This is a genomic window from Humiphilus diazotrophicus, assembly GCF_059726315.1.
In genome coordinates, this window is record NZ_AP040870.1 from 3,617,958 (window position 1) to 3,733,300 (window position 115,343).

The 115,343-nt window shown below is 50.9% G+C and carries 103 protein-coding genes and 3 tRNA genes (2 of these 106 cut by a window edge); 53 read left to right on the forward strand and 53 right to left on the reverse strand.

What is annotated here, in order from left to right; genetic code table 11:
- The 4 genes from AC6I7T_RS15505 to AC6I7T_RS15520 form a co-directional block, all read left to right on the forward strand.
- A protein-coding gene (locus AC6I7T_RS15505; protein WP_497794408.1) for a hypothetical protein crosses the window boundary here: on the forward strand, positions 1–722 show its 3' portion. 211 nt of this gene lie to the left of the window's left edge; the window shows 722 of its 933 coding nt (coding positions 212–933); its start codon lies beyond the left edge, outside the window; it ends in the stop codon at positions 720–722.
- A 150-nt stretch (positions 723–872) separates the two neighbouring features.
- The gene (locus tag AC6I7T_RS15510; RefSeq protein ID WP_497794409.1) at positions 873–1,748 is read left to right on the forward strand and encodes an aldo/keto reductase; all 876 of its coding nucleotides are present in this window, start codon (positions 873–875) and stop codon (positions 1,746–1,748) included.
- Positions 1,749–1,924: 176 nt separating this feature from the next.
- Positions 1,925–3,964: a beta-L-arabinofuranosidase domain-containing protein gene (locus AC6I7T_RS15515; RefSeq protein ID WP_497794410.1), complete on the forward strand. Its 2,040-nt coding sequence runs from the start codon at positions 1,925–1,927 to the stop codon at positions 3,962–3,964.
- Positions 3,965–4,208: 244 nt separating this feature from the next.
- Entirely contained in the window at positions 4,209–4,634 is a 426-nt protein-coding gene (locus AC6I7T_RS15520; protein ID WP_497794411.1) for a cupin domain-containing protein, read from the forward strand.
- 284 nt (positions 4,635–4,918) lie between these two features.
- Here AC6I7T_RS15520 and AC6I7T_RS15525 read toward each other — a convergent pair whose 3' ends face one another.
- On the reverse strand, positions 4,919–5,398 hold the full coding sequence (locus AC6I7T_RS15525; protein WP_497794412.1) for a Spy/CpxP family protein refolding chaperone: 480 nt from the start codon (positions 5,396–5,398) through the stop codon (positions 4,919–4,921).
- Between the two features lie 151 nt (positions 5,399–5,549).
- Between AC6I7T_RS15525 and AC6I7T_RS15530 the strand changes: the two genes are divergently transcribed.
- On the forward strand, positions 5,550–6,239 hold the full coding sequence (locus AC6I7T_RS15530) for a response regulator (RefSeq protein WP_497794413.1): 690 nt from the start codon (positions 5,550–5,552) through the stop codon (positions 6,237–6,239).
- Complete coding sequence (locus AC6I7T_RS15535; RefSeq protein ID WP_497794414.1) at positions 6,236–7,633, forward strand: ATP-binding protein; 1,398 nt, start codon at positions 6,236–6,238, stop codon at positions 7,631–7,633. Before AC6I7T_RS15530 ends, AC6I7T_RS15535 begins: the two co-directional genes overlap by 4 nt.
- Positions 7,634–7,763: 130 nt before the next feature.
- Here the strand turns inward: AC6I7T_RS15535 and AC6I7T_RS15540 are convergent, their stop codons facing one another.
- Positions 7,764–8,390 carry a hypothetical protein gene (locus AC6I7T_RS15540; RefSeq protein WP_497794415.1) on the reverse strand — a complete coding sequence of 209 codons (627 nt, stop codon included), beginning with the start codon at positions 8,388–8,390 and terminating at the stop codon, positions 7,764–7,766.
- Positions 8,391–8,959: 569 nt separating this feature from the next.
- On the opposite strand from AC6I7T_RS15540, the gene AC6I7T_RS15545 reads away from it, so the two are divergent.
- Complete coding sequence (locus AC6I7T_RS15545; RefSeq protein ID WP_497794416.1) at positions 8,960–10,675, forward strand: methyl-accepting chemotaxis protein; 1,716 nt, start codon at positions 8,960–8,962, stop codon at positions 10,673–10,675.
- Positions 10,676–10,866: 191 nt separating this feature from the next.
- Here AC6I7T_RS15545 and AC6I7T_RS15550 read toward each other — a convergent pair whose 3' ends face one another.
- The 3 genes from AC6I7T_RS15550 to AC6I7T_RS15560 all read right to left on the reverse strand — a co-directional run bounded on the left by AC6I7T_RS15550 (position 10,867) and on the right by AC6I7T_RS15560 (position 14,402).
- A complete protein-coding gene (locus AC6I7T_RS15550) occupies positions 10,867–11,520 on the reverse strand; it encodes a flavin reductase family protein (RefSeq protein ID WP_497794417.1) in 654 nt (217 codons plus the stop codon).
- A 228-nt stretch (positions 11,521–11,748) separates the two neighbouring features.
- Positions 11,749–12,183: an ASCH domain-containing protein gene (locus tag AC6I7T_RS15555; RefSeq protein WP_497794418.1), complete on the reverse strand. Its 435-nt coding sequence runs from the start codon at positions 12,181–12,183 to the stop codon at positions 11,749–11,751.
- Positions 12,183–14,402: a GNAT family N-acetyltransferase gene (locus AC6I7T_RS15560; protein WP_497794419.1), complete on the reverse strand. Its 2,220-nt coding sequence runs from the start codon at positions 14,400–14,402 to the stop codon at positions 12,183–12,185. Before AC6I7T_RS15560 ends, AC6I7T_RS15555 begins: the two co-directional genes overlap by 1 nt.
- A gap of 881 nt (positions 14,403–15,283) precedes the next feature.
- Here AC6I7T_RS15560 and AC6I7T_RS15565 point away from each other — a divergent pair.
- The 4 genes from AC6I7T_RS15565 (at position 15,284) to AC6I7T_RS15580 (ending at position 17,749) form a co-directional block, all read left to right on the forward strand.
- Entirely contained in the window at positions 15,284–15,676 is a 393-nt protein-coding gene (locus AC6I7T_RS15565) for a hypothetical protein (RefSeq protein ID WP_497794420.1), read from the forward strand.
- Between the two features lie 64 nt (positions 15,677–15,740).
- The gene (locus tag AC6I7T_RS15570; RefSeq protein ID WP_497794421.1) at positions 15,741–16,349 is read left to right on the forward strand and encodes a hypothetical protein; all 609 of its coding nucleotides are present in this window, start codon (positions 15,741–15,743) and stop codon (positions 16,347–16,349) included.
- Between the two features lie 77 nt (positions 16,350–16,426).
- A complete protein-coding gene (locus AC6I7T_RS15575) occupies positions 16,427–17,008 on the forward strand; it encodes a hypothetical protein (protein WP_497794422.1) in 582 nt (193 codons plus the stop codon).
- 42 nt (positions 17,009–17,050) lie between these two features.
- On the forward strand, positions 17,051–17,749 hold the full coding sequence (locus AC6I7T_RS15580) for an aspartate/glutamate racemase family protein (protein WP_497794423.1): 699 nt from the start codon (positions 17,051–17,053) through the stop codon (positions 17,747–17,749).
- A gap of 126 nt (positions 17,750–17,875) precedes the next feature.
- Here AC6I7T_RS15580 and AC6I7T_RS15585 read toward each other — a convergent pair whose 3' ends face one another.
- From AC6I7T_RS15585 to AC6I7T_RS15595, 3 genes are all read right to left on the reverse strand, one after another.
- Positions 17,876–18,112 (reverse strand): hypothetical protein, encoded by a 237-nt coding sequence (locus AC6I7T_RS15585; protein ID WP_497794424.1) that lies wholly within the window; start codon positions 18,110–18,112, stop codon positions 17,876–17,878.
- Positions 18,113–18,224: 112 nt separating this feature from the next.
- Complete coding sequence (locus AC6I7T_RS15590; RefSeq protein ID WP_497794425.1) at positions 18,225–18,995, reverse strand: class I SAM-dependent DNA methyltransferase; 771 nt, start codon at positions 18,993–18,995, stop codon at positions 18,225–18,227.
- A 127-nt stretch (positions 18,996–19,122) separates the two neighbouring features.
- Positions 19,123–19,518, reverse strand: a complete 396-nt coding sequence (locus AC6I7T_RS15595) for a nuclear transport factor 2 family protein (RefSeq protein ID WP_497794426.1) — start codon at positions 19,516–19,518, stop codon at positions 19,123–19,125.
- 165 nt (positions 19,519–19,683) lie between these two features.
- On the opposite strand from AC6I7T_RS15595, the gene AC6I7T_RS15600 reads away from it, so the two are divergent.
- Both AC6I7T_RS15600 and AC6I7T_RS15605 read left to right on the forward strand, forming a co-directional pair.
- Positions 19,684–20,739 carry a glycosyltransferase gene (locus AC6I7T_RS15600; RefSeq protein WP_497794427.1) on the forward strand — a complete coding sequence of 352 codons (1,056 nt, stop codon included), beginning with the start codon at positions 19,684–19,686 and terminating at the stop codon, positions 20,737–20,739.
- A 406-nt stretch (positions 20,740–21,145) separates the two neighbouring features.
- Positions 21,146–23,260, forward strand: coding sequence for a DNRLRE domain-containing protein (locus AC6I7T_RS15605; protein ID WP_497794428.1), 2,115 nt, complete (start codon positions 21,146–21,148; stop codon positions 23,258–23,260).
- Between the two features lie 63 nt (positions 23,261–23,323).
- Here the strand turns inward: AC6I7T_RS15605 and AC6I7T_RS15610 are convergent, their stop codons facing one another.
- Complete coding sequence (locus AC6I7T_RS15610) at positions 23,324–23,746, reverse strand: adenosylhomocysteinase (protein ID WP_497794429.1); 423 nt, start codon at positions 23,744–23,746, stop codon at positions 23,324–23,326.
- A gap of 844 nt (positions 23,747–24,590) precedes the next feature.
- Here AC6I7T_RS15610 and AC6I7T_RS15615 point away from each other — a divergent pair.
- Positions 24,591–26,747, forward strand: coding sequence for a DNRLRE domain-containing protein (locus AC6I7T_RS15615; protein ID WP_497794430.1), 2,157 nt, complete (start codon positions 24,591–24,593; stop codon positions 26,745–26,747).
- A 1,063-nt stretch (positions 26,748–27,810) separates the two neighbouring features.
- A complete protein-coding gene (locus AC6I7T_RS15620) occupies positions 27,811–29,727 on the forward strand; it encodes a DNRLRE domain-containing protein (RefSeq protein WP_497794431.1) in 1,917 nt (638 codons plus the stop codon).
- Positions 29,728–29,811: 84 nt separating this feature from the next.
- On the opposite strand, the gene ahcY is transcribed toward AC6I7T_RS15620, so the two are convergent.
- A complete protein-coding gene (gene ahcY, locus AC6I7T_RS15625) occupies positions 29,812–31,239 on the reverse strand; it encodes an adenosylhomocysteinase (protein ID WP_497794432.1) in 1,428 nt (475 codons plus the stop codon).
- Positions 31,240–31,299: 60 nt separating this feature from the next.
- Here ahcY and AC6I7T_RS15630 point away from each other — a divergent pair, with 60 nt between their 5' ends.
- Complete coding sequence (locus AC6I7T_RS15630) at positions 31,300–32,226, forward strand: ArsR/SmtB family transcription factor (RefSeq protein ID WP_497794433.1); 927 nt, start codon at positions 31,300–31,302, stop codon at positions 32,224–32,226.
- Positions 32,227–32,299: 73 nt separating this feature from the next.
- Here the strand turns inward: AC6I7T_RS15630 and AC6I7T_RS15635 are convergent, their stop codons facing one another.
- From AC6I7T_RS15635 to AC6I7T_RS15690, 12 genes are all read right to left on the reverse strand, one after another.
- The gene (locus AC6I7T_RS15635) at positions 32,300–32,815 is read right to left on the reverse strand and encodes a GNAT family N-acetyltransferase (RefSeq protein WP_497794434.1); all 516 of its coding nucleotides are present in this window, start codon (positions 32,813–32,815) and stop codon (positions 32,300–32,302) included.
- A 9-nt stretch (positions 32,816–32,824) separates the two neighbouring features.
- Positions 32,825–35,044, reverse strand: a complete 2,220-nt coding sequence (locus AC6I7T_RS15640; protein ID WP_497794435.1) for an NHL domain-containing protein — start codon at positions 35,042–35,044, stop codon at positions 32,825–32,827.
- A gap of 245 nt (positions 35,045–35,289) precedes the next feature.
- Positions 35,290–35,976 carry a phage tail protein gene (locus AC6I7T_RS15645; RefSeq protein WP_497794436.1) on the reverse strand — a complete coding sequence of 229 codons (687 nt, stop codon included), beginning with the start codon at positions 35,974–35,976 and terminating at the stop codon, positions 35,290–35,292.
- An 857-nt stretch (positions 35,977–36,833) separates the two neighbouring features.
- A complete protein-coding gene (rpoD, locus tag AC6I7T_RS15650; RefSeq protein WP_497794437.1) occupies positions 36,834–38,522 on the reverse strand; it encodes an RNA polymerase sigma factor RpoD in 1,689 nt (562 codons plus the stop codon).
- Positions 38,523–38,933: 411 nt separating this feature from the next.
- On the reverse strand, positions 38,934–40,688 hold the full coding sequence (dnaG, locus tag AC6I7T_RS15655) for a DNA primase (protein ID WP_497794438.1): 1,755 nt from the start codon (positions 40,686–40,688) through the stop codon (positions 38,934–38,936).
- Positions 40,689–40,693: 5 nt separating this feature from the next.
- Positions 40,694–41,614 (reverse strand): glutamate--tRNA ligase family protein, encoded by a 921-nt coding sequence (locus AC6I7T_RS15660; RefSeq protein WP_497794439.1) that lies wholly within the window; start codon positions 41,612–41,614, stop codon positions 40,694–40,696.
- Between the two features lie 262 nt (positions 41,615–41,876).
- Positions 41,877–44,333, reverse strand: coding sequence for an ABC transporter permease (locus AC6I7T_RS15665; RefSeq protein WP_497794440.1), 2,457 nt, complete (start codon positions 44,331–44,333; stop codon positions 41,877–41,879).
- Positions 44,334–44,519: 186 nt separating this feature from the next.
- Positions 44,520–45,029 carry a hypothetical protein gene (locus tag AC6I7T_RS15670; RefSeq protein ID WP_497794441.1) on the reverse strand — a complete coding sequence of 170 codons (510 nt, stop codon included), beginning with the start codon at positions 45,027–45,029 and terminating at the stop codon, positions 44,520–44,522.
- Positions 45,030–45,035: 6 nt separating this feature from the next.
- On the reverse strand, positions 45,036–45,617 hold the full coding sequence (locus AC6I7T_RS15675) for a DUF4252 domain-containing protein (protein WP_497794442.1): 582 nt from the start codon (positions 45,615–45,617) through the stop codon (positions 45,036–45,038).
- Entirely contained in the window at positions 45,614–45,985 is a 372-nt protein-coding gene (locus AC6I7T_RS15680) for a hypothetical protein (RefSeq protein ID WP_497794443.1), read from the reverse strand. The genes AC6I7T_RS15675 and AC6I7T_RS15680 overlap by 4 nt, the downstream gene beginning before the upstream one ends.
- Positions 45,960–46,484 (reverse strand): RNA polymerase sigma factor, encoded by a 525-nt coding sequence (locus tag AC6I7T_RS15685; protein ID WP_497794444.1) that lies wholly within the window; start codon positions 46,482–46,484, stop codon positions 45,960–45,962. Before AC6I7T_RS15685 ends, AC6I7T_RS15680 begins: the two co-directional genes overlap by 26 nt.
- Positions 46,485–46,590: 106 nt before the next feature.
- Positions 46,591–47,889, reverse strand: a complete 1,299-nt coding sequence (locus tag AC6I7T_RS15690) for a DNA polymerase Y family protein (RefSeq protein ID WP_497794445.1) — start codon at positions 47,887–47,889, stop codon at positions 46,591–46,593.
- 184 nt (positions 47,890–48,073) lie between these two features.
- On the opposite strand from AC6I7T_RS15690, the gene AC6I7T_RS15695 reads away from it, so the two are divergent.
- The 4 genes from AC6I7T_RS15695 (at position 48,074) to adhP (ending at position 51,809) form a co-directional block, all read left to right on the forward strand.
- Complete coding sequence (locus AC6I7T_RS15695) at positions 48,074–48,241, forward strand: hypothetical protein (RefSeq protein WP_497794446.1); 168 nt, start codon at positions 48,074–48,076, stop codon at positions 48,239–48,241.
- 58 nt (positions 48,242–48,299) lie between these two features.
- On the forward strand, positions 48,300–48,650 hold the full coding sequence (locus AC6I7T_RS15700; RefSeq protein WP_497794447.1) for a cupin domain-containing protein: 351 nt from the start codon (positions 48,300–48,302) through the stop codon (positions 48,648–48,650).
- A gap of 69 nt (positions 48,651–48,719) precedes the next feature.
- Positions 48,720–50,312 carry a S53 family peptidase gene (locus AC6I7T_RS15705; RefSeq protein ID WP_497794448.1) on the forward strand — a complete coding sequence of 531 codons (1,593 nt, stop codon included), beginning with the start codon at positions 48,720–48,722 and terminating at the stop codon, positions 50,310–50,312.
- A 468-nt stretch (positions 50,313–50,780) separates the two neighbouring features.
- Entirely contained in the window at positions 50,781–51,809 is a 1,029-nt protein-coding gene (adhP, locus tag AC6I7T_RS15710) for an alcohol dehydrogenase AdhP (RefSeq protein WP_497794449.1), read from the forward strand.
- 52 nt (positions 51,810–51,861) lie between these two features.
- On the opposite strand, the gene AC6I7T_RS15715 is transcribed toward adhP, so the two are convergent.
- Positions 51,862–52,782, reverse strand: coding sequence for a YeiH family protein (locus tag AC6I7T_RS15715; RefSeq protein ID WP_497794450.1), 921 nt, complete (start codon positions 52,780–52,782; stop codon positions 51,862–51,864).
- A 473-nt stretch (positions 52,783–53,255) separates the two neighbouring features.
- On the opposite strand from AC6I7T_RS15715, the gene AC6I7T_RS15720 reads away from it, so the two are divergent.
- Positions 53,256–53,480 carry a hypothetical protein gene (locus tag AC6I7T_RS15720; RefSeq protein WP_497794451.1) on the forward strand — a complete coding sequence of 75 codons (225 nt, stop codon included), beginning with the start codon at positions 53,256–53,258 and terminating at the stop codon, positions 53,478–53,480.
- A 7-nt stretch (positions 53,481–53,487) separates the two neighbouring features.
- The gene (locus AC6I7T_RS15725; RefSeq protein WP_497794452.1) at positions 53,488–54,477 is read left to right on the forward strand and encodes a DUF6976 family protein; all 990 of its coding nucleotides are present in this window, start codon (positions 53,488–53,490) and stop codon (positions 54,475–54,477) included.
- 97 nt (positions 54,478–54,574) lie between these two features.
- On the opposite strand, the gene AC6I7T_RS15730 is transcribed toward AC6I7T_RS15725, so the two are convergent.
- Complete coding sequence (locus AC6I7T_RS15730) at positions 54,575–55,099, reverse strand: bactofilin family protein (RefSeq protein WP_497794453.1); 525 nt, start codon at positions 55,097–55,099, stop codon at positions 54,575–54,577.
- A 234-nt stretch (positions 55,100–55,333) separates the two neighbouring features.
- On the opposite strand from AC6I7T_RS15730, the gene AC6I7T_RS15735 reads away from it, so the two are divergent.
- The 4 genes from AC6I7T_RS15735 to ruvB all read left to right on the forward strand — a co-directional run bounded on the left by AC6I7T_RS15735 (position 55,334) and on the right by ruvB (position 59,872).
- A complete protein-coding gene (locus AC6I7T_RS15735; RefSeq protein ID WP_497794454.1) occupies positions 55,334–57,901 on the forward strand; it encodes a ribonuclease R family protein in 2,568 nt (855 codons plus the stop codon).
- 313 nt (positions 57,902–58,214) lie between these two features.
- A complete protein-coding gene (locus AC6I7T_RS15740; RefSeq protein ID WP_497794455.1) occupies positions 58,215–58,487 on the forward strand; it encodes an oxidative damage protection protein in 273 nt (90 codons plus the stop codon).
- Between the two features lie 96 nt (positions 58,488–58,583).
- A tRNA-Pro gene (locus AC6I7T_RS15745) sits at positions 58,584–58,660 on the forward strand.
- A gap of 174 nt (positions 58,661–58,834) precedes the next feature.
- Positions 58,835–59,872, forward strand: a complete 1,038-nt coding sequence (gene ruvB, locus AC6I7T_RS15750; RefSeq protein WP_497794456.1) for a Holliday junction branch migration DNA helicase RuvB — start codon at positions 58,835–58,837, stop codon at positions 59,870–59,872.
- A gap of 101 nt (positions 59,873–59,973) precedes the next feature.
- Here the strand turns inward: ruvB and AC6I7T_RS15755 are convergent, their stop codons facing one another.
- The 6 genes from AC6I7T_RS15755 to AC6I7T_RS15780 all read right to left on the reverse strand — a co-directional run bounded on the left by AC6I7T_RS15755 (position 59,974) and on the right by AC6I7T_RS15780 (position 67,185).
- The gene (locus AC6I7T_RS15755; RefSeq protein ID WP_497788076.1) at positions 59,974–61,623 is read right to left on the reverse strand and encodes an IS1634 family transposase; all 1,650 of its coding nucleotides are present in this window, start codon (positions 61,621–61,623) and stop codon (positions 59,974–59,976) included.
- Positions 61,624–61,977: 354 nt separating this feature from the next.
- Positions 61,978–63,162 (reverse strand): sensor histidine kinase, encoded by a 1,185-nt coding sequence (locus tag AC6I7T_RS15760; protein WP_497794457.1) that lies wholly within the window; start codon positions 63,160–63,162, stop codon positions 61,978–61,980.
- A 167-nt stretch (positions 63,163–63,329) separates the two neighbouring features.
- On the reverse strand, positions 63,330–64,019 hold the full coding sequence (gene fsa, locus AC6I7T_RS15765) for a fructose-6-phosphate aldolase (RefSeq protein ID WP_497794458.1): 690 nt from the start codon (positions 64,017–64,019) through the stop codon (positions 63,330–63,332).
- Between the two features lie 350 nt (positions 64,020–64,369).
- Positions 64,370–65,155 carry a fumarylacetoacetate hydrolase family protein gene (locus tag AC6I7T_RS15770; RefSeq protein WP_497794459.1) on the reverse strand — a complete coding sequence of 262 codons (786 nt, stop codon included), beginning with the start codon at positions 65,153–65,155 and terminating at the stop codon, positions 64,370–64,372.
- A gap of 18 nt (positions 65,156–65,173) precedes the next feature.
- Complete coding sequence (locus AC6I7T_RS15775) at positions 65,174–66,262, reverse strand: fibronectin type III domain-containing protein (RefSeq protein ID WP_497794460.1); 1,089 nt, start codon at positions 66,260–66,262, stop codon at positions 65,174–65,176.
- A gap of 11 nt (positions 66,263–66,273) precedes the next feature.
- Entirely contained in the window at positions 66,274–67,185 is a 912-nt protein-coding gene (locus AC6I7T_RS15780; protein WP_497794461.1) for a TIGR01777 family oxidoreductase, read from the reverse strand.
- 139 nt (positions 67,186–67,324) lie between these two features.
- Here AC6I7T_RS15780 and AC6I7T_RS15785 point away from each other — a divergent pair, with 139 nt between their 5' ends.
- Positions 67,325–68,110, forward strand: coding sequence for a helix-turn-helix domain-containing protein (locus AC6I7T_RS15785; RefSeq protein ID WP_497794462.1), 786 nt, complete (start codon positions 67,325–67,327; stop codon positions 68,108–68,110).
- Positions 68,111–68,399: 289 nt separating this feature from the next.
- Here AC6I7T_RS15785 and AC6I7T_RS15790 read toward each other — a convergent pair whose 3' ends face one another.
- Positions 68,400–68,936, reverse strand: coding sequence for a 5' nucleotidase, NT5C type (locus AC6I7T_RS15790; RefSeq protein WP_497794463.1), 537 nt, complete (start codon positions 68,934–68,936; stop codon positions 68,400–68,402).
- 219 nt (positions 68,937–69,155) lie between these two features.
- Between AC6I7T_RS15790 and AC6I7T_RS15795 the strand changes: the two genes are divergently transcribed.
- Entirely contained in the window at positions 69,156–70,055 is a 900-nt protein-coding gene (locus tag AC6I7T_RS15795; RefSeq protein ID WP_497794464.1) for an isocitrate lyase/PEP mutase family protein, read from the forward strand.
- Between the two features lie 113 nt (positions 70,056–70,168).
- On the opposite strand, the gene AC6I7T_RS15800 is transcribed toward AC6I7T_RS15795, so the two are convergent.
- Entirely contained in the window at positions 70,169–70,939 is a 771-nt protein-coding gene (locus AC6I7T_RS15800; protein WP_497794465.1) for a zinc ribbon domain-containing protein, read from the reverse strand.
- 156 nt (positions 70,940–71,095) lie between these two features.
- On the opposite strand from AC6I7T_RS15800, the gene AC6I7T_RS15805 reads away from it, so the two are divergent.
- The 12 genes from AC6I7T_RS15805 to AC6I7T_RS15860 all read left to right on the forward strand — a co-directional run bounded on the left by AC6I7T_RS15805 (position 71,096) and on the right by AC6I7T_RS15860 (position 84,519).
- A complete protein-coding gene (locus tag AC6I7T_RS15805; RefSeq protein ID WP_497794466.1) occupies positions 71,096–73,354 on the forward strand; it encodes a S9 family peptidase in 2,259 nt (752 codons plus the stop codon).
- Positions 73,351–74,247: an MBL fold metallo-hydrolase gene (locus tag AC6I7T_RS15810; protein WP_497794467.1), complete on the forward strand. Its 897-nt coding sequence runs from the start codon at positions 73,351–73,353 to the stop codon at positions 74,245–74,247. Before AC6I7T_RS15805 ends, AC6I7T_RS15810 begins: the two co-directional genes overlap by 4 nt.
- Before the next feature lie 339 nt (positions 74,248–74,586).
- Positions 74,587–76,008 (forward strand): sensor domain-containing phosphodiesterase, encoded by a 1,422-nt coding sequence (locus AC6I7T_RS15815; protein WP_497794468.1) that lies wholly within the window; start codon positions 74,587–74,589, stop codon positions 76,006–76,008.
- A 234-nt stretch (positions 76,009–76,242) separates the two neighbouring features.
- Positions 76,243–77,055, forward strand: coding sequence for a plasmid mobilization protein (locus tag AC6I7T_RS15820; RefSeq protein ID WP_497794469.1), 813 nt, complete (start codon positions 76,243–76,245; stop codon positions 77,053–77,055).
- An 84-nt stretch (positions 77,056–77,139) separates the two neighbouring features.
- The gene (locus tag AC6I7T_RS15825; protein WP_497794470.1) at positions 77,140–78,324 is read left to right on the forward strand and encodes a glycosyltransferase family 9 protein; all 1,185 of its coding nucleotides are present in this window, start codon (positions 77,140–77,142) and stop codon (positions 78,322–78,324) included.
- A gap of 105 nt (positions 78,325–78,429) precedes the next feature.
- Entirely contained in the window at positions 78,430–79,356 is a 927-nt protein-coding gene (locus tag AC6I7T_RS15830; protein WP_497794471.1) for a hypothetical protein, read from the forward strand.
- Between the two features lie 95 nt (positions 79,357–79,451).
- Positions 79,452–80,387 carry an ATP-grasp domain-containing protein gene (locus AC6I7T_RS15835; protein WP_497794472.1) on the forward strand — a complete coding sequence of 312 codons (936 nt, stop codon included), beginning with the start codon at positions 79,452–79,454 and terminating at the stop codon, positions 80,385–80,387.
- The gene (locus AC6I7T_RS15840; RefSeq protein WP_497794473.1) at positions 80,384–81,010 is read left to right on the forward strand and encodes an HAD family hydrolase; all 627 of its coding nucleotides are present in this window, start codon (positions 80,384–80,386) and stop codon (positions 81,008–81,010) included. The genes AC6I7T_RS15835 and AC6I7T_RS15840 overlap by 4 nt, the downstream gene beginning before the upstream one ends.
- A gap of 279 nt (positions 81,011–81,289) precedes the next feature.
- Positions 81,290–82,417, forward strand: coding sequence for a radical SAM protein (locus AC6I7T_RS15845; RefSeq protein ID WP_497794474.1), 1,128 nt, complete (start codon positions 81,290–81,292; stop codon positions 82,415–82,417).
- 152 nt (positions 82,418–82,569) lie between these two features.
- Positions 82,570–83,316 (forward strand): class I SAM-dependent methyltransferase, encoded by a 747-nt coding sequence (locus AC6I7T_RS15850; protein WP_497794475.1) that lies wholly within the window; start codon positions 82,570–82,572, stop codon positions 83,314–83,316.
- Positions 83,317–83,387: 71 nt separating this feature from the next.
- Complete coding sequence (locus AC6I7T_RS15855; protein WP_497794476.1) at positions 83,388–83,867, forward strand: helix-turn-helix domain-containing protein; 480 nt, start codon at positions 83,388–83,390, stop codon at positions 83,865–83,867.
- 16 nt (positions 83,868–83,883) lie between these two features.
- Positions 83,884–84,519 (forward strand): IS630 family transposase, encoded by a 636-nt coding sequence (locus AC6I7T_RS15860; RefSeq protein WP_497794477.1) that lies wholly within the window; start codon positions 83,884–83,886, stop codon positions 84,517–84,519.
- A gap of 266 nt (positions 84,520–84,785) precedes the next feature.
- Here AC6I7T_RS15860 and AC6I7T_RS15865 read toward each other — a convergent pair whose 3' ends face one another.
- The 3 genes from AC6I7T_RS15865 to AC6I7T_RS15875 are packed head-to-tail and all read right to left on the reverse strand — an operon-like array spanning position 84,786 to position 87,713.
- Positions 84,786–85,019, reverse strand: coding sequence for an acyl carrier protein (locus AC6I7T_RS15865; RefSeq protein WP_497794478.1), 234 nt, complete (start codon positions 85,017–85,019; stop codon positions 84,786–84,788).
- Complete coding sequence (locus AC6I7T_RS15870; protein WP_497794479.1) at positions 84,967–86,700, reverse strand: AMP-binding protein; 1,734 nt, start codon at positions 86,698–86,700, stop codon at positions 84,967–84,969. The genes AC6I7T_RS15865 and AC6I7T_RS15870 overlap by 53 nt, the downstream gene beginning before the upstream one ends.
- A 14-nt stretch (positions 86,701–86,714) precedes the next feature.
- Entirely contained in the window at positions 86,715–87,713 is a 999-nt protein-coding gene (locus AC6I7T_RS15875; protein WP_497794480.1) for a WcbI family polysaccharide biosynthesis putative acetyltransferase, read from the reverse strand.
- A gap of 366 nt (positions 87,714–88,079) precedes the next feature.
- Here AC6I7T_RS15875 and AC6I7T_RS15880 point away from each other — a divergent pair, with 366 nt between their 5' ends.
- Together AC6I7T_RS15880 and AC6I7T_RS15885 are read left to right on the forward strand one after the other, a co-directional pair.
- A complete protein-coding gene (locus AC6I7T_RS15880) occupies positions 88,080–88,580 on the forward strand; it encodes a sugar 3,4-ketoisomerase (protein WP_497794481.1) in 501 nt (166 codons plus the stop codon).
- Positions 88,577–89,686, forward strand: coding sequence for a DegT/DnrJ/EryC1/StrS family aminotransferase (locus AC6I7T_RS15885; protein ID WP_497794482.1), 1,110 nt, complete (start codon positions 88,577–88,579; stop codon positions 89,684–89,686). The genes AC6I7T_RS15880 and AC6I7T_RS15885 overlap by 4 nt, the downstream gene beginning before the upstream one ends.
- A gap of 133 nt (positions 89,687–89,819) precedes the next feature.
- On the opposite strand, the gene AC6I7T_RS15890 is transcribed toward AC6I7T_RS15885, so the two are convergent.
- Positions 89,820–90,716 carry a glycosyltransferase family 2 protein gene (locus AC6I7T_RS15890; protein WP_497794483.1) on the reverse strand — a complete coding sequence of 299 codons (897 nt, stop codon included), beginning with the start codon at positions 90,714–90,716 and terminating at the stop codon, positions 89,820–89,822.
- A 491-nt stretch (positions 90,717–91,207) separates the two neighbouring features.
- Between AC6I7T_RS15890 and AC6I7T_RS15895 the strand changes: the two genes are divergently transcribed.
- The 4 genes from AC6I7T_RS15895 to AC6I7T_RS15910 all read left to right on the forward strand — a co-directional run bounded on the left by AC6I7T_RS15895 (position 91,208) and on the right by AC6I7T_RS15910 (position 94,091).
- On the forward strand, positions 91,208–92,083 hold the full coding sequence (locus AC6I7T_RS15895; protein WP_497794484.1) for a hypothetical protein: 876 nt from the start codon (positions 91,208–91,210) through the stop codon (positions 92,081–92,083).
- A gap of 211 nt (positions 92,084–92,294) precedes the next feature.
- Positions 92,295–92,370 (forward strand) — tRNA-Ile (locus AC6I7T_RS15900).
- A gap of 77 nt (positions 92,371–92,447) precedes the next feature.
- The gene (locus AC6I7T_RS15905; protein ID WP_497794485.1) at positions 92,448–93,332 is read left to right on the forward strand and encodes an ABC transporter ATP-binding protein; all 885 of its coding nucleotides are present in this window, start codon (positions 92,448–92,450) and stop codon (positions 93,330–93,332) included.
- 9 nt (positions 93,333–93,341) lie between these two features.
- Positions 93,342–94,091 carry a metallophosphoesterase family protein gene (locus tag AC6I7T_RS15910; protein ID WP_497794486.1) on the forward strand — a complete coding sequence of 250 codons (750 nt, stop codon included), beginning with the start codon at positions 93,342–93,344 and terminating at the stop codon, positions 94,089–94,091.
- A 73-nt stretch (positions 94,092–94,164) separates the two neighbouring features.
- On the opposite strand, the gene rplI is transcribed toward AC6I7T_RS15910, so the two are convergent.
- The 8 genes from rplI to ispE form a co-directional block, all read right to left on the reverse strand.
- Positions 94,165–94,623 carry a 50S ribosomal protein L9 gene (gene rplI / locus AC6I7T_RS15915; protein WP_497794487.1) on the reverse strand — a complete coding sequence of 153 codons (459 nt, stop codon included), beginning with the start codon at positions 94,621–94,623 and terminating at the stop codon, positions 94,165–94,167.
- Positions 94,624–94,715: 92 nt separating this feature from the next.
- Positions 94,716–95,048 carry a 30S ribosomal protein S18 gene (gene rpsR, locus AC6I7T_RS15920; RefSeq protein ID WP_497794488.1) on the reverse strand — a complete coding sequence of 111 codons (333 nt, stop codon included), beginning with the start codon at positions 95,046–95,048 and terminating at the stop codon, positions 94,716–94,718.
- A 98-nt stretch (positions 95,049–95,146) separates the two neighbouring features.
- Positions 95,147–95,602 carry a 30S ribosomal protein S6 gene (gene rpsF / locus AC6I7T_RS15925; protein WP_497794489.1) on the reverse strand — a complete coding sequence of 152 codons (456 nt, stop codon included), beginning with the start codon at positions 95,600–95,602 and terminating at the stop codon, positions 95,147–95,149.
- A 77-nt stretch (positions 95,603–95,679) separates the two neighbouring features.
- Positions 95,680–96,357 carry an aminoacyl-tRNA hydrolase gene (gene pth, locus AC6I7T_RS15930; protein WP_497794490.1) on the reverse strand — a complete coding sequence of 226 codons (678 nt, stop codon included), beginning with the start codon at positions 96,355–96,357 and terminating at the stop codon, positions 95,680–95,682.
- Positions 96,358–96,360: 3 nt separating this feature from the next.
- The gene (locus AC6I7T_RS15935; protein ID WP_497794491.1) at positions 96,361–97,038 is read right to left on the reverse strand and encodes a 50S ribosomal protein L25; all 678 of its coding nucleotides are present in this window, start codon (positions 97,036–97,038) and stop codon (positions 96,361–96,363) included.
- 63 nt (positions 97,039–97,101) lie between these two features.
- The gene (locus tag AC6I7T_RS15940; RefSeq protein ID WP_497794492.1) at positions 97,102–98,148 is read right to left on the reverse strand and encodes a ribose-phosphate diphosphokinase; all 1,047 of its coding nucleotides are present in this window, start codon (positions 98,146–98,148) and stop codon (positions 97,102–97,104) included.
- Between the two features lie 135 nt (positions 98,149–98,283).
- A tRNA-Gln gene (locus AC6I7T_RS15945) sits at positions 98,284–98,357 on the reverse strand.
- 34 nt (positions 98,358–98,391) lie between these two features.
- Entirely contained in the window at positions 98,392–99,390 is a 999-nt protein-coding gene (gene ispE, locus AC6I7T_RS15950) for a 4-(cytidine 5'-diphospho)-2-C-methyl-D-erythritol kinase (RefSeq protein WP_497794493.1), read from the reverse strand.
- A 111-nt stretch (positions 99,391–99,501) separates the two neighbouring features.
- On the opposite strand from ispE, the gene ggt reads away from it, so the two are divergent.
- The 4 genes from ggt (at position 99,502) to rocF (ending at position 104,802) form a co-directional block, all read left to right on the forward strand.
- Complete coding sequence (gene ggt / locus AC6I7T_RS15955; RefSeq protein ID WP_497794494.1) at positions 99,502–101,271, forward strand: gamma-glutamyltransferase; 1,770 nt, start codon at positions 99,502–99,504, stop codon at positions 101,269–101,271.
- Positions 101,272–101,348: 77 nt separating this feature from the next.
- Positions 101,349–102,173 (forward strand): sugar phosphate isomerase/epimerase family protein, encoded by an 825-nt coding sequence (locus AC6I7T_RS15960; RefSeq protein ID WP_497794495.1) that lies wholly within the window; start codon positions 101,349–101,351, stop codon positions 102,171–102,173.
- 258 nt (positions 102,174–102,431) lie between these two features.
- Positions 102,432–103,790: an asparagine--tRNA ligase gene (asnS, locus tag AC6I7T_RS15965; protein WP_497794496.1), complete on the forward strand. Its 1,359-nt coding sequence runs from the start codon at positions 102,432–102,434 to the stop codon at positions 103,788–103,790.
- 25 nt (positions 103,791–103,815) lie between these two features.
- Positions 103,816–104,802, forward strand: coding sequence for an arginase (rocF, locus tag AC6I7T_RS15970; protein ID WP_497794497.1), 987 nt, complete (start codon positions 103,816–103,818; stop codon positions 104,800–104,802).
- Between the two features lie 30 nt (positions 104,803–104,832).
- On the opposite strand, the gene AC6I7T_RS15975 is transcribed toward rocF, so the two are convergent.
- The gene (locus tag AC6I7T_RS15975) at positions 104,833–105,825 is read right to left on the reverse strand and encodes a hypothetical protein (RefSeq protein ID WP_497794498.1); all 993 of its coding nucleotides are present in this window, start codon (positions 105,823–105,825) and stop codon (positions 104,833–104,835) included.
- An 11-nt stretch (positions 105,826–105,836) separates the two neighbouring features.
- The gene (locus tag AC6I7T_RS15980; RefSeq protein WP_497794499.1) at positions 105,837–107,231 is read right to left on the reverse strand and encodes an MBOAT family O-acyltransferase; all 1,395 of its coding nucleotides are present in this window, start codon (positions 107,229–107,231) and stop codon (positions 105,837–105,839) included.
- Between the two features lie 339 nt (positions 107,232–107,570).
- Here AC6I7T_RS15980 and AC6I7T_RS15985 point away from each other — a divergent pair, with 339 nt between their 5' ends.
- Together AC6I7T_RS15985 and AC6I7T_RS15990 are read left to right on the forward strand one after the other, a co-directional pair.
- The gene (locus AC6I7T_RS15985) at positions 107,571–108,749 is read left to right on the forward strand and encodes a D-alanine--D-alanine ligase family protein (RefSeq protein WP_497794500.1); all 1,179 of its coding nucleotides are present in this window, start codon (positions 107,571–107,573) and stop codon (positions 108,747–108,749) included.
- 196 nt (positions 108,750–108,945) lie between these two features.
- Positions 108,946–109,407: a hypothetical protein gene (locus AC6I7T_RS15990; RefSeq protein ID WP_497794501.1), complete on the forward strand. Its 462-nt coding sequence runs from the start codon at positions 108,946–108,948 to the stop codon at positions 109,405–109,407.
- 120 nt (positions 109,408–109,527) lie between these two features.
- Here AC6I7T_RS15990 and fabD read toward each other — a convergent pair whose 3' ends face one another.
- From fabD to AC6I7T_RS16025, 7 genes are all read right to left on the reverse strand, one after another.
- Entirely contained in the window at positions 109,528–110,427 is a 900-nt protein-coding gene (gene fabD / locus AC6I7T_RS15995) for an ACP S-malonyltransferase (RefSeq protein ID WP_497794502.1), read from the reverse strand.
- Between the two features lie 120 nt (positions 110,428–110,547).
- Positions 110,548–111,594, reverse strand: a complete 1,047-nt coding sequence (plsX, locus tag AC6I7T_RS16000; RefSeq protein WP_497794503.1) for a phosphate acyltransferase PlsX — start codon at positions 111,592–111,594, stop codon at positions 110,548–110,550.
- A 6-nt stretch (positions 111,595–111,600) separates the two neighbouring features.
- The gene (rpmF, locus tag AC6I7T_RS16005) at positions 111,601–111,786 is read right to left on the reverse strand and encodes a 50S ribosomal protein L32 (RefSeq protein WP_497794504.1); all 186 of its coding nucleotides are present in this window, start codon (positions 111,784–111,786) and stop codon (positions 111,601–111,603) included.
- 117 nt (positions 111,787–111,903) lie between these two features.
- Entirely contained in the window at positions 111,904–112,461 is a 558-nt protein-coding gene (locus AC6I7T_RS16010) for a YceD family protein (protein ID WP_497794505.1), read from the reverse strand.
- Positions 112,462–112,645: 184 nt separating this feature from the next.
- On the reverse strand, positions 112,646–113,338 hold the full coding sequence (locus tag AC6I7T_RS16015) for an LrgB family protein (protein ID WP_497794506.1): 693 nt from the start codon (positions 113,336–113,338) through the stop codon (positions 112,646–112,648).
- Entirely contained in the window at positions 113,325–113,756 is a 432-nt protein-coding gene (locus AC6I7T_RS16020; RefSeq protein ID WP_497794507.1) for a CidA/LrgA family protein, read from the reverse strand. The genes AC6I7T_RS16015 and AC6I7T_RS16020 overlap by 14 nt, the downstream gene beginning before the upstream one ends.
- Before the next feature lie 53 nt (positions 113,757–113,809).
- Complete coding sequence (locus AC6I7T_RS16025) at positions 113,810–114,436, reverse strand: thiamine phosphate synthase (RefSeq protein ID WP_497794613.1); 627 nt, start codon at positions 114,434–114,436, stop codon at positions 113,810–113,812.
- A gap of 293 nt (positions 114,437–114,729) precedes the next feature.
- Here AC6I7T_RS16025 and sthA point away from each other — a divergent pair, with 293 nt between their 5' ends.
- Positions 114,730–115,343, forward strand: the start of a protein-coding gene (sthA, locus tag AC6I7T_RS16030; protein WP_497794508.1) for a Si-specific NAD(P)(+) transhydrogenase. The gene runs 787 nt beyond the window's last position; 614 of the gene's 1,401 nt are visible here — the first part of the coding sequence; its start codon is at positions 114,730–114,732; the stop codon falls past the right edge of the window.

Consider the following 115,343-nt stretch of genomic DNA (forward strand, 5'->3'; position numbering starts at 1 on the left):
TGCCGACCATGACTGTTCACCTCGCAGAAGAGGCGAAGCGGCTCCAGAATCCAGTTCCGAATGCTTATGTCACACTCGCGGGTCTGCCCATTGTGATGAAGGAATTCGGATGGCCGTTCCATCGCTCGACCTCCGGCTCCGATACTTATATCGTGCACGGCCTCGTACACCTTGAAGATGGAACCTCCTCCCCGCTTCACGCCAAGATCTCGGCCAGTATGACCGTCACCTTTGCGGAAATCATCCCGGTCGCAGAACAACCCTACGCCGAAACCTTTATCTACAATGCAGTCCGCAAGACTCTCGATCAGGGTCAGCTGGAAATGCTTCGCTCCGGCAATCGCCAGCCGGTTCCGGTCACAACCCGTTACTACAGCCGCTGGCAGAAGAAGTTCTTTTTTACGGATAGTAATGCCACCTCGCAGCAGGAATTCCTTCGCCTGAAGGTCTTTTGGCTCTCCCACGCGTTAGGAGCTGACCAGCCGGTGTGGATCTCCGATCCGCGAGATGCGCAATACCTGAATTGTTCGGAAGCCGATTTACTGAAGGCCGCAGAGGCAGACGTTACCGAGGGCTACCTCCTAATGGAGGGAGAATACGCAAAGCCTACGCCGAAACTCGTGGCCCTTGCCGATCAATTCCGCTCCCGGCTCCAGGCCGCTTTGGCTCTCACAAAGCCTACCTTCAACGAAGAGATGCGTGCTGGCCACGCCAACATGTAGTCAAACAGAAACTTGAAGCTTTCCATCCTCGAGTCCACTCGAGGATGGAATCCCCATCTCCTACTCTCCTTCCATACGGTTTCCGCCAATCGCATCCCTGATCTAAAGAATTCCTACATCCTCACCAGAGCGTCTGAAGTCTAAACATGCATGGCGACTACAACGAATTTGGCGGTACAAGCAAGTGGAAGCTTTACGATCGGTGGCGATCTCAAGATTAATCGCCTCGGTTTTGGTGCAATGCGCATCACCGGAGAAGGAATATGGGGTGAACCCCGTAATCCCGAGGAAGCCAGGAAGGTACTTCGTCGCGCGCTTGAACTCGGAGTGAACTTCATAGACACAGCCGACAGCTACGGTCCCGAGGTAAGCGAGCGCATCATTGGAGAGACTCTGGCGCCATATCCAAAAGATCTAGTCATTGCCACCAAGGGCGGATTAACGCGCTCCGGACCGAATCAATGGTATCCGGTAGGTCGTCCGGAATATCTGCGTCAGTGCGTGGAAATGAGCCTTCGCAGGCTTCGTCTTGAACGAATCGACCTTTATCAGCTCCATAGACTCGATCCTAAAGTTCCGGCGGAAGAATCCCTCGGTGAACTTAAGAAGCTGCAGTCTGAAGGGAAGATTCGCCACATCGGGCTTAGCGAGGTAAAGCCGGATGAGATCGAAGAGGCACGTAAGATCGTCGATGTTGTCACGGTGCAGAACCTTTACAACCTCGGAGATCGTAAACACGAAGATACCTTGCAATACTGCGAGAAGCACGGAATAGGCTTTATTCCCTGGTTCCCCGTTGCTGCAGGAAAGCTGGCCCAACCCGGAGGAGTCCTGGACAAGGCCGCAAAGCGTCACGGTGCAACCGTCGCACAGATCGCTTTGGCTTGGTTGCTGCATCGCTCGCCGGTAATGCTGCCGATTCCGGGGACCTCCAGCGTGCAACACCTCGAAGAAAATGTCGGAGCTGCTGCTGTCAAGCTATCCGCTGAAGAGTGGTCGGCCATTGAATCTCCTCAGAACGCATGAGGAGGTGCCAAGATCGACAACGTTGTCTTTTTCGGCCTCAGTATGCCTTATCCCAAAGGTTCTGAGGCCGGAAAAGCACCAGACAGGCTCATATTTCCCAGGCTCCCGAGAACTTTAAGCATGCGGAATCCCCTGATCTTGATTACGATGTCGTCAATCACTTTCAGGAGTTAGTCTTGTCATCCTATTTCCAAGCGTCTTCCAGCCGGCGCGATTTTCTTAAGCAGCTTAGTTATACCGGCCTTGCCTCTTCTCTGCCGATAAAGACTCTCTCCGCAGCAGTCAACGCCACGGCAACTCCAGCAGCTGCCCATCCTGCTCAGAAAAACCGTGCGCCTCTCGCACCCAACGCCTTCTATCCCTTGCCGCTCGGTTCTATCCGCCCGCGAGGATGGTTGCGCAAACAATTGGAGATTCAAGCGAATGGGCTGGGAGGGCATCTGGACGAAACATGGGCCGATGTCGGTTCCAATAGTGGCTGGCTCGGTGGTACCGGAGAGTCCTGGGAACGAGGGCCTTACTTTCTCGATGGTCTGGTTCCGCTTGCATATCTGCTCGATGACGCACGACTGAAAGCCAAGGCTCAGAAGTTTCTCGACTGGACATTAAACAATCAGGCCCCGAACGGAATGCTCGGACCTCACTCGAATGACGACTGGTGGCCGCGTATGGTCATCCTCAAGGTACTTACCCAGTATCACGAAGTGACAGGCGACCCTCGGGTGATTCCCGCAATGCAGCGCTACTTCGAATATCAGCTTAATGAGCTGCCGAAGCGAGGACTGCGTGACTGGGGCAAGTTCCGCTGGCAAGATGAAGCATTATCGGTAATCTGGCTTTACAACCGCACAGGAAATCCAAAGCTATTGGATTTAGCTCGCCTGCTGCACGCTCAAGGACACGACTGGATTGCACAGTATGCCGACTTTCAATACAAGCTGCGTGTCACACCGGAGAGCATTCAGCTGGATCACGATGGAGGTCTCAAAGACCCTGCGCTCTCAACACATGGGGTAAATAACGGTCAGGCAATCAAGACAGGGCCGGTATGGTCGCTCATCTCAGGCTCGGAGTCCGATAGGAGAGCCGTGTTGCAGATGATTGCGGAACTGGACAAATACCACGGCATGCCGAATGGAATGTTCTCTTGCGATGAGCATTTTGGAGGACTCAATCCATCACAGGGCTCGGAGCTGTGTACGGTAGTCGAATACATGTTTTCGCTGGAGCAGTCATTGGCAATTCTTGGGGAACCCGCACTCGGAGACCGTTTGGAGAAGCTTGCCTTCAATGCATTGCCCGGCACATTTACCGACGATATGTGGGCTCATCAGTACAACCAGGAACCCAATCAGGTCGAATGCAGCTTACACAGCAAGCCTTGGACAACCGATGGCCCTGAATCGAACCTTTTCGGCCTGGAACCAAACTTTGGCTGCTGTACCGCAAACTTCCACCAAGGCTGGCCAAAGTATGTTGCCAGCCTGTTCATGCTTTCCCAGGATGACGGAATAGCAGCAACCGCATACGGGCCTTGTGAGCTGCATACCGTCATCGGCAATACACAGGTGCAGGTAATCGAAGAGACTAATTATCCCTTCCGCGGCTCCGTACACATGACAATCAATCCCGCATCGTCGAAATCATTTCCGTTGCTGTTACGAATTCCTGCCTGGGCGGAAGGAACCTCCATTCAGGTGAATGGAAAAGAACAGCCAACGCCGAAGCCAGGAGCTTTTGCGCGTATTGAAAAAAGCTGGAATCCTGGAGATCGGGTCACCATCGAATTTCCGATGCATCCCCGAGTAATACAAGGCTTCCGTGACTCTGTTTCTATCGAGCGAGGTCCGCTGGTCTTCTCCTATGGAATAGGCGAGAGCTGGTTAAAACTGCGAGACCGTGGGATGACTGCGGACTGGCAGATCTATCCATCGACTCAATGGAATTATGCCCTGGCCATCGACACTGCGGCACCGGCGCAAAGCATTACAGAATCGGAAGCTGAGATAGGAAACTGCCCCTTCAGTGCAAAGAGTGCGCCCATAAAGCTGCATGTAAAGGGACGCAAGATTCCGACATGGTTGGCGGAAGATGGAGTTGCCAATCCTGTTCCACAAAGCCCGCTCACAAGCGATCAGCCGGAGGAGGAAGTCACGTTGATTCCTTACGGTGCAGCGAAGCTTCGCATAACGGCCTTTCCGCGGCTGAAGAGCTAAAGTCGTTCAAAGAATTTCGCAGGTCTAATTGAGTTGAACGGATGAAACTTGTGCCCGAACAAGAAGGATCGGCGTTGTAGCTCAGCCGCCATGCCTTACCAAGGGTTAGTGCTTTGCACGGCGGCGTTGCCTGATCATCCAGATTTGTTCGGAACCTTTGCGGGTACATCTTGGGGAGAATCCACCGAGGTTGGAGTGCTAGGATAACCTCCGACAGCAGAGCTGTCAGCGAAGGCATTTTGCTATGACTTCACCGATACTTGTATCACCGCTTCTTGGAAGCACGATCGGTTCGACGGATGGCTTCGTAGCTGCTGAGTGGCAAGATCCTGGCGGTTCCACCGACGAGCGGCGTCTGATAACTCCATTGCATCTTCATCGCAACGAGGACGAGATCTGGTATGTCCTGGATGGCACGCTGTGCGTTCAAATCGGAGAGAGCGAAGTGGAAGCTCAGGCTGGATCAGCCGTCCTCGCACCGAAGGGAATGCCGCATACCTTCTGGAATCCCGGACCTGGTCCTGTGCGGTATCTGTTGTTCATGGCTCCCAATACATACCACCTGATCCAGGAAATACATGAAACTCAAGACCGCAGCCCCGAGCGGCTCCACGCACTTTTCGAGAAATACGATTCGGAGCTGCTAGAAGCATTTCCCGAAAAGATGTAGCCCGAAACAATAGAAGTTGGCGCGGCTTTCCGCCAAAGAAAGCCGCTCTTCACCCTACTTGGAAAGTTCATAGTATTTCGGGAAATGCTTTAGAAGGCTGAGCATATCTGCCGTTTGCGCCAGACAAGCGGGGGTAAGTACAGCTTTCCTGGCTAACACAAACACTACCTTACAAGTCTGTTTTCGTTCGTCGTAAAAGCCCGGACAGTAAGAGGACCAGCGATAGAACGTGCCACCACAGGACGTACGCATACAGGATCATGGTGCTCCCCTCTCGCTTTCGACTAGTTACTGTGTGCGTCGCCTTCTTCCAATCTGCTGGCCATTCGGTCGAGATGCGAAGACCAACGCTCCTGTAACCTATCCGCCTTGCTGCGTTGCCCGGCATCCAAAACGTTGGCATATATCTGTGATCTCAGCTTTTCCTTTTCTACCAGCAGCTTTGCAAGAGTTGTAGCCTGGCGGTCGGCTATAGGTTGAACCCTGCCAGCATCGAATCCCTGCGCGGTAGTGGAGTTCATCTCCTTGTTCTCGCTGGCCAGTTCACGAAGGAGGGCGGTTACGGTCGGTTTTTCTCCTTGCCAGATCGTCTTAATCTGAGCCTTTTGATCCTTGCTCAGATTTAGCTCGTGAGAAATAAAGCCCAATGGTCCTCGGTGATGGCGCCATCCATGGTGCATAGAGTCATCGGCATATGCAATGACCAGGCCTAATGCAAGAATTGTTGCCGCTGCTACTGTCCAAATCCGATATGTCTTTTGCATCTGAGTTCCTTTTGAAAACGCTCTAGAGGAATTCCAGCATCCGAAAGACAGCAGTGCGATAAAGATCGGTTAAGCCTTATAAAGTTTTGTAAAGATTGCCTCTTTCTGTTGCTCCGGCTCTAGTATCAGAACGATGGGATTTGAGAAGGGAATGGAACGGCTTCTGATCGTCGATGACGATGTCGACCTCTGCAAACTTTTGGCCGAGCGTTTATCGGCCGAAGGCTTCAGCATAGAAGCAGCTCACGACGGCGCTTCAGGCTTGGAACGCGCGCTCAGCAGAGAGCATGCTCTGGTGATCCTGGATCTAATGTTGCCACGCATGGGAGGGCTCGATGTGCTTCGCCGCTTGCGTGCTCAATCGCCAATTCCTGTTCTCATCCTCACGGCCCGGGGAGAAGATGTGGAACGCATTCTTGGCCTCGAAATAGGCGCAGACGATTATCTTTCGAAACCCTTCAATCCCAGGGAGCTTGTCGCCCGTGTACGTGCCATTCTTCGCCGCACGTCAGGCGCGGTATCGGCGAAAGAGCCTATGAGCGCTGGAGATATCCATCTCGACCCTGCAGCCAGAGAAGCATGGCTGAATGAAATAAGGCTCGATTTGACCAGTGTCGAATTCACATTACTGGAAACCCTCGTACGGGATGCCGGACAGGTCCTCACCCGTGACTATCTGACCGAAACGGTACTGGGCCGCAAGCTTGGCCCCTTCGATCGCGTGATCGATGTCCACGTTAGTAATTTGCGCAAGAAGCTTGCTTCGGTGCAGGAAGGAGAGCGCATTAAGGCAATAAGAGGTAGCGGATATCTCTTCGTTCTGCGCTCGGAAGCAAAGTGACAATCACCATACGTAGACTCTTCCTCAAGATCTTTCTCTGGTTCTGGCTGACGGTTATCGCTATGGGCATTGCGTTGGTCCTGACCTTCGCCTTCTCAGAGAGACAGTCGGCTTCAAAACGCTGGCATCAGATGGTTGCCGAGAGCGGACGCTTCTCCGGCATCATGGCCATGGAAGGAAACGAACGTGGAGGAGTTTCAGCACTCGCTACATATCTTCAGAAAATTAAAAGTGAGACAGGCCTCAATGCCTGCCTCTTTGACGAATACGGAAGTCGAATAGCGGGTGACCATTGCGACTCCTTCACCGATCTGCTCTCCGGCATCCATACCAGCGATGGAGCTCATGCCCGCATGCGGAACGGACGTGTCCGTATGGCCATCAAGCTGCACAGCAACAGTGGCCGTTCGTATATTTACGCTACGGAGTTGCCATATGGACCAAGAGAAGCCATCGATGTAGGTCCCGCAACAAAGATGCTGCGGATCGGCGTTGCGCTCCTGGTCTCCGGATTGATTTGCTATCTCCTGACTCTCTATCTCACGGCACCTATTCTTCGGCTTCGAGAAGCAGCACAAAAGCTCGCAGCCGGAGACTTGAGCAGCCGGGCCGCAGAGAAAATGGAGCGCAGACGAGATGAACTGGGCTACCTGGTTTCAGACTTCAACAGCATGGCAGGTCAGATTGAGGCGCTGGTTACAAAGCAACGGCAATTGCTCTACGACATCTCCCACGAATTGCGTTCTCCGCTGGCACGATTAATCGTCGCACTCGATCTGGTTCGGCAGAGAAGCGACGACGATCCGGCCTTCGAGCATATGGAGCAGGATTTGAATCGTTTGGGCGATATGATTGAGCGCCTGCTCACAATAGCCCGGCTCGATACTCTTTCCGCGCCAATTGAGATGACCGATGCCAGCCTTAATAAGTTGGTCAAGCTTGTTTTGCGGAATGCAGTGTTTGAAGCAAAAAGCCGCGATTGCAGAATTCAGGTTCAAGGTCTATCGGAAGAAGAAACGCAATACCAGCTAAGCGCTAACGAAGAGCTTCTACACAGTGCAATCGAAAACGTTGTTCGTAACGCAATCCGCTATACAGCTGCCGATACCGCTATCGAGATAGAGTTGAACACGATCAACATCGACAGCCGTCCTTTTGTTCGCCTTGCAATTCGCGATTATGGCCCGGGAGTTCCGGAATCGGAACTTACGAATATCTTTCAGCCGTTCTATCGAGTAGCACCTGCACGCGACCGCCAATCCGGTGGCACAGGGCTGGGATTGGCGATTGCCGACCGGGTAATCCGTCTCCATCACGGCAGCATTCACGCTGAGAATGCCAAACCGCAAGGACTCCTGGTTATAATTCATCTTCCCTTGGACGAAATGCGATAGGAACAAATTTGGGCGACAACGGAGCTTCCACATCAATAGCGGTACTAATACTTCAGACGCCTAGAGCATCTGGCGGATACCGATAGCAGAATATCCGTATATCTTCTTGCTCGAAATTCGTGTGCCCAGGCTAAGGCTGTATCTGAATGATTGTCGGTTTTTGGAAGAGCGGGCACTCTCCGATGACAAAGTATCCTGGAGTAAAGCCATGACTGAGAATCAGCCCCAGCAGAGGCGGAGACGAGGGACCATCGAAGATCTGCACGCTCTCAATCATTTCCCCAGACTGTAGGCGACTGTCGAGCCTGCCTGTCGTTCCATGTACAGCCTTATAGGCCTGCTGTGCTGCCTCAGAAACAGGATAGGAATGCCTGGAATCCCAAAGGAGTGCATGGATTCCACCTTCACTCTCCGTACGGCCAAGGGAGCGGTTGCTGACCCGAACGGTAATCACATAGAACTTGCCCTTCGCAATTAGTGGATGTGTTTCCGGCCCCAACTGCTGCGCGGTTTGGACGCCGTCCACCAGGAAGCACATCTCGTCAAAGCAGAGGGGCTCGTCCCGTTGAAGAACTCGTTGTGGAGTTAACACCGAAACCGCTGCCACAATTCCGAGATAAGTGGCTGTCGCTATTACCTGTCTTTTCAGTAAACCAACCGCAGCTGTCCTACGGCCTTGGCAAAAAGCAATCAGTACACTGATCAGCACAATACACGAAGCAAAGAGCAAGGCAAAGAACAGCAGTTCGAAGAACATGACCCCTGGCTATCCTTCCTGAAGCTTGGCATAGGTTCTTGGCAGCTTAGAACTTTTCCCGCAAACATGTAGACCTGGACACAGAAGCATATGCAGCTTTCCGCCAAAGAAAGCTGCTCCTCTCTGTCGTTGGCAAGTCTATACCTATGCAGGGAATGCTCCAGCCAGCAGAGTACTCCTCTTCCGTCAGCGAGGTAACCAACGGGGAATATCACTTGCAACTTATAGGTAAGTTGCAGAAAACAATGGGAAACCATTTCGGGAATTTTCGTGATGCCTATCACATTTTCCTATACATAGAAATTTCATTGATGTAATGTCTGAAAACACACAAGACATCTGAATGTGTATCGGTAGCTGTTGCAAAGGTTGATTGTGATGTTTCTTCCGCCTGAACCATAGGAGCTATCGAAAGTAACGACCGGAGTTCTGACTGGTAGGGGAGCCTGATCGCACCCTTACGTGAACAGAACTTGTCAGGAGATTTGCGTCTTGCAATGGCTCCGTAATGGTCGAAATTGAGCAGGGCATGTATGGATAGCCCTACGGAGAAGAAGAGGATTATCAAAATGGTTTTCTTTCGCAATCTGCCAATTGCACGCAAGTTTCTCGTTGCCTTCGGAATCGTATGTTTATTGAGCTTGCTACAGGGACTGTTCTCGCTTGCCGGGATCTCTCGAATCAATGCAAATACGAGCGAGCTCGCAGGTAATGCCCTCCCCACACTGCGAACCCTGGTTGCGGTTCAGAAACAGCTGAATATGTATCGCCGCTCTGATTTAGGTTTTTATCTATGCCCGACAGATTCTTGCCGCAGTGAATATTTGCAGAAGAGGAGCTCAGCGCTTACTGGTTACCAAACCGCAGCAAAGGAATATGAACCCTACATATCTTCGGAGGAAGAAAGAAGCCTTTATCAGGCTTTCACTCGAAGCTTTTCTCAGTATTTGGTTTTGAGCGATCAGATCCTCAGCCAATACAATCATGGCCAACAGGACGAAGCGAAGAACAGAATCATGAGCGACGATACCCTCGCTCCATGTACAGAGGCCATCAATAAGCTGGAAGCAAATGTCGAATTCAACTTTAAGGCAGGTGTCACTTCTGGAAACAGTGCGATGCACATCGGACAGCTGATGCGTATCTCCTCCACATTGATCGTGGTTCTCGCAACCGCTCTTTCTGCTTTGGTTGGCTGGATGCTTACAAAACTCCTGGTTCCTCCGATTCAAAGGGCTACTCTCGCGCTGGAGCGCGTTGCAGAAAAGGACCTGACCATTACGGTGCCGGTGCAGGGTATTGATGAAATTGGACGTTTATCGATGGCACTCAATACAAGCATCCAATCGATGCGATCCGTTCTTGAATCAATGTCGCAGGGTTCGAATACACTCTCAACCGCTGCTACTGAGTTGAGCAGCCGCGCCGAACATACAAGCGGCAACGCGCAGGCGCAATCGGACAAAACCAATCAGATCGCCGCGGCTGCGCAGCAGATGACTGCAACCATTGGCGAAATTAGTAACAATACGGAACACGCATTAGTAGCAAGTCGGCAGTCCGCCCAGACCGCAAGCGACGGAGGAAGCGTAATGCAATCGGCGGCAGCAACCATGGAGCGAATCGCCAATGCAACCTCTTCGGCCTCAGACAAGATGAGATCTCTGGCACTACGCTCGGAGGAGATTGGTAAGGTAGTCACCGTAATTCAAGAGATCAGTGAACAGACAAATCTGCTGGCCCTAAATGCAGCTATTGAATCGGCGCGCGCCGGAGAGCACGGACGTGGATTCGCCGTTGTTGCAAACGAGGTCCGGCGTTTGGCCGAACGCACCAAGAGTGCTACGGAAGAGATCGCCGCCACCATCCGCAATATCCAAGAAGAAACACAGCAGACCTTGGGTCTGATGGATGCGGGGCAAGCCGAAGTTACCAGCGGTATAAAAGAAACAAACCGCGCACGCAAGAGCCTGGAAGCAATTATCAAGTCGGCAACCGATGTAGAACACATGATCCATTTGATTGCTACAGCCGCGACAGAACAGACCTCTGCCTCCGGAGAAATCAGCGAATCGGCAATACTGATATCACGGCTGGCAACCGAAAACTCTCACGCATCGGAAGAGACGGCAGATGCTTGCAAGAGCCTGTCTGGCTTGGCCGGAGATCTCGACGGCATCATTCGGCAGTTTCAGATCCAAGAGGAACGGCCCGATACCAGGAACCAAAGGCTCTACGTCAGAGGGAGTGAACGAGGGCTTCAATCTGCTTTACAGCGGGCCTAGAGTAACTCCAGCGGGTTCATGTTATGCAGTCTGTATCGTTCTGGACGGCACAGCTTGAAACGAAGCCCTTCTTTCGGTTCCGTTACTTACAGAGATTGAGCTAGGACACCACACTTTTATTGACACGCTCTCGGCGCAGTTGTACTGGAGAGGGATCAACGGCGCCGGGAGCTCTTTTTTGTGTAGCTGTCTTACCGCTGCATATGGGCAACAGGACGATACATTTCTTCCGGAATTTCTGCCAGAGTCGAAGGATGAACCCTGTCACCCAGGCCATAGAAGTGGCAAAAGCTCATGAGGAGAGGCCGCCATTTGTCGGGATCAATATGATTCTCGACTCCGTCCATAAGGATGGTCTCGCTAGCATGAGCCTTGACGATACGCATTTCGAAGGCCAGGGCGCCTGGGTCCTTGTCTGGACGATGGCCAAAGGGATGCACTGTCTCCAGCACTGCCTCCAACTGCACAGGACATTCGCAAATGCGCTTTGCTTTTACTAGCTCCGAATCACATTCAGTCAGCTGTGCAACCCTGAGCTTATCTTTTTCATGGCGGTATCCCATTCTCACTTTATGTGGAGGCACGGGATCCGATCCAGTAAGCTTCGCCAGACGATTGACCTTCGATACCAGATCTACAGAGGGCAGATTGAGAACACACTCTTTTTCCCGGAGCAGGTTTTGAGCTGTATGGCCTTTCGCTCCCAGTCCTAACATACAATTCCATCCCAGCCACCATGCCGAGGACATAGGTGCTACATTCGTTGTCCCATCCACATTACATGTGCTGAGAAGGACAACCGGCGTACCGAAGTAGAGAATCGATGGTTCTACTGAAATATGCATGAACCTGATCATGCCAACACATAGAGATAGGAACACTCCGATTGTTGCGTTCAAAATTGATGCTCATACTACCCCCATAAACCGCCTATTGGTGAAAACATTTCGTCCACATGGCAGTTCGACTCCAAAGCTTTGTCGTTTCAGGCACCACGCACCATCTGTTTCTTGAGATCAGAATAAACATAGTGGCGCAGGACCATCATTGTATATAAACGATGCGGAAGAAGCTCATATTGTGTGAGCATGCAGGAGAGAAAACGCAGGACTCCCTTTATGCAATCTTTTGAAAAACTGCGGTGGATGAAATCCTTTTATATGAGAGCGGAGATAGCTCAGTTTGACCACTGGTTCAACTGGTGAAATATCTCGAATGCGAATGGCACACGCTGTTGTAGCCCCTTCAAAATATGCCTGGAATTCCTGTAATGTAATTCCAGTTTCATTCTTGTGTTTGCGCCAGATTTCCTTAGGAGTGCCTACGATCACTTCATCAACCAATGCATATGCACCAATATGTGCCTTTGGCACCTTCGAATAAATCCAAACTCTGCTACCACTAGGAACATTGACAACCCGTCTGCGCAATTCAATAGTTTTCTTGCCACTCAACATGAGCGACAGATACTTATCTTCAACCGAAATTACGATATCTGCATCGGACATCACCCTATTCCACCTTCTCGAACTATTGCGGCAAGCTGATCCACGCTTATTCTTCTGGGGCTGACGAGGTTAGCTCTATCTACGCAGCCAATTTTACGAAGCGTTTTTAAAGGAACGGGACGCCGCAGCTTGAGTACATTATCAAATATGGTAGCTGCAATTTTGTCTCTAGTGCCGAGATTTTCGATTTCCACCTGATGAAGTGCTCCATGTGAGATCCACTTTGATCCCATATTCTGCTTTTTTGCAACAACAACAGTGTCAAGCGTTCTAGCGACAGCTATTGCCGCCAACCGTCCGTGATTAGGAGAGGATTCATAGAATACAATTATGCTTCCGGCAGACAACACTCCGTAATTCTTAGGATCACTATAATAGACCCTTTCACGAAAAAGCGATGCTGCATACTTGGGAAGAAGTGACTGCTGCCTTTCGGTGTTCAAAAGTTCATCTGCATAGTTTCTCCTGATAGGAACCATCGCTACAGGCCTGTGCTCCGCAAGAAGGAGGACTGGGGATAGAGCTGTTTCGAAATTCTCAAACGAGGTTATATTCTGACGGCCTTGGCTGTCAGCAAAAGTGATCGCCCTCTCTTTTACAGAAAATTTAGGCAGGCCAAGAGGGAATGCATTATCTGTCATTTTTTGAATCCAATCTCGAGTTGCAGACCATTCTTCAGCAGTAATGGCTTTGCCCAAGGCTAGGCGATAGAAGGATACTATCCCTCCAGCAGAGGATTCTATACGGGAATACCCCTGCGAAATTGCAAGTTCTTGAGCTATAACATTCGCATGGGGAATTTCAAGCCGGATAAGAGCTGGCCCTTGCACAACCATTTCCCAAGACAAGCGAAACAACAATGCATCTAGCGATGACTCTATTGCAGGATGGTCCTCGTCTGCAACCAATGTTACAGAAAACTGATTGTGTATTGAATCTTTGCAGGTCCAGAAAGCAGAACAAACCAATTGGCCTGATATTGATATTGCTATCGACCTGCTATGAGAATTGCGCACTCCAGAGCTTCCAATTCGAGATAGAAGCTTATCTGCACTTTCGAGTCTCTTCACAAGATCTTGAAGTTGCACTAATAAATCATCCGTGAGTTCAGAAATACTGAGATCGCTACTACCGAACCGTGCCTCCGTTGAAGATATTCGACGTTGTGTAGCTTCTATGAGGCTGGCAAGATCTTTAACATGGACTACTCTAACTTTGTATTTACTTTCAATTATCTCTGATGCAGAAACCAGAGCGTCTTCTGCGGTCAAGAATCCTGACGCAGAATAGTGGATGGCGGTAGCAAGATGCAGAAGATCTGAATTGTCTTGCGTAGTTAAGGCTTGCCGCTTTGTTCGATCAGGAAACACAATTTTCGCTAGTTGCTTTAGAAGCCCATCAATCGCTTCTTTAGGTGGTGTCTTCATTATGGGCATTTCCAGAGCAAATTGAAGAATCGGATCAGACATATTAGGTCTGGTATTCCGCCTAAGCTCGGAGATAAACTCTTCGGCAACCACAAGCCTTACCAGATTGTCGAAGGCAGCACTAATTATCTTGGCACCGTATTCCGCACGTGGCCGGTGCTTAATCACATCGAAGAACACGTTCAAATCCACAGCAAAGACAGGGGTAAGAGTCGAACGCAACTTCTCTGAAAATGGAATTCCCGGTTCTGTTACAGGGTCAGCACTCGCGAATAATGTTGGAGTATTGAGTTTCTTGAGCCTGACGTTGATGATCCTGTTTCTTGTGGTACCACCCGGAATGGTGCGGACAGTCTCAAAACCAATACTTTGCCAGAATAAATTTGTATTGAGATCAGCTGCTACCTTTGCAACGATGTCCATATCTCCATTTGCTTCAGAGTGCCGAATAAGAGCATCTATGAGGAATCTAGCTAATCCTCTTTTTCTCGCTCGCGGAGACACATATATCTGATGCACACGAACATGGGGGAAAGAATGTCCAAAATACAGATGACCTAAGTATTTGAAGCTTCCTTTCTTCTGTTCAGCTGCCACAAATATCTTTCCAGATCTTGCCGCTGATTCATAGGCCTGTTTAGGAAGAAATCCTAACGCATTTTTGTCCTTATCTGCATTGCGCAAAATATCCTGCACAAAAGGAATAACTTTAGTAGCCGTGGTCAGTATCGTTATCCCCGGAGGTAGCGTCGAAGACTCAGGAGGTAAAATCGTGCGTAATGTTGATATCATGCGAACAAGGACCTAAACGTTTGTATTACGCAGCATTTTATTCCGATAATGCAATCTGCTGAAGATAACTGAAGTTCAGATCGAACCAGGAAACTAAATAACAATAAATGAGTGTTTCGGAATATCCAGAACATCGCCTGAGCATCAGAATCCCTGCCAGGAAGCTATTACAGCTTCGTCTTTTCTTCGACACCGACAGACTTCCCATGGTACTCCATAGTAATGTCGGTCATTATGACCAGGTTTATAGATGCCTGCGCTCTATATAGCCCGTAGAAAGGCAAGATACATTGACAACCCTCGCAATCATGCCTATGCTGCTGGCAGAGCTTTGTTTAACAGCTGTTCGGAATCCTGAAAGAAGCTTCGATTGTCTGGTTAGCAGAGCTTTGCGCTGTAGTTACGGCGCCGAGTGTATCAAGAAAGTACAGTGCCCCTTAGCGGGGAAGCAATTGGTGCTGGAACACCGCCTGCTCCCCTAACCGCGAACCATCCACCTTGAAACGACAAGGAGACAGCCATGGCTGCATTTCAACTTAAATCCCACACGTCCCGGATGCAAATCCCTTCCACGACAGCAATCCCCAAATCAGTAAACTTCGGGCCCTCTTCGTAGCCCGGAATCCTTGTAAAACTCACTCCCAGCCCATGTTTGCACCGGTTTCCTAGGATACGTGTGCCTACATTCGTCTTCCCATTTCGGCTGACGTTTACGTTGCGTCTCTAGCAGACGCGGCTTCAAACGGCATCCAGCTGGGGAGGTACTGGACTATTTTTCTTCAAATCGGCCGCTTTCCCTGTTTCGCTACGGCTTCCGGGGCTTGTATGCGAACAGGGAAGACGCCCCACCAGTAGTAAAAAAAAAATGAATGGTGCCTTGGATGAACGTACGTGTATGTGAGTATCTCTGCGATCTGAACCAGCGCTACCAACAGATGCTGGATACGCTGCGGCAACTTGCCGTTCATCGCCAGGATCTGAAGGCAGAAGATTTTGCGCTTTATGAACTACGGCTCAAAGAGCTGCAATCCGACTCCAATGCTCAGGTTCTGGAGCAACTGCTCCGTACCGAACGCCAGACGTTCGACTCTCTCCACAAACAACGGACTGAACTCGAAAGGCAAGTCTCCACGACAGCAGAGGCAACTGCCGAAGAGAAGGAGCCTGACGGAGTCTTGCGCCGCTGGATGGAAAACACCCTGGAGTTCGCCGTCCGGGGAAAGCCTACGGAGCACTCACCCCGGCAAGCAGAAGCTGAGCGGAAGATACCTTGATAGAGAATTTCTATATGAGTTTTAGTCACCTTCTGGTACAACGACTGCCATGGGATATCTCGGGTTGTCGGGAACACCTTACAAGGAAGACAACCTCTTTCAGCGGCTCTTTTGGCCAAGCGATCACCCTGGAGAGGTAGACACTCTGGGGCAGCAGGGTTTCTGGGTCTGCTCCATTGTTGCCGTGCGTTCCTGCATCGTGCTCAGCCTTCAAGGACATTGGTTTGAGGGCTTACTGTCATTGGCCTTCTTCGGACTTGGAGGCATGGGAGTTCGCGAACACAGCAGGATGGCCGCTGCTCTGCTGGTTATCCCCTACGTGCTAATGGAAATTAATGGATTCCTGACCGGGCAACTTCCAGACCTGCTCGATCTGGCATTTGCGGTGCTGCTCATTGCAAATATACGCGGAACCTGGATTGCCAATCGCTGGGCACACCATGGGATTTCCGACGCATTTCCATCGGGGATGGAAGAAACCTTGAGTAATCGTCTGATCGACAAAGTACCCGCCCGAGTGTGGCCCAAAGGACAATGGGGCTTCCTTGGAGTAGCCGGTGTCTTTACGCTTTTATTGGTGACGGGAACAGCCGGGCTTATCCGTCATCCCAGGAAAACCTCTCAAGAACCACAAAAAACGATGACTTTAGAGGTAAAACCTCCAGCACGGTAGCTTCTTCGGTAGGAATGATGCCGGTAACGCGTATTTTCTCTGTTCGCTGCTGAGCTGTATCTGATACAAAATGCTCCATGGGAGATACAGGTCTGTCCGAACGCCCCCTGAAACGTGACAACTTCTTCCAGCGATTACTTTGGCCGAGCAATCAGGCCGGCCAGTCCGAAACCCTCGGAGAGCAGGGCTATCTGCTCTGTGCCATCGTTGCTGCAGTAGCAGGCACTGCGCTGGGATTCGAAAGGCAATATGCGGCATCTTTGTTGACCTTCGCCTTCTTCTTTCTGGGAGCCATCGGAGTCCGTGTCCATGAACCTCTGGTAGCGAGCCTGCTTGCGACGGGATATGTATTAACCACGGCGGCAAACTGGATTGCAGGAAGCCCTCCCGGTGTCTTCACGATTGCAGGAGCAATCCTGCTGATAGCCAACGTCCGTGTAACGGTCGTTGCTACCCGCTGGGCAAGACACCACGAGCATATTTCTCTCGAAAAGTTAAGTACCGACTGGAGTGAACGACTTCTGGATGAACTCCCTGCCTTCTTCTGGCCCCGAATCAAGATTGCCTTCCGTATCGTCGCTATTGTTTATCTTCTGTTAGTACTTATCGGAATAGCGACACTGATCTTTGGAAGAACTCATCTCCATGGCATCCGGTAACAGCAAACGAATCTTGGAAAATCATCTTTGCAGGATCACGGCATGACGAAGCACATTGGTATCGTTGGCTGCTCCGCTGAAGGAGCCGCTCTTTGCTATCGGACGATCTGCGCGGAAGGGTCGCAGTGGATGGGACCACATGCGCATCCCGAGGTCTCAATGCATACGCCATCGCTTTCCGCATATATGGAGGCCATCTATTGCGGTGACTGGCAAAGAGTAGGCGAGCTGATGCTGTCTTCGGCAGAGAAGCTCGCCAGGATGGGCGCCGATTTTTTGATCTGTCCGGATAACACCATCCATCAGGCCTTTGCTTATGTGGAGGCAAAATCCCCGCTGCCGTGGTTACACATCGTCGAGGCGGTTGCAGCGGAGGCCACCGCACGCGGTTATCATCGCCTGGGATTGACGGGAACTCAATGGCTGGTTGAAAGCGAAGTCTATCCCGAAAAGCTTAGCGCTCGTGGCTTGGCTTATTTACGGCCGGAAGCAGCACAACGTAAAGAGATCAACCGCATCATCATGGACGAGTTGGTCTACGGTATCTTCAAACCGGAATCCGTCTTCTACTTTCAGCAGGTCATCGAAAGGATGAAGGCAGAGGGCTGCGATGCTGTCGTACTTGGTTGCACCGAAATTCCGCTGATTATGAACAACGATAACTCGCCGCTACCCACACTTGATTCCACTAGATTGCTTGCCAGAGCAGCACTATGCCGTGCCGTTGAAGACCCGGCATAGAGTCGACAAAGCTAGAGCATTTCCCGAAAAGAAGTAGACCTAAGCAATAGAAGGTGGCGCGGCTTTCCGCCAAAGAAAGCCGCTCTTCACCCTACTTGGAAAGTTCACAGTATTTCGGGAAATGCTTTAAATCGGAAGATGGCGATGCAATCTGCGCGACTGGACCCTACGAACGCGATGGATAGAGCCGGAAAACGCACCACCCATTGCACAAAGCAGTGCAATCGCGACAAAGACACCAATCGTTATATAACGTGATCCGTTGCCGATTGTATTCAGCTCCCAGCGAGCCCAGATTGCCGCTAGATAGAACAGCACGGAGCTGACAAGGATTGCGATTAGAAATTTGCCGGTTCGAGCCATAGCGAGGCCCTCTCGGATAGAAGCATACCCCTGTTTTCTTGCGTGAGTGAGCGAAATTCTCTTCGCACCCTGGGGCACAATCCTGCGAACTTTTTGACACTCTGCCGGAGAGCTATTTCTCTTGCTTTCTGGCAATTACGACTGGCTGGTAAAAAGAGGTATCCCGGGTATCGAGCCAGGCAATCTGGGTAAAACCAGCTGTTTGCAGCGCCTGATTCAAGTCGTTGCTCAAAAGAGCACGATAAACGGCGGTGAAGTGCTTCACCTCCCAGCCGCTATCCGTCTTGAGCGTTATATAGAGATGCATGTCGTATTCGCTGCCTCTCCACTTCCATACCTGGTGAAGGATGCGCTGGTTGAGTTCTTGCCCATAAAACGCTGGCGGTTGAGAAGAAGGGCGGTTGGAGATGAGGCTGTCGTAGTCACGAAGGGTAGTAACCAGAATGCCCGAGGGCCTTAGCTTTTCAAAGATCTGCCCCAATGCTCGTTCCAAATCCCGTTGTGAAAGCAGATGGGGCAGAGCATTGTCAGCCGCAAGAACCGCATCGAAACCGGCCTCAGTAATTGCGTCCAGATCGCGCATATCTGTGCAGTAGAACGGGATATGGAGATTGCGTTGCTCAGCTTCCCGCCGGGCACGTTCTACGGCCCGGCAGCTCAGATCGGAAGCCACGACGGAATGGCCTCTCTGTGCCAGGCCAAGAGACTGCGTACCGATTCCGCAGGCACAGTCGAGCACTTGAGGCGTTGCCTTCCCCGTATAGCGCTCGATAAGCGGTCCCAAAATACTTGCCTGTCTGGCTATGCTCCGGCCCCAATCGTCGAAGAGCAGGTGATAGAACTCAGCTAGGTCGTCGTAAAAGGTCTCCGTTTGTTCTGCCATTTCTCTATGTAATAGAACATTTTCCGCACTTCTGCATTAATTTTCCGGAGATGAATTGATGATGCCGGAGTGGCGTGTGGATGGATAATTTCGTCACCGGCTCAGTTACTTCATTGCTACAGGAAAGCTAGCTCATTTGTACAACTGTCCCCTGATGGTAAATACACTTCCAACTTGCCGCGGTACGCTGCCATATGCTTGAGCGAAGAGTTTTGCGTGCGTTGTTTTGAATCAGCGAATAGGTAAGCAAATAGACATCGGATGATAGCCTTCGGCAATAGAAATCGCTTGTTTGCCAGTAATCGGGCTTCTGGTCTGTAAGGCGTTTTTCCAGTACATCGAGAACAAAGTTCTTCGAATAGCGTCGTCCCGAGGCCCCTACTTCCCAAAAGTCATCGACCACCATCTTTTCGAGGTCAAATCGAGTTTGCCCCAATTCCGGGCGATGAAAAAGCGGCTCAAGGCTGGCAAGTTCCTGCAAGATATCGAGAAGTTCCGGGTCTGTAATGAGCTTCGGTTCCATGTCATCAATATTATGGTCCCGGCGGAAGATCCGCTACTTGCGCGGCCTGTGGCTCGTTTGGCTTTTATAATCACTGGCTTTGAGTCCTCACTTCATCAGTCATCGCTTTTTCGATGCCTTCTTTACTGATAGGCTTTTTCTGCGCAGTGGCTCGTTGAGAAGAACATGTTGGAAACCTCTTGCCACAATATCGCCGTACTCATTCCTGCCTGGCGGCCAGGAGACCGGCTTGTCTCGTTAGTGAAGGCTCTCGCCGAAGCTGGAATCTCTTCGATCATTGTCGTCGACGATGGCAGCGGACCAGAGTTTGAACACATCTTTCACATGTTGGAAGTGCTTCCCGCTGTTTGTGTGCGGCGGCACGCCGTCAATATGGGGAAGGGACGCGCACTCAAGAATGGACTTAACTTCGTCCTGACAGAACTTCCGGAGATTCGCGGCATAGTCACTGCCGATGCCGATGGGCAACACACAGTAGAAGACATCCTGCATGTTGCTCAAGTCCTCCAGAGATCCGAACAATTTGTGCTAGGTACGCGAAGCTTCGATGGCAAAGTTCCACTGCGCAGCCGCTTCGGCAATACGGTTACGCGCTATGTTTTTCGAGTCTTCTCAGGACATAACGTCAGCGACACTCAGAGTGGGCTTCGGGGTTTTCCTCGACAACTGATTTCCGGATTGTTGGCCCTGAGCGGAGAACGTTACGAATACGAGATGAATGTACTGGCACATCTGTGCCGGCGTGGACTAGCACCGATTGAAATCCCTATAGAAACCGTTTATATCGAACAAAACAGGTCTTCTCATTTCGATCCCGTTCGAGATTCGATGCGGATCTATTTTGTTTTACTGCGCTTCTACACATCGTCTCTCATCGCTGCAGGAATCGATCTGGCTGTCTTCAGCATGGCATTCGCCGTTACCAAAGACCTCCCTTTTTCTTTCATCACAGGAAGGCTAAGTTCGCTGGCTAACTTCTTGTTAAATCGACAATTCGTCTTCCATTCCGAGGTATCTATTCCGGCATCGCTATGGCGTTACTATGCCCTGGTTATAGCTATTGGACTGCTCTCCTATGGAAGCATCAGAACATTGACTGGAGGACTACATTGGAATATGTATGCAGCAAAGATTCTCGTAGAGACACTCCTATCCTTTGTCAGCTTCTCGGTGCAGCGGACCTTTGTCTTCCGGAAACACCAGGAAATCTCGATTTATTGATCGGCAACAAAGCTCTCCTACAAGAAGAAATAAAAACTCCAGAATGCTCTAAGCATCTTTGCCTTCAGGATCTCCCGTAAAAGGTTACTGCGCTACCCTGGTAGCACTCATATCTCCAGAGAAAAATCCCCCAGCAGATTTATCCCATTTAGGAAAACCCTTGCCAAATTCGAGATCTTTTTCGAGTACCTTCGACGAAAAAGTCTAGGAGGTCCGACAAATTCGGATAATATAGTGACGCCAATCACACACGACAGCCCGAGAACAGTTAGGCGGCGGGTTTCAAAGCGGTGACAGATGGACGGCAAAGAGCTCTTGTGGTTCTTGTGTGTCTCCGGGTAAGCGCTTTGACTTCCCCGAAAAGATAGAGCATTTCAGGTTTCGTTGTAGAACATGGGAGTTTCCTTTGAAATATCTTCTTCGAGGTTGTCTGACGGTTCTGTACTTGGTAGTTGTCGCAGGGAATCCCTTGGCGCATGCAACCGAAGCGAGATTGGTAGCAGACGCGCATGTTAACTCTAGCCTCTCGGCAAACTTCGGCTCTCTCTCAAATCTGTATGTGGGGGGAGGAAACACAGCTCTCCTTCGCTTTGAGCTTGATACTCTGCCATCCGGGACGACCTCCAGTCAGATCTCTCGCGCTACTCTTACCCTTTTCGTCAACAGGGTATATGCCCCGGGTTCGGTTAGCGTGATACCAATCAATTCCTCGTGGGATGAGACTTCTATTTCCAGTCTTCCCGCCTTGGGTTCTTCTGTTACAAGCTTTTCGGTTTCCGCTCAAAGAGAGCAATATGTCAGCATCAATGTCACCTCTCTGGTCCAGAGCTGGGTTACAACTCCCAGTAGCAATTTTGGATTAGCTCTCAGCAGTAGCTCGGCTAATGTTCTCTTTGATAGCAAGGAAAACGATCAAACCAGCCATGTCGCACATCTCGACATCACGCTAAATGCCACTGGTCCTCAAGGAATTCAAGGTCCTACCGGACCCACCGGGCCACAGGGACCGCAAGGAACCGTAGGCCCCACAGGTCCAGTAGGACCTGCTGGTGCCGCAGGCGCTACTGGCCCGCCAGTTTCCTTCCAGGGACCATGGAGCAGTACTACCGCCTATAGCATTGGCGATGGAGTCTCGCTCAACGGTTCCAGTTGGATCGCCTTGACGAATAATTTCAACGTGACTCCAGGTTCCGACGGCACAGTTTGGGCATTGCTGGCACAAGCTGGGGCAACAGGTGCTACCGGCGCTGCAGGAGTTACAGGGCCTACCGGTGCGCAGGGAATTCAGGGTGTTCAGGGTGCAATAGGGGTGACCGGAGCACAAGGTATCCAGGGTGCTACGGGTGCTACCGGCGCTACAGGGACCACCGGTGCCACTGGAGCCACCGGACTCACCTTCCAGGGACCCTGGAGCAGCTCTGTGGCCTATAGCATTGGCGATGGAGTCTCGCTTAACGGCTCCAGCTGGATCGCCCTAACCGGCAATTTCAACGTGACTCCAGGTACCGATGGCACGGTTTGGTCGTTGCTCGCTCAGGCTGGCGCTACTGGACCAACTGGACCTACCGGTCCGCAAGGTCTCCAGGGCATTCAAGGTCTTGCAGGTCCTACGGGTGCTACCGGCTCCCAGGGTATACAGGGCGCGGCTGGGACAACTGGAGCCGCTGGGGCGACGGGGCTCACATATCAGGGTACATATAGCAGTGGGACCACCTACAACACTCGTGATGCGGTGACGCTAAACGGAACAACTTACATAGCTTTACAAAATGCCTTATTAGGCATAGATCCCTCGACAGATCCCGGAACGAATTGGGCCGTACTCGCCCTGAAGGGTGCAACGGGAGTTACAGGTGCTACCGGCTCCCCAGGAAGCCCCGGATCGCCTGGATCTACAGGTGCCACCGGAGCTACAGGCGCGACCGGCGCCAATGGTAACGGATTGGCTTCCGCCTGGTCTTCCTCGACGACCTATATGAAAGGAGCGTTGGTGACCTACGGGAGTGCAATTTTCTTGTCTCTGCAGGATAACAACACGAATAACGTTCCTGGAGCGGCAGGTTCTGAAACATATTGGACTGGAGTCATCCTAGGAACGGGCAGCAATCCGACGGGAGTTCCTTTTACAATCACATCACATCAAGCAGCTTCGGGATCTACCTTATACTTCAGCCCAACCCTGAGCTACGTCAACAGCGCGCTGAACAACGCGCAGTTGATAGCTATTATTCCCACAACCTGCATTCCCAGCTTCAGCATATACTCCGCCACGGGAGACAGTGCCTCAATCACATACAGTCTGAAGTCTGTTACTTTCAGCGGGGGCACTAGCTATTCAGCTAGCACGACGATTCTCTCTTGTAGCCTTACATCGAGTTCTACAAGCTCTCCTACATCCTGTACAGCTTCGGGTACTTCAAGCACCTTGATCAATGCAAACACCATGGTGACGTTTCAAGCATCTAGCACTCCGGGACAAACTGGGCCATTATTTACCACGTTTTCCTGTTTCCCTTACTAGAAGAAAAGCCTCACCGCATGGATTGCATACGGCGAGGCTTTCTTTTCGATTCCTGACTCGCTCTTAGTAACGATAGTGGTCGGCCTTATATGGACCTTCCACCGCTACACCAAGATAATCAGCCTGCTTTGGACTTAGTGTCGTCAATTTAACACCATCGGCCAGCGACTCACGGCATCCATAGAGATTATCGAACTTCGATTTTGTAACAGAATCGTTTACGTTGATGGCGGGTACTAGAAGCTTACCCTGTTCCTTCATCTTATAGAGGCGGTGGACACCGGTCGTGGTCTCTTCCGAAACGCCACGCCATTCCTTCACAATGTTGTGCCAGCGCTTCGGATCTTCCTTGTGAACCTTCTTGAGGAGATCCTTAATAACCTGCTCTTCGTGGCTGGTAGAAGGAGTGTTCACCCAGTTGTCTCCATCTTCCAACTCGTATCCCTTGTGGATCAGCAGAGTGACATCGCCGCCATCATCTACCACTCCGATGTATCCATTCCGAAGTCGTTATGGCGGTATTACGCACTGGTGGTAGCGATGGGATTACTCTCTTTCGGCAGTATCCGACTACTGAACAATGGACTCCATTGGAATATGTATGCAGCGAAGATCATTGTGGAAAACACTCTTGTCTCTGGTTAGCTTCTCGGTGCAGCGCACATTTGTCTTTCGCAAGCAATACGAGATCTAGACCGTGCGGTGGTTTTCGACCGTGTCCTTTGCACGATGACGTAAATGCACCTAACCGCAAACCGAGACTCTATAGCGTTTATTCAAAACAAAGGAAATAACAATCGGTAAAGCTCTTCCTTTCACGAGCGGCCGTTTCCCCTCTGCAGACAAAAACGCATCCGAATGAAGCGGATATTGCTATAAATTCTCTTTTCTTTGCAAGAATATAAGAGAATCAAAGAATAAATTTTCCCGGCACACAGGAGATCGTCCCAAAATATCGTTAACTCAATCAGGGTGTGCTATTTGAGGCGATCAAGGCCTAGGTGGAAATCCTGAAGAGTAAAGCTCGTAGAAGGTTTATGTACGGCCGTCACTCGCTCCATAGAGAGGTACAACAGAAAAAGATCTGCTTCTGTTTCAAAAATTCCTTTGATCTCCTATTTCAGGACATTTCAGGACATAACTATAGATAACCAGCAAGATTTATTTTGACATGGCAACGATATATTTGTACGGTTTCATTGCTGGAGACATCCAGACCCCGAAATTGAACCTATCGTATAACCAGATAGGTATCAACGTTCTGCTTTGACAAGACTTACGCAGCGCTCGCGCGTACGCATAACAGGCAAGATAAAGACAGGAGTCCCCCTTGAAGCGCTCTGCTGTTATTCGTTTGATTATTTTGTGCCTCGTGGTGATCGCAGGTAATCGTTTCGTCCACGCAACCGAAGCACGGCTGGTAGGGGATACCCACGTCAGCTCCTTAGGTGGTAACTATGGCGCACTCTCGAATTTGTATGTCGGAGGCGGCAACACCGCACTTCTGCAATTCGATCTCGCAGGCACACTGCCTTCCGGTATCACCGCAGGCCAGATCTCGCGAGCTACGCTGACTGTTTATATCAATCGTGTTTACACACCAGGAACAGTGAATGTCGCTCAAGTAAATAGTGCTTGGGCTGAATCTTCTGTCACTAGTCTTCCCTCTGTGGGATCCGCGATAGGATCGTTTTCGGTTTCCGCCTCGGATAGAGAACAGTATGTCAGCGTGGATGTAACGACCGCGGTACAAAACTGGATAACAACTTCCAGCAGCAATCATGGACTGTCCCTCAGCTCGTCCTCTGCCAATGTTCTCTTCGACAGCAAAGAGAACGACCAGACCAGTCATGCCGCACACCTCGACATTACGATAGCGGGAGCACAGGGCATTCAGGGTATTCAAGGGCCAATTGGACCGACAGGAGCTCAAGGACCAGCGGGACCACAAGGTATCCAGGGAGCAGCAGGATCACAAGGGCTTCAGGGGCCAGCAGGCCCTACTGGTCCTGCTGGTGCTACCGGCGCTACTGGTGCACCCGTTTCCTTCCAGGGCACCTGGAGCAACACCACCGTCTACAACACTGGTGATGCTGTCTCTTACAACGGTTCCAGCTGGATCGCCTTGACGAATAATTTCAACGTGACTCCAGGTTCCGACGGCACGGTTTGGGCATTGCTGGCACAAGCTGGGGCAACAGGCGCGACCGGCCCCGCAGGAGTTACAGGGCCTACCGGTGCGCAGGGAATTCAGGGTGTTCAGGGTGTAACTGGGGCTACCGGGGCACAAGGTATCCAGGGGGCGACAGGGGCAACCGGAGTCACAGGGGCAACCGGGGCCACCGGTGCCACTGGAGCCACCGGCCTCACCTTCCAGGGCCCGTGGAGCAGCTCTGTCGCTTACAGCGTCGGAGATGGAGTCTCGCTCAACGGCTCCAGTTGGATCGCCCTTACTGGTAATTTCAACGTAACTCCGGGCAGTGATGGCACTGTCTGGACATTGCTCGCTCAAGCAGGCGCTACTGGTGCTACTGGGGTTACGGGTGCTCAAGGCATTCAGGGTATCCAGGGTGCTACCGGGGCTACGGGTGCCACGGGTGTAGCAGGTGCTATTGGAACTACTGGGCCTACAGGTGCCACTGGCGCTACTGGTGCTACAGGTCTCACCTTCCAGGGCACCTATAGCAACACAACGACCTATAACAAGAACGATGCCATCGCGTTAAATGGCACAACCTACATTGCTGTGCAAGACCTCTTGTTAGGTGTCAACCCGGCAACAGACCCAGGGACGAATTGGGCCGTATTGGCTCAGGCTGGTGCTACCGGAGCAACCGGGGCGACTGGCTCCCCTGGCCTTACCGGAGCGACAGGGGCAACAGGTGGCACGGGTGCTACGGGTGCTGCGGGCGCAAACGGTACTGGATTGGCATCCGCATGGGATGTCGGCACTGCCTATACAGCCGGCGCAATGGTTACCTTTAACAACTCGATCTTCCTGGCTCTATCCGATAACACAGGTATCACCCCGGCCTCTACTGCGGCGGCAGGAATATGGATCGGAGTCGCGGTGGGTGCGGGGGACAATCCAGCAGGAATTCCTTATTCGATGGGAGCCCATAACTTAGCGACTTCCGGTACGAACTATGCCAGCCCGATAGGATCCGGCACGTTAAACGGTAGCATTGGTGCGACCAATACGGTAATTGCGCCGATTGCCTGTACCCCCAGCATGAAGATCTTCTCTTTCGGGCCGAACGGAGGCACCTTCACGCTTTATCAGGCGACAACCAATAACACCAGCAACGCATTTACCCAAGGAAGCTCGATTATGAGCTGTAACGTCGGAGGTGCGTCCTCGGGCGCCTCCCAGAACTGCTCGGTCACGAATAGCAGTCAGGTAAGCGCCGGCACCGTCATGACACTCAATGTTCCGAACCAGTCAAGCAATACTTCTCTCTTCTATGTGGTATTCTCCTGCTTCTAAAGCATTTTCTGAAATACTGTGAACTTTCCAACTTGAGTGAAGAGCGGCTTTCTTTAGCGGAAAGCCGCGCCAACTTCTATTGCTTCGATCTAAACCTTTTCGGAAAATGCTCTAACTGTTGCCGGCCAAAGCTTCGATGAGGAGCCTTGGCTGGTTTCAAAAAACACTACCTCCAAAAACCCACATCTCTATCAAGGGATGTGGGCTTTTGCTGCTTGCCTGATAAGGAATCTTGGATAGGTAAGATAAATGACTGAGAAATAATTCACTCCTGAAAATTTCTTCCATCTCAAAATGATTCTTCACTCACTCCCTTTACATTAACGCCATTATGTAGACATACTTTCCACTTCGGCAGAGAAAGCATATGCCGGGGCCTCGGATTCTATTGTTGAAATTCCCACTCTTTGGTGAAGGAATAGGACGGCGCTTCTCGTTGAAGACTGAGGAAGCAACCGTGCTCGACAGCTCATTTTTGTCTTACAACTCCGCTTCTTCTCGGTTTTGAAAATAGATTGCTATTTGTCTGACGAACGATACCGGACTCGGCCAAGGGAACTAGTTAGAACTACTGCTGCAATTAGAAAATGATAAGGGAAGGTCCCGAGTCAGTTGTAGCTGTCTAAGTTTTTTGCGCCTTGATCTTCATCTTTGCGGGCAGAAAAGCTCTAGAGCAATTGCAGCGTTACTATGTCCGATCGAAGTTTGGTTAAGAGCCGCTTTCTTTCCACCCCAGCAAACCAAAAAAGCGGGTTTGCTGGGACCCGGATTTGACGGAAAGCGGCGTCAGCCTTCCTGGTTCCCGGATACAGCTACGCTGAAATTGCTGTAGTCCTCGTTCATAGAAAGTGCACTTCGCAGGCATTGCCGGGAGATAACTCGCTGCTCTCGCCGCGCAGATTCCCTCTAACAACCGCTACAGCATTTTGGGATTTACTGTGGACTTTTCAAGATCAGCGCAGCTGGCGTTTTCTTAAGGGAAACGCCATTCAACTATAGCTGCTCCGGTCTACACAAAACCCGAAAATGCGATAGCGATTTTCCATGGAAATAGGAGCCTATCGTGAAACATCGCTTTGTAATCAAACTGTTTGTCATGCTCCTCATCGCCTTTGGCTACAATGTCTACGCCAACGCGACTGAGGCCAGACTGGCAGCAGATACTTTTGTCAGCCCACTTGGGAAAACGATAAATTTCGGAGAGATCGGTTACTTATACGTTGGCAGCGGCAACACCGCTCTCCTTCAATTCGATCTTTCCAATTTGCCATCCGGGCTTTCGGCGAACCAGATCGCGAATGCGACACTGATCCTTTACGTCAACCGAACATATACCAGCGGAAGCGTAAATATCGCCCCTCTAAATGCCGCATGGAGCGAGTCTTCCGTTACATTTAAGTCCTTACCCTCGGTTGGCTCTGTGGCAGCCAATTTTCAGGCTCCGCAGACAGGCCAATATGTCACAGTCAATGTGACCGCGTTGGTGAAAAACTGGGTGTCAACTCCCAGTAATAATTTCGGCCTTGCTCTTTCATCCAGTTCGGCGAATGTGCTTCTCGATAGCAAAGAGAATAGCGATACGAGCCATGCTCCGCTTCTTGACATAACCATTGCTGCAGCGGGAGTACAAGGAGCAACTGGACCGATGGGACCGCAGGGCCTGCCGGGAATCCAGGGACCGGCCGGACCTCAAGGGACTGCCGGTCCTGCAGGAGCTATTGGACCAGCGGGGCCGCCGATTACTTTCAAGAACACGTGGAACAGCGGAACCACCTATGCCATCGGAGATGCTGTCTCTGAAAACGGAACCAGTTACATTTCGTTGATGGCAAACAACTCCGGCAACGACCCAGCTGCAGATGGCGGAGTCCACTGGGCAGTGTTGGCGTTGAAGGGAGCCCCCGGAGCGACAGGAGCGATTGGCCCCCAAGGGATACCTGGGATTCCTGGAGCAACGGGACCAGCCGGAGCTAATGGTGCACCAGGGACCACTGGCCCGCAAGGTTTAGCTGGAGCGGCGGGAGCCACCGGACCTCAGGGGACACCTGGTATTCCTGGGGCGACTGGCCCGGCTGGAGCCAATGGTGCGCCGGGTGCTACCGGTCCACAAGGTGTAGCTGGAGCAACGGGAGCCACCGGACCACCGGTCTCCTTCAGGGGCACCTGGAACAACACCAGTGTGTATGCAGTCGGAGATACCGTCTATCTGAATGGCACAAGTTATATTGCATTAGCCTCCAATGCCGCTATATCTCCACCTTCGGACACAACGACCTGGGCCGTTTTAGCTCTCGGGGGCACCACTGGTGCTACCGGACCCGCAGGTACTCCCGGGATAAATGGCACCAATGGAATCAATGGAATCAATGGAGCTCCAGGCCCGACTGGTCCGGCTGGACCTGCCGGTGCAAATGGTACGGGCTTGGCCTCAGCCTGGAATTCTACGACGGCCTATACTGCCGGAACTCTTGTAACTTTTAACAATTCGCTCTTCCTGGCTCTCGCGGATAACACTTCGATTAAACCCGGAAGCAGCGCGGCAAACGGAATCTGGAGTGGAATCTCCTCAGGCACGGGACAGGCCCCCGCCGGAATTCCCTTCATAACCGGCGCTCACAACTACACCACAGGGAGCAATGTGTTTATAACTCCGGTAGGAAATGGAGCAGCTGTCAGCACCATATCCACCAGCAACACGGCTATTATTCCCGTCACATGCACTCCCAGTTTGACGATCTACTCCTTCGGACCTACTGGAGGAACCTTTAACCTCGATTCGGTAATCATGAATAGTACGGGGACTTCCTTTACTGAAGGGGCATCGCTTATGAGCTGTACTGTAGGCCCTTCAGTTGGCGGGGTTGTACAGACCTGTACTGCAACTCTCAGCAGCCAGATAGATGCCGGTACGGTGTTGACCCTAAATCCCCCGGCACAAGCCAATTCCAGTGCGTTCTACACAGCCTTTTCATGTTTTTAGAGCATTTGCATCTTGCACTAATAGCTCAATACAAAAAAACCTACACCTTATTGAGGTGTAGGCTTTTTGTAGTTGTTAGCTGTCCTAGTACCGATAATGATCCGCTTTGAAAGGTCCTTCTACCGGAACGCCGATGTAGTCGGCTTGCTTCTGACTGAGCGTGGTCAGCTTAACACCGATCTTCTCAAGATGCAGCCGGGCTACTTCCTCATCCAGTTTCTTCGGCAAAACATAGACGTCAACTTTGTAGGAGTCCTTATTCTTCCAGAGGTCGAGCTGCGCCAATGTCTGGTTGGCAAAGCTGTTACTCATCACGAAGCTGGGGTGTCCGGTAGCGCAGCCAAGGTTGACCAGACGACCTTCAGCCAGAACAAAGATGCAGTGTCCGTCGGGAAATTCGTACTTATCAACCTGGGGCTTGATGTTAACCTTCTTGGCTCCAGACTCCTGATTCAAACGATCCATCTGGATTTCGTTGTCGAAGTGCCCGATATTGCAGACGATGGCCTGATCCTTCATCTTCTGCATGTGCTCCATCGTAATGATGTCTACGTTGCCCGTGCAGGTAACGTAGATATCGCCACGGCCAAGGGTATCTTCAACAGTTGCGACTTCGAAACCTTCCATCGCGGCCTGGAGAGCATTGATCGGATCGATCTCGGTGACAATGACGCGAGCGCCCATGCCACGCAGAGAGTGCGCTGAGCCCTTACCCACATCGCCATAACCGCAGATGACAGCAACCTTACCGGCAACCATCACATCGGTGGCACGCTTGATACCATCGGCCAGTGACTCACGGCATCCATAGAGATTATCGAACTTCGATTTTGTAACTGAATCGTTAACATTAATGGCAGGAATCAGAAGCTTGCCCTGTTCCTTCATCTTGTAAAGGCGATGAACACCCGTGGTGGTCTCTTCCGAGACTCCGCGCCATTCCTTGACGATGTTGTGCCAGCGCTTCGGATCTTCCTTGTATACCTTCTTCAGGAGATCCTTGATGACCTCTTCTTCATGACTGGAGGAAGGAGTGTTCACCCAGTTGTCTCCATCTTCCAACTCGTATCCCTTGTGGATCAGCAGAGTGACATCGCCGCCATCATCTACCACAAGCTGAGGCCCTTTACCATTGGCGTGGCTGAGTGCCTGGTACGTACACCACCAGTACTCTTCTAAGCTCTCGCCCTTCCAGGCAAAAACCGGAACACCGGCAGCAGCAATTGCGGCAGCGGCATGGTCTTGGGTGGAGAAGATGTTGCAGCTCGCCCACCGAACCTCGGCACCGAGATCCACCAGGGTCTCAATAAGGACCGCAGTCTGGATCGTCATGTGAAGCGAACCGGTGATACGAACGCCGTCCAACGGCTTGCCCGCCGCGTATTTACGGCGGATGGACATCAGTCCGGGCATCTCATGCTCGGCAATAGAGATTTCTTTGCGCCCCCACTCCTTGAGTGAGAGATCAGCTACCTTGTACTCGGTAGCGGTTTGCTGCAACGTTGTAGCCATAGGGAAAGCACCTTTACATCGTCAAATCTTGATACATTGATATATTATAAATTCATTCGCATGGCGTCAATTGTCAAAACACTACGAGTACTGGCCGATCCCTATCGCCTTCGTCTTCTATTACTTCTGGAGAAGGAGGAGCTGTCGGTTGCCGAATTGCAGGACATTCTCGCGTTAGGACAGAGCACCATTTCCACTCATCTCTCTCAGCTAAAACACGCTGGACTGGTTGAAGACCGGAGGACCGGCAAAAACAATCTTTATCACCTGAAGAGAGACCGCGATACTCATGTACTCAAGCATTTGCTGGATCAGGCCTGCGAAGAAATACCCGAAGCACAACAGGACCGTGAAGGCCTGGAGCTGGTTCTCCGCAGACGCAGGGACAAGATGCGCGGCTTCTTTGACGAGATGGCGGGCCGCTTTGGGCGGACCTATTTGCCGGGCCGCTCCTGGGAGGGTTTGGCCCAAGCCTTGCTGAAATTGATGCCTCGCGTGGTTATCGCAGATCTGGGCGCCGGAGAAGGCACTTTTTCTCTGCTGCTGGCCCAGAGAGCCCAACGGGTAATCGCCATCGACAACTCCGACAAGATGGTGGAGTATGGCACAATCAACGCTCGACGTCTGGGTGTGGAGAACATCGAGTATCGAAAAGGCGATCTGGAACAAGTTCCGATCGACGACGCCACGGTCGATATTGTCTTCTTCAGCCAGTCTCTTCATCATGCTCTTCATCCGGAGCGGGCTATTGCCGAGGCTTGGAGAATTTTATGTCCCGGCGGTCGAATTGCAATCCTCGATTTGATGAAGCACCGTTTTGAAGAAGCTCGCCAGCTCTATGCTGATCTATGGCTGGGCTTCAGCGAGGTAGAAGCGGAAGCGATTCTCGAACGAGGCGGATTTCGCAATATTCAAACATCGGTTGTGCATCGTGAAGCCGAAGCCCCGCATTTTCAGACATTGCTGGCCGTAGGCGATAAGGAATAGCGAAGCCGTCCTACTCACCGTTTTCAGCCAGCCGGATTTTGGCACCCCTATCAGTGGATTGCTTTCTTAGTTTCTAGGTCGACCACTCCATTTGCACATAAACGGGATCTTGACGAATCAGTTGGAATCCCAAACGAACATATAGCCTTCTCGCCGAACTATCGCATGGCACCTGGAGAGTTATTTTCTTGCCTTCCGTCATCCCCCGCTTTTGCAAATCGGAGAGAACCTGAGTCCCGATTCCTCTTCTCTGATATGCGGGAAGTAATGCGATATCGACAAGGTGAATTGCCTTCTGCTGGTTGGAAATTAGCATTCGGCCGATAGAGACTTGATCCGGGTCGCAAATGATATTACTGACGGAGTCCGGATATGCCGTAGCATATCCGGCGTTTCTTGCCCGATACTGCATCTCGAGAAAAACCTGCTGTTGAGCTATATCCCAGCCCCAGGATCTCATCACCTCTTGTTGTTGAGCCATATAGAGCTGCAACAGAAAAGGCTCATCCTGGCTTCCTCTCTTCCGCAAATAGTAGCTCACGTTTTGTGTCTGAGGAATCATCATGTTCTCACCGCAGTCGCCAGGCATGTTCCCGTCTTATTGGATCGTCAAGGTAACAGAAGCAACGCGCTGCAACGTTGTTCCTGTATTCGTTGTTGCGCTTCCTATAATTGTGATGATGTAGCTCCGCTGTGTTTGCCCAAAGAATCCGCTACCCTTCGAACCGCAGCCACTGATTCCTAGAGAAACCAGTCCTGTCAAAATAACAAGTAAGAGAAGCAACGCTGTACGCGGCAATCCGGCTGCTGCACGGCGTATCCGTCTGGCTCCAAGCAAAGGAAGAAGTAGCAAGGCAGAGCCAACAGGGAACAGTGCCTTCGGTAGATTCGGATGCGTCAAAGCACTAACGTTCGAGGGACTTGAGGTCTTGACCGCCATCGTAAAGGTCGATGCGGTCAGACCCGGAATAACCGACGGCGGATTAAAGATCGCCACAGCACCAGGAGGAAGCCCTTGTGCGCTAAATACTACCGGCACCGTCATCGGAGTGTTCTGCGCTTGAATCGTAAAGCTATAGGTCGCAGTTTCACCTGGAGGAACCGATTGTGTAGGACCTCCGCTTCCACTGCCGCCACCACCACTACCGCCGCTGCCCCCACCGCCGCCGCTACCGCCACCGCCACCGGTGATCGGATCGATAGTGAACCCTGGAGAAGCAATGACGATTTGAGAAACCGCACTCGATGTGCTGCTGAGATAATTCGCGTCTCCGCTGTACTTCGCCGTAATGGGATGGCTTCCTGTAGCGAGAGAGCTGGTGGTATAGGTAGCCGAAGCACTTGAATTGAGGGTTAGAGTCCCAAGTAAGGTATCGGAATCATAGACCCCCACAGCCCCTGTCGGAATACCGCTCGTTACTGCAGCCACATTTACAGTGAAGACGATAGGAGTACCTTGATTCGCGCTTGCACTGCTGGAGGCCAGTGAAGTTGTAGTACCGGCGGGAACTGCTGTCCCACTCAGTAACAGTGTCTGTGGCACTAATCCGGAACCGCTGAAGACAACTGAGCCGGATGCCACTCCGGCAGTGCTTGGTACAAATGCAATATTTTCAGAACAAGAAGCACCGGCAGAAAGCGTGAAGGGGAGGGCGGAGCAGCTTCCTCCAACAATGCCAAAGGCTCCCGCAAAACTTGCCGTTTGAATTTGCAGCGATGCATTGCCGCTATTCGATAATGTCACGTTCTGGAACGAACTGATGCTTCCGACTGGCTGCGAGCCAAAGCTGAGCGTATTGGCATAAATCGTCCGGACCCGCTGGTTCAACTGATCCACTACAGCAAGCGTGCCTGGAGGCCCCACCGCAACCGAACGCGGCATATTCAGAGCAGATTGAGTTGGAGTCGAATTGTCTTTATTCTCAGCTTCCGATCCATTCCCGGCAATTGTTGTTATCACTCCGTTTGAAAGCTGTCGAATCCTATTATTCCGACTATCTGCAATATAGACATTTCCGGCGGCATCCACTCCTACACCACTGGGCATCGCTAAAGATGCTTGTGTAGCGGTGTTTGCGTCTCCTCCGTATCCGAAGGCATTCTTCGTTCCTGCAATGATGGACATTTGGCCATTGGTATCGACCATCCGAATCACTTGATTTCGCCGATCGGCGATATATACCCGTCCAGTGCTATCGACGGCGACACTGGAGGGGGAATCGAGAGATGCGGAGGTCGCACTGCCGCTATCCGCGCTAGATTGTTGTTCTCCATTGCCTGCAAAGGTCGTGATCGTTCCATCGGTTGCGATTTTGCGAATACGATGATTATTTGTATCTGCAATATAGAGATTTCCGGCTCTATCAGCTGCGACAGAAGATGGATAAGCTAGAGTGGCCTGACTTGCCGGTCCCCCATCTCCGGAAAACCCAAATGTGTCGGTTCCGGCGATTGTCGATATCGTCCCGCCACTTACTTTGCGAACTCTGTGATTCTGCGTGTCAGCAATATAAAGATTTCCTGCTGCATCCACCGCCACACCCATCGGCGTATTCAGTGCCGCACTGGTTGCAGCTCCACCGTCGCCGCTGAAACCCTGACTTCCCGTTCCGGCGACGATGGTTGCAGTTCCCGTGGCATCCACTCTACGGATGACATGGTTGTTTGTATCTGCAATATAGAGATTTCCTGTAGCGTCGTATGCGGCTGCTGCTGGATTTGCCAAGGCCGCATTGCTAGCAGGAATTCCATTAGCACCATTGCCGTAATCGCCCGTCCCAACTGTCGTGGATATCGATTGCCCAGGACTGATCGTCAATACTCCTTGCGCCTGGGAGAGAGACGATAAAGACAGAAAAAGAGCGCCGATCGCAAAAAATGAAAATGCTCTGCACTGAAGGAAAGAACCTGCTTTTCGAGTGCAGACATCTGCGGCACACTTGTCTTTCATATGTTGTGCCACCTGTTTTTTAACTTTTGCAACCCAATTCATACTGACTTGTGACCTTTCATTTTGCGATCGTGCTCTTGGTCTATCTACGACTTACACGCCCGGAGATCTTCTTAGCCGCGGGAGGGGAAGATTCCGTTGTAAGCAATGATGTAGTTAATAGCGACATATAGCGGTGTAGGTGCAAAGGGCAAGCTGTTGCCGGTATTTTGTACCGAAACCAATGTCGCCGTATCTCCGCTGTTGCTGGTCGTGCCCGACGCCTGACCTGTTGTTCCAGGTGTTTGACCGTCGCTGGGTGAAGTATTTTGAGCAGCCATCGAAGCATTATGTGCTGTCGAGTAAACGCCGGCCCCCGAATTGCCAGGATATTCGTTCATCGGCGTTCCGTCGGAGCCACCGGCATTATCGCATTGTGGCGCAAAAGGATGGGTATGCGCCGGAACCATAAAGGAATGAGTATGAATCGGCACGCTCACACTGTGGTTGTGCGTTGGCGAAGTCGCTAGGTGGCTATGAGAGGGCATGTTGTTTATTGTGAGTTGTATCTGCTCTACTCCGCCGATCTGGCCGATGTTATAGATCTGGCCCGATGGAGCCATTCCCACTCCGATGGGGAAACGTGCTTGGAGGTTCGGCAATTGAAAATTGCTCGTTCCATTCCCACCATAAAAGGTACCGATGATGGCAAATAAAGCCTGGTAAGAGGAGATCGGGAGTAGCTGTCCCTGGCATAGAAACCAGCCTGTGGGCGCGAAATTTCCGGTGAAGATTCTGATTTCTCCAATGAACGGATCCATTAACCCTCCTGGATTGAATACTGGTGTTTGGTTTCAAATCCACCCTGGAAGGGATTCCATCCAAACCAAGGTGCTGGTTGAGAACAACTCCTGTTCTCTTAACCAAAACGACGCAGTCTGATCGCAGCCTGTGTTTCTAAAAACAATCAACTCAGTCAGTAAATCAAGATAATGGTTTGTACTATCCATCTCTGCAGCCCGCTGTTTACCAACTCCGGGAGACTCATTACAAGATGGTGATCTGAATTGCTCTAACTAGAGCATTTCTCGTGTAGGTGTATACCAAGACTGGATTTTTGCAAGGCTTTTCCGTCAAGAAAAGCCAATCTTCGCTGCTCTTGGCACGTGCATAGCGACACGAAAAATGCTCTAAACCTGTCAAAAGCTTCTCCAGCAAAGGTCACCTTTGCCTGGTGAATAATACAGCTCTTCCGTTGGAAGGTCTATGCGAGATGCCCACAGAAAATGAAGATCATAAAACCTCCCTAAGATATCTGGCCTTGTCACTTAGTCTGCACCTACGATCTGACCCAGTTGTTTCATACAAGGGGAATCCGGGCCAGAAAAATACAGAGACAGCAACAGTGAATCTATCTAGGTGGAAACGTTGAGTGCAAGGGAAAACCTTTGAAGAAGCGGCCATTTGTCGGGGAATTGTTTCAAAACGATATTAGGATGGCGAGATCTCGGTTTGGCATCATTTCAATTACAGTACGGTTTTCCGCAAAGAGAATTTATCACCTCGCCTATTCCAAGCAAAACACAGATTTGAAGGATGTTAGTCACAGACGATATCTGTAGCTGGCATAAATAAAGCCGCCAGGATGGCGGCTTTATTTGATCTATTAAGCAGATAGCTACTGTTCGCGAACTCCGTCCACAAAGGCCTTCAGCTTGCGAGAGCGCGAAGGATGACGCAGCTTACGCAACGCCTTTGCTTCGATCTGACGAATACGCTCACGCGTAACCTGGAAGCTCTGACCAACCTCTTCCAAGGTGTGTTCGGAACCGTCTTCCAGGCCGAAGCGCATCTTGATCACGCGCTCCTCGCGAGGAGTAAGGGTGCGAAGGACCTGAGAGGTATACTCCTTCAGGTTCACGCTGATGACTGCATCGGAAGGAGATACAGCCTGACGATCTTCAATGAAGTCGCCAAGATGCGAATCTTCTTCCTCGCCGATCGGAGTTTCCAGCGAAATCGGTTCCTGCGCTATCTTGAGCACCTTGCGAACCTTGGCAACCGGGATATCCATCCGGCGTGCAATTTCTTCGCTGGTAGGCTCACGCCCCAGTTCCTGAACAAGCTGACGAGAAGTACGGATCAACTTGTTAATCGTTTCGATCATGTGAACAGGGATACGAATCGTACGGGCCTGATCGGCAATAGCACGGGTAATCGCCTGACGAATCCACCATGTCGCGTAGGTAGAGAACTTGTACCCACGGCGATATTCGAATTTGTCCACGGCCTTCATCAGACCGATATTGCCTTCCTGAATCAGATCCAGGAACTGCAGACCACGATTGGTGTACTTCTTGGCGATGGAGACCACGAGTCGCAGGTTAGCTTCAATCAGCTCGCGCTTTGCCTGCTCGGCATCCATATCGCCCTGGATCATCTCGCGCTGGGTGCGCTTCAGCTCAGCAATAGAAACACTGGCTTCTGCTTCCAGCTTTTCCAGATCCACCCGGCAGTTCTTCTGCTGGCGGCGGTATTCCTTCTTGAGCTCTTCACTCTTGGAGGTCTCGTGCTTGTGCTCCAGAGACTTAATCTGGCGCTCCAGAGTACGCATGCTGTCCACGGTCTTGTTGACCTTGTCGAGCAACCGCTTGCGTTCCTGGTTGGTGTACTTCAGCTCCCGAACGATCCGGGAAATATAGACTTTCTCACGAGCAATGGCCCAGCGAGTCTTGCGGGCTTCTTTCGCCTTGGCCTTGGTATTCAGGCCAGGAAGTTTCTCTTCGAAAGCGGCAATCTTTTTCTGGTGCTTAACCAGAGAATCGACGCGAGAAACGGTACCTTTTACGCGTGCCTGAAGAACATCTTCCGTGATCTCCTCTTCATCGAAGACCACTACTTCCTTTACATTACGAACGCCGCGCTTGAGGTCCTCACCAAGAGCTACGATCTCTCGAATCACGATAGGCGAGCGAGAGATGGCCTTCATGACTCGTAATTGCCCCCGCTCGATACGCTTGGCGATTTCGACTTCGCCTTCGCGGGTGAGGAGCGGAACGGTACCCATTTCGCGCAGGTACATGCGCACTGGATCATTGGTTTTTTCGAGAGTCCCCGGCGTCAGATCCAGTTCTACATCTTCGCCTTCTTCACCATCGAAATCCTTATCGGCACCAAACTTTGGGCCGCCTTCAAGGATATCGATGCCCTGAGTCCCGATGGTGGTAATCAGATCATCTAGATCGTCTGGTGAATGCAGATCTCCCGGCAGAAGGTCGTTGACCTCACCATAGGTCAAATACCCCTTCTCTTTGCCTGCGTCGATCAGTTTTTGAATATCGTCTTCGTACTTGTCTTCTATAGCCAAGCGGTCGTCTCCCCGCGGTTTTCTTTCTGGTCGATTTCTATAGTCGTGTGCTCGGAACAGGACAAGATGCGAAGCAGGCCGGAACGGCGTACCCAAGAGCATTTGCTCGTTTTATACGGGTGTGTGGACGCATGTCCTCCAGAGGTTGACAGAATACCATACATCAAGGTATGCGCACGTACGTATTTCTCCCGATTTGTCGCATTGTGCGCCTGACCTCAAGGTCCCTTGCTGTTGTTTTAGATGTATTTCACTGGCATTTTGTTTCGCTTTGGTTAGAAAATCCCAATTCCCGAAATTGTCCATTTATCCCGCATAGAGAAACTCTGCTGCGAGTACCTCTTTTGACGAAGGCAAATCAAAAGGGTTTTTCGAGAGAAGACCCTGTCCCAATAAACCTTTTGAAAACAACTACATCTCGCGCAGGTTGCGATCGATGGCCATCTTTTCCTGCGTAAGCTGAGCCAGGAGAGCAATGTCTCCTTTTCTCTCGGCAGCAGCAATCTCGGCTCGAAGAGCACGCTGACGGCGTTCCAGATACTGGATACGCAAGGTTTCGATTGTGGCCTGAGCCTCTTCCTGGCTCACAATGTCGCGCTCCTCCATCAGGACCTGGGCAAGCAAGGCTCGTTGCGATGGCTCCTCAATCACAGCCATGGGGTCACCCCCTTGCCTCTGGCATAGCCGTACCAGAACCGGGTACGCACTCAGGTGCTGAAAATACGCCGGGCTGGAGACCAATTCGGCACAGATAATGCCGTATCCCGAATCCTCGGACTCGGTACAGAGTGCACGAAGAAGGATCTTTTCAATTTCCGTTGCGGCAGAGACCTGAGGTGTAACCCGTTCCCGTCTCTTGAGTGCCGCCTGTCGCAGTTCTTCGAGTAAAACAGCGGAATCGATGGCCAATTTCTGCGCGGCATCGGCGACGAACTCGCCTCTCTGTAACGGAGTGGGCATCCGCCGGATATGAGGCAACAAATAGTTCATCGCTTTCAATTTGGTCTCGGCCGTGCCCCCGGGAAAGAGCGTTCTTGCTCGCTCGATCAGGTAGTCTGACTGCCGTCGGGAATTCCGCAACGCTCCCATATAGGCCTGAACACCTCGTTCACGAATGAAGCGGTCTGGATCGAGGCCATCGTCAAGCGTCACGATCTTTACGGTGAAACCTTCCTCGGTCAGTAGAGCAATGGACTTTTCAGCTGCATTGGCCCCCGCCGTATCGGGATCGAAGTTCACAACCACCTGTGAGGTAAAGCGCTTCAACAGATTCACCTGTTGCTCGGTAAAAGCTGTTCCGCTGGTCGCAATAACGTTCTGAATTCCGGCAGTAAACACGGAAATGCAGTCCATTTGCCCCTCAACCAGAAGTGCAAATTCGTATTGGCGGATAGGCTGCTTCGCCTTGTCGAGATTGAAGAGCACCTGCCCCTTGGAGTAGAGCGGTGTTTCCGGAGAATTGAGGTACTTCGGCCCCGCCTTCTCGCCTGATTCCAGGGCTCTGGCGGTAAAGGCAATAACACGCCCACTCTCGTTACAAATCGGGAAAGTTACTCGCTTGCGAAAGCGGGAGTAGAGCGTTCCAGCCGATCCATCCTCCTGCTCTTTCCAGCTGAAGAGACCGGAGAGACGCAAAAGTTCCGGCTCGGCCACGGGAGCAAGAACCTCGCGGAGTGCGTTGAAGTTGTCGGGAGCGAAGCCGATCCGGAAACGGGCGATTATCTCAGGCTTCAGACCACGTCCGGCTAGGTACTCTCGTGCCGCAGCGCCTTCTGTCGAACGAAGCTGCTCCTCAAACCATGCAGCTGCTCGTTCGTGCAGTTCCAGAAGCTTCCCACGTTGCCGGCCCTCCCGCGCTTCTTCAGGGGAGTTATATTCCCGCTTTGGTAAGGGAATGCCGCATTTCTGGGCAACAATTCTTACCGCATCCGGAAATCCGACGTTCTCAATCTTTCCGACAAAGGTAAAAACATCTCCAGAGATTCCACAGCCGAAGCAGTGAAAGAACTGCCTGGTTGCGTGGACGGAGAAAGAGGGACTCTTCTCTTTATGGAAAGGGCACAGCCCGGAGTAGTTCTGGGCTCCAGCTTTTTTCAAGCGTACATATTCGCCGATCACCTTTACGATGTCGGCCTGCTGCTTCACGGATTGTGCAAATTCTGACAAGGCTACTATCGGATATCGTCATGAGCTTTTGTCATGACTTTTGTTCTCACATCAGAATACGTCAGCGGCTCTCCACAAAACCGGTCAATGATCTCGACAGACGTTACCCCGCGTTTCCGCAGGCTCTGCAAGGACAAAGCATCGTGCCGTTTTGCGAGGCGTTGACCTGCATCGTCGGTTACCAAGTCGCAGTGGAACCACTTCGGCGAAGAGTAGCCGAGAGCTCGATTCAGAAGAATTTGCCGTGCAGCCGACTTCAGCAAATCTGCACCGCGAACAACCTCCGTAATCTTCATGGCAGCATCATCGACAACGCAGGCTAATTGATAAGCAGGAACATTGTCGCGACGCCAGACTAGAAAATCGCCAAAATCCACTCCCGCAACAAAGCGTTGTTTGCCACAGTGCTCATCGAAGAATTCCACCGTTTCGCCATCCGGCACACGAAAGCGCCAATTCAGTCCCTCCGGAGATTCCGGAAAGGGTTGCTGCAGCAGATTGCCTCTACAGATGCCGGGATAAACCGGCTCATCGTCGAGCGGTTGAGCAACAGCTTCGTGCGGAGCCGAGGCCATTCTCTCCAGATCTTTTCGCGAACAGTGGCATGGATAGATGGCTCCTCTTTCAAGCAAAGTTTTCCACGCATCCAGGTAGAGATTCCAACGCTGACTCTGCAAATATGAGCCATGGGAACCGCCGACATCCGGCCCTTCCTGCCATTCGATACCTAACCAGCGAAGATCCTCGAGTGCTGCGCTGAAGTATTGCTCTCTGGAGCGATAGGGATCCAAATCCTCCATGCGAAAGACGAGCGTCCCCTCTGCCTGCTTTGCACGTTGATAGGCAATCCAGAATGTCTTTGCATGACCAAGATGCAGGTATCCCGTTGGAGAGGGAGCCAGCCGGCCACGATATTCAGAGCACACGGGCTCAGTTTAGAGCATTTCCCGCATTGGTATAGCTTTGCCGATGACAGAGAAGTGCAGCTTTCTTTAGCCGGAAAACTGCGCAAGCTTCTGTATCCAAATCTGCATCTTTGCGGGAAATGCTCCAGAGAAATCGTTCCAAAGTAAGAAACGTCAACAATGCTCCGTGAAAAAGCTACAAAGAAAAATTCACAGAGATCCACAGCTGTGGAAAAAATATGTGGAAAATTAGGATTTCTTGTGGATCCCTGTTGATTGCGGCCTATTCGCTTCGCAAAACTTCCACCGGCTCGACGTTTGCTGCACGCCATGCCGGCAACACCGCCGCCAGAAGAGCAGTTCCGAGAAGCAGAGCGAGACTCACACCGATGGCAAGCGGATCGGCCGCTTTGGTTTCATACAGCAGGCTCTCGATCCAGCGCGCTGCTCCGAACGCTCCCACCAGTCCGAGAAGAATCCCAACAAAAATCGGCGGAGTGGCCCGGGAAATAACATGGCGCACTAAGGTGAGCTTGTCAGAACCGAGCGCCATCCGGATTCCGAACTCGCGTTCACGCAGCGAGATGGAATAGGTCAGCACGCCATAGATCCCCAGCACCGCCAACAGAAGAGCCGCGCCCCCGAAACTGGAGAGCAATATTGTCTGGAAACGCTCGGTTGCTACAGAACCAGCTACCTGATCGTCGAGAGATTTCAACATTGGAATAGCAACTTGAGAATCGATACTCCAGATAGTTTTACGGATTGCATCTCCAACATCCGACGATATGGAACGAGAGCTGCGTATAAAGAGGAACTGTCTCCATTGAGGCCCTTCCCAGTAGGGCAGATAGATCATTCCGGAGGTCTTCTTCAAATCATTGATTCGTGCGTCTCCTACGATGCCAACAACAGTAAACTTCTCGTCACCGCCAAGCACAACGGTTCTTCCCAGAGGATTTTCTCCCGGCCAGACCTCTCGGGCCGTCTGCTCCGAAATGAGTACCTTGTCCGGATGATCTTTATCCGAAGGCACAAGATTCCTTCCGGCAAGGAGAGGTATTTTCAACGTGTCGATATACCCCGGACTCACCCAGCGAATATTGGCCAGAGGAGCTTCAGCCCGAGATAGAGGATGATCAGGCCGAAGCACATAATCGATCCAGGTATCCCCGCCCATTGGCATTTCACTTGTAGTCGCAACAGATTGAATCCCGGGTAGAGCTTGCAGCCGTTCCAGAGCGCGATCAATGAATCTGGCCCTCAGAACGTCCGAATGTTTTACATCGCTGCCATATTCCGGCGTATAGAGGTTCACTTCCGCCAGCGTGACGTTGCTGGAATCGAAATCCCGCTGTTGCGTTAGTAAATGAGAAAAACTTCTCACTAACAGACCCGTAACAACGAGCAGCACTACAGTACAGGCAACCTCTCCTGTTACTAAAACCTGACGGGAGCGTTCTCCTTCCCGTGCACTTGCTACTCGATTGGAGTTGCTTTGCATCGCGGCATGGGGATCGACACGCATTGATCGCATAGCGGGCATGACGCCAAATAGAAAAGCAGTCAACAGCGTCAGCCCTGTTGCAGCAAGGAGAACGGGCCAACTAATACTCACTTCATGCAGGCGTGGCAAGCTAGCAGGAGCAAGAGAAAGGAAGGATCTCACTCCGGCATAGGACAGGCAAATCCCCAGTCCACCACCGGCTATCGCCAGTAGCAGACTATCCATGAGTGTGGACCAGAGTAATCTTCCGCGGTCAGCTCCGAGCGCTGCTCGTACAGCCAGCTCCCTTTCACGCGCTACAGCTCTAGCAAGTTGAAGATTGGCTAAATTCACGCAGGTAATGAGCAAAACGGCTCCCACAGCCGCCAACAACAGCCACAGCGCCTTGCTCACTCCTCCCGCAACTTCCTGTTTTAATGACTCGATCGCGACAGACGGATGCTGTTCTGTGTGTGCCGATAGGTGAAAAGCACGTTGAATGCCCGATAGCTCGTTCTGTGCTTGCGCCAGGGAGACCCCCGCTCGTAAGCGGCCAATTGCCAGGTAGTTATAGCTACCATCATTCTGTAAGTGCCTGGCATCTACCACAAGCGGCACGAAAACTTCGTATGACTCGATATCTCCATCTAAAGAAGTCCCGGGAATCTCATTCATACGCGGAAAGAGGAATCCACGAGGCAGAACGCCGACAACAATCTCGGAGTCACCTCCGATTCGCAGAGACCGGCCAATTACATTGGGTGCACCCTGGAAATATTTCTGCCATGCCTCCCAACTCAAAATCACAACATTGTCACGACCGGCTATCGCCTCTTCAGGTAAAAAGCCTCTTCCTAAGATCGGAGTTATCCCAAGCACGGAGAAGAAACTTGGGGTCACGGTCAATCCGCTCACAATTTCAGGGTGGTCGGTGGCAGCAGTGACACTTAGACTGATGTTCCGGAATGCGGACATGCCCTGAAAGGTTCTGCTATTTGTTTGCCAGTTGAGATAGTGTTTGTAATTATCGGGAAGAAGTTTGGAGGATCGCTCCAGCAATTGTTCCCGTATCACCACCAGCCGATCCGGTTCAGGAAAAGCGAAGGGCTTCAGCAAAACAGAATTCACGACACTGAAGACAGAGGTCACGGCTCCGATGCCAAGAGCCAATGTCAAAATGGCGGTAAACGCAAACCCGGAAGATTTGTGTAAGGTGCGAACGCTGAAGCGCAGGTCCTGAAGGAAGGTCAACATCGTGGCCTCTCGATCTATGAATCCAAATCTACACGCTGCAACCGGTATGCCAATCGAACAACGAAGAAAAGCACCTGAAAACAAAGAAGAATATAGAGGTAATTCGAGTGAAAAGCTTATGGAGCTGTTCGCTTCCGGACGTTACCGTCCAGCTGCGAACAGCCTGTAAGCCTTAAGTAAGAGAACTTAATCGCCCTCAGAAGTGTTTTCGGCATGAGCAGTTTTTTGGTGCTTCTGGAATGGCGAATGTATCCAGCTGGACATTTGTTTGGGACTGATTTCCATACGAACAACATCCAGTTCGCCATGGTCGTAATCCGCTACCAGCATTCGCATCGAGTTTCCTTTCGGCCTTACATAAACCAGCGATTGCTCCGAATGCTCCAGATCTCGATCCTTCACGAATAGGACCCACTCATCACCTAAAGTTCGATCGATCACGTCCTGTAGATCATTGATCTCGATATTACTGCGCGCCACATTTTCGAACTCGGCAATGCGCATCCCCTTGCACCCACCGAAGGAACTTACTCTCACCATGAGATTGATGAAGCCCATCATGGGGACGTGTGTAGCGTGCAGGTGATATCTTGCTTCGATATTGCGCACGACGCCTTTAAAATCTCGATCTTCTGCCTGACAGCCAAGCGTAGAAAACAGAAGTAAACCCGCACACAAGCTATTCAGCGCTTTCATAGTCTGCTATTTCGCTCCATGAGCAAATTTCTTGGCGACGGCCTTTACGCTGCCCTTGGGAATACCAAAATTACCGCTCAAGTGGCTTAAATCTTCCGGACGAATTGCCCCAAGAATATACACAAAAGACAACTCGTGAGATTCCGCGCTGACAATTGCCAGTCCATGCATTTCACCGTTGATCATCTTGGCGTAAACATCGGTATTTTCTCCGTCGGTAAGAGAATGCTCGTGGACAATCCCTGACCACTCGGGAGTCTCGAACTGCTTGCGTATCGTATCCAGATCCTCAGGAGTATAGTGGGTACCTTTTTTAAATTCGTACGAACGCACATAAACATAGTCGAGTTTCTGAATCAGCTGCTGTGCCTGTGCTTCATCGGCATCTTTGCTATTCATAAACCTGCCGGCAAAGGCCAGCATTTTTTTGTCAAGCGTAACTTCCGTCGCTTCGGAAGCTTTACTTGCCAAGAGCTTTTCGAGTGCCGGTGGAAATGGTGGTTTGCTACTCTGCGCCAATGCAGGTGCAGCGGCCAGTAGCAACACAGTTACGATTCCGCCCAATATTCGTTCCAGTAGTTGTTTCATTTTTCTTCCTCTTGCACTTCATGGCCGGAGTTAATGCGGCTTTGCACGGTCTGCAAAGTAGCTCCAGTGATACGAAGAGCAAGCATCACCTGCTCCTTTGCACGCTCTCCCTCCAACCGCTGTCGATGCTCGTGCTCTGCATAGATCCCAAGACCGATGGCAGCAACCAGTGTTGCGGCAACCGCACGAAGCATCATGGGACGCCGAATCCAGACAAGTTTCTTTTGTGTACCCGCTGTTTTCTCGGCCCTTGCCATGATGCGTGCCTTGAGCTCGGCGGGCGCCGGTACACGAGCTAGCCCCGCACGCAGATCCTGCTCGAGCTCTTCCTCTGGCACGTCGTTATTCCACCGCAAGACCACGGACATACTCCTTCAAATTCGTCTTTGCCTTCTCGCGCAGCAGTTTTAGACCGCGTTGCAAATTGCTTTTCACTGTCGCCAGAGGAGCGGGTAATAGAGCCGCAATTTCTTCTGGCGACATATCCTCTTGATACCGCAACACAATGGCCGTTCTCTGCGCTTCAGGCAACGTAGTAACAAGCTGCTCGACGCGGATACCCAACGGGGAATCTCGCGTTGGCTCTGTAGCACCTACATCTTCCTTTAGCTCTTCGGAGGCAAATCTGTACTTGGCGAACCCTCGTCTCTGAGTGTCCGCTGCACGATGCACAGTTACTTGACGCAGCCAGAAAAGGACGTGCTCCGGCGACTCCATCCGGCCTAGGTTTCGGTATAGCTCAAGAAAAACATCTTGCGACACTTCTTCAGCCATCCCCGAATCGCCAAGCAGACGAAGCGCCAGGCTATAGACCATCGACTGGTACTGATCAATGAGCTCTTCGAATTTCGGCTGCCAATCGTTCAAGGTTAGCCTGCGATCATCCTCTATCAGGACATTCCCCTCAGAAATGCCTTCTATCTCTCTATCCGCAAATTAGGACCAGGTTGGGATGCAAAATCTTAAATAGAGCCTAAAAAAGATCGGGGATGTTGGTAAACGCTATGCGCGTAGGAGCCGCGGCCTTTGCCAAAAGGGTGCTGGCCGAAGTTATCGTGTCACTTCCATATTTGTGATTTAACGAGTCCATCGTCAGGGACAATCTTGTGTTGCGTTCCTGGTCGTCCAATCCCGCAAAGAGACTCAGAGTGTGCAGGTGGTCCGGAACCAGATTTCCGAACTGCACCCCGACAAAGAATGGTTTCTGGGCATGCTCGTTCTGTGGACGATTTGCCCAAAGCTTCTGTAGAGCTTCAACAAGCGTGCGATTATCCTGACATTCAATCAGAGATAAGCCTTGAGACCACACCGTCTGGGGAATCCCGGAGTTGTGCTCAGACCCGGCATACTGACGCGAAACCGCAAAACGAAGCGTGAGAGAAAGGTGGCTGGTCCATAGCCGGGCCATCCTCAGGCGCATAGCTGCTTTGTGCAGCAGCTTGTTGGCAACAGCCCATGCTCCTTCCGGATTTCGCAACTCAGGAGGAAGCACATGGGAATTGCCGATGGATTTATTGTGCTCCAGTTCTGGATCATGAAAGTCTTCTCCCTGCAACCAGTGCCAAAGCTTCTCTCCGGTAATACCGCCCCAGACATGATTCATCCCCTGTTTATCCAGGGAAAGGAGCTGATCCATGGTGTGAATGCCGCAATCGCGAAGACGCTTTTCCATTCGCGCGCCAATTCCTGGCAAATCACGCGGAACCAAGCTTCTTAATGCTGCTTCACGAATATCCGGCGTTAGAGCTACCAGTCCGTCAGGCTTCTCCATATCCGAAGCTATTTTTGCCAGATAGCGATTCGAGGCAAGGCCAACGGAACAGCGCAGTGTTTCTCCTGCTCTCTCCCGGATAGCAAGCTTTACCCGCCTTCCCATCTCCAGTGCGGCGAGCAAAGGCCGTTCCCGCCCTAGTAATCGGCAAGCCATCTCGTCGATCGACATCACGGCTGCAACGGGCAGGCAGGTTTCCACGGCCTCTACGATTCGGTTGTGATAATCAACATAGAGCTCATGGCGAGCCTCGAGGAACTGGATGCCAGGGCACATCCGGCGAGCCTCTCCAACTTGAGTTCCAGTCTTTACACCGAATGCCTTTGCTTCATAGCTGGCAGCGATGCAGCAGGTGGTATCCGCCACCACAGGTACTACTGCGATAGGCTTGCCACGGAGTTCCGGATGCAACTCCTGCTCAACCGAAGCAAAGTAGGAGTTGAGATCCAAATAAAGCCAGCCTAGCCGAGGCTGAGACGGCGAATTGTGTTTCTCCTGCATCGAACCAACCAGTCACATTTTCGCCTTTTCTTTGCGTTTAAACAATGCCTTTTATGGGAACGTTTGGCACAAAATGCATGAAGGCCTGACCAGGATTCTTTTTTTCTTCCACAAGAAGGAAACCTTGAGATACATTTAGGTTTCTACTAAGTAGCAAGGTAATCCGCCCACGGAGGAGTCTGCCATGTGGTTCTTGAATATGCACAGAATTGCTGAATGGCTCTTTACCAGCGGCACAGGATTAGCCCTTCTGATCACGGCTGGAATCGGCGTCTTCCTCAGCTGCTGTTTGAGCTGTGTTTGCGAACCTCGAAAAGAACACGACGAGATCTTTCACCATAAAGTGGTGTAAGCAATTAAGCTCTAGATAATTTTGAGTTTACTTATCGATTTCTGACGGGTTTCCATCATTGATCAGAGCTACCAGCAAAGACAATGCCAAGCATTATCTCTGGGGAGAAAAGTGCGACGGCTGGCATCTTCTGAATTCCGAAAACTTAAGCGTTATTGAAGAACGGATGCCGCCCGGATCTGCAGAGCAACGGCATTTTCACCTGAAAGCGCAGCAGGTCTTCTATGTTCTTTCCGGAGAGCTTACGCTGGAGGCGAATGGAGATCTTGTGCTTCTCCAGGCAGGGCAAAGCCTGCATATCCCTCCTTCCGTACCGCACCAGGCTACTAATCGATCTTCAACAGATACTTGCTTTCTGGTGGTATCGCAGCCACCGAGTCATGGCGACCGTCAACCGGCACCGGTCTAGACGGAAGCTACCTTTTCCGCTCGTAAATGCATCCTGTTAAAGAATTTCTGTGTTGAGAAGGCAATTCAAATGTCCAAGAATCCAGATCGCGTCCATATCCATTCGTCACGAGCCGTTCCCCAGGAAGCCACCGCTATCGGGAGAACGGACCCTCAAGAGCAATTGAGTGTTTCCCTCATCGTCAAACGGCGAAAGCCTCTGAACCTGGAAGAGCTCGGAGGCAGAGCGCTTACGGAGCAAGAGTTCACGGAACAATATGCAGCCGACCCGGCGAGTTTCCAGAGGATCCGTGTTTTTGCGAAGAACCATGGATTAACAGTCGACGAGAATGCCTCCAGCCTCGCACGCAGAACCATCGCCTTGCACGGAACAGTGGAGGCAATGGAACAGGCTTTCGGAATAGAGCTACACGACTACGAATTTAAAAAGGGACACACAGTCCACGTCCCCCACGGAGACGTAAGCCTCGCCAAGGAACACGCAGGGCTGGCCGATATAGTTGAGACCGTCCTGGGACTGGATGCACGACCGCAGGCAAAGCCTCATGTCCGTTTTTTTAAGCATCCGGAGGCAGCGCTTCCTGTTACAGGAAATGCCTCCACCCAGCCTTTTACTCCGCCCCAAGTTGCTTCCCTGTATAGCTTTCCTTCCGGCGTAGATGGAAGCGGTCAGTCTATTGCACTGCTTGAGCTAGGCGGCGGATACAACGATAGTGATTTGGCGACATACTTTCAGCAATTGGGAGTCAAACCACCCAAGATCACAGCTGTTTCCGTCGATGGAGGAACGAACTCTCCAGGCAATTCGAATGGCGCGGATGACGAAGTTGCCCTGGATATTGAGGTAGCTGGTGCAATTGCTCCGGGAACTCATATCGTCGTTTATTTCGCACCCAACACGGACCAAGGTTTTCTCGATGCACTAACAACAGCTATTCACGATCAGACCAACAAGCCAAACATTATCTCAATCAGCTGGGGCGGACCGGAGGCCAACTGGGCAACTCAAACAATGCAATCTTTCGACGAAGCCTGTCAGTCTGCTGCGGCACTCGGCATCACCATTCTTGTTGCAGCCGGCGATAACGGTTCGAGTGACGGCATTGCGGATGGAAACGACCACGTAGACTTTCCGGCTTCCAGTCCTCATGTAATAGCTTGCGGTGGTACCAAACTTACGGCGCAAGGAAATACCCGTCAAAGCGAAGTAGTTTGGAATGATCAGGCATTAGGTGGGGGAGCCACCGGAGGAGGAGTAAGCAGCGTATTTGCAGCTCCCTCCTGGCAGGAGAAGGTATCGCTGCCTGCGCCAACCTCTAACCAGGGTGGACGAGGTGTTCCGGATGTTGCAGGGAATGCCTCTCCGACTACCGGCTATAAAATTCTTGTTGATGGACAACAGCAAATCATGGGAGGAACCAGCGCGGTTGCTCCGCTCTGGGCAGCTCTGGTCGCTCTTATCAATCAGAAGTTGGGAAAGAATCTTGGCTGGCTGAATCCCACTCTCTATCAGCATTCGAATGCTTTTCTGGATATCACAGAGGGTAACAATGGAGACTACACCGCAGCCTCCGGCTGGGATGCTTGCACAGGATTGGGAGTAGCCGATGGAGCCAAGCTCCTGCAAGCACTCAGCGGAAGCTCAAGCCAGGTGGCAGCGTAACAGATACAGGCACTAAACGCATTTAGGAAACCGCGGAACCAGCAGGCAAAAGTCCTGCTGGTTTTTTTCTTTTCGTCAGCAGCTAGTCTAAAAGCTAAGACTCACAGGATCCAACCGCTTTAACTCGAAGTAATCGTTATCTCGCTCTTTGACTCTACGATCTTCTATCTCTTGTATTTCCGCCATTTCCTAAAATAGATCGGCAATATGAATATTTTTGTCGGTGCTTGTTCATTCTGCCATTTGTTGTGGCGTAGAATCCCTCTACTTTCACCAGCGCATAACTCTGGGAAGGATGACGATATAAGTTTCTAACTCGAAGACATTTGTCTTCGGGAAGGTATTTACGTCCAAGCTCACCTGGATAACTTCACGCGTTGCCTCCCTCCTCAATGGGGAGCAGGCAGCGAAGCAGTTGCACGCCCAGGACAGCCCCATTCAAAAGTTGCTGACTAAAGGAGCCAAATAATGGCCAAGAAAATGATGAAAGCTGCCGTTGTGAAAGAGTTCGGCAAGCCTCTCGTAATTGACGAAATGCCTATCCCGGAACCGGGAGAGGGACAGATTCAGGTCAAGATTGAAGCGTGTGGCGTATGTCATACCGACTTACATGCCGCCGAGGGGGATTGGCCGATCAAGCCCAATCCTCCGTTTATTCCGGGACATGAGGGAGTCGGCTATGTCTCGGGAGTCGGTCGCGGAGTAAAAGATGTAAAAGAGGGTGATAAGGTGGGGGTTCCCTGGTTGCACACCGCTTGCGGGAAATGCGACTACTGCACTTCCGGCTGGGAAACGCTCTGCGAACATCAGAAAAATACCGGCTATTCTGTAAATGGAGGATTTGCAGAATATGCACTTGCGGATCCTGACTTTGTAGGACATGTTCCGGATGGCGCTGACTTTGTAGAAATCGCGCCTGTTCTGTGCGCCGGAGTCACCGTCTATAAAGGGCTCAAGATGACCGACGCAAAACCTGGACAGTGGGTCGTAATCTCAGGCATCGGTGGTTTAGGCCACTTAGCTGTTCAGTATGCGAAGAATATGGGATTCCATGTGGCAGCGGTAGATGTTGACGATAAAAAGCTGGAATTGGCAAAACGTCTTGGCGCCTCGATTACGGTGAATGCAAGGAACACGGATCCTGCGGCATTCCTCAAGAGAGAAATAGGCGGAGCGCACGGTGTTCTAGTAACAGCTGTCTCCCCCAAGGCCTTTGAACAGGCTCTGGGAATGGTCCGCCGCAGAGGAACCGTAGCTCTCAATGGGCTTCCTCCGGGAACATTTCCACTCAATATTTTCGATATGGTTCTGAATGCAATTACTGTACGGGGATCTATTGTGGGCACACGTAGCGACCTGCGTGATGCACTGCAATTAGCGGGCGGCGGCAGAGTCAAAGCAACTGTTGAAGCTAGCAAGCTGGAATGCATCAATGAAATCTTTCATCGGATGCATCAAGGACAGATCGAAGGCAGAATCGTTCTCGACCTGCGGTAAATATAAGAATAAACGGAGTCCCATAGCTGGGGCTCCGTTTGTCTTAGAGGCTTTACATATGTATCCACCCGACGCGGATTGCCGCCAAAGTAGCTGAGGCTACGACGATCCATAGCAGTAATCCCTGCACCAGAGGCCTCGGACCAACTTCCCTCAAAGTCTGGCGGGAGATCCCTGTTCCGATAAGGAATAAGGTCACAGCCAAGCCCGTGCGGCCTAAGTCACTCAATCGCGCGAAGACAGCATGCGCGACCGGTAAATAGCTATTTACGACAGCCGCCAGACAGAAATACAGGATGAACCATGGCCATTGCACTTTTGTCTTTGAACCATTTCTCGCAGCAGTACCGATAGCTAAAGGAACAATCCACAAAGCACGCGCAAGCTTCACGGTAACGGCTATTCCTAAGGCGATAGAGCCATACTTTGCAGCCGCACCGACAACCGAACTCGTGTCGTGAATTGCCAATGCAGACCATAAACCGAATTGTTGCTGGCTAAGTCCCAGAAAGGCCCCGATTACAGGAAAGATGAATAGGGCAATTGAGTTCAAAACAAAGACCGTTCCCATGGAAACAGCCATTTCTTCGTCGTCGGCTTTCACCACCGGACCAAGAGCAGCAATGGCGCTTCCGCCACATATAGCTGTTCCAGCAGCGATCAGATAGGCCTGAGTTTTGCCTACGCCCAGGACCCTACCCAGCAGGATGCCCAACGAAAGGGCAAAGGTAATTCCTATCGCGGTGTAAAGAAAGCCGGATCGCCCTGCCTTCAACACTTGGCTGAGATTCATACCAAACCCTAGCAACACCACGGAAAGCTGCAGAAGAAATTTGGAAAGCCGTTTGGAATCCAAATGATACGGATGCGCTATGGTCAACCCATAAATAAGGCCTACACCCAGCGCCAGAGGCGGCGATAGAAGTCCACTAGCAGCCAGGATAATGCCCAAGAAAAAGAGGTTCTTGCTCATAACTGTATTGAGCGTGTCACACATAGCGCTTACAGTCCAAGTGTGTTTCCTTATGGCTGATTGATTTTTTGAATAGTCTCTTGAGCACTCCGAGGTCTTGTTTGGTGGTTTCGGCTGATGTCTGCAGAGGGCTTTTCAGATAAATCGATTCGATGTTATAGAAATTTTTCTCTGACCTAAGGAGAGACTATTACGTTATTCACTGTGTAGTTTGCAGGGATCTTTCCGTGTGTTCCAAACCTTTAGGAGCTCTTTATTTTCTTTTATTTAAGCCTCTGCCAGATAGGTAACTATTTCGGCAACTATATCTCTCACGAGCTTCAACAGTGCCGAGTATCGTACATTCCCGTCTTGGTAAGGTGAATATATTTTCCTTTACAGCTACTCATAATTTCTTCAAGTGCATCGATTTTTTGAGTAGAGTTTATCGAGCCCCCGCGAATCGATAAGAAATGGATGTCGAGAGAATAGTCATGATTCCTCCGGTAGAAAATCCCGTATGGAAAAAGCTGGTCAAAGGGGAACGACCTATCACCTCTTCCAAGCTAGCTATCAACCTAATGGCACAGAACACCAAGCTTAAGTATCAGGAAGATCCGTCTCCTGAGAACATAACTCGCTTGGCACAACACATGTATCAGTTCTTCAAACAATACGAAACCGTATTTGCTGCAGAATTTAAAAATATCCTTGGTTAGAGGTCCTATGCTTCATAGTGTTCAAGAAGTTCAGCAGATGATCCTTGAGGGTCAGAGCCTTATTTTGGCGGGAAGCGAAGAGGCCCTCTCAAAGTTGCCTAAAGGGAATTGGATAGGTGGAAGCATTCCATACTTCATGGATTTGCAGGGCGGAGTATGCGATGAGAAGCGTGTCTTTGTTACTAAACTTCCGGCAGCCACTACCGGAACTAAAATCTCCGACTACGCAGCGGACAACCTCTCGCAGATGTACAAAGACGCCCCGGCAAACGGATTTTCGTTCTTATTACTCCCTTACGGAGTTCCTGTACATCAAGCTTTTGCAGAAAAGGCACCGAGTTTCGAAGGTTTTCTTTTCAAACCTGTCGTAGGGTGGGTAGCTGGTGTTGCACTAACCCGGATAGGGGAACAGAAGCCCTGTGTCTTCGATGGAACAAAAGCAGCGCCTTTGTATGACAGAGCAGTGGTTATGCATATCTCTCTGCCCGAGAAGGTCTTTGCCGATATAGATATCATCAATATCTTCCGTCCGGAGGCTGCTCACGCCATCACCTTCCCGGCCTCTGGATTCAGTGCTACGGAGTGTCTAATCGATGGCAAGCCGCAGAACTTTGCCCGGTACGTATCCGAGCACCAGATAGATACCAGACTCCCGCTGATCGCGAATTACAGTGGAAGCCTGATTAACGTGAGTCTGAAGCAAATCGATACAGATTCCGGCAATGTGGATTTCTATGCGCCGGTATTTGAAGGGATTACGTATCACTTCGCCATGCCAGTTGAGGATTATGCCGGTGCTTTTCTGAACGCGGCAAATGCGTCGAATTCAGCGGAAGGCTCCTCGGCGTTTTCCTGTAACTGCATTTTGAATTATGTCCACGGCGGGCTGGAAGGAAAGAAGACCGGATTCTACGGTCCGATTACTTTTGGCGAAGTTGCACACCAGCTGCTAAATCAGACACGAGTACAACTCCGTATTCACGACTTCAGCGCGTAATCTATGGCGCAAAAATAGCTCATTGAAGTCGCGAAAGGCCTAAAGCACGTACCCCCGGGAATTCCCGGGGGTGTAGTACTTTTTGAGCTTAAGCGCCTTAGGCCTGAACCTTTACCGTTTCCGGAGCAGAACTCGCTGGAGCTGCTGCACCGCCCTTGGCATCTGGACCACCGGGCTTACGGATATCGATGCCGCCCTTAAAGAAAGCGCCGTCTTCGATACTGATCCGCTGAGCGGTGACATCCCCAGTCAAGGAACCTTCACTCCGGATATCCAAACGGTCGCTGGCATTCACATTTCCGCGTACTTTACCCAACACGATGATCTCGCGAGCGGTAATATTCGCTGAAACCTGGCCGTTGCGTCCTACGGTGACCCGATTTCCCGGAAGATTGATGGCTCCTTCAACTTTGCCATCAATAAAAAGGGATTCGGATCCGGTCACTTCCCCTTTAACAATCAAGCCCTTGCCAATTGTCGCTTGGTCACCTGCTGGCGTGGTGCTGTTGGTAGCCGTACGCACGCTATTGGGATCGAAGTGAGTAGGCTGTGGAGCAGACGGCCTTGCTGGTTCCGGGTTAGGTGTCTGGGAAGTATTTCCGGGCTGATTCGGTTTCCACATGATTCTTTGATTTCCTTTCCTTCTCCTCAGTATTCACCCGGCTTCCTGGCCGGCGGGAACCCCTCGCCCATCCGGCTGCCGGAGCATAAACGTCGAATGTTCTCTGGCTATCCTGCCGCGCCGCGCAGTCGGCGTTACTTCCTGAATCTTAAACATGGATGCAGCAAAAATGCACCTACAGTCACATCTTTTCCTTGTGCTGTACCATCCCGCATACCATAGAGCTATTACAGAATGACAGATCGTGAACTTCTCCGCCGTATCGAACGCTCTTCGGGTCAGCGAGTTGGCTACAAACAGCTGGTCCGCGAACTTGGCCTGGGTGGCGGCCGCGAGCGACGTTTATTGCTCGAACATCTCGCCAGATTGACAGCCGCAGGGCGCCTGATCAAGCTCGATCGGGAACAATGGGCCATTCCGGGATCAGTGCAAAATCGGGAAGACCTGATTGCCGGACGCCTCGACCTGCATAGGGACGGATACGGATTTGTACGTCCCGAGGTTCGACAGTCCACTGGACAAGAGGACATTTTCATCCCACCCGATGCCATCCATGGCGCAATGCAAGGAGATCAGGTCCTTGTGGAACTTGCCCCCAGACGTGGAGACGGACGACGCATGGGGCGCATTGTGCGCATCCTCACTCGCCGGAATCCAACCATCGTCGGCACTTTTCACTACAGCAGGGGCACACGTGCGCACTGGGAAGAAACAAACTTTGTGCGCCCTTTCGATGAGCGCATGAACCAGCCAATCCTCATACCCTTTGGTGCGGAGGAGCCCCGGGTTGAGCAATCCCCGCATCGTGTATTGGGCAAAGAAGCGCAACACTCCTACGACGATCTAGAGGGCTTGGTGGTCGATGTAGAGATCACCGATTGGCCAACACCAAGCAGGCCCGCCCGTGGGCGAGTGATTGAAATTGTCGGCCATCCTGACGATTTCGGTGTCGATGTCGAGATGATGATCCGCAAGCATCATCTGCCTCGCATCTTCACCGAAGAAGCTTTGGCGGAAGCTCGCGAAAGAGCCTTTATCGATCCCGAAGAGGTTGGTCTCCGCCGCGATTTCCGCGCACTTCCAATCGTCACCATCGACGGGGAATCAGCTAGGGACTTCGATGATGCCGTACTTGTCCACCAACATAGCGATGGCAGCTATGAATTACAGGTACATATCGCCGATGTGTCGCATTATGTAACACCAGGCTCGATGCTTGATCTGGAAGCCAGGCTCCGCGGTACTTCCGTTTACTTTCCGGATCGGGCCATTCCAATGCTTCCACATGAGCTTTCCACAGGGATTTGCAGTCTCAAACCCAATGAGGACAGGCTGGTTTTGTCCTGCCTGATGGAACTCACAGCAGAAGGAGCCATCAAGAGCTACGAGATTGTCGAAGGAATTATCCGTTCGGCAGCTCGCATGACCTACACACAGGTGCACGACATCCTGGAAGGAGTGGAGGAAACGAGAGCAGAGTTCGCCGCACTCGTGCCCGAATTCGAACGGATGAAGGAACTCGCTCTCAAGCTGAATGCACAGCGTGAGCGCCGAGGCTCTATCGACTTCGATTTACCGGAACCGATTATCGAATTCGACGAGTTCGGAGCCATGAAGAGCGTCAGCCGGTCGGAACGTAATTGGGCACATCGCCTGATCGAAGAATTCATGCTCGCGGCCAACGAATGTGTTGCTACCTGGTTGGAAGATCTTGGCATACCCTCGATTTACCGTATTCACGAAAAACCTGACGGCCGCAAGGTCATGGAATTTGAAGAGATCGCAATTGCCTTCGGCTATTCGCTCGGATTGGGAGCCTTGCCGGTCAAGCGGGTGAGAATGAAGTCGGAACGCCGCGAGCATCGTGGCCGAGGGCGCAATCCGCGCGAGCATGAGATTCCGGAAGATATCCCGGTCACACCACGCATGTACCAGAAGCTGACCGAACGCCTTGCAGGCAAGCCGGAAGAACGTATTCTCTCCCACCTGATGCTTCGCTCACTCAAGCAGGCACGTTATTCGGAGAAGAATGAAGGGCATTTTGCGCTCGCAGCGCCGAGTTATACCCATTTCACCTCTCCAATCCGGCGCTATCCCGATTTGATCGTTCACCGGATCAGCAAAGCTCTTTTGCAGCAAGGAATCGGCGGTAGAGGGCACATCAGCGAATCCAGGCATGCTTCTCCCTGGACACACAGGAACGAAGGCTCTATTCCGCCTCCACGCCGCAACAAAGCCGCTTTTGCGGAAGAGCCACCAATCGCAGAAGGGGAGTTGGCGGCCATCGCAATCGAAACCAGCCAAACCGAGCGCCGTGCGGCTGAGGCAGAGCGGGAACTGGTCGAGTGGAAGAAGATCAAATTCATGCAGGATCGCGTTGGAGAAGACTTCTCCGCCATGATCCTGAATCCCACGAAGTACGGGTTGTTTGTCGAACTGGACAATCTGTTTATCGAGGGCTTGGTTCCAATCGAGTCGCTTCGGGGCGACTGGTTCGAATACCGCGAGCAGACGCGCCAGATCGAAGGAGATCGCTCCGGAAGGGTGTACTCCGCCGGAGATCGCGTTCAAGTGATTCTCGACAGGGTGGACGCTGTTGAGAGAAAGCTCCAATTCTCACTGATGGAACCAGACGAAGAGAGAGGAGCACCTCGATCCCAAAGGCCTTCGAGTGGCAAAACAGCCAAGCGGAAAGCAAAAGCGCGCAAGCAGAAAGAGAATAGGCCTTCCGCCCAGTACCAGAAGAAGGGAAGAGGCCCGTTTCCTCCAAAGCACAAGAAGAAAGGCAAGAGGAAGAGGTAGACGTGGGTTCTCTCACAACCAGAAGGGACCCGATCGTAGCTATCTCCACCAGCCACGAGGCCAGGTGCCGCTTCCCAAAAGAAAGCGGCACCTGTTACGCAAAGGGCATCCTGGAGGGATGCTCTGGCGGCGTAGAAGTAATGCGAGGAGAAACGAAGACGGCTCTCCTTTGTTCCTGTCTTCCTGTTCGGATGTAAAAGCGGCACCCAACCGATCTTTGATCGGACATAGTACCGCCGGAATTGCGCTAACTCCCATACAATGGGGAGGAGGCGTGGTAAAGAACACAATAGGCGCCGAAGGATTCCACTGTATGGCACACACCGTTTTTTGCGTCCATTACAAAAAAGAGATGGAAGGGCTGGAAGAACCGCCTTTTGACAGCGAACTCGGCCAAAAGATTTACAAGAATGTTTCTAAACAGGCATGGGGCGAATGGGTTGAGCGCCAAAAGATGCTGCTGAACGAGTATCGCCTGCAGCCGTGGACACCCCAGGCACAAAACTTCCTGGTCCAGCAGATGGAGGAGTTCCTCTTCGGCGAAGGCGCTTCTTTGCCGGCAGATTACGTTCCACCTTCTCACTAATCGGGTTTGGGCGGAAGTTCCACAAAAGACTGCCGCCCCGTAACCCTACTCGTCGTGTACACTTGTAGTTGACCCCGCGCAAATATGCGCAACCGTCGGGACGTGGCTCAGCCTGGTAGAGCACTCGCTTGGGGTGCGAGGGGTCGGCAGTTCAAATCTGCCCGTCCCGACCATTTCATCTTCACCTGTGTCCAGGTACCTTCTACTCAACACCTCCAAAGTTTTCTCTGCTTCCGCAAACAAGATCCCTCTGGCTCCGGAGGAATAGGAATTTGCCCTTTGGCCTCAAGTATCAACCGAAATATGTTCGGCGAAGAAGAGTCGAAATGCTCTAGACTCCAAGAAGGATGGTACGCGGTACAGAAGACAATCCGGAACGACTGGTAAGCGCAGCACGGGCTGATGAAGAAAGCTCTTTTGAACTCAAGCTCCGGCCACGCCTGCTGAAGGAATTTATTGGCCAGGAGAAAGCCAAAGAGCAACTGGCGATTGCTTTGGAAGCAGCTAAATCCCGCGGCGAAGCGCTGGATCACGTCCTGCTCTTCGGCCCTCCAGGACTCGGTAAGACAACCCTGGCGACCATCATTGCCAATGAGCTGGATGTAGGCTTCCAGCAAACTTCCGGTCCGGCCTTACAGATTCAGGGAGACCTGACGGCAATCCTGACTAATCTGCGCGAAAAGCAGGTGCTCTTCCTGGATGAGATTCACAGGTTGCAGCCGGTTCTGGAAGAGAAGCTCTATACGGCACTCGAGGATTACAAGCTCGACATCATCATCGGACAGGGCCCTGCAGCTCGTACCCACGTGATGGATATCAGGCCTTTCACTTTCGTCGCCGCGACAACACGTCCAGGATTACTTTCCTCTCCGCTTCGCTCTCGCTTTGGCATCCTGCTGCGACTGGAGTTCTACAACGAAGAAGAGCTTCGCTACGTAGTAGAACGCTCGGCTGAAGTATTGAATGTTCCTATCGATCACGACGGAGCTGCGGAGATTGCACTTCGTTCTCGCGGCACACCACGTATCGCGAACCGGCTTCTCAGGCGGGTGCGCGACTATGCAGAAGTACGCGGCAATGGCTTCATCGACCGCCCTATCGCCCAGGCAGCACTCAAGATGCTGGAAGTCGATGCCCACGGCTTCGATGAGATTGATCGCCGGCTGCTACTCACGATCATCAATAAGTACGATGGTGGTCCTGTCGGGCTCAATACACTCGCGGCGACCCTGGCGGAAGAAGAGGATGCGCTGGAAGAGGTCTATGAGCCTTTCCTGATTCAGATCGGCTTCCTTGACCGCACCCCCCGAGGACGTGTTGCGACACGCTTGGCGTATGAGCACTTCGGACTGCCATTGCCAGGAAGACAAACACAGCTCTTCTAGAGCAATCCCGACGGATCTTCCGTTTGAAAGGGGGCAGAGATTTAGGTGTAACAGGAAGAGGGGAAAGAGATTGTTGTTCTCCGAGCGGGAAGAGGTTCTGACTACATAGCGGGAAGATGGACGTGGAGAGCATCCAGAATTTGCTTCTGGCGTATATCCGGCAAAGGCAGTTTGGTAAGGGTTGATTTCTCGTCGACCGGATAATGCAAAAGACATAGACGTTCTAAGGAAGCCAGGGCATCGGGCAAGGTAATAGCATTAGGGTCCGTATCGGTGGTGCCGAAAGCAGCTCTTAATCGTTGTTCGATGGTGCGGCTAAGTTTCAAGGCCAACATACAACAGAAGACATGTCCACGCGTACGATCTTCTTTGCGCACGAAGATGGGGCGGATATCCAATAACCCAGTTTTTATTGCACGAAAATCTCTTTCTACTTTCTGCAGTGCCATGTAGCTGTCATGCACCTGCTGGGTGTCGAGTTGTGACATGGGGACATCGGTAGCCAACACGTAACAGCCCGCTAAGAGCAAAGCCTGCTGTATGGCTTCCTCTTTATGCTGTAGTCGCAGGAGATTTCCCTCTTGGATTAACTCAACAATTCCGCCTACCTTATGTCTTTGTGCCCAGTCTTGTAGCTTGCGCAATCCTGTTTCTGGTTTGCAGCGAGGATGCTGTTCCACCTGTACGTTACGTTGTTGGACCAACCGTTCCAGCTTGGACAACTTATCTTCTAGACGGTATTTCTCTCGTCGCTCAGTGTCTTCGTTTTTGCGCAGGATATAACGAGTCCCGTTATCCTGAACCTCACAAATCTGAGAACTAAACAGATCCAACTGCAGGAGTCCCTGGCCCAGGAAACGACGAATCTGGGGATCGGTAAGAGCTGTAATGTAGTGCAGACCCCGCTGCTGAAGCTCTTGTTGGCCTTTGCTCTTGACCATTCCACGGTCGCCCACGAAGATCAATTCTTGAACCTGAAACTGTTGCTGAAGGAGACGGATCTGCTCCGGTACGGTGCTGGGATCGGCGGTATTGCCGGCAAATACACGCACCGCCAACGGCTCTCCCTCCAGATCGGTCAGCAGCCCAATGACAATCTGCATCTTGCCGCGTTTGCCATCGCGGTTATAACCGAAGGCTGCTAATTGGTTTTGCTCGCCTTCCAGGTAGCTGCTGGTGACATCGTAGAGAAACAGTTGCGGAGGTTCACTGTGCTGACGTCGATAGTGCCGATACAGCGCTTGCTCGATCTTTTCTTGCCGCAGGCATAGATCATCCAAGGCTTCGTATAAATCATCTTCACAGAACGACTGCAGACCCAACACTTCACTCACCGCCTGATCCTGGCTCCAGCGCACCGCCGAGAGTCGAGAACCTTGATGGGCAATCCGCGCCAGCACCAAAAACAAACCCAACTTGCCCAGTTCGCGATTTCCTAGAGCCGAACTAATCCCTATCTGATCGGCCAGTTGTTTAAGAACGGACAGGAGTCCGAAGGACGGCCCCAAGGTTGGCAAGCCGGTGATGGCTGCCTGATCGAAATCACCACGCAAAGCACCGCGAAGAGCGGCAATGCGTTCGTTTGACCAATGAGAGATGTTGGCGATGGTACGGTTCTTGATCTTGCCATCCTGGCGGTAAGACTCTCGCAGTAAGATGGCCGGTGGCGAGTTGCGGTTAGGAACAACAGCAACGTACATGCGTAAAAGAATAGCATAATAATGAACACTATAAAATATTATGTAAACCATTTACATGACTACATTTAGCCACGCGAAAACCAATACCTCCATATCTCTCAATTATTTATCGATTTTTTGGCCCGGAAGATCCGCCCGACGATGCTGGAGCATTTCCCGCATAGGTATACATCCGCCCAAAACCGCTAATGGGCGGGCGTCTTCCAGGTCTTGATGTCTTTGGGGTCTTTCCTCGGGGGAGAACTCGCCAACAACTGTGGAAAGCTGCGTAAAATTCTGTGTTTTGATTTACCTCTTCACGGCGACAGGAGATGCCCGGTCGAGAATATTTGCAACTACAGTAGCTACATACTTCTCACAGGCTACTTACGGTTGTATTACTTGTCAGGCTAACGAAGAAGATGGTCAAGCAACTCTCGTCTGATCGATTGCTATGCCGTCGATAGCGGTTTCGGGAAGGAAAATACTGAATACGGTCCCGCTCTTTCCTTCTTTCTGCGAAGTACGAATCTGTAGAGAACCGTGATGCTTTTCAAGAATTTGGCGGGAAACCCACAAACCAAGACCGGTGCCCATTTCTCCCTTTGTTGTAAAAAACGATTCGAAGATATGCGGAAGATCGGAAGGAGAGATTCCGTTGCCAGTATCGGCGACGGTGAGGCGAATGCCATGCGTTCCATCGACAGGAGAGGAGGTCGCACGCAAACGAATCAATAGCTCGCCGCCCTTCGGCATAGCATCAACCGCATTAACCACCAGATTTGCTATAACCTGGCGAAGTTCGCTGGGAAAAGCTACGACTCTGGGTGCAGAAGTAAGACGCAAACGAACCTTAATCCCTTTACTGGCGATACGAGATCCATACAGATCCAGCACTGAATGACAGATCTCTCCCACATCGGTAAGACTTGCCTTCAGGCTTTGACGATGGAATTGAAGCGTTTGCGTTGTGAGGTTAATTACCCGTGACAGCTCTTGATCTGCAAGATCGAGATAGGTATGTATTTCATCTGCGGCGTTAGTCTGGCGAGCGAGGTAAAGCAAGTTGGCGATGGCTTCCAACGGATTATTTATCTCATGAGCAATGGAAGCAGTGAGCTTGCCAGCTACGGCTAGCTTCTCCGTTTTGCGTAATGCTTCCTCTTCTTTCACACGATCGGTTACTTCCAGCACTGTGCCGAGAAAACGAACGGCTTTGCGGGTTCCGTCAACCTCGGCAAAAATTGCCTGCCCTCTAGTAGAGATAAACCGGAGTTGGCCAGCGGGATCAATGATCCGATAATTCAAATTACAAATTTTGTCACTGTGATACGCGTGCCGCAAAGCAGCTAAAACGTTTGGCTTGTCCTCCGGATGCAACAGGGAATAGAAGTTCTCGCAGGCTACAGCTGTATCCAGGCCGAAGGCTTTCTTGCAACATTCGTCCCAGACCACCTCTCCACTTAGAAGATTTACCTCCCAGATACCGACTCCAGTAGATTCACCTGAAAGATGTAACTTAACTCTGAGTATTTCCTCCTGCAAAAGAGAAGCAGTTGACCCAGACGAGCGGGCAAAAGGAAGAACGCGATGAGACTGGTTCCGCATCATTGGGTTTGGCAGCCCTCCTCATTCCCTCCGTAGGATGCTCACTAAGAGCAAAGCGTTCCTATACAAACAGGAAAGGAGAGGCATTGATAAATACCTCTCCTTTTTAGGGAAATCCTACTTACAATAATGAAATTGCTTAAATGAAAACTTACTCTACGCTCAAACTTCTACCTGGCGCCTACTGGAGCAGCTTCCTTATCCTCTGAACCAAGCTTTTCCTGGGCTTTTTCCCAGTCAGAGAGGAATTGGCTCAATCCCTTGTCAGTCAAAGGATGGTTGTACAAGGAATCGAGAACCTTAAAAGGCATGGTTCCGATGTGAGCGCCGGCCTTTGCACATTCGACTATATGCATTGGATGGCGGAGAGAAGCAGCCAGAATTCTGGTTTCAAAGCCATAGTTCTTGTAAATCTGAACAATGTCCTTGATTAGCTGCATGCCGTCCTGTGAGATGTCGTCCAGCCGCCCCAGGAACGGGCTCACACACCAAGCACCGGCCTTAGCTACCAGCAATGCCTGAGAAGCCGAGAAGCATAGGGTCATATTGACCTTGATTCCCTCACCGGTCAGGATCTTACAAGCAGCAACACCATCGCGGGTTGTAGGCAGTTTTACGACAATGTTCTCATGCCACTTGGCATAACTACGGCCATCGCGAACCATCTCGTCACGCTGCAGGGAAACTACTTCTGCGCTGATGGGACCGTTAACGAGTTTTAGAATTTCTTGAATGACTTCCTTAAAGTCTTTACCCTCTTTCGCAATTAAGGAAGGATTGGTGGTAACACCGTCCAGGATGCCGTATTCTGCGCCCTTGCGGATATCTTCAATGTTCGCTGTATCCAGGAAAAATTTCATGCGCTCCTCACTCCTCAGGCGATGGGCGATGCCCGTCCACGCCTCCCACTAGTTATGATTTCGGAAACTCATGCCGCGTTTCACTAAATGATTTCAAGCAAGAGAAAGAAACTGATTTGACGGCTTGCGGTGAAGCCCTTGACTGCTTCTATCCTATCGCGTTTCCTTATCTGAAACGGTAATAGCAAAATGGATATGAGCCCCTGTTCTGATGCAATTCAAACAAAGAGCATGTCAGACACGCCTTGTCCTGCCTTGCAGAAGCAAATGGCGTCAAAGGCATGCTCCTTCGGAACTCAGCCTGTCTTTCGGGATTTGGAAAGAATTCCTTTCCCTTTCACGATTTGAGTTCAAGCGACCGTGTTTGTCAGGGTGCCAATTCCTGAGATGCTCACGGAGACCTGATCGCCGGGAAGCATCGGACCAACTCCTGCCGGTGTTCCTGTAGAAACCAAATCTCCGGGATAGAGCGTCATCACTGAGGTGATGTATTGCAACAGGACAGCCAAAGGAAAGATCAAATCCAAGGTTGATCCTTGTTGCCTGACCTCGCCATTCAACCGGGTTTCAATCATCAGCCCGGCACCAAGGTCCACTTCGTCCGTCACTAACGGACCAACCGGGCAAAAGGTGTCAAAACCTTTAGCACGGGTCCATTGACCATCTTTCATCTGAAGATCGCGGGCCGTGACATCATTCACGATTGTGTAACCACGAACGTATTCACGGATATCCTCTCCGGGCTGGATATTGCGTGCCGTCTTCTCAATGACCACTCCTAGCTCACCTTCATAATCCACGCGCTCCGAGAGTCTGGGAGACTGAATGACTCCTCCAGGATTCAGCAGGGAAGACGGTGGCTTCAAAAAGATAAGCGGCTCAGTGGGAACATCATTGCCAAGCTCTTTGGCGTGCTCTCTGTAGTTGCGCCCTATACAGACAATCTTCGATGGCTGTACCGGAGACAGCAGAACGGCCCTCGCCAACGGAATGGGATCGAAGGCTGGCCCTGCGGCCCTGGTCCATGGGTCTTCAGGAGGAGGAGTCAGAATTCTTTCGATCCATAACGTCCCGTTCCGGTCGAATACTTCTCCGTACTGGGGACCCGCGTCGGACTGAAATCGACAATAGCGCATGAACAATGCCTCCAAAACTTAGGGATAGACCTCTTCCACCTCTGCTGAGCGCGCGCTTTCATTGCCATCTCTATCGACCGCACTCACTGAATAAAAATAGCGATGTCCGGCACGTACAGCAGCATCGCGAAAGGCCGGCGGCAGAACGGGCTGCGCAGAAGAAATCCGGGCAGCTGAACCCGACTCTTCACGTCGATACACCACATAACCAGCCAGATCGCGATCCGTATTTGCATTCCAGGAGAGGTCAATGGCCTTCTCCTCTGAAACCACAATGGCTACTAATCCGGTTGGAACGTTTGGCTTGAAGACATCGCGGGTATCGACAGCAATGGAACTGGACGGCGCACTCGCAATTTCAACCAATTGACCTTGAACCCGCTGCTGAATAATACGTTCTGCGATGTATTGATACTTGCGATCTGGAATTGCCGTCGCATCCAATGCCTGCCCTGGATCCTTGCCGTTTACAGGTTTGACCAACATACCTTGCTCTTTTGGCTCAGGCCCGGAACTATTCAGAGCTGAGCGCTCCTGCTGCTGCTTCTTCTTCCCGGTTGAGGAGGGCAAGGTTTCAAGCGTTCGATGGAAGCGTACGATCTCCGACACTGCAGGAGTCCAGTGCAATACCACGCCGTCCACATGAACCTGTGCAGCGAACCCATTGATCTCTGGCGGAGCTTGTCCTGCCAGCGTAATGGCAGGATTGGACAAACCATCAGAGTGTCCCGAGTGATTACGGATTTCTATCCGATAGAAGAGAGGACGAGGACCACCGGACGCATATCCTCCCGGCAAAGTGTAGCGATAGTCTCCAACAACGGAGGGAGAAAAGGTAAGGTCAGCAACTGTCGTGCATGCCCCCGCACCCTCATCGACACAGAGATGGGCCGTATATTGTCCCTTCAGCAGAAGTCGGTCAGTGTTGCGGCGAGGCATCGTCCAATGCAGATGTACTTCATTGCCGATACGGCTCACAGAAAGGTCCTGAACTCGATCCGGCAAATTGAGGCTGGGGGGTTGTGGTGCCCCCGGTGTTCCACAACCCGTCACCAACATGAGTCCGGCAAAACCTAACCCGATCAAAGATTTCCGCGCGCAGTCCATGAAACATTAGTCTACCGGAGCACTGCCTGTAGAGCCTCGTCGATCCTTTCATATTGGAACTGGAAACCTGCTTCGTGCAGGCGCTTTGGCATCGCCCGGCTGCTCGCAAGCATGGTTTGCTGTGCCATCTCTCCAAAAATTCCGCGAAGAAGAAATGCCGGAACGGGCAGAAGTGCAGGCCTCCGAAGCAAATGTGCCAGCCGTTGTACGAATTCAGCATTGGTCACCGGATTGGGGCTGACTACATTTACAGGACCAGACAAGCTTGGATTTTGAATCAAGAAGAGAATTGCAGAAACTACATCGGCCAGGCTTACCCAACTCATCCACTGGCCTCCCGACCCTAATCGTCCTCCCAGTCCAAGGCGGAAGGCAGGAAGCATTTTGGCCAAAGCTCCGGAACCTGGCCCCAAGACCACACCAAATCGGAGATGAACGACACGTATTCCGGCCTTTTGAGCCGCTTCAGTTGCGCGTTCCCATTCCAGACAAAGCTCTGATAAAAAGCCACTTCCGGGGGAAGAGTCTTCGGTCAATATCTCATCGCCCCTGTCACCGTAATATCCAATGGCTGAAGCGCATAGAAAAACTTTGGGCTTTTCCATTAGCGAAGAGAGAACTTCAGAGAGTATCTTCGTGGTCCGGACTCGACTTGTAATCAATTGCTGTTTATAAGTTGGAGTCCAGGAATGTCCGGCGATATTTGCACCGCCCAGATGAATCATTGCTGAAGCCCCTTCTAGTCGCGCAGTTTCGGGAAGAGGCTTTTCAGCTGCCGGGTCCCAAAAGAGTTCTGTATCGCTGTTCGAGGAGGGGTGGCGTACTAATTTATAGAAAGAAATCTGTCTCTCTGCCAGAGTCCGTACTACAGTAGTACCGATCATGCCAGACGCGCCACTGAGGAGGATGCGAGTTGAACACATGATTGGAAGTCCTCCTTGAAAGGATGTGCTTCTAATGCCCAGATCGTAAAACAAGAAAAGAATTTCGATTGAAGCAACAGAAGAAGCAGCAGAAGCATCAGACGCTAGTCTGCACGACCGCAAAGGAACCCGGGACCCTATGGACATTAAGCCGGAGTTAAAAGAAACGCCGATATCTACGGAAGTAAATGCGATAGATCCGTCCTCTGCCGACACTTTTATTGCAGAAAAGCGAATTGGAGAACGCATTAAACGCCTGCGTTTGAAAAAATCGATGGGCTTGGTTGAGCTCGGAAGACATACCGGACTTTCAGCCAGTTTTCTATCGCAATTGGAGACCGGACGAGTTGTACCGACATTGCGAAATCTCGCTCGCATTGCCATGGTCTTCAATAAGGATTTGTCTTACTTCTTCGAAGCTGAGCCTCACTCTCTTTTCCGGATTCATCGCAAGGGAGAGCGTGTGAAACTACCACAAACCGGAGTTGAAGATCCTACTTACTACTTCGAGAGTTTGGCATACATGATCCCCGACAGGCAGTTGGATCCGTATTACGCCGAATTTCTTCCGACGGACTCCAACCGCGAAATTAAGCCTCACGTGCATCCTGGATACGAGTTTCTATATGTTGTTGGCGGAGAAATGGAAATCCGACACGGCGATAAGGTTTATGAGATCAAGGTCGGAGATAGCGTCTATTTCGACGCCAGCACTCCTCATGCCTACCGTTGCCGCGGTACCACTCCGGCTGTTGCGATTATCGTTACCATGCATCTGCCGCAGAATATGCATTCCACAGTAAGCGTGCGCTCCATATCAACACCTGGAGTTGCGGCTCCGCATCCGGCCTATCCGCCACCTGTCCGCAACAACCATCCTGTGGGCTCCACCTCTTCAGGAAATGGAGCAACCCCTAAACCCTGAGTTCCAGAGCAAAGCGGCCGACTGAGCAGTATCGGCGGCCGCTTTGCAAAAGAACCTCACCTAGAGACCAGCCCAGACACGATATTTGTAAAACGGTCTATAGCAATTCTGGTGTAGCTGTATCTACAAGCCATAAAGCCCGAAGTCGGTTTTCACTAAAGGAAGCGGCATCTTAAGCAATTCCAGCGTTACTGTGTCCTTTCGGAGAATCGTGATGTACAGGTTTTCTGAACGGAAAACCTGCATAGATAGTCGCTACTCCTGGATATATCTACGCCGAAATTACTCTCTAGTCGGGCTGACCTTCAAAGTAGCAGGAGATATCCGTCCAGTTCTGGACGCGTGTATAGCCCTTCGCCAAAAGATTGTGTGGCGCGGTGTAGAGCAGGCCTTGCCCGGAAAACCGATCCAGATTACGCGGAAGGTCATCGATCAGATAATCGGCTTTCAGAATTCCCTTATCCCCGCAAAAGACATAGTGAGTAGGAGGAATAAAAGGGAAGTGACGCTGTAACCAGCGATACTTTGGCCCTAACGAATTCGGGACCTGCATCGCTGCAGTTGCAATGAAAATGTCAAAGTGTAAGCTGAGAGCTTTAAGCACTGCCTGGCTGTCTGGGATCACATCCAGATCTGCAAAGAAGTCCTCTGCATGCAGGTACTGACGCAGCCGTTCATGCCGGTCGCTGGAAACAACATCCCAGAGGATCTTGCCATGCAAATCATCCTTGGTAATGGCCTCGTCGTATTCCTCGTTATAACGACGAAGATGCTCGCTCAAGGTATCGGCCATTACCTCGTCCATGTCTACGCAAATACGCTTCATTATCCTGATAGTCGTGTTTAGGAATTTGCGCCCGCAAGCAGCTTTGGCAATCTTTATGGGCAAGAAACACACTACCAGGAAATCTTGACGCCGCCTGTGATCTTCCCCTCACCTGCGTGTAAGGGCACAGCTTTGCCTGAGAATTGATCATTGTCTACAGGTAAAAACTTTGCGTCGCCACTCAACAGAGACAGTCAAACAGCAAGGAGACTCCGCCGAATGAAAACCACTGCAGACGCACCATTTACGGTGCAATCAATTCCGGATTCCACGGTCCGAGAGCGTCGCCTGGCCTTTCGTAAACTTCATGAAGGTGGCTGCTTCGTCATTCCCAATCCCTGGAATGTAGGGACCGCTCGCTATCTCTGTTCTTTGGGCTTCAAAGCTTTGGCCACCACCAGTAGCGGGCTTGCCTTCTCCCACGGATTGCCGGATGCCAGCTGGGCTGTACCCCGTGATGTGGTTCTCCGGCACATCGCTGAAATCGTAGCCTCGGTAGATGTACCCGTAAATGCCGACTTTGAATCGGGCTACGCTCATGATCCAGCCGGAGTGGCTGAAAACGTCAGACTGTGCATCGCCACCGGTGTCGCTGGTTTGTCGATTGAGGACGCCACAGGACAACCGGATAAGCCACTCTATGACTTGCCGCTGGCCGTCGAACGCATCCGGGCCGCCAGGAAAGCGATTGACAATGCCGGAGGTGAGGTTCTGCTCACAGCTCGTGCGGAGTGCTTTTTAGTTGGACGCCCGGCCCCATTGACGGAAGCACTCCGTCGGCTGGAAGCGTACGCAGAGGCGGGGGCAGATGTGCTCTTTGCTCCAGGCATAAAAGATCGGGAGGGCATTGAAGCCGTCATAGCCGCTGTTCATCCAAAGCCCGTGAATCTTCTTCTCAGCTCAAATATCGGCCTCTCTATCGCAGACTTGGCAAAGTTGGGCGTTCGACGCGTCAGTGTAGGATCAGCCCTGGCTCGGACTGCCTGGGGAGCATTCAGCCGGGCGGCAACAGAGATTGCTAACAACGGAACAGTCACAGAATTCGATAATGCAATCTCTTTCGCTGAACTGAATGGATTCTTCCATAAGGATTCAGCTGAACGAAAAGAGCCAAGCTGAGGAGCTTTCAGAACCAGCCGGGCGAACCAAAAAATTTCAGCCCCGGGCTCCAGGAAAAGAGCACGCGGGGCTGATGTAGTTGAAATCGCAACGATCCCAGAATTTGGAATCTGTCACTCGGAAGTTTTTGTAGCTATCTTGCGATGCGCAAGATAGGGATTCTTGCCATTGTTGGTTGTTTCCTTTGCAAGATCCCAATAAAGCAGGCGACCGCAGTTCTCACAGGTGAGCAATTCACCGTCACGAACCTGATTCCAGATCTGAGGCCTGATGGCCATCTGGCACCCCAGGCATTGACGCTCATGCGCACGCGCCAAACCGGTTTTGCGCGCAGACGCCGCCCGGTCATATATGGACAAGAGCTGTTCACCGATCTCTGCCCGGACAGCTTCCCGTTGCTTTTTGAGCATCTGGATACGTGCGTTGTGGACGGTTTCGGCGACCTGTACCTGCACTCTTTCGCTCTGGACTACAACCGTCTGCTGATGCACCACTTTTTGTGCTGCGGCTTGCTTTCCCTCTAGCTGCTCGCTCTTCGCCAGGCTATCCAGTTCGGCGTCTTCCAGGCGCCGGATTTCGGCCTCGGCAAACTCGATCTCGCGTTCGATAGCCGTCAGTTGCTCATTCGTCTTTACCTTGGAAACCTGATCTCTGTACTTCGTAAGCTTATTGAGATGGCTCTTGACGCTGTCATCGATCTTCTTCCGTTCTTGTTCTTCCCGGGCCAAAGCCGTTTCCGTATCGACAAGCGTTTGCTTCTCTGTGGCCAGTGCTGCCTCGATAGAAGCCAGTCGCTTAGGCAGTGCTGCCGCGCCCTCGATACGATGAGAAATCTCTTCATCGATTGTTTGCAGGCGAATGAGTTTTTCGAGATCTTTATTCATGAATTCTTCGCAGTCTAGCACGGAGGGACAACTCCCCCAAGCATGCTTCTACAACGGGATTCGACGGCCATTCCAAAGCGGGCCTGTATAGCTATAGATGGTACTCCCTTCTTCCTGGGTTACACTGCACCCGTAGTCTCAGTGGAGCTCTCAACATTGATACGATTCTTGATTCTTCTTTTATTTGCGTCTCTTGCAGCCCCGGCCTTTGCACAGACCTCTACGGGCAAACCGCTGACTGTAGCAGAAATTTACAGAGGAGATCGTTTGACTGGAGTCCCACCAAACGATTTGAACTGGTCTCCGGATGGAAAACATCTTACGTTCATCAGCAATAATGGGGAGCTTGTTGGAATAGACTTAGCAACCGCTATGCCCAACATGCTGGTCAACCACGAAAAGTTGGCTGCACTCGTCAACGACACGAATACCGAAAAGGATAAAGATCACCGCAGTCGCTATAAAATGGCGAACTATTTGTGGTCTCCGGATTCGACCCATTTGCTCTTCGATACAAATGGACGCCTGTGGTACTACGACCTTAGAAATGAGGTTGGAATCGAAATTGGTTTTACCGGAGCAGGTAGTGGAGATAACCCTAAGTTCTCTCCGAATGGTGCCTTCATCTCTTACTTGCGCGACCACAACCTTTATATCAAGCGGCTCCAGGAACCGGCTATTCCAACGACACAGCTCACCTCTACGCATGAAGTCGATGTTTTAAATGGAGAAGTGGACTGGGTATATCAGGAAGAGCTGGATGTTCGCAGTAACTACTTTTGGGCTCCGGATTCCAAACACATTGCTTATCTGCAGACGAATGAGAACCACGTCCCTAGTTACCCTCTAGCCGATTGGATTCCGGTCCACGCATCAGTGGACGCCCAACACTATCCAATGCCCGGAGATCTAAATCCAGATGTTCGAATTGGCGTTGTAAGCACCAATGGCGGGAGAACAACCTGGATCAAGCTTCCTCTGGAAGCTGGACAAGACTACATTCCACGCTTCGGTTGGCTCAATAGCCACACCATTTGGGCAGAGGTCCTCACCCGTGATCATAAGCACCTATCAATCTATTTCGCGGACACAAGCACCGGATTGGCAAAACAAGCGTATGCAGAGACTGCCGAAAAATTCTTTGACGAAAACTATGATGTAACCGTCCTTGATAAGCAGATTTTATTGACCAGTTGGCGCGACGGGCACACTCATCTGTACCTCTATGGATTCAACTCTCAAAATCCGCTGTCGTCGGATCTGCAACTCGAACGGCAACTTACTTCCGGAGATTATGAAGTTATCTCCACGCAGTTGGTCGATCCCAAGTCACAGATGGTTTATTACGTCTCCAACGAAGGAGACCCGCGACAGCAACATGTCTGGCAGATCCGTTTGGATGGGACACAGAAAAAAAAGCTCTCTCAGGAAGCAGGAACACATGAGCCAAGTTTTGCACCAAGCGGAGGAATGTATGTGGATACCTGGTCCACAACAATGAATCCGCCTCAAATACGCATCTGTCATCCGGAACGCGGATGCCAGGTTTTCTGGAAATCTCGTTCTCCTGCCGAGTTTGGATTGAAAGCGCCCTTGGAGTTACAGATCAAGAACGCTGAAGGACTCATCCTCTACGGAAGTCTTTTGATGCCTGACTCCACTGCACCTGCAAGTGTTCCATTAATCGTGAATCCTTATGGCGGCCCTCATGCCCAGACGGTGAAGAACCAATGGGGCCAAGTGAACTTTCTGTTTGATCAGCTATTAGTCCAGCATGGCTTTGCAGTATTGCATGTGGATAATCGTGGCATGGGAGGTCGTGGACGCGATTTTGCTTACGCGGCGTATCACAACTTCGGGCCAGTACAGCTACAGGATCAACTGTCTGTAGTCGATGCAATTCTTCCGAAGTATCCACAGCTAGACAGCAAACGGCTCGGTTGGTGGGGATGGAGTTGGGGCGGAACCTTTACTCTGTACGCGCTCACACATTCCACCCGATTCAGCGCCGGTGTTTCAGTTGCACCAGTGACGGATTGGCGCAACTACGATTCGGTCTATACAGAACGTTATATGAGCACTCCAACAGAATTTCCGGGAGGTTATCGTGATTTCTCTGTTGTAAATCAAGCGCAGAATCTGAAGGGACACCTGCTGCTGGTCCACGGTACAGGTGACGACAACGTTCATGTGGGAAATTCAATTCAGTTTATTCAAAAGATGATCGATGCCGATATCCCCTTCGACCTGCAGCTCTATCCTCGCAAAACACATGCAATTGGCGGACAACAGGCAAGAACTCACTTGTTCGAGCGCATTCTTGCTCACTTTGAACAAAATCTGATGCATCCTTCAGCATCTGCAACAGCCTCCAGCCCATCTACTCAAGCAGAACCAAAGGGTACTGTGCAATGACGATGACGCTCTCTCACCCCGCCGAACGCTTGGACTCACACGACCTCATCCGAGGTCGTGTCCAAGTCGGGGAGTTCACATTAACGATTCTCACCGATGGCTTCTTCATGATGGATGGAGGAGCCATGTTTGGAGTGGTTCCTAAACCTCTGTGGGAGAAACGTGCACCAGCCGATGAGCAAAATAGGATTCTGGTCGGAACCAATACTGTCGTAGCTCAGAACGGGAAGCACACGATCGTCATCGAAACCGGTCTAGGAAACAAACTTAACGAAAAGACTCGTGCTATCTACTCCACCAAACAGCTTTTGATGAAGTCCTTTGCAGCTGCGGGAATTCGTCCTGAAGATGTCGATATCGTCATCAACTCTCATCTACATTTCGACCATTGCGGATGGAACACTACCAAACTGAAAGACCAGCGAATTGTGCCCACATTTCCCAACGCTCGCTACTTTGCACATCGGGGAGAGGTAGAGCACGGACATCGTCAATATGAACGGGATGCTGTCAGCTACATCAGCGAAAACTACGATCCTCTGCTCGACAACGGACAGATGACGCTGCTTACCAAACCGCAGGAGATTCTCCCGGGAATCTCAGTAGACGTCTACCCTGGTCACACTTCGCAACTGATGGGCGTCAATATCGACTCCGGTGGGCAAAGGGCGTGCTATATCTCAGACCTGATTCCTACCAGTGCACATTTGGACGTGACTTGGGTGATGGGCTACGATCTCGATCCTCTGACATGTATTGAGCAGAGAAAGCGTTTCTATAAAAGGGCTATCCCAGAAAGATGGCTCGTATTGTTTACCCATGATCATCACAGCCCCTTTGGATATATAGAGATGGGAGAAAAGGGAAAGCCGGTGCTACGAAACATAGATTGATAGGAGATGATACGGCGAAGAAATAATAAATAATAATGTAATAGTCTTATTTTGTTTTATTTAGTGGCCAATTGCCTCTGCCTCACACCATTTTAACTACTGCTCACAGAATGCTTCGAAGTCCGAAAAAGCCAATCCGCTCCGTATTGGAACACTGATCATTCCGAATCGTCCGATTTTTCTACACTTCTAAGGCCTGGGAAGGTTTTTCCGATATTCGTTTATAGGTCTAACTGTCTTTGTAGTTGTCACTTTCTTTAGAAGTTGAAATGGAAATGCTGTCTCTAGCAAAAGAGACTCCTTCAGTGGCCTGTCCACACGAAGATTTGTAGGAGAGATATGGCCATCGGAGTAAAACCGTCAATTTCTGCACCAGGCAACAATATGGAGCTAGAAGCATTGCGACGATTGACAGTGCTCGATACTCCACCGGAAAAAGGATTTGACTCCCTAACCAAGCTTGCAGCTGAAGTCTTTCAAACTCCTGTAGCACTGTTGGCCCTTCTGGACGATGACCGCGTGTGGGTGAAATCTTGCCATGGCGTTCCGCTCCAGGAAATTCCTGTAGAAGCTGCATTTTGCACACATATTGTTGAATCCGGTGACGGACTGATAATCCACGACGCCAGCAAAGACGAAAGATTTCATTTTCTGCGTTCTACGAACCGGCAACAGAAATTTCATTTTTATGCAGGATCTGCAATCTACACCTCAGAAGGGCTGGCCATAGGAGCGCTCTGCATACTGGATCATCGTCCGCGACCCGCCTGGTCGGAAAAAGAACAGGTCACGTTGAAGACCCTTGCCTCGTTGGCCACCGATCAGCTGGAACTTCGTTGTCTCCGCTATCGCGAAGAAGAACGGAATAAAATAGCAACTACAGAATCGAACAGGCATGAAGCTTCTACTCAAGGCACAGCAGGACTGCGGACACGTGAGGAAACTCTCCGCCGACTTCACTTGGAAGCGGAATTACGCTATGCGCTTGAACATCATCATCTAGTTCTGCATTACCAACCCGAAGTAGATTTGTCGTCGAAAGAGGTAGTGGGCTTCGAGGCTCTTATTCGGTGGGAGCATCCACAGCATGGACTGATTTCACCAAATGAATTCATCCCTGTAGCAGAAGAGTCGGGCCTCATCCTGCCGCTCGGAGAATGGGGCTTAAAGGAAGCCTGCAGGCAAATCTGCGAATGGCGGAATCTCGCTTCGGACAATGTCGAACTGCGTGTAAGCGTCAACCTATCTGCAAAACAGTTCAGCTCTCCTGATCTTCCTAAACAGGTCTCACGCGCACTGCAAGATACCGGCCTCACCGGAACAGATCTGCGGCTTGAGGTAACCGAAAGCTGTCTGATGCCAAACTCTGAAGCAGCATTGGCAATGCTGACAGAGCTGAGAGAACTAGGTGTAGGTCTACAGATGGATGATTTTGGTACCGGATATAGCTCGCTGAATTACCTCCATCGTTTTCCCTTCGATACTCTGAAAATTGACCGCTCTTTTGTGCAGGACATCTGTGAATCGAAGCATTCCTGGCAGATCGTCCGCAGCATTCTTGAACTGGCTCGGTCATTGAAGCTGAATGTAGTTGCTGAGGGAATTGAGACCGATCACCAATTGAATTGCCTGCGAAAGCTTGGTTGCAGATTTGGACAAGGCTATCTATTTGCAAAGCCGTTGGCCGCATCCACCATAACCTCGTTATTGCAAACCCCTCCAACACAAGATTCCCGTTTCCTTTTTTCTGCCCGAGGGTAGACCGTTTTCATAAAGGATGTGTTCGCCAGAAGGATCTCTACGCAGCTTTTCGTCAGAAAAAGCTGTTTAGCACTCCACAGAACTAGCAACAATATTTGTGCAAACAATCAAGGAAGTCATTCTGGCTGAGCAAGTTATGAAAGACGCAAAAGTCCAGGGCAACACTTTCCCACATTGAAACCAGGGCGGGTTTCGGGAAACAGGAAAACCGGCGAGATTACTTCTTTCTCATTCATGGGCAACAGCCGCCTTATTCTTTTGCCTATGAACAGTCTGAATCCGCAGACCAGCCGACCGAGTGAAGACTTGGACGCCGTCATAGGCCGCTTCCAGGCGTGGACTATGACGCAAACCCAAGCAAAGCCGTCTGCATCTGTAAAAAACGCAGTCAGCGAGATCAGCTACGAACAGGCGCTACGCGCCACCGCTCGGTACCATCGAACAGATTCACCGATTCAGCCTCTTCCCGAGACCTCGACTTGGGAATCGATCAAGCCCAGCGCTGCCCCAGTGGAAATAGTAGAGGAACCGAGAGTACAGGCTGCGGCTCCCGCTCCCGTAAAGAAGGCTCAACATAGCAAAGGCGGGCGTAAATCTTCTGCGAACAGGAAGAACGCAACTGCCGCGGGTTCTGCTACAGTTTCAGCCAGCCAATCGATTAAAAAGCCCAGGCACGCAAAGGAAAGTTTTGCGCAAGTACTCCGCCAAGAAACAGGTCTTGCCCGCGTAGAGTCCACCGCGCTCCGTTCCTCTGCTTTAACTGTCCGCTTGTCGCAAGACGAATCAGCACTAATCAAGGCCCGTGCAGATGAAGCCCAACTGAGCACCTCCGCATATCTGCGCCAGTGCGCACTGGAAGTAGAATCCTTGCGCGCTCAAGTTCGCGAAACACTTGCAAAAATGCAGGCACCAGTGGCACCAACAATTTCGGCACCTATACCAGCTTTGCCAGCCGTAGCCAGCCCAGCGCGACCGGGACTATTCGGAGGCCTCAAGCAATGGCTTGTTCGTAAATTAGGTGGACAACAGGTTAGCGCCGTCTGCTAAGTAGCTGGCATAGATGTAGATAAGATCTGAAATTATTCATCGAGATGCTCCGATCGAGCAATCTACTTTTAGGAGTTCACATTCATGGCATCTGTAAGCCTCAGCGGCAATCAGACAAGTTCTACCAACCTAAGGCCGCCCATCGATGTTGCTCAATGCAAGAATATTGCCGTGATTAAGATGGATTACCCTGAGGACTTCATCTTGGCCACCCCTTTCCTTCGTGGCTTAAGACAGAGCGCCCCCGATGCCACTATCGACTTAGTAGTTACTCGTGAGAGCATGCCATTAGCTGAGATTTGTCCCTTGGTTGATCATGTAGTCTACGCCGAGGTAAAGGACACACCAGATAAGAAGATCGTAGTAGAAGTTGGTGGGAATCCGGAGAATGTCGAACACTTCAGGAAGAGCTGCACAAACAAAAGCTATGATTTGACTCTGGTTCCTCGATATGAAGATGACTTCACGTTAGGATCGTATGTTGCGACTAGTACCGGCGCAAAGAGAGTCATAGGATTTGCAGTTCCACCGGAGCCCTTTGCAACAAAGCACGATTACGCTAACGCATTTTATACAGACGTAATTAAGCGGCCATTCTTCGCACACGAAACAGAACACAACGAAGCATTGCTGAGATATGTTAACGGTGCTTCCGATACGGATACACTCGATATCTGGGCCTTACAAGAAGACACAGAGTCGGCCGATCGAATGCTGGAATCAGCAGGGATCAAGACCGATAGACCTGTTCTGACTGTGTTTCTGGGAGCTACAAGCCTGAGGCATTGCCTCCCGCCAGAGAAACTGATAGCCATCCTGAAACGTACAGATGCGATGATTCCTGACCTTCAATTGTTGGTGGTTGGTCCCATGGACATGCAGCCACAGGCGAAGGCAATTGCATCTTCTTTTAGCAATTGCGTAGATCTGTGTGGACGTGCGACAATGCGTGAGCTCGTAGCCATTGTGGCTAAATCCACGGCAATTGTAAGTTTCGGGCATATGCCTGCTCATATAGCTGCAGCCGTAGACGTTCCTTCCGTACTGTTTTCCCCACATCCCTCCGAGGGTAATCCGGCGAGTCGATTCTCCCCCATGCGCATGGGCCCCAAGGGGAAGGAGAGATGTGTTGTACTTCAGCCCAAGTCTGCACTTTGGCCGTGCAAACAGACATGTCAGTCGGAGGGAAGCCACTGTATAGTCTCGATCGGCGCTGAAGAAGCAGTGGAAGCAATTGTCGACGTCATTCAGAAACGGATGATTAGCTAGTTCAGCTTCAAATTTGAATCGCGATTGGACCTAAGCATTTCATACATGCGGTGTTATCTCCTGATTGGTTGATAGCGACCTGTTTACCCCAACGGAGGAAGTAAGTTGAGCAATTTTGAAAAAGGCGCAAAGGCTTCGTCAAACCGGATAGGTGTTGTGATCTACACCTATAATCGTGTCGATGATGCTCGAATCAACATGGAGATCATCCGCAATATCTGGCAGCGCACTCCAGGCCTGGAAGACACGGTCATCGTGCATGCCTTCAATGGCCCGCAGGAGATCTGGCCAGAAAAGTATCTTGAAGACGAACTGTTGCAACTCGACAACCCCGGCCACTACGCCGGCGCAATGCACTTGATTGATGAAGGTATCGCAGCAATTCGGTCGAACTACCCGGATATCGAACATGTGGTAGTGCTAGCATCCGACACGTGGTGCGTGATGCCTCAGTACATCAAGGCCATCGTCGATACCATGCGCGGCCGTAATCTCTATTTGGCTTCTTGCGCCTGGGGAGCAGAAGGCAATTCGAATATCTTCCGTACAGGCGTCGCTACAGATTTCTTCGCAGTGAACATCAAGTGGGCCACAGAATATGGTCTCTTCCCAATTCGCTTTGTCGAATTCAATGAGAAGTATAGCGAGTTGCTGTCCTTCATTTGTGATACCCCATTGCCGGAACGTGTATTCATGATTCGTTACAGGCAAGCGATCAATCGCGCAGAAACGATGGCCTCAGAGAACTTGGCGCCTTCGATTGCACTGTCGCACTTCCTAGTAATGGTAGAGCGCCAACCAATCCACATCAGCAAAAATGGACAGGGTCAACGAAACATGTACTGGCCCAATATCGGACTCATTACTCACCACGATCCAGCAGAGAAGAGACGCGCCTTCGCTGAATGGAAGCTAAATCTAGGTGAATACGGCAGCCAATTCCTAACAGCAAGCAATCTCGACTATTTCAACATGGGTCACACGAAGAATATGTATAAGAGAGATGGTGTAGCCATCAGCTATGGAGAGTAGCTGGAAGACAACATTGATGCAAATTATATAAAGAACCATTGTCCTTTCCTTCAAGAACTCTTGCTTTGGGGGGCGGGGGGAAATTGGGCTCTAACATGAAAAAGAGACTACTAATAACGGCTGCAGGGACTGGGACTGCTTACAGTTACGTCCAAGCAGCAGCTCAACACTTTCCAGATTTATCCCTGATTACCGCAGATATTAATCCAGGATACCTTGTAACTGCCTCTTTATTCTCCGAGGCACATGTGCAGGTTCCATTATTTGAGGCCAGCGACCAATATCTCGACCTACTAAACGAATTGATTGACCGGTACGAAATAAGCTACTACCTCCCGATTATCGACCCCGAGATCCAATTTGCTGCGTCACATCAGGACCATATCAAGGCAATGGCTATTATTCCTCCTGCAGGATTTATTAGTCTTGCTATTAATAAGCAATTCTATGCTGAACATCTTTTGCACTTAGGTATATCCGTTCCTGTAACGGTCGGACGCGACGACGTTATCAATCATCTCCCTTGTTATGCAAAGCTTCCTGGGGGATTTGGAGGAAAGGCTAGTTGGTTAATTCAGAAAGTTGAAGATCTAGTTGCCATTCCTGATGAATGTTTTTTTCAGGAATTCATACATGGTCGCGAGTTTACCGTCGACTGTTTCCCAACAGGCGATGACGAGATCGTTTTTTGTTCTGTGCGTGAGAGATTGGAAGTGAAAAATGGCGTATGCACAAAAGCAAAATTGGAGGAGCACGCTATTCTGGAGAACTATGCTAGAACACTTACAGCTAGAACCGGATTGACAAGCCCCTTCTGTTTTCAGGCTATCTGCAATGACGTTTTCAGAGTCACCGACATAAACCCGCGATTAGGTGCGGGAACCGCGATCAGTGCGGCAAATGGCTGCAATTTTTTTGCCGCTCATCTAGCTAAAATTTTGGGACAGGACTGGCGCCATCACCTTAAGCGGATACGAAAATCCTGCTATGTCACACGCCAGTATATAGAGCTAATGAGTTCCGAAGCATGAACATCGGACTAGATCTGGATGGCACGCTGATAACGTGCCGTGACCGGCATTGCACCCTGATGAGAATCGCTTGTCGACAGATGGGAGTAGCAATAGATTCTGAAGCATATTGGGAACACAAGCGTAAAGGGGCGTCCAACAGACAAGCGCTACATTATCTTGGATTTCCTGATGAGCTGGTACAGAGGATTTGTGCTCTCTGGGGTTTTGGTATTGAGAATTTTCCCTGGCTTTTGTTCGACAGAGTAATACCCGGAACGCATGAGGCCCTATCGAGCATGAGAGAGGAAGGACACAAATTGCATTTAGTTACCGCTCGAAGGAATAAATTTCACACTTTTACTCAGTTGCGCCTTTTGCGCCTCAAAGATCACCTCACAACGGTCTCTGTAACGACTGGTGATAACAGCGTATTAGATAAGAATCTAGTATTCAGAAAGTATGACATTTCATGCTTTCTGGGGGACTCTGAGACCGATCAGGCGGCAGCGGAAAAAGCAGGAATACCTTTTGCTGCGGTGACTTCTGGAATGAGAAATATCACTTTTTTTTCAGCGAGAGGAATTAAGTTCATATTTCCGGACATACAGACAGCATTGACCAAATGGAGTCTTTTACTTTGACCTGAACTACTATCCTCTAAATGCCGAATCCTTAGATCTGTCGCTCACCCTGGTCAACAGTACATCGAATTCATCTCGGACTAACAGGACGAGTTCAGAAGTGAGATCGGTTTTCTTTCAGTAAAAAGATTGGAATTGAGATATGTGGATATCTCGGGTCTTCTATTGGCTGATCTATTATAAAAAACATGTCTCAACCGCTACCAAGCATACCTATGAATCTATATTCTTGAACCGATACTTGAATGCGTGATTTGTTGAACAAAGAAGGGTTTTAATATGCAATCAGACAGCTTGCGGCGCGCCCGATTGGAAGTTGACGGGAAGAAGTATATTATCGATCTTTTGCATTGCTATAAGTTTCAGACCGTTATCTTGGAAATTACAAGCAAATGCAACCTAAGATGCGTTTTCTGCACAAAATCAATTCCTGACAACGCCTCTATCCCTGGAAGAGACATGGAAATGTCTGCAGAAGTATTTGATCAGACATTAGAATTTATCAAAGAGGCTCATCCAGCATTCGTTGCTTTTGTTGGAATTGGCGAGCCCACGTTCAGAAGTGATTGGCAGATTCTCTTTCAACGAGTTCGAGAGTATTGTCCGACATTAACCATTAACTCTAACTTTGGCCGACTATATTCCGAGGAAGAATTAGACTCACTGCTTCAACTGGCGATGATAACCATCAGCATTGAGTCATCGGATGCTACCATGCAAAAGGATCTCCGTCGATCGGTAGATCTCAGGAATATTGTATTCAATCTTCTCTCATTGCGAAAACGTGCTCGCCTTAAGAAGATGGCAATGCCCAGAATTCAGGTAAATTGCACAGTTTCCAATCAAAATGTCTTTCAGATTAGAGAGCTTGCGAGTCTCTGTGCTGAGTTAAAGGTCGATTGCATAACGCTTAGCAGTTTATATGCTTTCGACGGTCTGGATACTGACAAGGTTCGTTCGATTGAGAGCTTTTCATCTGATCAACTTCTTTTGGCTACTCAAGAACTTAAGGAAGTCTCAAAAGTACTGGAGAATTCATCTACGGCGGTGAGCATTCAGCCACGTCTAGTGCAACTGGTCTCAGGAAAAAAAGAGGAAGATTCAGTAGCTGAAGGGATGACTCGAATTTGCACCCAGCCGTGGGGAACTGTCACTATCGGAGCAGATGGCCAGGTATTTCCCTGTTGTGTCGTACAGGAAGCATTTGCAAATATTCAAGATGGAGCAAATGTGGTGATGAACGGTGATGCAATTGTAAACCTCCGCGAAAAATTGCTCCTGGGAGATCTTCCTCCCATTTGTCGGCATTGCAGCAATGCACCCCTCGGAAAGCGGGAGGATCTCATGAAGGAAGTAATTATCTCGGCTGTTAAGTCTGGTCGGGTTCCAGTTGAGCTATGCATTTAGCATTTCTTGGATAGCCAATATGATCACTGTATTTACCACAAAAGGCATCGAGATGTACGGATTACTACCGACAAATATCGCGGGTATATGTTGAATGACGATTTGCCAAAGACGTACGATTTGTCGACAATTGGAAATTTTAGGTGCTAGCTATGTCAGATAATCAGAAAAATCTGAATTCCAACGAGGGGATACGACTGCAAAAGGTAGCACAATCTTCTCTATATGCAACGGGTTTATGTCCGGTAACCGCAATGGCTTATTGCTTCAAAATTTTGAGGCGGTATATCAAGACCGGCAACCTGCTGGAACTGGGACCGGCAGAAGGAATAATGACCGGACATATTACTTCATTAGGAATTCCCGTTACTGCTGTCGATGGTTCTGCACTGTTCTGTGAAGGATTATCTCAACGGTTTCCACAGGTAAAGGTGGTGCATTCACTGTTTGAGAAATTTGAACCAGGGGAGCATTTCGACAATATCGTCTTGGGCCATGTTCTTGAGCATGTACAAGATCCGATGGATATCCTTTTGCGTGTGCGTAATTGGCTCAAACCTGGAGGCATGGTTTTTGCCGCTGTACCGAATGCTAGGTCCCTGCACAGACAGGGTGCGGTTATTATGGGCCTTCTTCCGTGCGAAGACGCCATGAATGATATGGATCGACATCATGGGCATCGGCGAGTTTTTAATCCTGAGTCATTTCGTGCAGCTTTCACTCAGTCTGGATTTCAGATTGATCTATTCGGAGGATATTGGATAAAGCCTCTTTCCAATGGACAAATAGACCAGGATTGGACGCCTGCAATGCTCCAGGCATTCATGCAATTGGGTGAACGCTATCCAGATATTGCGGCAGAAATTTATGTAGTAGCGTCAAATCCAATTAGTGACTAGGTCTCTGACCGCGAAGAGAGGTACAGAGAAAGGTACTTGGAAAGTAATGGAGCGAGATTCAAATTGGAGGTATGAGGAAGACAGAGAAGACGCAAGTTGAGTTGGAGAAAAAGGATCGGCAAAAGATAAGGGAGCTTCTCAGCAAGGGCCGAGAGTCGGCGCGAGTGTTGCGCCGGGGGCTAATTTTGCAGCAATTGGACCAAGGACAGAGAGTGATGCAGGTAGCTGGTAATTTGAGCGTGGCAGCAAAGACAGTAAGAGCCATTGCTATGCGGTACAAGAGGGAAGGATTGGAGTCAGCCTTGCATGAAAAGCCGCGACCAGGCAAGCAGCCCTTGCTGACTACAGCGCAAGGCCAGCGGATTATCGCAATGGTATGTGGTGCGGCACCGGAAGGCCAGGCGCGGTGGAGTGTGCGCTTGATCGCCGCAGAAGCAATCAAGCGAAAGCTGGTAACAACAGTAGGTCGAGAAACAATTCGCATACTACTACAAAGCCATGAACTGAAGCCGTGGCGAGAAAAAAAGCTGGTGTATCACAGAGCTGAATGAGGAGTATATCTGCCGAATGGAAGAGGTTCTGGAGGTGTATGAGAAGCCACTTTCGGCGACCGAACCGGTAGTCTGCGTGGATGAAAAGCCGGTGGTCTTGCACGCCGAGGTTCGCCCGCCGCATCCCATGCAACCCGGACGAGTCACCCGGCGAGATTGCGAATATGAGCGCCGTGGCACCGTCAACGCATTTTGCGGGGTGGAACCCAAAGTAGGACGACACTTTACCAAAATCACGCCAAACCGTTGTTCGCAGGAGTTTGCCGATTACCTGGTAGAGATCATAGCCAGCTATCCAGAGGCTGACACGATCCATTTGGTAATGGACAATCTAAGTACGCATCATCGCAAAGCCCTGGTGGATCGTTACGGAGAGAAGATCGGAAGTCTGCTGTGGGATTGTTTCACCGTGCATTACACCCCGAAACATGGCAGTTGGCTGAATCAGGCAGAGATTGAGATCAGCCTGTTCAGTCGCCAATGTCTGGGGATCCGCAGAATCCCCTCCTTGGAAGACCTACAGCGAGAAGCTACCGCATGGAACCGCAAGATGAATCGTGAACGCACCACTATCGGCTGGAAATTTACTCGCACTAAGGCACGCCGAAAATTCGGCTATTCAAAGAACAACATCTCACGGTCAGAGACCTAGACCAAATGATTGGAATTACTCACTAAGGATGAAATGAAAACGGCCTGGCTTCAAGCTTGTACTGTGGGTCGGTTCATTCATTGGTCTTATGCCGAACAGATCGGTTGTGGCATAAGGCTCAGCACCGGCAACTTCTCGGGACATTTCCTATCTCTAGCAGGGGAAAGCCGAGCTGCGCTTTGTAAATATCCACAGTACATCCTACTGACCACCCCCACCGATCCTATCGGTCCCTAATCGGTGCCTATCTTGAGCTGCCTCTCCTTCTAAGGGAGACAGCTCAAAATGTAATCTGATAATTGACCCACATTGGCGCAATTATTGACCTTTTTAATATCCAATTCAACGCCGAATTTTTTCTCGAGGCCCAAAACAAATATTGAATGGGAAAGAGAATCCCACCCATCGACATCTAGAGCTGTTGTCTCACATGAAATCTCTAGCGAATCATTCAGGAATGTATCCCGCATTACCTGTTGTATTATTTCCATCACGTTCATACCTAGTCTCCCTGCCAAGCTGCTCTGTTTGTTTTCCTTCTACAAGATGAAGGTATTTGTCACGGTTAGAATTACGAGATACTTTGCCACTAGTGGTCTTGATCAACCACTTTGGTGGTACTAAAACCACTTTACCCAATACGAGAGATAGTTCACTTTGAATCGCTTCCTTGACTGCACGAACGATTATAGTGTAGCCGGACGGCGGGGTCTCGGTTTCCGCAATGACATAGGCTACCTCGCTGCCGACCGTTGAGTTATGCACACCAAACGCCGCACAGCGTCCTGCTTTGATTCCTGGCACTCTATTCACAATCTCCTCAATATCGTGGGCATAGTAGTTTCGACCATTGACGATAATGAGTTCTTTTTTCCTTCCAGTGACATAGCAGATCCCATCACGAATTATCCCGAGATCTCCGGTCTGATAGTAACCAGATCGTATCGCACGTGCCGAAAGGGCTTCATCCTTGTAATAGCCTGAAAACATATATGGCGAAGAAATTGCGATCTCCCCAATAGAGTCTTCGGGCAACTCCCGACTATCTGGATCGACCACCTTTATAAGGGTGCCAGCCAGTGGTGTTCCAACAGGCATAAGAAGTGACTTGTCCTTCTCGTCTTCAGGGGACAGGACCTTTCCAGCTTCCAGCCCGCGATGAGAAATTGCTAGAGGCTTTATTTCTTCCCCCAATTCGGTTTGCGCAACAGCAAACACCGTTTCAGCCATCGCGTAACAGATTTGGAGCTTCGATCTGTGAACACCATATTTTTCGAAATGCCTAAGGAAGACCTCAAACGCTTCTGCTTTACAAGGCTCAGAGCAATTGATAAAGGCACGCATCGAGGAAAGATCAACTACAGTATTTTCTGGCACACCTGCACGAGCAAGAAAATGAAAGGCAAAATTAGGTAACCAGGTTAATGTTGCCCGATATTCGGTGATTGCAGTCAACAACATCCAAGGACTCGAGACCCACTCAAAAGGATCCATTAACACCAACGGGGTCCCTGTCAACATCGGCATCAGGAAACCTGCGATTAGCCCCATGTCATGGTAAAGCGGCAACCAACTGACAACAACATCTTGATCATTGAGACATAATTTTGTTGAATAGTGACTTACTTGATCAAGAATTGCCCGATGAGATAATGCCACACCTTTGCGGCTTCCCGTTGTCCCCGAACTATGTTGTAAGAGAACCAGATCTCCAGGTTGAGCGGGATGGGCTTTTCCTTTCGGAAGCTCCTGCAATGGCACTCCGGTTGCGATCAGCTTGAGCTGTGAATCATCGAGAAAAGAAGAAAACACAGAGGCGGCTTCTGGATCTGTTACAAAAGCTCCACCACTGACCCGCTGACATTGAATCTTTAATTGCTCCCAGTAGTGGGCAGGATCTTGCCGATTCTTGGGAGGAGCAACATACGAGGGAATGAAACCTCCGAGAACTGCGCCAATAAATGTGTATATAAGATCTTCTCCATGGCTCAATGCGATCGACACGACATTCCCGGGCTGCAAGCCATTGCTTTGATATACACCTGTATAACGAAGAGAATTTTCGTATAGTTGTTTATATGTTATTGCTATAGTGCGATCGGAACATTTTAGATAGCAAAAGACTTTGTCCTTGTTTATGCCCATCGTTAGCAGGACATTGCAAATCGACGATACAGTCATATTCTGAAATTCTCTCAATTATCTATCGCTTCGTTTGAAAAGGCCTTTGCAAGAAGTGCCCCTGCTTCTCTCGGCCGTTGGAGAAGGGCAAACGCTACAGCGGAGGTGACTAGGGCTCTGTGATTGTTTGGTTCCCGCATCCGGACCAGTGAAGTAAGGTTCAGAGCGCGGGCACAATCGCCATTAGCAAGCGCAATTGCGGCCTCGTCCATGCCTTCGTTGATAGTTGGACGTTTCAGCGCGTTGGCATAGCGTCTAAAATATTCAGCACAGTTTAGTGCCAACCACCCTCCCCATTGAGGATACTCGTAGCCTGCTTTTACGAAAGGAATTGCAAAATGGCTGAGAATAGCTGGATGAATTGGGACCTCTACTCCCTGTAACCTATGCACATGCTTTTCCCAAGAGGGCTCATTGAATAGTGGCAGTCCCAAGATAGATAGTATTTGATTTGCGATATGTATCAACAACACATCAGTCGGATGGTCGGGGGTGAAGAAGAGTTTGCGAAAGAAGAGATTCTCTGCAATGAATTCATAAACCGTAACATCACTTTGCTTGTCATATTGACGAAGACGGTTTTGTTCAAGGCTAAACAGTCTGTCAATATTCAGAAGAGAATCTAAGCTTGAATTCAGATATGTCTCTACTGCCTCTTCAGGGGTGCACCCTGACTTGATCTTCGAAATGATGAAGCGATCACCATATGGGTATCTCCAACCAACTTCTTCTTCTGGCCGATCAAAAGAAAATGGCCAAAAGAGCGCACAAGTAAGGAGCGGTATAGAAATGTATGTTGCACTGGATGGCAATTGATCAAAGAATGAGGGCCGAGGGAATGATCTTTGGTGGAACATGATACGGCAACGTCCAAGTTGATCTTCTGTGGGACTTTCATTTAGCCACGGCCGGCAATGAACAAACTCAAAATCCTTTAGAACAGGATGTTGTTGGAACAGTTGTATCAGCCCATTTCCTTGACAGTTTGAATAGAAACACGCGACAGACTTCAACAGATCCCCCAAAACAAAATGGATATTCTTGCCCGTTCAGGCCTTCACAAAATCGCTGCTGTCAACACTGCCAATTTCACGTGGACACGCTGGGACTCTGTCCCTTTTTGAGTCTAGACCAGCTAGGACCTTCGATATTCGTTCATAACCAGCTCATTCCCACCTCTAAACCCTATTGGGAACATGGCCCATTTTGGATTTGCTTATTATTGAGATCCATCGAAATTAGGAAATTTGTACGGCTTGCGCGTTATGGTCGAGAGGAAAGGTTTCGAAGATCAAATATTTCTTATCTTCATCGGTTTTAATCGGCCAACGACAAGCTCTTTGCAGATAAGTCATGGGTTAACTACATCGGGAAAACATATGCGTTACAGTGAACACACAGTTCTCCAGTCAGGCCTTGCCAGCACGGAATCGGGAATACCAGTTCCGTTCGCCACAGAAGTCCCTCGCAGAAACCTATCTCAGTGCAAATTGGTCGAACTTCCGAAGATCTCAGAAGTTCGAGGGAATCTTACCTTTATAGAAGGAAATCGGCATGTTCCTTTCGACATTGAACGTGTTTATTACCTCTATGATGTACCAGGTGGTGCTGAGCGTGGAGGCCATGCGCATAAGGAATTACAACAACTCATTGTCGCAATGTCTGGTAGTTTCGACGTCGTACTTGATGACGGCAGGGAAAAAATGCGAGTTCATCTGAATCGCTCTTATCAAGGTCTTTACATTTGCCCAATGATCTGGCGCGAATTGGATAATTTCTCGTCTGGCTCCGTTTGCATGGTTTTGGCATCGCAACGTTACACTGAAGATGATTACTATCGCGATTATGCAAAGTATCTAGAGGTTAGAGGCATATCATGACAATATCCTTCCTGGACCTGCAGGCTGGATTCTTGGAGTTGCAGGCAGAGATTGAGGAAGCAGTGCTGAGATCAATACGATCTGGCAGATATATTGGCGGCTCCGAGATAGAGACCTTTGAAAGCAGTTTTGCTAAGTACACCGGCGCAGATTATTGCATTGGTGTTGGCAATGGCCTGGACGCCTTACATCTCGCATTACGTGCGATGAATATTGGACCAGGAGATGAGGTGATTGTCCCCTCAAACACTTTCATAGCCACGTGGCTTGCGGCGAGCTATGCAGGTGCCGTTCCCATTCCCGTTGAGCCCCTTGAGGCAACTTACAATATCGACCCTGCGAAAATTGAGCCTGCTATAACCAAGCGCACAAAGGCAATCATTCCAGTTCATCTTTATGGGCAACCTGCCGATTTGGATCCAATTCATGAACTGGCACAAAAATATAATTTGAGGGTTATTGAAGATGCCGCACAGGCTCATGGCGCCTGCTATAAAGGCAGGAGGATCGGGAGTCACAGTGACGCTGTAGCCTGGAGCTTTTATCCAGGGAAAAACCTAGGCGCTATGGGGGATGCTGGAGCAGTCACTACGGGTAAGCAGGAGATCGCGGAACGCATTCAACTACTTCGAAATTACGGATCCAAAGTGAAATATGTTCATGAGACATTAGGTTTCAATTCTCGTCTCGATCCTATTCAGGCAGCGGTGCTAAGTGTTAAGCTACGATATCTCGACCGGTGGAATGACCACCGAAAAATGATAGCTAAACGGTATTCTGAAGCATTAACAGACAGCGAACTAACGCTTCCCACAGTTCCCATCTGGGCCGCTCCAGTCTGGCATCTATATGTGGTGCAATCTGAGAATCGTGATCTATTACAGAGTGAATTAAAAAGATCAGGCATAAATACCCTCATTCACTATCCTACGCCACCGCATTTACAGCAAGCTTATCGTTATCGCGATATTAATCCAGGTCACTTGCCAATTGCAGAAAATATGGCTCGCAAAGTGCTCAGTTTGCCAATGGGACCGCAACTCAGCAACGCAAGCGTAGAAACCATAATCTCAGCTATACGGTCAGTTACCGGTATTAGTAGCTAAGCTAAAATGGGCTAGAAGCTGTTACTGCTTAAATTCTCGGTTTTGGAATAGGGGAATAGGCTTACCCTCATATTTAAATGGGTGAGCCTATTTTCTATTAACATGGTCTTTATAGGTTGGTCGGCTAAGGCATTTATGGCGCGGTCGTAAAGCTACTCATTTCTTCTCGGATTCTATCGATTTCCTGCTGAAGATGAGGATATATGGGAAGGTGATACGTATAGACATCTATCAATTTCTTGTAGCTAAGCAGTAAGGTCTCCCAGTTCAGTAGTCCCCGAGAGCGTGCAAATGTAATTACTTTTTCCCAGTCTGTGACTACATATATGAAGTTGCTATTACAGGAGGGATTAGAGTTCGTATTTGCATGCCTGCGAAAATACGACAGGACGAAAGGGTGGACAACAGCTGATCCCTTTAGCCCCATGTTGATCCAGGTTGCGACATCACCAAGGCCTTTCCATAATTCACCATCAATCTCCAGGAAAGAGGGCCTCCCCGTTTCGTCGAAGAGCAAGTCCCGCTTCAACAAAACGGTGGTCAATTCTCCGACAGGATTTAATAACGTAGATGCCATTGTATTTATCAGGTGACGACCATCAATAATGGACAGGCTGTTTACATTGAACATATTGATGGTGTTCAGATAGCCATTTGCACCATCGATGGTCGCTCGCGGAGAAAAGGCGAAAACAGCGCCACTTCCTTCCGTTACCGCCATTGCCTCAACGAGGTATTGGACGCAAAAGGGATGCAACATGTCATCATCAAACAGAAATTTGACATATTTCCCTTGTGCAAGACGACACACATTTAGGACATTGTTGATCCCGCGTCCACCTGGGTTCTCGTTTCTAACATACTTTACTAGGTGCGGGTAATCGTCACATATTTTCTTTATGCCATCATCAGGGCAATCATCAGATACGATTATCTCGATGTTTTTGTATGTTTGTGCTAGGGCACTGGTAAGGCATTCTCTGAAGTGTCCCGGTTTATATGAGGGGATGCAGACCGACACTAAATCCATATGTCTGTTCCGAACCTACTTCCTGATGGTAATTCTGCCAATATCGCTGAGATATTTAGACTTAAAAGAAATCGAGCAGATTTTTCTCAATAACTGACGCACTTATATCCATAATGATTCCTGGAGCGCACAAGGCAGACGAGTTTGAATGCATTTCTTCGGAATGAGATCCAAAATGCAATCGATATTCCCGATTTTGAACAAGGGAGGCAAAGATGCATCCATTTACACGTCTATGATCCTTTGGCCACAGAGAAATCATGACATGCGACAAACGTTCAATGTCATCCCCAAACACCCTTTCCCGAACAAGTATTCCTTTCGCCTGCCAGAAAGGAATACTTGCGAATAGCACAAGGAATTTGTTCTGTTTTTGGATTGATTCCCAAAACAATCGCGAAATCTTTGCATTTTACACCACGCCGATCTTTTTCTCTTAAAAAGAATCTAAGTTATCAACAGCACGATAATCGGATTTTGACGAGGTGCGGATGGAGAGGAAAACATCACTACACCATTTGGAGTCGATATTATTCGACGGGGTAGGAGAAACTGTCTTTATCTATCAGATTTTCTACGATGATTCGTCAAGACGGATGCTGGATAGTGGATTCATCCCCCTGGATAACACACGGAATGAGAGACCTGATTGGTTTGAGTTTTGGGCTATTCAGAAGTTTTTCAAGTCCTGCCCGCTTCGGGACAATTGTTGGTATGGATTCCTTTCTCCAAAATTCCATCTGAAAACAGGCTTTGATTCAAGCCAAGTTATTGCGACTGTCAAAGAATCTTCATCCTGTGCAGACGTTATTCTGTTTTCACCGTATTGGGATCATCTTGCTTATTTCCTTAACCCTTTTGTACAAGGCAACATCTGTCATCCTGGATTGTTAGATTTAGCTCAGCACTTTTTTAACGATATCGGGTCATCCGTAGATCTTGCTTCGCTGGTTTCGCATACATTGAATTCAGTCTTCTGTAATTACGTGGTTGCCAAGCCTATTTTTTGGAAGGCTTGGTTCAAATTGGCAAGTCAGTTCTTCGAATATGTAGAGACAAGAAGAGGCGATATTGCGAAGGAAACAGTGTACGAATCACACGGCCTGTCGCCAATGAAGACATTCATCCAAGAACGCCTTGCATCGGTAGTTCTAAACGATGGTAGATTCCGTGTCGCGAGCGTGGATGTTTTTCCTGATAATATAAGCCGGTTTTTCTTAGATTGCACACAGACCCGACGCATGCTTAGAGCCTGTGATCTACTGAAACAGCAGTACGTAGCAACATCTGATCCGGGCTACATCAATACATTTCACAAACTCAGATCTGCTATTCCATTGACCGGAACAATCTATCAAGGGGCCTGAAAAGATGTTGGTTCCAGAAGCACAATTCGCTATAAGACGCTGACATAGACGAGGCAACCCGAGGAAAGGGCAATGCCATGGCACCATTTCAAATGCATAGAGCTGATATTGTTCATTGTTCACAGGGATGATGACAAATGCAAATTCATCAGATGGCTAGATTTATTTATTGAGTGGCTTTTATGTAAACTAGTTTTGCCATGATGTTTTCGGGCCTGTAGCTCAACGGTTAGAGCAGAGGACTCATAATCCTTTGGTTGGGGGTTCAAATCCCTCCGGGCCCACCAGACGTTCCCCTCCCCGTATCTGCAGATATTCTTGTATTGATGTCCTTCTATGGACGCCACTGCTAGCATAAATACCGATGGAACTCTTGCTGAATGTTCAGAACTTGACGGTTTGCTTTCCTGGAACATCCGGGGAACGACCCGCCGTCAGTAAATTGAGTTTTCGAATTGACGATGGAGAAACGCTGGGGTTGGTAGGAGAATCTGGTTCCGGCAAAAGTGTCTCCGCACTGGCAATCATGGGGCTTTTGGATCCTTCCGCTTCTATTAGCGGGATCATTCGACTTGCTGGATCTGATCTGCTTTCACTTGATCCGAATTCTGTCTGCCCATATCGAGGACAAACGGTCGCAATGATCTTCCAGGAACCGATGACGGCGCTCAATCCCGTTATGCCCATCGGCAAACAGGTTGCCGAATCGCTTGAGGCTCACCAGCCTGAGCTTTCTCATCAAGAAGTCAAAAGACGGGTAATTGAAATTTTGGAAGCAGTTGCACTTCCGGAGCCCGAACGGCGGTTTAACGACTACCCACATCAATTCAGTGGCGGACAGCGCCAACGCATCCTTATTGCTATGGCTCTGATTAACAGGCCCAGACTACTGATCGCCGACGAGCCTACCACTGCGCTGGACGTAACAGTCCAAGCTCAGATATTGGATCTTCTCGGCGATTTGCGGAAAAGATTCGGTTTGGCAATCTTATTCATCTCACACGATTTAGCGGTAGTTTCAAAGATTACTGATCGTGTTCTCGTCATGAGACACGGTATGGCCCTTGAAGAAGGGAGTTCCAAACAGATCTTTTCTGCACCAGCTCATCCCTATACGAGAAGTCTTTTGGAGGCAATTCCTACTTTGGTCACCCGTAAAGACCTTCCTCTCGCTATGCTAGAGAATATGCCTGATCCTTTCTCGGGTTCCTTTCGAGAGATTGAGGCTGGTCACTGGGTTCGAACCTGAACTTAGAACATGCGCGCACTGATACTTTCCGATATTCACGCCAATCTGGAAGCGTTGGAGGCTGTGCTTGCAGCAGCTCCACCCTTTGACGTGATCTGGAATCTGGGCGACATCGTGGGCTATGGAGCAGATCCCAGTGAGGTTGTCGAAATTATCCGGGCACAGCAGAGTATTACTGTTCGAGGAAATCACGACCGTGCCGTCTCGGGTCTTACTCGTCTCACCGAATTCAACGGCATTGCCGCACAGGCTGTTGTCTGGACTCGAAACCAACTCACAGAAAATCAACTCCAGTGGCTTAAGCAGCTTCCCAAAGGGCCTTTGGCTGTGGCTGAAGGAATTCAGTGTGTTCATGGATCTTTGCTTGACGAAGACGAGTACATCGTTAGCTTAAGCGAAGCGGAACCAGGACTAGCTCGAACAAAAGCATACCTCACCTTTTTTGGACATACCCATCTCCAAGGGGGCTTTGCCACAAACGGCCATGACTGGTTTCACCTGAGGCCTCAGTATTGCGAAAGGAATTCTCTCGAAAGCTATCCTCTGCAGTTACGCACGGGAGCTCGATACCTGCTAAACCCAGGATCTGTCGGACAGCCACGAGATAAAGACTGGCGAGCAGCCTTCGCACTTTTTGATAGTGAAATGCTGCAGATAACCTTTTTCAGAGTGCCCTATGAGGTAGGAAGTACTCAGGAGAAGATCATGCAGGCAGGATTACCGGAACGATTGGCTCTACGGCTAAGGCAAGGAAGGTGAGTAGCGGTTCTAGGCTGCCGACTTGTAGCCACTAGCATACAGAGCTAGCGGCTACAAGCCGATTGCAGCATACCTACTCGGCAGCGACTTCTTCGCGCTGGACGTTGACCTTCAGGTGCGCGGTGACTTCGCGATGCAGCTTGAGGGCAACGATGAACTCGCCCAGAGACTTCAGTGGCTCATCCAGTTGTACCTTGCGGCGATCGATATTGAAGCCCTTCTCTTCGAGCTGCTGTGCGATATCGGCAGAGGTAACGGACCCGAACAGCTGGTCACCTTCTCCGGCACGGCGGGTGAAGCTAAGGCTTACATTTTCGAGCTGTGCCGATAGTGCCTCGGCTTCAGCTTTTTCCTTTGCAGAGCGGCGAACTGCGGATGCCTTCATCTGCTCAATAACTGCCTTGTTCGCTGCGGTAGCTTCCATCGCTAGCTTTTTGGGCAGCAGATAATTACGACCATAGCCATCGGCTACCTTCACGACATCGCCGCGATGGCCGAGGTTGACTACGTCTTCCTTCAGAATGACTTCCATCGGATCTCTCCAAACTCGATATGCGGGCCGGATTTTGAAAGCAGACACAAATTAACTTTCGTCTGCATCTATCTCGTCTCCCGCCGCCAAAACTAGTAGCGTGCTGCGAAAGGCAGCAAAGCAATATTGCGGGCCTGCTTGATCGCACGGGTCAAACGGCGCTGGTGCATTGTGCACACGCCGGTCAAACGGCGAGGAACAATCTTGCCGCGCTCGGCGACAAACTGCTGCAGCAGACGCACATCGCGATAGGGAATCGCATCAATCTTCTCGGTGCAGAATTTGCAGACCTTCTTACGACGGAAGAATTTGCGATTACCACCACCTGCGCCCGAACCAGGGCGACCACCCGTACGGGGACCACTAGCCGGAGCTCCTGTTGATGCCGGTGCGCCTTCCGGCGCCTTAACTTGAGTCTCGTCCATCTTCTTTAATCCTTCTCGGCGGAGCACTCTTTGCTCTAGCCGTCTTCACTCTTAGCCCTGGCAGCTTGCACTGCCAAAGAAAACACTTTTGGATGCAACTAGAGAGCAGCCGGAGCTGATTCAGTGGTTGCTGCTGGAGCCGGTGCGGCAGTCTCTGCAGGAGCTGCTGGTACTGCGGGTATTGCGGGTACTGCAGCAGGAGCCTGTGTGCTCACCTTCTTATGGGTTGCGCGAATTGCTTTGATCTTGGCAAGACGCTTTTCTTCTTCGTCTATGCGAACGGTGATGAACTTGATGACAGGCTCAGTCACGCGGAGACGACGCTCGAGTTCCTTCACATGCACACCGTCGGCTTCGATCGTAAGGAGGACGTAGTTTCCTTCGCTGAACTTGCGAACCAAGTAGGCCAGCTTGCGGCGTCCCATTTTTTCCGTCGACTTGACGACACCGCCGCCATTGGTCACGGTTGCTTCAAAACCTGCGATCAGCTTGTCGAGCTCTTCATCCTGCACATCAGGCCGGACGATGAACATCACTTCATAAAGACGTGCCATTCTGCTTCTCTTTTCTGCCGCTGCCTTCGCAAGCGGCCACGCCCGGGAGGCATAGGCCACCATGGCTGTTGCTTTTCTTACTTCGCCGGGCTGTTTCGCTCGCGACGATTAAATTCATTCATAGCGGCGCTGGTACCCTTTTCGATAACATGCCGAACAGCATTTGCTACCTGATCAAGCACTTCGTCCAGAACCGCCAAATCCTTTTTCCGTAGTGGAGTCAGCAAATAGTCCTTTCCACCACGTCTTCCTACTGCCCCAGCATGCTCTGTCGCCAAAGGCAGCTCAGGTCCTACTCCGATGCGAATCCTCACCCACTCCTGACTTCCCAAAGACTGAATGATGGACTTTACACCGTTATGTCCTGCTGCACTTCCTCGCTCCCTTACCTTCAATGAACCCAACGGAAGATCGAGTTCATCGTAGAGAACTACCAAGTCCTTTGCAGGATCGACGCCGTACTCCTCAACCAGCGCCTTAACAGCCATACCGCTCAGGTTCATCCAGGTTTCCGGCTTTGCCAGAATCACCTCCCGCCCATCGATGCGAATCGTTGCGGTCAGTGCCTTACACCGGCGATTTGTCACGCTTGCGCTGTATTGCTCAGCCAGACGATCAATCGCTAGAAAACCTGAATTATGCGGCGTGAACTGATATTCGATTCCTGGATTACCAAGTCCCACAACCAGTAGCACGCCGTTTCGTTCTTCTCCGGAACCGTTACTTTGTTCCGGATTTTGACCCAAAGTGGCCAAGGCTTACTTCTTTGCAGGGGCTTCAGCAGTTTCTTGCTTGCCCTTCTTCGCAACCTCAGGTTCAGCCGGTGTAGCCGCAGCTGCTGCCGCAGCATCAGCAGTCGGTGCAGCCTCTTCACGAATTGCAACAACGTGAGCAACGGTTGCTTCTTCATCCGACAAGAACTTCAGCTTGCCAGCATGAGGAAGATCGGAGACGCGAATAGCTCCGTTGATCTGCAATGCAGTGACGTCCACATCGATGTGGTTCGGGATATCTCCCGGCAAGCACTCGACTTCGACTTCGCGCATAACCTGATCCAGAATTCCGCCCTGCGTCTTCACGCCGATCGGTACACCCTGGAGCTGGACCGGAACACCGACGCGAATCGGCTTATCCATAGCAATGCGCTTCAGATCGATATGAATCAAGCTGCCCTTGATAGGCTCAAACTGCCAATCCACAATCATGGCCTTGGCCTTCGAGGCTCCACTGACTTCGATATCGAAGATGGAGTTATGCCCGGTCTCCGAATGCAGAATCCGAAGAATCTGCTTGGGATCGACCACTACGGCAACGGCAGGCTCACCTGCTCCGTAAATGACGGCAGGGATTTGACCGGCGACGCGGACGCGACGGGCTGCATTCTTATTGAATTTGCCCTCGCGGGGCTTCGCTAAAACAACTTCCTGGCTAATCATTCGCTTCTCTTTTCTCGGGCACGGTCCCTAAGGACCGCTCCCTTTGTCTTGAGCCCACACACACTAGGTAAACAGAGTGCTAACGCTCGTTTCCATGTGAATGCTCTCGATCGCAGCACCTAACAGTCCGGCAATCGTCAGCACTTTAATCTTTGGCACCTTCAGCGCGCCTTCGCGCAGAGGGATCGTGTTGGTAACGACAAGCTGCTCCAGCCGGGAATTGGCAATCCGATCAATTGCCGCTCCTGAAAGCACCGGATGAGACGCACAGGCATATACCTTTTCGGCACCGTTCTCCAATAATGCGTCGACTGTCTTTACCAACGTGCCAGCCGTGTCCACGATGTCGTCGATGATCAAGCAGGTCTTGCCACGTACATCGCCGATCACGTGCATCACTTCCGTCACGTTTATATCTGTCCGCCGCTTATCTACGATAGCCAGCGGCACTCCCATTTTGGTTGCAAAGAAGCGAGCACGTTCTACGCCTCCCGCATCCGGGGAAACCACAATCAAGTTGGGCAGGTTCAACTCCCGGAAGTATCCAACCAGCACCGGGCTGGCAAAAAGATGATCCACCGGAATATTGAAGAAGCCCTGAATCTGCGCTGCATGCAGATCCACAAACAAAGCCCTATTCGCCCCTGCTGTCGTCAACAGATCCGCTACCAGCTTCGATGAGATGGCAACACGCGGACGGTCTTTACGATCCTGGCGAGCGTAGCCGTAATACGGCACTACGACAGTAATTCTGGACGCCGATGCGCGCTTCAGCGCGTCAATCATGATCAGCAGTTCAACCAGGTGCTGGTCCACTGGATAGCAGGTGGGCTGAACTACGAAAACATCAACTCCGCGTACATTCTCCAGCAGCTGAAAATAAACTTCGCCGTCAGAGAAGCGTTGCATTCTGGTTTCACCCAGAGGAACACCGATAAATTTACCAATCTCTTCAGCTAGCGAACGATTTGCCGATCCGGTAAAGAGCTTAAAACGCTTGTCATCACTCAATCCTCGGGGGCGTTTTCGTTCGGCTGCCGCCTTGATTTTCTGCCCGACTTCCTGCGCGGGCGCTCCGTCGAGAACTCCCGACTCAGTTACTTCTGCCATTGCGTAAAGATCCTTCCTTGCTGGTTGGCACTGGATGATCCGTTATCAATTACCTGCCGGGCTATCCCAACAGGTCTTCAGTCAGATGGAAACTTTCATTCGGAATTGCTGCGAGAGTTTCCCTACTCGGGGTACTGGCTGGGCGACCAGGAGTCGAACCTGGACTGAGTGCTCCAAAGGCACTTGACCTACCATTAGTCGATCGCCCAACACTTCTGCTCAAGATACGGGTGAAACACCCAATCAAGAGCCTACAACCATTTCGCGCCAGTAGTTCTTTCTGGGAAGTGTCCTGGTGATATAACCAGGAACTGCTTCAGAACTCAGGCGCTGGAGCGCGGCTTCTGCGGCCTCCTGCGAGGAGTACAGCCCGAACAGAGCTGATCCTGAACCGGAGAGTGCGGCATAAACGGCTGCCTCTGGTTGGCCTTCAGCCGCAAGCACACGCTTGATTCTACCGAGTAAGGGATATTGAGGAAAGACGACTCGTTCAAAGTCGTTTTCAATCCCGGTTCGGACAAGCGCGAGAAGCGGGTTCTCGGCCAGGCCCTCTTCTTTTGAGAGGACACCGGAGGAGCCGGCTGCGCCAAACACATGCGCGTAGACACGACTCGACTTGGTTAGTCTATCGTGGTCCGCGTCAGGGGTCAATTCTGCCAGACAGCCTTGAAGACAAAGGGCATCCCAATCCCGGAAGGCCTGTGGGGTAGAAACGCCGATAGCCGGGGCAGCAACCACGCACCAGGTCGGCGGCAGGTCCGGCAGAGGATAGACCTCCTCTCCGCGACTCACCCCAAGGATGCTCCCACCTATTAAAAACAGCGGAACATCGGAACCGATTTTTGCAGCAAGACGCAGCCGTTCAGTGCCCGGCAATTGCACACCCAGCTCGCGCTCCAGTCCAACCAGAGCGGCAATCGCGTTGGCCGATCCCGCTCCAAGACCACCCTGTACCGGCAGGCGTTTTTCGATATGGATACAAACTTCCGCCGTCACGCCCAAGGCATCCAAAATCACTTCAAGGATCTTCCAGGCAGTATTGCGGTTGTCCACCGGAACGCGTTCGTCATTCGAGGTCAGGCGGATGCTCGTTTTGCCGCTTCGCGCAGCACTCACGGTGACGAAATCGTGTAAATCGAGGGTCTGATAGAGCGTGGAAAGGAAGTGAAAACCATCCGGACGCGGAGGTCCGATCCTTAAACCGAGGTTAATTTTGGAATACGAGCGTACCTGAGTCGACATGCGTAATCGTTATTGTAGCGGGCAGAGAATCGCCCGTGAGGAAGTCCTGGCTTCTGAGCTAAATTCTGCTGAAGCAGCAACTTCTAAGGGTATGCTGAGAAACTAACCAATATGAAATGGAAAGCAGCCGTCCTAGCCCTCTTTCTGTTTGCTTCCACTCTTTCTGTTCTCTCCCAATCGGCCATCTCCGAGGCGAATGCGGACCAGCGCAGCCAAGCTGCTAGTTATTTGCAGGAGAAACCCACCATTACTCGTCACGCAATGGTGGTCAGCGTTCATCATTCCGCTTCAGACGCGGGTGTCGAAATCCTCAAACAAGGCGGCAATGCAGTCGATGCGGCGGTAGCCACAGGCTTTGCTCTGGCTGTAGTTCATCCGGCAGCAGGAAATCTCGGCGGTGGCGGCTTCATGTTGATTCGGGAGCGCACGGGAAAGACGACATTTCTCGATTACCGCGAAAAGGCACCAGGAAAAGCTACAGCCGATATGTACCTTGACTCCAAAGGGGAGGTAATTCCCAGGGCCAGCTTAATCGGATACAAGGCCAGTGGCGTTCCCGGATCTGTGGCGGGATTGGCCTACGCCGAAGGCAGATATGGAAAGCTCGGGCTCACCAAGGTTATGGCTCCTGCAATTCGCCTGGCAGAAGAGGGTTTTGTTCTCTCCAAAGAAGAGGCGGCAGAATTGGCGAATGCAAAGCTCGCACTCTTCCCGGATTCAAAGCACATCTTCCAACGCGACGGAAATCTCTACCAGCCCGGAGAATTCTTTCGTCAGCCGGAATTAGCCCGTACACTGCGGAGAATCGCTGCCGATCCCGACGAGTTTTATCACGGGAAGATGGCTCAGCAAATCGCGGAGGCTATGGCAAAGGGCGGCGGACTCATTACCGAGAAAGATCTTGCCAATTATGAGGTTAAAGAGCGAGAACCTCTAGTCGGTACCTACCAGAACTACACAATCATCGGAGCACCTCCTCCTTCCTCAGGCGGCGTAACCATGATAGAGGCTCTGAATATTCTTGAAGGCTACAATCTGGCTCGGCTGGGGGACCGCACTCCCGCCTCTATGCACCTGATTCTAGAGGCCTACCGGCGCGCTTTCATGGATCGCAACGAGTATCTCGGAGATCCGGATTTTGTCAAAATGCCAGTGCAGGAGCTGTTGGACAAAAAGTATGCGGCTTCCTGGAGAATTGGCATCGGAGCCGACCACGCAACAGCCTCTCAAGCGCTCAAACGCCCAGAGGGCTTTTTGCCCCCGGCATCCAAAACAGCAGTTTCCAGATCTGAATCAACGGAGACTACGCACTATTCAGTCGTCGATGCTCAAGGCAACGCTGTCGCTGTAACAACGACCTTGAATGGGAGTTTCGGGTCCGGAGTCACTATTGGCCCGCTTGGCTTTTTGATGAATAACGAGATGGACGACTTCGCGACGAAACAGGGCGTCCCCAATATGTACGGACTGATTCAGGGACCAGCTAACGCAATTGCTGCAGGGAAACGACCATTGTCGGCCATGACCCCAACTATCGTATTGAGGAACGGAAAGCTTCGGATGGTGCTTGGCTCCCCTGGGGGTCCCAGAATTATCACTACCGTCGCCAACATTTTCTTGAGCGTGGCGGATGGTGGCCTAAACATCCAACAGGCTGTCGATGCTCCGCGGTTTCATCATCAATTTCTTCCCGATAAGGTCTTTCTGGAACCGGGATTTTCACCCGTAACCGTGGAGGGGTTGCGCTCTCTTGGCTATGAAATCGCCCAGGGAAACGACCATTGGAGCAATGGGGAGTGTATTGTCATCGATCCACAAACGGGCTATCTGCTTGGCGGGCAGGATCACCGCAGTCACTATGGGAAAGCCGCCGGTTACTAATTTCACCCTAAGCGGATGCGAGAATAGTTTATAGAGCGGGGAAATTCTAACTCCCGCACATCTGGGAACCGATCCGAATGCTGAACGCTGTCTCGACCCATGTCTTTCTTCGCCAGCGGCTGCACCCCGGCCTGCTGGACTTGCTAGCCCGTGCCGGCGCCAATGGAATTGAGCTTTTTGCGGCCCGGCAGCATTTCGATTACACCAGCCGTCCACATACCCGTGAATTGGCTGACTGGTTTACCTCGAATCCAGTTCAAGCCTTTTCTATGCACGCTCCCTTATATCCAGATTGGGAGATGGGACGCAGTGGCACGCCTGCCGTGAATGTAATTCACCCGGAGAAATCTCGGCGTATCGATTCCATGGACGAGATCAAGCGGGCGCTGGAGACTGCAGAACATCTGCCTTTTCAATATCTGATTCTCCACCTGGGAGAACGTGAAGACCGCTGGAGCCCTCGCACACTGGAACATGCTCTCACGGCAATTGAGCATCTGCATGCTTTTGCGCGTCCTCTTGGAGTAAAACTGCTGCTCGAAAACCTTCAGAACGAGGCCACCCAGCCGGCAAATCTGCTTGAGCTCTTAAATGTGGGCCATCTGACCGATGTGGGTATCTGTCTGGATACGGGCCATGCTCATCTGGGTGAAGGTCTGCCTTCTGTTCTGGCAAGCCTCAAAGACCGCATCCGTTCGACCCATATTCATGACAATAAGGGAGACAGGGATACGCATCTTTGGCCGGGTGACGGAGATATCGACTGGACCAACACCATGAAGGAGCTGAAGAGCGCTCCCGGCGATCCGGCGGCTGTTTTGGAGATTCATTACGCGCTGGACGAGACAAACGATAGTATTTCCTCGAAAATGAAAGCGACTTTCGAACGGTTGGGACTTTAGAGCCTTTTCGCTTTTAGTATGGTCCAGCGGAAATCAATGCAGTGTGGCCGTCTTTGATGGACCAGCCACACGGTCATTTGTTCCGGATCTTCAGTGAAAGCGAAAATGTTCTAGCTTCTGGCGAGTAGCACGGATTGCATTTTTTGGTGCAGACCAGGAACCGGAGACAAACGCTCCAGGCGGCCCCGTTCCCGGAGATCAGAACGTCGCAGGAAATAGGAAAACGCCGTAGTTCAGGCGGAAGGTAGTAGCGAAGAAATGACTGACGAGACAAAAACTGTGAATGAACCGGGAAGTGCTCCGGTCACAACGATCGCCAATGTTGGCGCTCATGAGGGCAAGAGCGTAACCCTCCGTGGATGGCTGTACAATCTGCGCGCAAGTGGCAAGCTTCTGTTCCCAATATTTCGGGACGGCACAGGAACTATTCAGGGGATTGTGCCTAAAGCAGCTGTTTCACCTGAGGTTTTCGAGGCGATTCGCCATCTAACCCAGGAATCCAGTGTCATTGTTACTGGCAAGGTGAGAGCTGACCAGCGTGCTCCTGGTGGCTACGAACTGGACGTAGAAAATATTGAAGTCTTCCAGCGAGTTCCGGAAGAAGATCCGTTTCCAATTACGCTCAAAGAGCATGGCGTCGACTTTCTGATGGAGCATCGCCATCTTTGGATACGAACTCCACGTCAATCGGCCATCCTTCGTATTCGTGCCGAAATCATGAAAGCTGCGCAGGATTTCCTGGACGACAACGGTTTTATCAGAACCGATCCGCCTATCCTCACTCCCGCCGCTTGCGAAGGAACCAGCACCCTGTTCCCGGTGGAATATTTCGGAGACGAAGCCTATCTGACGCAGAGCGGACAGCTCTATATCGAGAGCACTGCACTGGCGCTGGGAAAGGTCTATAGCTTCGGTCCAACCTTCCGTGCAGAGAAATCGAAAACCCGCCGTCACCTCACCGAGTTTTGGATGGTAGAGCCGGAAATGGCCTATGCAGGCCTCGACGATCTGATGGTCGTGGCAGAGAACTTCATCTCTTTCATCGTCGGACGAGTTCTCGAACGCCGCTCCGCCGACCTAAAGGTCGTCGGACGAGACATCACCAAGCTGGAAGCGATTAAAGATCCTTTCCCGCGGCTTAGCTACGACGATGCGGCCAAGATGCTGGATGAAGCCTTTGCCGAGGGACTCATCGAGCAAAAGTTCGAGTATGGAAATGATTTTGGCTCTCCCGACGAAACATACCTGAGCTCTCAATTCGATCGCCCGGTCATGGTGCATCGCTATCCCGCAGATGTGAAGGCCTTCTACATGGAGCCCGATCCGGAGAATCCGAAATATGCTTTGTGCGTCGATGTACTTGCTCCGGAAGGATACGGAGAAGTAATTGGCGGTTCGCAGCGTATCAGCTCCTATGAGCTTTTGAAAAAGAGAATTGAAGATCACCAGCTGCCATTAGCACCTTTCCAGTGGTATCTTGATCTTCGCCGTTACGGCTCGGTTCCACACTCCGGCTTTGGAATGGGAATTGAAAGAGCCGTCGCATGGATATGCGGTTTGGATCACGTGCGAGAAACGATTCCTTTTGCTCGTACGTTGAATCGCATCTATCCATAGGTACAGTCCCAATCAGGGTCTACTTATGTCGAGAGATTTACGTAGCACTGAATCAACGGCCACCCTCCACGTCCCGGAGGGTGGCTCCCAATCTCTTCCTCCTCGCAAAATTCGAATCATTGGCGTTCCACTTGATTTAGGTCAATCTCGACGCGGCGTCGATATGGGTCCTTCCGCCGTTCGCGTTGCAGGCCTGGAACTGCGCCTGGAGAGATTGGGACATCAGGTCGATGATGCCGGAAATGTATCTGTAGCAATCGCCGAAACAAAATCCGCAGGCGAAACTAATGCCCGCTATCTCAAAGAAATCACTGAAACCTGCACCAAGACAGCGCAATTGGTTGTAAAAACCCTGGAGGATGGATGTACGCCCGTTGTCCTCGGTGGCGATCACTCTATTGCCGTCGGAACTGTCTCCGGAGTTGCCGAGTTCTATCGACAACAGCAAAAGAAAATCGGCCTTATATGGATCGATGCCCATTCCGACATCAATACCCCGAATACCTCACCAAGCGGGAATGTCCATGGAATGCCCTTGGCCGCATTGCTTGGGCTTGGCCCGGAACCCCTGTCCAGGGTCTATGAATTCTCTCCAAAGGTTTGTCCTGAGAACACGGTGTTAATCGGCATTCGCGATGTCGATCCGACAGAGAAAGAAAATATTCGCAGAGCAGGAATTACTGCGGTCTATACCATGCGTGATATCGATGAGCGCGGTATGCGTGCGGTTATCGAAGACGCTTTGCGTGTCGCAGGGCGGGGAACCGCCGGATACCACGTATCGCTAGATATGGATTGGATCGATCCGGAAGATGCACCGGGAGTCGGAACTCCTGTACGAGGCGGGGCAACTTATCGCGAAGCACATCTCGCGATGGAGATCATTGCCGATCATGGCAGGCTTCTCAGCTTTGAGATCGTCGAAGTAAATCCGGTAATCGATGAACATAATCGAACTGCGGAGCTGGCAGTTGAACTTGTATCCTCAGCTTTCGGAAAGAAGATTCTGTAGAACATCGGAGATCAATTATCTCGTCGCTTTCTATAAGCTTGCATGAGTAGTAGCGGCAGAGATCCGGCTGGCTACTTCCTTCCCGACCATGCCGCTGAAACGAACCGCTGCGGTGTGCGTTAGATGATAGCCATCGGCAAAATCATTTAGTGCCCATTCGTCTTCTTTCACCGGTTCAATAACAGGTACATGAGCTTCCTGCGCGGCTTGCTTAACCAACGGTTCCAGCGCAGTATCGTCTGGCTGGCGAGTAGGAATAATTAGGTAAATAATCTTTACGTTTTGCCGATCGCAATCTATCCGCAAGGCTTCCAGTTTTCCCCTTGCTAAGGCGAGCATCTGTTCTTTGTCCTCGGTCTTGGGCTGCCGATAAGCGGCTGGACCCATCCAGTGGTTTGCGAGACGCTCGAAACCCGGAAATTTCCCTCTTAAGTCTGTCCGAAACTGCTCCCGCAAATAGAAAAATGTGCTGTAACGCGCAAAGAAAAGATTGCTGACTTCCGTCAATTTGCGATGTCGCTGGAAATAGTAGGCAAACGTTGCATTAACATTCCATATCCGTGTGGCAGGCAACAATGTCGCAGGCCTGTCCTGAAGCAATTGAGCAGGACCTATACCCAAAACGATGATCTGTGGCCTACTGCCGCGATCCAAAAGTGAACGAACTCCATAACGCCAATCATCGTAGAAAGACCCTGGTACCCCAACACGATGAACTTGAAAGTTATCTCCCATGCTTTGCTGTAATGCTGCGGTGTCCGTTCCTTCCTGAATCAAAGAATTTCCTGCAAACAGGATTTGAACGCGCCCGTCGTGTACATCCCGAATCGAGAGCGAGTCCCGCACCTCAGCTTCAATAGCCTGTTTCCTCCCCATATGGTGATAAGCCATTCGAGAGAAACCTTCGATAGCGATGCAAGCGATTAGGAGAAGTATTAGCAACAGTGCAATTCTTCTTGAATAGTCCTGTTCACCATTAACAGCTTCTTCTAGTTCCGGAAGTTTTGCTCTTGTAGTAGACATATAGACTCCTTCTAGAACTGGAAGTAAACAAAGGGCGCGGATTGATAGGCTGCGCCGAAGGCTGTGAATACAATGGCTGCAGTTGCTGCTGATAGCTGCCATCCGAGAGATGCTTTCTGAGTCGGGTACTCCTCCTGACGATGTTCAGCGTATAAGTCAATACACCAGATTGGAATTAGTATCGCAAACAGATACATAAAGGCGGCGGTGTAAGAGGGGGTCCAGTGCCAGTAAGACACTCCGCCGACCATTCTGAGCGCCTCATGCAACGACGAAGCACGAAAGAAGATCCAGGCCAAACAGACAATATGAAAAACCACGATACGGCGAATCCATTTCCAACGCTCTGCTTGTCCCTCCGCCAGTCCAAAGAAGCGTTCGACGGCAAGACCTCCGCCATGCAAGCCACCCCAAATAACAAAATTGAAACTTGCTCCGTGCCATAGTCCACCGAGAAGCATTGTGACCATGAGATTCAGGTACGTTCGAACGCTACCTTTCCGACTTCCACCGAGAGGAATATAGAGATAGTCACGCAGCCACGTACTCAAGCTAATGTGCCACCGCCGCCAGAAATCTTGAAGGCTGGTTGCCAGGTATGGCTGGCGAAAATTGACCATGAAGTGAAATCCCAGCAACTGCGCACTTCCTCTAGCCATGTCGCTGTAGCCACTGAAATCGGCATAGATCTGGAAGGCAAAGGCATACATGCCGAGTAACAGCTCCCACCCATTCCTTACGTTGTGGGCAAAAGCCGCATTTGCGATCTGTGCACAACTGTCTGCGATGACACACTTCCGAAATAGTCCCAGAAGAATCAGCATGCAGCCGTCGTAAAACTTCTTTGAAGAGAAGCGCCGCTCGTGTTGGACCTGCGGAAGAAGATGCGCGGGTCTCTGGATCGGTCCCGCGATCAGGTGTGGGAACAGGCTGATAAATACCGCGTACTCCAGCAGGGAATCGGCAGGTTCCAGCTTCCTGAAATACACATCCACGATGTAAGCGACCTCCTGAAAGGTATAAAAGGAGATCGCAGGCGGAAGAATGATTGCCCAGAGAGAATGCGGGATATTGTGCAGGCCCAAGAGATCAGCCATTCGCGCAAAGCTATCGAGGAAAAATCCAAAGTATTTAAAGAACCCCAGAAATGTGAAGTTGAGGACCAACGAAGTCGTGAGTAATAGCTTGCGTCTCCTGAGATTGTCTTGCGCCCGGATTCCGCGAGCAACGTAGTAGTCCACAACCGTTGACACAGCCATCAGACCTAGAAAACGCCAGTCCCACCAGCCGTAAAAAACATAGCTGGCAAGAAGTAGCACACGATTTTGATTCTTGTGGCCAAGTCTCCAATACACCGCCGTCACAAGTGCAAGGAAAAGTATGTAGATGGCGCTGTCGAAGATCATTCAGCTCAGGTCCTCGAAAAGAATTTTGATTGTCCGGATAAAGAAAGAGGGCAGAGCCTCAGTAGGGGTCAGCAAATTAATTATATAAGTATATATTAACGTTCTGGTTAATATAGAAATGCCTTTTGATTGTAATTTCACTAAATATGACGCCTGCATAAAGCAAAAGGATTGCTCTTCAGCACTTAACTTTTGGAAAGGGCAGCATGGGCCTCCTGCTTATTGCGCTAGGCCTGCTTCATAGGACATGGCCCTAGCCCTAAAGGAATCCCTTGTCTCAACAGTTTCCCTCCTTACTTTTCCTGCGCAGATCGTCTTGAGTCATAGAATTGAGATGTAATGGCAAAAAAATTACGGGTTGGCATTCTATTCGGCGGGCGCAGTGGCGAGCATGAAGTTTCGCTTCTTTCTGCTGCTTCAGTTCTTAAGGCAATCGACAGAAAGAAGTTTGACGTGGTTCCCATTGGAATCACCAAAGCCGGGCATTGGGTAACCGCAAACGACGCAGAGCGCCTTCTCGAAGGGAATACACCCGCAGCGCAGTCTTTGGGCGCAGGAGATCCGCAGGCCACACCAGCGGCAGCCGTATTGGCAAAAGGTGATGCGGTTATCATTCCACCGGTCCCGGATGCGCAAGGTCTATTGCCTTTTGAAACCAAGGCTGTCGTGCAATCTGCGGAAGCACTCTCTCTCGATGTTGTCTTTCCGGTCTTGCATGGAACCTTCGGAGAAGATGGCACCATCCAGGGTCTATTTGAATTAGCCGGAATCGCATATGTAGGATCCGGAGTTCTGGGATCAGCCGCCGGAATGGACAAGGATGTAATGAAGCGGCTTTTCTCCGCTGCCCACCTGCCTATGGTCAAACATGTCACGTTGCTGCGGAGCGATTGGCAGCAAAGCCCACGTAAAGCCGTCAGCAAGATTGAGGCGGCATTGAAATACCCCCTCTTCGTCAAACCGGCAAATCTGGGTTCTTCCGTCGGAATCTCGAAGGTGCACGATCGTAAAGAGCTAGGACCCGCACTCGACCTGGCTGCCAGTTATGATCGCAAGATTGTGATTGAGCAGGGCGTTGGTGGAAAGAAGAACAGGTCTCGTGAACTCGAAGTGGCCGTTTTGGGTAACTCCACGCCTGAGGCCTCCGTCGTAGGCGAGATTATCCCGGCTAAGGAATTTTATGACTATGAGGCCAAGTACGAGAGTGCCGGCTCGGAACTGATTATTCCTGCCAAGCTGACTCGTGCGGAGAGCAAGCAGATTCGAGAGATGGCTATTGAAGCTTTCCAGGCCTGCGACTGTTCGGGACTGGCTCGCGTGGATTTCCTAAAGGAACCCACCGGCGCCGGGAAAATTTATCTGAACGAAATTAATACAATGCCTGGCTTCACCTCAATCAGCATGTACCCCAAGCTCTGGGAGGCTTCAGGGGTGAGCTATAAGGACTTGATTACTCGTTTGATTGAATTGGGCCTGGAGCGGCATCAGGAACGGACAGCCACGAACTACAGCCGTTAACCCGGTTGAAGGGGCAAAAGAAGTCCATTTGGAAACGTAACGCTGTCTTGTGGTGTCCATTACACTGATGGCGATGATCTTTGGTCTGTAAAGACCGCAATTTGCATTCCTTTCGAGACGATTCGAGTATCGATACACTTCAAGACTTGAATCTGATCTCGAAGGGATGAATGCTGCTAAGGATGGTCCTTAACCAATGACGCTGCTTGATGCACCTCAATATAACGTTGCACGTGCACGGTTAATTCGAAGAGCAATTATCACGGTGTTGATTTCCGCTGTGGTGCTAGCGATCCTGTCATGGTTTTTCTGGGATTGGCCGGAAGAACACCGCATCAACAGGTTCCTGGCTGCCGTTGAAGCCAAGGACATGGTGAAAGCCTACGGCATTTGGAACAATGACGATCAATGGCAGCAGCATCCGGACCACTTTAAAGATTACGACTTCACTCGTTTTCAGGAAGACTGGGCTCCTATGGGGAAGGGAAATGACTATGGAGTCATCAATAGCCACAAAATCCTCATGGCCAAGACAGTAGGAAATGGAGTCGTTATTGGAATCGAGATCAACGGAGGAAAGAAGCCGATCTTTCTACGTGTCGATCACGCAACCAAAACCATCGGCTTCTCGCCTGTTGAGTTGTATGTAGGACCGTGAGCACCGACTGGAACTCGCAGGCTTCAACAATCAAGGCAGGCCCGAAGGCCTGCCTTTTGTCTGTTCGAACACAATATTTGTGAGACGGATGGAAAAATCGAAGTCGAAAACCTTACAAGGTTACTGAGCTACTTCTTCCAGAGCTGCGAGGGTTTTCTCCAAACTGACAGAATCCTCAACATTCAGGCACTTCTGCTGACGATCAATCTGCCGCATCAGTCCACAAAGTACTTTTCCAGGACCAACTTCAATGAAGTGTGTCGGTTGCTGCGCGATTAGGAGTTGGACGCATTCAACCCAGCGTACCGAGCCTGTGACCTGGCGGACTAGAGCATTCCGCGCCTGATCCACACCGGAAACGAATGCTGCATCCACATTTGCGGCAACAGGAATCGCGGGAGATGTAAAGGTCAATGCGCTTAGCAATTCCGCCAAGCGATCCTGAGCAGGCTGCATCATAGCGCAATGAAAGGGAGCACTCACCGGAAGCATCACTGCCTTGCGGGCTCCGCGGGTTTTGCACAGCTCTACCGCTTTTTCCACAGCCGCAACAGCGCCGGAAATTACCGTCTGATCCGGAGAATTCAGGTTGGCCGCAGAGACAGGTTTTCCGAGTTCGGAAGAGACTTCTGCACAGGCCTTCAACACCTCATCGGAAGCCAAAGCGAGGATCGCAGCCATCGCTCCTTCCCCAGCAGGGACGGCCTCTTGCATGAATTTTCCACGGCTCCGGACTGTTCGCACACCGTCAGCAAATGTCAGAGTTCCAGCCGCAGCGTGAGCAGAATATTCCCCTAAAGAATGACCAGCTGCAAAGCTCGCTTTGATCCCTTTTTCGGCAAGGACGCGGCAGGCGGCTGTGGAAACTGTGTAAATCGCGGGCTGAGTAAATTCGGTCAGCCGAAGCTGTTCTTCCGGTCCCTCGAAGCATAGTTTGGATAGCGAAAATCCGAGAGCGTCGTCTGCCTCTTCAAAGGTCTGACGGGCGATTGGAAATTTCTCGACGAGATCGCGTCCCATACCTACTGCTTGCGATCCCTGGCCTGGAAAAAGAAATACGATCTTGTTCGAGCTCATAAGGAGTGAGAACGCTTTACTCTGCCGTAGCCCTTAGCCGGGGGGCTAAAGGCTAGAGCCGTCTTACTGTACGGGTAAACCTTCTTCGTTGTGTTCTTGAGTGCTGGGTGCGCAGGTCGAAAACTCACGCTCGATGCGTTCGATAATCCCAGCTTGGGCAAATTCGGCAGCCACGCGAATTCCATTGAAAATGGCCCGATCATTGGAAGATCCATGACCAATGATGCAGATTCCCCGAACGCCGAGGAGAGGAACGCCGCCGTACTCGGAGTAATCCAGACGCTTACGGAACTCGTTGAAGGCCTTGCGGGACAGCAGAGCTCCCACCTGAGCCGTAACGGTCGAGGTGAGGGAAGCACGCAGCAGCTCACGAACGAGTTTTCCGAGTCCTTCCGTTGTCTTCAACGCAACATTGCCGACAAAGCCATCGCAAACGATGACGTCGGCATTGCCGTTATAAAGATCACGTCCCTCAACATTGCCAATAAAGTTGATCGGCAACTGTTTGAGTAACGGAAAGGTTTCGCGGGTCAGCTCATTCCCCTTCGCTTCTTCTTCTCCAATGGAGAGCAGGCCGACGCGAGGGTGATGAATCTTCAGAACACTGCGGGCATACAGTTCTCCCATAACGGCGAACTGCTCCAGGTTCTGAGGCTTACAGTCGACATTTGCACCGACATCAAGCAGCACGCAGGGCGTGCCCTTCAGTGTAGGAAGAGCTGTGGCCAAGGCCGGACGGTCAACTCCGGGCAGAGAGCCCAAAACCATCTTGGCTGTAGCCATCGCGGCACCTGTATTGCCAGCCGTGAAAAACGCAGCGACTTTCTTCTCGCGGACGAGCTTCAGCCCCACACGCATAGAACTATCGCGTTTGGAACGAACAGCGTGGGCGGCCTTTTCGCCCATGCCAATTTTCTCGCTCGCATGATGAACGACGATGGGCAAGTCCTCGTTTTCGAGGTGCTCATCCAAAAGATCGCGTATTTCAGGCTCTGGCCCAATCAGATGGACACGAACAGGCAAATTCCGACAGGCCTGAATCGCTCCCCTGATTTCAGGTTCCGGAGCCTTATCAGACCCGACGGCATCAAGAGCAATGTCAATTAACATCTGTTGTTAATTGGATTCTTTTACTTCCAATACTTCGCGGCCCTTATAGGTTCCACACTTCGGGCAAGCGTGATGGGGCAGCTTGCGCTCGTGACAGTTGGGGCACTCGGAGACACCGGTGGCAGTTAGGAAATCGTGCGCACGGCGCTTGGATGTACGGGCCTTGGAGTGGCGCCGTTTTGGATTAGGCATTGCAAAATTCCTTTCGTGCGTCGAACCGGATATTGTGATGCGCTAGACCCATCTTCCCAGGGCCTGCGATTTCGCGCTTCACCTCGTAGTGAAGGCGCAAAAGTCACGGCGACGCAATTACTTATTTGTTTTGATCCGGCTGCGCAGGTCTGACAGAGCCGCCCATCGCGGGTCAGACACCGTCTCGCCGCAGGAGCAGGCTTCTACATTCAGGTTCTGGCCGCAGCGCGGGCAAAGTCCTTTGCAGTCTTCACGGCAAAGAGTCCGGACCGGCAGGGAAAGAAGCACCTGTTCCCGCAGGACGTCTTCGAGCGCAAGACCACCCCCTTGATAATACCCGATTTCTGTCTCGGGTGTGGAAATAGCGTGCTCTGCAGGCCCCTGGTCTACCCCTAATGGGCGAAAAACCAAGTCGAAAGAACCCTTCAGCTGGTGCTTGACCGGCTCCACACAACGGGCACAGGGCACCTGAAAGGTTCCCGAATAATCTGCCCGCAGACGAACATCCGGAATAACCTCTTTGGGACCGCGATGCTCGGGAATCAGATCAGCCTGACCTTGGACATGAAGATCTCCAATCTGCTGAGCTTCGATCCCGAAATCGATAGTTCCGGACGGAATGGCCTTATCAAACTCAATCGGTTCCCGTTCGAGTTCCGTAATTGCAAACAACATAGTCAGGCCCTCCCTAACGAAAAATCTCAAATGTACCCGGAAGAAACTTGTCTTACGAATACATCATCTCTGAGGGTAAGGAGCCCCACGCCTGGAGTCAAACGTTAGTATTTCGCAGGCGAATAGCTAGTACTACAGTTGTAAATAGTGAAGGTACGGCTCTGAGCGCTATTTGTTCTGCGAACTACCGGATAAAGTGACTGATAATCGCGGCCAGGATGGCTGTAAAGATTCCTGCTGCAGCCATCGCCCAGGAGGAAACCGAGGCTTGGAGCTCCGAGCGGCGTATTAAGCTGGCCGTCCCTACAGCGTGAGAGGATGTCCCAATAGCCGCGCCCACCACACGATCGTCCTTCACCGAAAGCCATCGCAAGACCAGAGGTCCAATAATACTGCCAAGAATTCCGGTGACAATCACCATGGCCACGGTGATCTCAGGAATGCCATGTAGCTGGCGGGCAACTTCAATCGCAATTGGTGTAGTTACAGACTTGGGAACCGTTGCCATGACGACCGGCAGAGGGGCACCTAAAAGATAAGCGGTCAATCCAGCCGTCGCCATTCCCACCGCAGAGCCGACAAACACGACCACGGCAAGAATAGCCAAGGAGCTACGCAGACGGTATCCATGGCGATACATCGGCACGGCTAATGCTACCGTACCCGGTCCCAGGAACCAGGAAATAACATCTCCTCCGATTCGGTAATCGGCATACGGAACCTTCATCCCCCAAAGGAAGATCCACAAAATTCCGCACCCAACGACGAGAGGATGAGCCCAACGGAAACGGTAATGCAGGCGGAGAGAGAACCAGTACACCAGAACGGTTACGGCTATGCCGATCCCAGGATGTCGTATGAGGCTAGCTGCGTTCATCGGAGCCTCCAAGAAGAGCGCGCCCCAGCAGTCCCGTCGTAATCTGTACGGCGAGCAAACTGACAACCAGGCTCGCAAGAATCGCAATCGCCTGGCGGCTAAGTAGCGGCATCAGTTCCTTAAGGCCCAACGTAATGGGAATAAAGAGCAGAAGCATATGCCGGAGCAGAAAGGCAGCAGTATCCTCTACCCACTTCAACTTCACCACGCCGGTAGAAAGCCCGAAATAGAGAAGAATTAGCCCTAATACGCCACCTGGAATCGGAAATCCAAGCCGGTGAATGGCAGTTCCAACCAGCTGAAAAGCCGAGAGGACCGCCAGACCTAAAAGGGCGTGAATAATTGTAACGATCTTGGATGTGCTGCCTGGAGTTACCGGAGCTGGGCCCGCCATCGACTCAGCAGAAGACCTTTGCATACGCTTCAGAATATCCCCTTGGCATAAGAACAGTCTGTGTCTAGCAACCTTGCCTAAATGCTCAGAAGCTGCCTCCATTGATCCGTCTGGAAGAGACGTATTGCCGCAATCCCGGCTGCCCCTGCGGCAACACATATTGCAGCATTCTCTCTATCTACACCTCCGAGAGCAAAAACAGGAAGGGGAGAAATACTTTTGCAGACCGACGAGAGGGCATTGACACCCTTCCCGGGAAGCCGTCCTTCGGGAATCAACTTTTCGAAAACCGGGGCGAAGAGGACCAGCGAAGCGCCGGCAGCCTTTGCACCTCGAGCTTCCTCAAGAGAGTGACAGGCAATACTGATCGATACCTGCCCCTCTCGCTGAGTGGCAAAAACCCGGCGAACCTCCTCGGGAGATAAAGTCTGGCCACCAGGAAGATGAACGCCGCATGCTCCAGTGGCCAAAGCGACATCGGGACGGCCATTCACCAAAACTTTGGTGGTGCTACCCGCAACCTCTCGTACAACAGCAGAGGTAAGGCGTTCGAGTTCTCCGCCTGTCAGATCTTTCTCGCGAATCTGGATGAAGTGCACACCTCCTTCTGCCCAGTCTGCGGCCGACCGTCGAAGTATCTCGATCCTGTTCACCAGGCCTGAAGCCAGATTGGCCGAATTTGAAATGGCATAAAGCTGCATCATATTTAAGGGTGTAGGAAGTAGACGCCGACTTGAATCCTGGCAACCGGCAGCTTTCTTGAAACACCTCACCTGCGGTCACAACCACCAGTGACAGAAACAGGGCAAGTACATCAGGATTGTAATGCTGTTGTGATAGGGTCAAGTCTGAAGTACTTTTCAGTTTCAGGATGCGCTGACAAGAGATAAGAAAGTCGTAGATCACCTCTGTTTGGCTCGCATCTGAGAAGAAAATATGCTTCGGAGGCCCAGGCTGCAGTCCGAGCCTCGGCAGCGAGTAGGATTCGGCTTCCCTCATGGCTATATACGACCTGCTTGTTATTGGTTCTGGCCCTTCAGGGCAACGGGCTGCCCTCGCCGCCATCAAACGCGGCAAGCGTGTAGCGCTGATTGAAATGCGTAGCGTAGTTGGGGGTGTGTGCATCAATACCGGCACCATTCCCAGTAAAACGATGCGCGAGGCCGTGCTTCATCTTTCCGGCTACAACTACCGCTCCATCTACGGAATGAATTACCGCGTAAAAGAGAAGATCACGATGGCGGATCTTGCTTTTCGCGTTCAGGGTGTCATTAAGACAGAAATCGATGTCACCGAAGCGCAACTCTCGCGCAACGGAATTGAAGTTATCAACGGTGTCGCACGCTTTGAGGATTGCACACATGTACGTGTGGATGGTCCTCAAGGCTCCAGCGTGCTCGAAGCGGAAAAGACCATTATCGCGGTCGGAACAAAACCCGCTTCCACACCAAAGGTTCCGATCAACGGACGCACCATCATTAACAGCGACCAGATTCTCGAACTGCCTAACCTGCCGCGTACGCTAATCGTGGTTGGGGGCGGTGTCATCGGCGTGGAATATACCTGTATGTTCGCCACTCTCGGAGTACGGGTGACCTTGATTGAAAAACG

Excerpts from the sequence above, each read along its gene's own strand:
- AC6I7T_RS15510 (WP_497794409.1), top strand. The coding sequence starts at position 873 with ATGGCGACTACAACGAATTTGGCGGTACAAGCAAGTGGAAGCTTTACG.
- AC6I7T_RS15520 (WP_497794411.1), top strand. The coding sequence starts at position 4,209 with ATGACTTCACCGATACTTGTATCACCGCTTCTTGGAAGCACGATCGGT.
- AC6I7T_RS15525 (WP_497794412.1), bottom strand. The coding sequence starts at position 5,398 with ATGCAAAAGACATATCGGATTTGGACAGTAGCAGCGGCAACAATTCTT.
- AC6I7T_RS15530 (WP_497794413.1), top strand. The coding sequence starts at position 5,550 with ATGGAACGGCTTCTGATCGTCGATGACGATGTCGACCTCTGCAAACTT.
- AC6I7T_RS15540 (WP_497794415.1), bottom strand. The coding sequence starts at position 8,390 with ATGTTCTTCGAACTGCTGTTCTTTGCCTTGCTCTTTGCTTCGTGTATT.
- AC6I7T_RS15545 (WP_497794416.1), top strand. The coding sequence starts at position 8,960 with ATGGTTTTCTTTCGCAATCTGCCAATTGCACGCAAGTTTCTCGTTGCC.
- AC6I7T_RS15550 (WP_497794417.1), bottom strand. The coding sequence starts at position 11,520 with ATGCATATTTCAGTAGAACCATCGATTCTCTACTTCGGTACGCCGGTT.
- AC6I7T_RS15555 (WP_497794418.1), bottom strand. The coding sequence starts at position 12,183 with ATGTCCGATGCAGATATCGTAATTTCGGTTGAAGATAAGTATCTGTCG.
- AC6I7T_RS15560 (WP_497794419.1), bottom strand. The coding sequence starts at position 14,402 with ATGATATCAACATTACGCACGATTTTACCTCCTGAGTCTTCGACGCTA.
- AC6I7T_RS15565 (WP_497794420.1), top strand. The coding sequence starts at position 15,284 with ATGAACGTACGTGTATGTGAGTATCTCTGCGATCTGAACCAGCGCTAC.
- AC6I7T_RS15575 (WP_497794422.1), top strand. The coding sequence starts at position 16,427 with ATGGGAGATACAGGTCTGTCCGAACGCCCCCTGAAACGTGACAACTTC.
- AC6I7T_RS15580 (WP_497794423.1), top strand. The coding sequence starts at position 17,051 with ATGACGAAGCACATTGGTATCGTTGGCTGCTCCGCTGAAGGAGCCGCT.
- AC6I7T_RS15585 (WP_497794424.1), bottom strand. The coding sequence starts at position 18,112 with ATGGCTCGAACCGGCAAATTTCTAATCGCAATCCTTGTCAGCTCCGTG.
- AC6I7T_RS15590 (WP_497794425.1), bottom strand. The coding sequence starts at position 18,995 with ATGGCAGAACAAACGGAGACCTTTTACGACGACCTAGCTGAGTTCTAT.
- AC6I7T_RS15595 (WP_497794426.1), bottom strand. The coding sequence starts at position 19,518 with ATGGAACCGAAGCTCATTACAGACCCGGAACTTCTCGATATCTTGCAG.
- AC6I7T_RS15600 (WP_497794427.1), top strand. The coding sequence starts at position 19,684 with ATGTTGGAAACCTCTTGCCACAATATCGCCGTACTCATTCCTGCCTGG.
- ahcY (WP_497794432.1), bottom strand. The coding sequence starts at position 31,239 with ATGGCTACAACGTTGCAGCAAACCGCTACCGAGTACAAGGTAGCTGAT.
- AC6I7T_RS15630 (WP_497794433.1), top strand. The coding sequence starts at position 31,300 with ATGGCGTCAATTGTCAAAACACTACGAGTACTGGCCGATCCCTATCGC.
- AC6I7T_RS15635 (WP_497794434.1), bottom strand. The coding sequence starts at position 32,815 with ATGCCTGGCGACTGCGGTGAGAACATGATGATTCCTCAGACACAAAAC.
- AC6I7T_RS15645 (WP_497794436.1), bottom strand. The coding sequence starts at position 35,976 with ATGGATCCGTTCATTGGAGAAATCAGAATCTTCACCGGAAATTTCGCG.
- AC6I7T_RS15665 (WP_497794440.1), bottom strand. The coding sequence starts at position 44,333 with ATGTTGACCTTCCTTCAGGACCTGCGCTTCAGCGTTCGCACCTTACAC.
- AC6I7T_RS15670 (WP_497794441.1), bottom strand. The coding sequence starts at position 45,029 with ATGAAAGCGCTGAATAGCTTGTGTGCGGGTTTACTTCTGTTTTCTACG.
- AC6I7T_RS15675 (WP_497794442.1), bottom strand. The coding sequence starts at position 45,617 with ATGAAACAACTACTGGAACGAATATTGGGCGGAATCGTAACTGTGTTG.
- AC6I7T_RS15680 (WP_497794443.1), bottom strand. The coding sequence starts at position 45,985 with ATGTCCGTGGTCTTGCGGTGGAATAACGACGTGCCAGAGGAAGAGCTC.
- AC6I7T_RS15690 (WP_497794445.1), bottom strand. The coding sequence starts at position 47,889 with ATGCAGGAGAAACACAATTCGCCGTCTCAGCCTCGGCTAGGCTGGCTT.
- AC6I7T_RS15695 (WP_497794446.1), top strand. The coding sequence starts at position 48,074 with ATGTGGTTCTTGAATATGCACAGAATTGCTGAATGGCTCTTTACCAGC.
- AC6I7T_RS15705 (WP_497794448.1), top strand. The coding sequence starts at position 48,720 with ATGTCCAAGAATCCAGATCGCGTCCATATCCATTCGTCACGAGCCGTT.
- adhP (WP_497794449.1), top strand. The coding sequence starts at position 50,781 with ATGGCCAAGAAAATGATGAAAGCTGCCGTTGTGAAAGAGTTCGGCAAG.
- AC6I7T_RS15715 (WP_497794450.1), bottom strand. The coding sequence starts at position 52,782 with ATGAGCAAGAACCTCTTTTTCTTGGGCATTATCCTGGCTGCTAGTGGA.
- AC6I7T_RS15720 (WP_497794451.1), top strand. The coding sequence starts at position 53,256 with ATGATTCCTCCGGTAGAAAATCCCGTATGGAAAAAGCTGGTCAAAGGG.
- AC6I7T_RS15725 (WP_497794452.1), top strand. The coding sequence starts at position 53,488 with ATGCTTCATAGTGTTCAAGAAGTTCAGCAGATGATCCTTGAGGGTCAG.
- AC6I7T_RS15730 (WP_497794453.1), bottom strand. The coding sequence starts at position 55,099 with ATGTGGAAACCGAATCAGCCCGGAAATACTTCCCAGACACCTAACCCG.
- AC6I7T_RS15735 (WP_497794454.1), top strand. The coding sequence starts at position 55,334 with ATGACAGATCGTGAACTTCTCCGCCGTATCGAACGCTCTTCGGGTCAG.
- AC6I7T_RS15740 (WP_497794455.1), top strand. The coding sequence starts at position 58,215 with ATGGCACACACCGTTTTTTGCGTCCATTACAAAAAAGAGATGGAAGGG.
- ruvB (WP_497794456.1), top strand. The coding sequence starts at position 58,835 with ATGGTACGCGGTACAGAAGACAATCCGGAACGACTGGTAAGCGCAGCA.
- AC6I7T_RS15755 (WP_497788076.1), bottom strand. The coding sequence starts at position 61,623 with ATGGTTTACATAATATTTTATAGTGTTCATTATTATGCTATTCTTTTA.
- AC6I7T_RS15760 (WP_497794457.1), bottom strand. The coding sequence starts at position 63,162 with ATGATGCGGAACCAGTCTCATCGCGTTCTTCCTTTTGCCCGCTCGTCT.
- fsa (WP_497794458.1), bottom strand. The coding sequence starts at position 64,019 with ATGAAATTTTTCCTGGATACAGCGAACATTGAAGATATCCGCAAGGGC.
- AC6I7T_RS15770 (WP_497794459.1), bottom strand. The coding sequence starts at position 65,155 with ATGCGCTATTGTCGATTTCAGTCCGACGCGGGTCCCCAGTACGGAGAA.
- AC6I7T_RS15775 (WP_497794460.1), bottom strand. The coding sequence starts at position 66,262 with ATGGACTGCGCGCGGAAATCTTTGATCGGGTTAGGTTTTGCCGGACTC.
- AC6I7T_RS15780 (WP_497794461.1), bottom strand. The coding sequence starts at position 67,185 with ATGTGTTCAACTCGCATCCTCCTCAGTGGCGCGTCTGGCATGATCGGT.
- AC6I7T_RS15785 (WP_497794462.1), top strand. The coding sequence starts at position 67,325 with ATGGACATTAAGCCGGAGTTAAAAGAAACGCCGATATCTACGGAAGTA.
- AC6I7T_RS15790 (WP_497794463.1), bottom strand. The coding sequence starts at position 68,936 with ATGAAGCGTATTTGCGTAGACATGGACGAGGTAATGGCCGATACCTTG.
- AC6I7T_RS15795 (WP_497794464.1), top strand. The coding sequence starts at position 69,156 with ATGAAAACCACTGCAGACGCACCATTTACGGTGCAATCAATTCCGGAT.
- AC6I7T_RS15800 (WP_497794465.1), bottom strand. The coding sequence starts at position 70,939 with ATGAATAAAGATCTCGAAAAACTCATTCGCCTGCAAACAATCGATGAA.
- AC6I7T_RS15810 (WP_497794467.1), top strand. The coding sequence starts at position 73,351 with ATGACGATGACGCTCTCTCACCCCGCCGAACGCTTGGACTCACACGAC.
- AC6I7T_RS15815 (WP_497794468.1), top strand. The coding sequence starts at position 74,587 with ATGGCCATCGGAGTAAAACCGTCAATTTCTGCACCAGGCAACAATATG.
- AC6I7T_RS15820 (WP_497794469.1), top strand. The coding sequence starts at position 76,243 with ATGGGCAACAGCCGCCTTATTCTTTTGCCTATGAACAGTCTGAATCCG.
- AC6I7T_RS15825 (WP_497794470.1), top strand. The coding sequence starts at position 77,140 with ATGGCATCTGTAAGCCTCAGCGGCAATCAGACAAGTTCTACCAACCTA.
- AC6I7T_RS15835 (WP_497794472.1), top strand. The coding sequence starts at position 79,452 with ATGAAAAAGAGACTACTAATAACGGCTGCAGGGACTGGGACTGCTTAC.
- AC6I7T_RS15840 (WP_497794473.1), top strand. The coding sequence starts at position 80,384 with ATGAACATCGGACTAGATCTGGATGGCACGCTGATAACGTGCCGTGAC.
- AC6I7T_RS15845 (WP_497794474.1), top strand. The coding sequence starts at position 81,290 with ATGCAATCAGACAGCTTGCGGCGCGCCCGATTGGAAGTTGACGGGAAG.
- AC6I7T_RS15850 (WP_497794475.1), top strand. The coding sequence starts at position 82,570 with ATGTCAGATAATCAGAAAAATCTGAATTCCAACGAGGGGATACGACTG.
- AC6I7T_RS15855 (WP_497794476.1), top strand. The coding sequence starts at position 83,388 with ATGAGGAAGACAGAGAAGACGCAAGTTGAGTTGGAGAAAAAGGATCGG.
- AC6I7T_RS15860 (WP_497794477.1), top strand. The coding sequence starts at position 83,884 with ATGGAAGAGGTTCTGGAGGTGTATGAGAAGCCACTTTCGGCGACCGAA.
- AC6I7T_RS15865 (WP_497794478.1), bottom strand. The coding sequence starts at position 85,019 with ATGAACGTGATGGAAATAATACAACAGGTAATGCGGGATACATTCCTG.
- AC6I7T_RS15870 (WP_497794479.1), bottom strand. The coding sequence starts at position 86,700 with ATGACTGTATCGTCGATTTGCAATGTCCTGCTAACGATGGGCATAAAC.
- AC6I7T_RS15880 (WP_497794481.1), top strand. The coding sequence starts at position 88,080 with ATGCGTTACAGTGAACACACAGTTCTCCAGTCAGGCCTTGCCAGCACG.
- AC6I7T_RS15885 (WP_497794482.1), top strand. The coding sequence starts at position 88,577 with ATGACAATATCCTTCCTGGACCTGCAGGCTGGATTCTTGGAGTTGCAG.
- AC6I7T_RS15890 (WP_497794483.1), bottom strand. The coding sequence starts at position 90,716 with ATGGATTTAGTGTCGGTCTGCATCCCCTCATATAAACCGGGACACTTC.
- AC6I7T_RS15895 (WP_497794484.1), top strand. The coding sequence starts at position 91,208 with ATGGAGAGGAAAACATCACTACACCATTTGGAGTCGATATTATTCGAC.
- AC6I7T_RS15905 (WP_497794485.1), top strand. The coding sequence starts at position 92,448 with ATGGAACTCTTGCTGAATGTTCAGAACTTGACGGTTTGCTTTCCTGGA.
- AC6I7T_RS15910 (WP_497794486.1), top strand. The coding sequence starts at position 93,342 with ATGCGCGCACTGATACTTTCCGATATTCACGCCAATCTGGAAGCGTTG.
- rplI (WP_497794487.1), bottom strand. The coding sequence starts at position 94,623 with ATGGAAGTCATTCTGAAGGAAGACGTAGTCAACCTCGGCCATCGCGGC.
- rpsR (WP_497794488.1), bottom strand. The coding sequence starts at position 95,048 with ATGGACGAGACTCAAGTTAAGGCGCCGGAAGGCGCACCGGCATCAACA.
- rpsF (WP_497794489.1), bottom strand. The coding sequence starts at position 95,602 with ATGGCACGTCTTTATGAAGTGATGTTCATCGTCCGGCCTGATGTGCAG.
- AC6I7T_RS15935 (WP_497794491.1), bottom strand. The coding sequence starts at position 97,038 with ATGATTAGCCAGGAAGTTGTTTTAGCGAAGCCCCGCGAGGGCAAATTC.
- AC6I7T_RS15940 (WP_497794492.1), bottom strand. The coding sequence starts at position 98,148 with ATGGCAGAAGTAACTGAGTCGGGAGTTCTCGACGGAGCGCCCGCGCAG.
- ispE (WP_497794493.1), bottom strand. The coding sequence starts at position 99,390 with ATGTCGACTCAGGTACGCTCGTATTCCAAAATTAACCTCGGTTTAAGG.
- ggt (WP_497794494.1), top strand. The coding sequence starts at position 99,502 with ATGAAATGGAAAGCAGCCGTCCTAGCCCTCTTTCTGTTTGCTTCCACT.
- AC6I7T_RS15960 (WP_497794495.1), top strand. The coding sequence starts at position 101,349 with ATGCTGAACGCTGTCTCGACCCATGTCTTTCTTCGCCAGCGGCTGCAC.
- asnS (WP_497794496.1), top strand. The coding sequence starts at position 102,432 with ATGACTGACGAGACAAAAACTGTGAATGAACCGGGAAGTGCTCCGGTC.
- rocF (WP_497794497.1), top strand. The coding sequence starts at position 103,816 with ATGTCGAGAGATTTACGTAGCACTGAATCAACGGCCACCCTCCACGTC.
- AC6I7T_RS15975 (WP_497794498.1), bottom strand. The coding sequence starts at position 105,825 with ATGTCTACTACAAGAGCAAAACTTCCGGAACTAGAAGAAGCTGTTAAT.
- AC6I7T_RS15980 (WP_497794499.1), bottom strand. The coding sequence starts at position 107,231 with ATGATCTTCGACAGCGCCATCTACATACTTTTCCTTGCACTTGTGACG.
- AC6I7T_RS15985 (WP_497794500.1), top strand. The coding sequence starts at position 107,571 with ATGGCAAAAAAATTACGGGTTGGCATTCTATTCGGCGGGCGCAGTGGC.
- AC6I7T_RS15990 (WP_497794501.1), top strand. The coding sequence starts at position 108,946 with ATGACGCTGCTTGATGCACCTCAATATAACGTTGCACGTGCACGGTTA.
- fabD (WP_497794502.1), bottom strand. The coding sequence starts at position 110,427 with ATGGGACGCGATCTCGTCGAGAAATTTCCAATCGCCCGTCAGACCTTT.
- plsX (WP_497794503.1), bottom strand. The coding sequence starts at position 111,594 with ATGTTAATTGACATTGCTCTTGATGCCGTCGGGTCTGATAAGGCTCCG.
- rpmF (WP_497794504.1), bottom strand. The coding sequence starts at position 111,786 with ATGCCTAATCCAAAACGGCGCCACTCCAAGGCCCGTACATCCAAGCGC.
- AC6I7T_RS16010 (WP_497794505.1), bottom strand. The coding sequence starts at position 112,461 with ATGTTGTTTGCAATTACGGAACTCGAACGGGAACCGATTGAGTTTGAT.
- AC6I7T_RS16015 (WP_497794506.1), bottom strand. The coding sequence starts at position 113,338 with ATGAACGCAGCTAGCCTCATACGACATCCTGGGATCGGCATAGCCGTA.
- AC6I7T_RS16020 (WP_497794507.1), bottom strand. The coding sequence starts at position 113,756 with ATGCAAAGGTCTTCTGCTGAGTCGATGGCGGGCCCAGCTCCGGTAACT.
- AC6I7T_RS16025 (WP_497794613.1), bottom strand. The coding sequence starts at position 114,436 with ATGATGCAGCTTTATGCCATTTCAAATTCGGCCAATCTGGCTTCAGGC.